The following is a 115343-nucleotide window of genomic DNA, read 5'->3' on the forward strand; positions in this document are numbered from 1 at the left end:
ATAATCGTCTAAGGAGTCATGTAAAAATTGAATACGATTATTCCGTTCTTCAGTCAGGAAAGGGAGATCGTTTTTAGTAAAATTACCCAAACTATTCACTACGGTTTCCAAGAATGGCTCAAGCTCTATTTTGATGCGTTTTGCCTCTTCCTTACGTCGTTTTAATTCCGCAATGACTTCTTCCTGTTTTTTTATGTACTTGGTGTGTTTTTTATTTTGATATTCGAGCCAAGAATCCATCGCCTTCATATCCCGTATTTCTGAAGCAATCTCTTCTTTACGCTCAGCCCATTGCTGATATTTTTTTTGAGATTCAGCTTCCACCTGTACGGCTTTAGTTGCAATTGCATGGACTTCTTTGGCAGAGGGGGTTGCGGCTACAGGAAGCGCTATCAGTAACAATATCACTACGTGAGTAGGGATTATTTTAAGCATATAAACTCCTTACAAAAAACTATAGAATCGGTGCGATAATTCTAAAACAGTTGTGAATAATAGAAGTAGTTTTGCAAGCTCGCTATCCCAGTAGGGACTATTTTTAATCGATTGTGAAATTCATTATCACATAAATTAACCTAACTGTTCAAGACTTAACAGGAACCAAAGAAACTCAACACCATTTAGCATAACTCAACTAAAACTAACGAAAAAAAAGATGGAAACACAGATAATAATTAAATAATTACATAGAATCGCTACCACCGGGAAAAATCATCACTTATCAGGACTTTAGAGACTTGCAGAAAAGTAAGCCGCAAGCTCTAGCGAAGGCTTAGGAACGCCTGGTCAAAAAGCAAGTTCTTATCCGGCAAGCTAAAGGGACTTTCTACCGCCCCAAGGAAACCATTTTTGGGGAGGTCAGCCCTTCTGATGAGGAACTGATTTCTTTCCTGACACGCAAAGGCGACAAAATCACCGGAATCCTCACCGGGCAGTCCGTATACCTCAAACTCCAGATAGCCACGCAGGTTCCTAGTACCCTGACCATTGCGAGTATCACTCCCAGAAAAAAGTAAACTGTGGGGAAACAGCAAGTCCAATTCGTGCGCAGCTATGTTTCATCGATAGAAAAAGAAGACATCCCACTGATAGAGCTTCTCGAAGCTCTAAGGTTCATAAAGAAAGCTCAGGATTGTACACCGGACGAAATTATTGCTGCTGTCGGTAAAAGGATGGAAGACCTTACAAAAGACGAATTGAAAAGACTTGTTCAGTTTGCGAAAGCATACCCGCCTATGGTGCGAACCCTTTGTGGAAGTCTTTGCGAAAACATTCCTGAAGGCTTAGCTAAACCCTTTCTCATCGAGTCATTGCGCGCGACTTTGAATCCATGTACGAAATACAAATTGCCAATATCTGAAACGATTCTGAAAAATAAAAAGGCATGGGGTATAGTATAAGTGCGCTATTAGGGCATTCTTCAACGAAGATGACAGCAGACGTATACTGCCATTCCCAGAAGAGTGAGAAGAAACGTGCAGTGAGTTTATTGCCGGAATTGTAACGTATTCTGTTTGATCGATTAGCTTTAAATTATGAAGGCCAGTCCTGTTATGGGGCTGGCCTTTTCGGAGTTGAAAAACATAAATCGTGATTACCTTCTAAATCGATTACGAAGCGCGAAGGCAAAAAGAGCGACCTGTAGAGGAATAATTAGCCGCGTAAAAACCAGAACCACCCCATTTGCCCACCCATACTGAGCATGAAACTCTATTGCAGTCGTTTTGAACAGCATTATGTTTTTAAACAACGTCATGAAAACTGTTCCAAAATTTTCTATATTTTCCCAAGTGGGTGCAGCCAAACCTTGAATAAGAAGGCTCGACTTAGAAGAGACTATCCCCACAAATCCTAAAAGGAACCAAATTCCAAGAATCAAACTAAGAAGAACTCCACCAGCCCTAAATGGTTTTTCACCAAATCCACTAATTAACCAATACCAAAATGTAGCTGATAAAACTTTACGAACTGGTCTACAAAATAAAATTTTGACAAAATGAAGCGAACGCTCTTTTATAGAACTTTTTTCATTTTCAAATAACTGCAAATGAATAGCTAATGGATCATCTGAAAATTCACTAATAAGCTTAAAAAGCTTTTCACGATAGTGCCAATCAGATAATTTCAACATATCATGTTTATCAGCAGCCATTTGCTTAAGACTCCTATATAAGTCCTCTAATGCCGTAAAGAAATGACTCGGCAAAATATCGTTATCTTGTGCAGCGCTAAATCTTTCTCTTTCTAAAGACATTCTAACAGGCCACTTACATCCTTGGAAAATAAAGAATGGAACTTCACGATCAGAAAACACAACATTATCTAACACTGCCGACCTAATATGAATTTTCCTATAGTCTGCATAGCAAGAAAAAAAATTAACATCCCCAATAAATTTGACTGATTTAAATTCAGCTAAATTTTCAAAAACACAATTAACGAAATCAGTACGTCCATGAAATTCAGCAAACTTAAAAGAAACACTGACTTCAAATTTTGCCGACATAAAATCACACTTAGTTTTAAAGATAGACCTTTTAAAAGAAACTTTTGTTTCAGAATCTTTCATAAAGTGGCTTTCTGCAAAAAGAGCTTCACTTTCAAAAATGCAACCGGTGAAATTAACATTTCCAAAATGGAACCCCTTAAATATGGCCTTTCCATGAAAATGGGATTCTTCAAATGAAAACCTTCTCTTTGCAGCGGAGGTTACTCTATTAAAACGCATTTCTTTATCTGTAAAATTAATATCTCCAGGAAAAACTATTCCCCTCATTTCCTGTGTTTCATAGCCATCCGGTTTAATCAAAGCAAAGACTCTTTGATTAAAGTCCTGATTAGAAACAAGACTCTTATCGTGTATATTTTCATATTTATATTCTTTTGGGGCATGAAATAAGCAATAACTTTTCCCTCTTTCAGGATCAGTATAAACAACTTCTTGAGGCTTACTCCACTCATATTCTTCACACTTACAACAAGGCATTAACGGCTCCTAATATTGTAGACCAGCAGGACGTTATATATTTTTTCATAACGCCGCAAGCAATCCCCCGTCAAACAATGCAAGATCCTGACTCTCAATATCAATTGACCAGAATTTCAAAATGTTATCCAATTGTTATCCACGCGGTTATCCACGCAAAAAAACCGATTAAGCTATTCGCCTAATCGGTTAATTTTATTGAAAAAAGTGGTGGAGCTGAAGAGAATTGAACTCTTGACCTCTTGAATTACATTCAATTTTTTAACACTTCATTTCACCTCACAAAACATCACATTATCCCTTTGTTTAAAAGAGACTTGACGACTTCACACTTATTTTCATATCACCATATTTCAGATCGTTTTTTACAAAAAGTGGTACCAAAGTGGTACCGCACTTCTGGAGAAACGTATGGCGAAGGATAAAAGAAAGTGGATTACTTCAGCAAAATTTTCTGGCGTGCGCTGGTACCAGCATGAAACCCGAAAACATGGGGTAAAATTTGATAAGTGCTTTGGCTTGCGCTATGCGGCGGCTGGTAGAAGATTTCAACCAACTCTTGGTTGGGCCAGTGAAGGATGGACTGAGCAAAAAGCAGCTATAGAACTTTCAAAGCTCAAGGAAGCCTACAAAACAGGCAAAGGAAACTTCTCACTTTCGGAAAAACGGAAAAAGAACCAGAAGAAATATCTGCAAGAGCAAGAAGAGATAAAAACAAAAGAAAAAGAATCTACTACCTTCTCTGATTTCTGGGAACAAAGCTACTGGCCAACGCAAAACTATAAGTCTGTCGGATCTCTCGGAGCTGAATCAGCACTTTATAGAAACTGGATATGCCCAAAGATAGGCAAAGTTCAGCTTGTAAGGCTCAAAGCTAAAGATGTTGAAAAAGTTTCATCCGCTATGTTTGCAAAAGACAGGAGTATAGCATCTGTCAATTATGCTTTAGCCGTGATCTCACAAGTCTGGAATCTTGCAAAACGCGATGGACTTGTTGCAGAAGACTCCCCCACTAAAAAAGTGAAGCTACCCAAAAAAGATAATCACCGCACCCGCTTTTTGACAAAAGATGAAGCTACCAGACTTTTCAAAGAGTTAAAAACAAGATCCCCCGAAACCCACGACATGGCTATTCTAGCTTTATACTGCGGATTACGGTTCGGAGAAATTGCCTCCCTTACATGGCAGGACATCGATTTCGAAAATGAAGATATTTACATTCGAGATCCCAAAGCAGGAATTAACCGTAAAGCTTTTTTCATTAATCAAGTACGAGAGATGCTACAGCGTAGATCCGCTGAACCCCACGCAAGTGCAGAACTCATATTTAGCACCATTGACGGAGGCAAACTTGTTCGAGTCTCGAAGACATTCGGCAGAATTGCGGCTGAAATGTTCAATGAAGAAGTGGCAGACCCCAGACAAAAGGTCTGCTTTCATAGCCTGCGTCATACTTTTGCATCATGGCATGTCCAGCGTGGAACAGATTTATACACCGTTAAGAAGCTCATGGGACATATTAGCTTTAAAATGACTCAACGTTATGCACACCTCGCCCCTGACGGACTTAGGAAGGCTGTTAAGGTTTTGGAGGATTAAGAAGCTGAATTAATGCTTGCTAGGAAAACATATCTCACACCTGTAGTGAACTAATCAATCGAACTACTTTGCAAGGCAACCCAAAAGGACTTGCTCATGTTTAACGAGCAAATTACTCAAATCATACTTATCCAAAATTGTCTGACGAGCATTTCTACGGATTTTTTTAAATGTCTCTTGCTTGTTTAAAGCCTTAATTACTGACTTAGACAGTTGTTTACTGTCCCAGAAATTCACAAGAAAACCATTTTCACCATGTGTAATAACTTCACGGACAGGTGCTGTGTCAGAGGCAACAAGCAAACATCCGCTACTCATTGCTTCAAGCATCGACCATGAAAGAACAAATGGCGCAGTTAAGTATACATGTACTGACGAGGCCCTTAATAACTTTTGATATTCATCATATGGCCTAAAACCTGACATACCATTTCTCCATACAGTTATAGGTTAATGCGCGTGCTAACGCACGACACAATGAATTATTATATATGCAGCATCACCTTTTACTGCTGGAAACATTGCTTTGGTTTATTTTGAAAAGATCACTATCTAAATTGGAACCTTGCACACCTTTATTGCTACGGTACTCGCCGTCATCAATATTGTATTCTCCGGTTTCTCTCCACTTATTGTAGTTATCCAAAATCTTGCAGAGCAGTTCATTTTTAGAATCTACCTCATCAGGTATATTATTACCGACAATTCCGTTCCATGAGCCCACTTTCTCACTGAATCCCTTTACAAGATTTATCTTTGACCCAGAGCCAACTCCACTTATAATAGAACTGGTTATCGCATAAGCATTAAGGACATCATTACCACTACCAAAATCTACAAATGAATTTGATACATAACAATTCAATGTATCATCACCATCTCCGAGACTGGCAATACTATCAGACATTATATAATCAAACGAAGCTTTATCGCTACCAGAACCAGTATCGAGAACAGAGCGATCATACTCCCGACTTTTTACAGTATCACTTCCTGCGCCAGTATAAACTTTGCTTTTATATACGCCTTCCTTTACATAAATCGAATCCGCTCCATCCCCTGTCTCGATATTACTGTCGCGGATATATGCGGCGCTGACGAAATCATTCCCGCGTCCTGTTGAAATCTTGGACTTTTGTATGTCTCGCGCCTCGATTTTAGTGCCCTTTGAAGTCTTTTTTGCAACCTTTGAATTGCCTTCTTGCTTAATGGAATCCTCAGCTTCCTTAGCATCGGTAGTTATAGTTGCCTTGCTTATAAAGGATGCCTTTATATTCAGCGAGCCGCCCGAGACATTGATTTTAGAGTCATCAATAAATTCGGCGCGAACACTTAAATCTCCATCCGCCTTTACAGTGGAAGAATAGTCTATTGCATAACCTTGTGCGACATCACTTCCTGTACCAGTTTCCAGATTGCTGGCCCGCAACGCACCAAATTCAATCTGATCATCACCTTCTCCAAGATCTACATCTGACTCATAAACTCCAGCGAGAGACTTCTTCGCATCTTCCCAATCCTTTTTATCAAGAGTTCGGTCAATCTGTACCTTATCATCACCAGACCCTGTTCTCACAGTCGATTGATATATAACTCCCGCAGTGATGGAGTCGTCTCCTGATCCGGTATCAATTGTCACATCCTTAGCCCTGTCATACTTAACAGAATCATCACCAGAGCCGGTATCGATGAAGCTGACATTCGAATACCGACCGCCATGGACAAAAACCCGGTCATTACCACTTCCACCATCAATGGAGACCCCGGCTGACAACTTGCCTTCTTCAGCCTCCTTCTGTTCTTCGGCATCTCCTTCGGTTTTGACCTTTTCTTCATTGTAGTCTCCAGACAACTCTACAATTGTGTCATTCCCGTCTCCACCGGAAAGATCCTTATTATTAAGCCCGATAATCAGGTCGTCGCCTTCGGTTTCATCTCCTTTCACGTAGTCATTGATATTGAGCTTTCCGTCTTTACCTTCATTGATAATCGTATCTTTTTTTAAGGTAAAACAACCTTCAAGCTCATCATCGGCACCAAAGATACTGGCCTGATAGCCGTAGAATGCTCCACCAACCTTGAAAGCTTCTTTATTAGGCTTCCATATCTTATCTACAACAACAGTTCGCCCTGAAGACATGGTCGTGGATGCAATGGTTAAAGTCTCGCTGCCCTCTGGTTTTTCAGGAGCAGTAGTATAAGCTCCGTCGGGCAGGTCGACAGATTTAGTATCATGACTAGCCTGCTTCGCGCCTGCCTCGGAAATACTGACAACATCGCCTGTTGACGGAAAATCGGTGTCCTTTTCATTGTTAGCGTCGAGCTCTTTATCAGTAGCTTGCACTTCCAAATTTTTCTTGATTTTTTCTTCATCAACATAAATCTGATTATCAACAGAGCCGGATTGACCTATGATAGATGAAGGCATAAGCCCCTCCCTACGGTTAACTAAAGTTATTATCAGCCTTGAAACTTAGACTGTTTAAAGTAATACCAAAAATAAATAGACAACTACTATATCGGAAATATTTGAAACATCTTTAGAATAAGTCATGTCAATAATCAACTTGTGTTCTATATTATACAGCTCAATAATGATCCTGCCACACTCTTTTGGACAGTCAGTTAAGCCACAATAATATCATCCTGACGGTTGATTTCAAATTCCGCAGGTGACAGCCATCCATTACTGGAATGGCGTCTTCTACGATTGTAGTAGGCCTCAATATGCGTCTGAATGTTCGAGATAGTTCAGATTACCGCATTTATAGCCAACATGGTATTTGGTGTAGACCCAAAATAAAATGGTGGAAAAGTGGTGGACGAAAAGCCAGAAACAAGAAAAGGCCTAGAAGGAAAACCTTCTAAGCCTTTGATATCTATGGTGGAGCTGAAGAGAATTGAACTCTTGGCCTCTTGAATGCCATTCATAGCTTTAATAAAGTTATCCTGTATTAACAAATAGTTAATATTTTTTCTTTACATCATTTATTGCTTTTTGTTGTTGGTACTATCCATTTTGTACGTAAAGGAATGACGTAAAAAAATTACTCTCACGTACGAAGAAACAAGAATAATCCCCTACTCATCATCTCTTTTTTTAAAAAAAACAGATAACTGTTTAATATTATAAATAACTTTTATTTAGACCTATTCATCAATCTTGCACAAGATTGCAAGTCCTTGCAGACTCCGCAAGCCATTAAATTCACTGTAAACCTTGTTGTTAAGCTGTTGCGGCTACATCTTGCAGTTCTCTCTTTTTTGCAAAAAATAGCTCCAAATGTCTCGAGGGTAGGTACGGGTGAGTTCGAATTTTCTGGTAACTTTATTTTTTTTAAATTTTTCTGTGAACACAAACAAAAGCCCTGCCTCATTCCTGAAGCAGGGCTTTCAGTTTTCTAATTCGTAATCGCCTCACCCAGACATAACATCCAGCTTGCCACGAATTACGTCAATATCATCCGCATGGCTCTTAACCTCTGCCGCCTGAACAATCTTTGTTGCTTCCGGATGCGTGTGATGGTCAAGAACATAAAGAGCGTCCCGCACCTCTGCCATAAAATCCAGCATCAGCGGAAAAAAGCTAATATTACCGTCCTTGGTTGTTAGTGTGAATGTTGTCCCTTTCATCCGGATATTCTCTGCCTGAATATTTTTATCTCCGGAAACATCTTCTGAGCTACGACCGCTAACCGTGCTTTGCATATCACCGCCGATTGTCTCAGTAAAATTGCCATCGGTCTTGCTGGTAAAATTCTCGGTAACATTCCTGGTAAAACTTTTCTTCACGGTCTGGGTTCTGTTTCCGTCTACCTTGGATGTATGATCCTTTTTAATTTCATCCGTGCGATTACCGCGCACCTCGGTGCTGTGATCCAGATCAGTAACGTCCGCCCGATTGCCCATAACCGTAGAACTTTCATTCTGACCAACCACTTCAGTTAAATTCAGAGTGGTGTTTTCATTTCGATTCATCAGCACATTTTCAGTCATATTCTGCTTAATTGTGTGATGATGATCCCCTCCTGTAACTCCATTCCAATCTCTGGAAACAATCCAGCTGGCATCGGCAGCAGTGACAAAATTCATGTTATCAATAGCCACCATATCAATATGCCCACCAGAACCAAGCAGCACCGCGCCCAAAGCTTCAATATGCTTTACTCCACCGATTTCCTCTGTGCTGTTTCCGGCAATCTTGCGGAAGTCACGCACCAGCTCAACCATAGAATCAATCGCGCCAACAGCCCTTTTCAAACTGCTGTCTGTAATCTGGCCAGTAGTTTTACGTGTCCAGTTTCCGTTAGGATCAACGCGCTGCAAAGTCTCATCATCCTGCTGCCAAAGCAGCTCACCAGTTGCCACTTTAGGAAGCGACAACCCCAGCGGATAGATCTGCCGTATCAGCGGATGATCCGGCCTACCGTAAGCAAACCCGACAACCACCATTACGCCAGTTTCTGGAAAACCAAAACTTCCTCGCTCCATCCCCGCACTTGATACAGGAAGCGGAACATCTTTATATATAGGATACGCTGCGTCCCGTTCACCTTCAGGTGTAAGTATTTCCAGATCCACTGCATAGCGCGGTCGGAACCGCTCACAGCTTCCACCCTGCTCCGGCTCATCACTCACGGCCAGCACTCTGGCATATCTATCTAAATGCAATCCTCCGGAGAGCTCAGGAAACAGTTTAAGCACAGCTTTGCGGATTACTTCACGCATGTAATCTCCATCTCATGGCCTTTGAGCTTTATACTCTTTACCCGCTGCCCGTTGAGTTTTGCTCCGGGTCGTAACGCCGGGATAATCGGACAGCACTTTGATCCATCAGTCAGAACCCGCTTGAACCATTTTTCAGGAACCTTTAGCGGCCTGCTTGCCCATCTGGACTCTTGCCATGATCCAACAAATATTTGGCCATCAGGTTGTGGGTTCCAGATATAATCCGGAATCTGGAACACATCGCCGATCATGGACATAGCATGAAAACCATCACCAAGAGTCTGAAAAGAAGGAACTTTTGTATCAGAATATGACTGCTCCGGAACAATAAAAATCAACCCGGTAATATCCGTGTAGTGTTCAAGTACATCATTAAGTGTGGAATGACGTAACGATACTGGCCAGTGCTTATCAAGCACGCCGGAAAGCTCACGGCAAAATATGCGCTGCTGCAGATTATCAACTTTGTGGCAGCTTTCCACATACCCTGTAAAAAATAAACGGTCTTTATCCTGGGACGAATAACCGACAACGAACTGCACCACCCCAGAAACGGCTTCAGATGCTTTTATCTGAAAAACTGCACGCCCTGATCCGCAAAGCTCAAGACGAATATCTTCATTCACAATATGATAAAGCTGCCCGCCTATTGTCAGAGTTTTACGGATATTCATGATGCAGCCTTATCAACATTGTCTATTACCTTTGTCCATGATGTTTTTGTATCCGTAACCGGCTTAACTCTTCCAGTAGCTTTTCCCGGTTCATTTTCAACTACCGCGGCTACGCCTTTCTGCCTCTGCTCCACCTTTTCCGGCACTGACAAATATTCACGAAGTTTGAAAGTAATGCTCCATGCCCGTTGGCTGTCCAGTTCATTCCAGCCCACACTTTCACAACAACTTACCTGAGTAATTCCACCGGCATTAGCTGTTGTGTTTGCAATGGTATAAACCATCATCTCGCCACTATCATTTTTGGTTTCCAGCACCCTGATTAATTCCTGAAGCTTGGCATAATCTTTAAATCTGATATTCAAAGACACATTCAAAGTCTTAGCTTTGATTCCTTTATGAGCTGTATCAGTACCGGAAGTCTCACCGGATATTTCCTCTTCATATATTTCCATTCCGCCATTAACCTTAAGGCCATAGCCAGGAACATTGTAGCTGCCCAGTCTTAAAAATGTATTCATATTCCCAGCACCTCACGAAAAACGGTCATGGCTTCAGCTTCACCAATCCAGCAACAGATTACACTCAGAATGTGCGCACCTTCCCTAATAGCTAATCGTGAAAAATCATGGCGAATCTGGCGTACGCTGCCTGATAAATATGCAGCATTTCCGGATCCTCCCGAAAAACTAGAGCATAGATTCTTCCAAACTTCATCCGCCTGCTCAGTCTGTATCCGTTTTTTATTTATCAGCTCGCTTAACAGACTTTCCGGACGGATGTTCTGAGTATCGTAACCATGGGAAACTGCCACCAGTCTGGCCATTCTTGCATCCATCATTTTGTTGGTCTGGTGCTGTCTTTCTTCCAGACTCTGGAATTTTGGAGAGATGAAGCCATTGCCGAATATATATTTTTCATTTTCATGAACAGACAGATCCGCGGCTCTGCGCTGAACAAGCTGCAGACTAGTAACCGGAAAAACATTATTAAAAACCGCTAGTTTTGCGGCCATATCAGCATGATCGTAACCGGTTATCTTTAAAAACAAAGCGCCGCACTCACTTGCAGGTAACTTCTCATAAGGATCGGCAAGTTTAGCCAGAACGGCATCACGGCAGCCACTAGGTGATAAATATGTGTAATCTCCACGCTTATCCCCTACGGGATGAACATATGGATGAACGCAAATAAATTGTGCATTAACAGCCAGCAGAGTTTTTAGCCGATTAGTCAGATCAGCTGCATTGCCGGCATTTCCCGATATAGGTGAAGGCGTGACTGGAATAAATCCGGCCACACCTGACAAACGGGACTGTGCTGCAGACATTTCACCAGACACAGCTGTCAGGACAGAATCAGAGTCCTGTTTTATACCTGCAGCCGTATCTGGAAGTGTGAAATTAACTGTCTGCCACACTATTTCCTGCCCATCAAAATTACGCGGAAAATTCCAACGATGTTTTTAAGTGCCTTTTTTCGAGTTTCAACATTTGTTGCCGCGTCGTAAGCGGCTTCCGCCGCATCCAGTTCATTACGGGTTTGAGATGAGATTTGCCCGCTATCAATGGTACGGGTCTTAACCTTAATAGATCTTTCAACTCCAGGAATAATCATTTCTGAACTTCCACGGAATTCCCCAAGGATGAAAGGCGCAAGTTCAGCAGCCAACGCCTTTTTTTCGTCAATAGTCATCTTGCTAATATTCATTGATTAAGCTCCTTGCTTCCAGGTATCGCACTGAGTTTCAGTAATGCGGGTTTCTGATCCTTCAGGTAATCCTGACACACCAATAGCCACACGTCGGAAAGGAGCTTTTGGGGTAATTTTTTCGGATTCCAGTAGCATAAAATCAGGACGATCAAGGTCGGCATCAGTGCCAAGAATAGCGTTTTCAACGTCAATTTCGGCAAAATCAGCCGGAGTGAATGCGGTTTCGGCAGGGACTGTTACTGCTGAATCCTGAATAAGCATTCGTTTAACTGAGCCAGTACCATCCTCGGTAGGATCATTACTCCTTGAGAACAGTAAGTAATCTCCACTGAAAACAACACTTGCTCCAGTTCCAACAAAGTCTGGCAACTTTGCTGATAGTGTCTTTGTAGCAATATCAATACGATAAATACCGTACGTATCAGATGAACCGCTAGCAGCAACATATACATAGTTCCCACGCACGTTAATATTTCGTATATGCTTAATTGTTTCAGCATCATTGAACCATTCAGTCCATGTAGTGCCATTATCAGATGAACGATAAATTATGTTAGAGTCACCTGCAAAATAACAAAATCCATCAGCCTCTACTAATGCATAGCCAATAATTCCAAGTTTAGGACCTTCTGTCCACGTAACTCCATTATCATCGCTGTATTTAACGTTTCCATTATATCCATTTGCAATAAAGCGACCCGAATTTAACACGAATATATGCTCAGCCCACGTTGCTACTTCTGCTTTTTCATTGAATGCCCCACCATAATTACTGACGTATATCTCGCTATTTTTGCCGCAAAGAATATGCTGACCATCAGCAGATACGGCTAACCCACGTGGATTTGCACAATCTAATACATTAAAAGTAACACCGCCATCTGTTGATTTTAAAAGATAGCCGTTTGAATTTGCAATAAATATAGCATTTTTTGAAAATGCAATATTAAAAATATTGCCGTCGATCGTATATATGTGGGTCCACGTAGCACCATAATCTACAGATTTATATAACTGTGCTGTGTCATCAACATCAAAGTAGTAAACTACACCATCGTGATACGGATCGTTAAATAACTCAGCATTATGCTGTGCGCTGGACTCATAGACAGGCCAATTATCAATCCCAACCTTCACATTTGTTGCGGCGGTAAGGGATGGTAGGATATGGGCTTTGGTAGGTGCTGAAGTAAATCCGGCGGCTGAAATGTCAGCGATGTATTTATCGCCAGCATATTGAATCCAATAAAAAGGTTTACCATTAGCAGAAATGTCGGTTTCAAAATTTGCCCCGGTCAAATACGACCCGGCATCGGCTAAATCAGTAGTGCTAGTTAAATACATCCTTCCTGATGCTTCAACTAGAACTAACCAATAATCCTCACCTACAGTCAACTCCGGTGCGCCGGAGTAGTCATATTGTGCATTGGTCTGCACTGACCCGTCTATCAACGCACCGGACCAAAGCTCTATACCGGGTCTACCGTTGTTGTCGGAGAACAATTTAGGGATTGTGCGACAATCTGATCCATAATCCAGATTCCAATCAAAACAGACTATTCCTAAACTTATATCTTCAGCAGTGAACTTAATTGCAACCTGAGTATCAATATCGTCACGATCATCGCTACTAGACAACCATGATCCGCTAATCTTGCCGGAACCATAAATACAGGAAAGGACAGCACATGCATTTGTTGTTGAATCAGTAATAAAGGTTGTTCCGACAGGAGATGACCATTCCAACGACGTAAGAGTGGCAAAATTGCCAGTGTTGTTATAATAATCATAGACCGCGCCATCGGAGAGGTAACACAAATAATAATCTCCAGTATCTGGCACAACATAATCTATAGCTGCGTAAGTAGGACTAGATGGCCCACCCTGTATAGTCATGTCCAAACTTCGCGCAACTATTTCATACTCTTGCCCTGAAATATGACGGACAACGCACATTGCAAAATTATGATTATTTCTAAGCCAAGCAGCCCCATAGCGGATTTGCTCACCATTTATTAAAGAATGATTCAGGTCTACATATGCCCCGGCAAAACTGCCAAAACTGCCAGACGCGGGACCTGTAGTAAATGCACCGGATGTACCAATTGAATCAACAGCTACATCACCAAGTGTCGCAATACCCTCACTGGTACCAACCTTCAAACCAGCAGTCAGCTGGTCCGTAGTGACAAGATGAGTAGAACTGGTTCTCTCATCCACCTTCAAACCCTGTTCACGGATTTTCAGCCTAGTCTGAAGACTAATCCAATCTCCCTCATCCGCGCCTTGATCAACGCAGTTACTACGGAGTGCAGCATCATCAGCAAGCGCGACTCCGGCAGCAGAGGCGTTGTCGTAACCATCCCACGAAGTAAAAGAAATAGCCTCATCACCTGTGATAAATGCCATAGCTGTATGAAAACTGGTAGCAGTTGACCACTCAGACCAACCGAGAGCACTCCCTTTGTGACGAACTTCCCACACATAATCACTGGAAACTTGTAACAACCCCGCAGGTAGAACATATTCTGTCACGGGGCCAAGTTCCGGTGACAAGTGTAAAGCAGTATCACCGATCCTCACACGGAACTGTGTTGATTCATGGGTATCAGTCTCATCTCCCACCACATTAAACTGGCTGGAAATAAACTTAGGACACTCCATAACACCAGTTGCACCGGAGCTGGGCGAAATATTTGATGGACGGTCCACGTAATTAAAAATATCGCGAGTTGTGAAAGTCACAGCAGTTGACCATGGTGACCACTGTCCAGTGTTCAGCCTACGCCTTACTCTAACTTTATAAATACTCGCTACTTGCAAATAATCGGCAGGCATTTCAAAAGAGGTTAATGCAACTGCACTGGGGCCTGAATCAAAAACAGGATTACTGAAATCTTTTGAAGCGTAGTCTATCTGCCACTGCGCTGCATTCTGCAATGTATTTGCAAAGATCGGTACAAACTGAGTACAGGTAAAAACAGGTGTTTCACCTATATTTTCTGCCATGTTCAGGGGATATAAGATATCCGGAACGCCTGTAGCGAGTTTGGCCAGTAGTTCGCTATGCGCATCAGGATCAGTTTCGTGACCATGGACCAAAGTTTTAAGATACTCCACTAGATCTGTTTCAATATTGTCTACAACTCGGCGGTCTACAATCTTTCCAGTAGCATCAACATCAGCAACTTTTACAAAGTAATGCTTAATTCCATCCTGGATATTATCTTCAAAGTTATCACCATAAACCGGAACTGCCTTGGCCACGACAGTTGAGCCTTGCGGTGAAAGCGATACATCCAGCCAGATTGACTTAGGCAGCCTCGCCCCTGATACAGGAAACGGATTATCCAGATCTATACGAATCCCTTCCACATAGGCTACGCCAGAGGACAAAGTATAAGATCCTTCAGTGTTAATCAGCTTAAAACCATCTTTCCAGAATCTTGCACGGCCGTAGATATCACGGTTCGTTTTCCTATCCCGCTCATCAAGGCCGGAAAGTCTGGTAGAAAAATCCAGCTGCCATGTATCAGCAGCCACGGTCATTCCGGTGCTTTCCGCAGCACCGTCAAAAGACAGCATGAAATTGCGGGTCAGGTGATTGCCCTGAATCTGACCGGCTGTCTTAAACTTGGAAATAGTCGGCAATGTTGTAATAGCCACCACAACATCTGCGGCAGAAGAATAAAGACCAATCCAGTTAAAATCATAGTCTCCATCATTGCTATCAAGCACGGCTGAATAGACAACCTGGTTAGGACTTACATAAGCCATATACTCTGCTGGAATATCATATTCCTGCATGATCTGTTCAGCAGCAGGTTTTTGACTGCTACGGTCAACAGCTACTTCAGGGTCCACATCGGGAACATTTGCAAAAATCATTTTATCAATGACCAGCAGCTGCCCTGCCCCCTGTTTTGCTGCAATTAAATTTTCACCGGCAACGGTAATCACTGAACTCATAATTTAGCCTCAATTGTCAGAGTGTCGTTATCAAAACCGCCTCCATGAACCAACATGGCCAGCGGCGGGACTTTCGCATAAATAGTTAATGTATCGTGATTAAATTCCTGAGTATTAATCTTGACACTGATAGGTGTAATGACCTGCCAATCATAACGGCGGCATGTACGCCCATAGTGTTGAATCAACGCTTCAAGAAGTTTTTGATTAATAGATAGCTGGCTGTCTGAAAGACGAATGGAAACAATGTCCCAATCCTGTCCTGGAAGACGTTCTTCAATTTCCACGTACCCAACGCCAAGCCGCTGAAAAATTCTTTTAAAACCGGCAACAGATCCTGAATCAATGGCATTGATTCGAGCAAACCTCACACGTTTACGAAACATTTCCAGCGGTTCAGAGCTAAAACGCTTGATATCTCTCTGCCACGCCAGCAGCTTTAAAAAACCTTCCGTGCAATTATCAGGATCCTGCATATTGACGGGAATCATTGCCCATTCAGTAAGCTTTTCCCACCAGCCAAAAGCGGCTTGTCTTAACTTTTCAAGCTCTCGGCCTCCAAGCCAGAATGGCAGCTCTAAAACTGGAATCATACTCCAAGCTCCACAGTCAATTCGGTCAATTGAGGCAGGTTCATTCCTGTAACAATATCCTGGCTTAAATCGAATTCAACGGACTTCAGATCCTTAAATTCTAAGTGAAGTTCCTCTTTAAGTCTGGACAAAGAAAAGCGTGAAAAAGGAAAAGTCTGTGTGGCTTCGTAGTTTGAATTTTCCCGAAAGGCACAGCGGATGAGATCCTCAATTCCCTGCTTCAGATCTATAATTTTACTTTCAGCAAGGTGAGCCACAGGATAAACCGCTACAACCATGGATACATCGCTGGTAGGCATGGGAAAACACACCATATCATCGCCATGTCCATGGTGACCGTTATCTCGAATGTATAAATTAATAGCGTCAACAAAATCCTGTGAGGGAATCCCTGAATCAATCATGATAAAGGCATTAGCGCTTCCAGGACCTCTCGGAGCTCCATGCTCAAAATAAATATAATCAGTGCGAATTCCTGCAAACAAAGCAATATCAGCCGTGTAAGCAGCGTCATGATGATACTGTCCAACAGCAGAAAATTGATTGCGACATCGCAAACGAAAAGGTTCGTCTGCTTCTTTATCTGCACCCGGTACTTCCAGCCATTCATTTTCATTTTTTACAGCTGCAATGCCAGGAATAGGGCGGGGTAAAATTGAATAATAGCCAGGTCCAAGATTATAGGCTGTTCCGGTCTGCTCTGCGACAACAGGAACAGTAAAGACCAGTTCTCCATCGACAGCAGTAACATCTTTAGAAGTAATAAGCCGGTATACATATCCTGATATAGCTGGAGTTTCTATAATCGTTCCAGACGGTATAGTCAGAGCACCTACAGAATTAGTACGAGTAAAACTAATTACACCGCGGGCTGCTAAAGCGTTTTTTCGCTCCAGATCAACTCCCCATCCAAAAATATCAAGCCATATTCCTGAAGCCGTTTTTAAAAATGTATTCGGCAGCGCAGTGTCAGCCAGCAAATCAACCAGCCATTTGCAAGGCTGAGTAACGATAGCATTCATCAGCCTCCAAAAAGGAGACCATTTAGAATCATTCTGAATAAGACTTCCCTGCTCCGTATTCAGATCTTTCCAGATCTGATCCATCTCATTCTCAGTAGTAGGGACTCCGACTTCCCTAAGCATTTCTCTATAATCTACAGCCATATTTAAACCTCAATCTGAAAGCCCAGATTCCCAAAATCATAAGCAGTTGCAGTCAAGTTGAACGTTCCTGGTTGCCCTTCCACTTCGACTATTTGGCAAGTTCCGGGCACAATACGAATATCATCTTCTACTTCGATCTTGATCTTAATCAGATTTTCAGCTGTACGCCGCTTATCCCGATTCGATACCAGATCAACAAGCAGCCCAGTTTCACGGATCATATGACAAATATCCTGAGTGATGCAGGCAAGGTCCTGTACCATTTCAGGATTGCCACCGGCATCTAACACCAAGTCATTATTTGTTATAAGCAGATCTAAAAACATCAGCACACCGCCAGCGCAAATTGCTCATTGGTATTTGAATGGGGGCCGTAGAAGTTCTGAGTTACAGGCCCACGGTTTTGAGTAGAATTAGAATTATTCTGAGTAGAAATATTGACAAAATCCTTCTTGATACCACCGCCATTTACTGCAAGCTGTTTTAAGTGCTGCAAGGACTTCACTGGTGGTGCAGTAAGGGCTACAGAATTTGCGCTGGTAGCCAATTGACTATCAGTCATAGTAGAGGAGCCATGTACAGGAACCTGTGCAGCCTTATCTATTTTTGTAGATATTGGTATTTCAGGGGAAAAGCCTAGTTTCTCCATAACCCAATTAACGACTGATCCTAACTTTTTAAGCCAGGACAAAACAGGATCAAATACGGCGATCAAAGCCTTGCCCCACCATGTATCACCAAAAGATTCTTTAAAAGAATCCCAAAGTTTGGTGATAAGTGGCATAAAAGCAATCAAAGCAGCGATGCCAAGGACAATTCCACCAACAACAACAGCAATAGGATTTGCTAAAAAAGCCGCGTTAAACATCAATTGAGCTGTACGCCATGCTTGTGTAAAAAAAGCGGCAGTCTTAGTTACTCCTGTCCACAAAGAGATAATTTTACTCCACCCCATCATTACATTTGCACACAGTCGGGTGACGATAGGTAGAGCCCCTAGAATTCCGATAAATCCTGCCACGACCACTCCAGCATAACTGATCCATTTTGCAGCAGCTGGATATGCCTCTGCCCATTCAATAATTTCTTCGATAACATTGGCGATAGAATTGAAAAGATGATCAATTGCCGGAGCCAGGAGACTTCCTAAAATAATTTGGAGAGCGTTTGCACCTTGAACCATTCGTTGAAACGGATCTACACGCTGCATAGCTGTGTTTTTAGCTTGGGCCATACCGGTTACCCCGGAAAGCTTTGTAATTGCTGCTGAAAGATTGCCTGTGTCTTTCATAAGAATCTTAATGACTTCAGCGCCATCGTCTGATCCAAATGCTTTTTTTAATACATCTGTCTCTGCAAGACTTAGTGTCTCACCGAACTTGCTCTTTAACTTGTCCATGATCTGGACCATCGGCAGCAATTTTCCTTCAGAATTTGTGAACTTAAGTCCAAGTTTTTCCTGGGCAGAACCAATTCCATCAAGGAATGCTTTATATTTTTTACCTGAATCAGTTCCCGGCAGAGTTTTCTGCAGAGTACCCAGTACAGCAAGTTGTTCTGAAACCTTTACCCCCGCGGATTGACCAGCAACTCCCACGACCGAAAAAGCCGAAGACATTTTCTTAGTGCTTGTACGGAACATATTAACAGCGGCTAAAGTCTTACCTGTAACCTGTTCAGCAAACTTGATTTTACCTATTGCTTCAGCGTCTTTCTCAAAAACACTTAACATCGTTCCCATATATGTGTTAACTGCCGTTGCATCTGTTTTGGTGGAGATACTAAGTACTTGACTGGCATTTGTAATATTAGCCAATTCACTTCCTTTAAGCCCGGAAATTGATGATTGAATCTGATAGGCTGATAAAACAAATGATTTGGCGCTTTCGCCATATTTGACGCTATTTATTAATGACTTCTTAGCAAGATTATCCATTGCAGCGTCTTGAACGTTCAGAGACTTAACATCACCCATAGCACTGTTAAACTCCATGGCAGGTTGCACTAAAGCCTTTATGCTCTGTGAAACCTTTCCATATCCAACATCGCGAAAAGCGGACTTCGCCTTAGCAGTGACAGAATCCAAAGATTTCTGAACATTCTCCAGCTTAGTGAGAGCTCTTCCCGTCAATACTTCTACAGAAAAAGTAAGCTTCTCTAATTTCGACAAATCAACCTCTGAAAGCTTTTGAAATTCCGTTACTGACTGCTACGCTCATCTTTTCCCAAAAATCCTGTTCCAACCAAAGAGCTTCAGCCATGGATTCCTCCGTAACCTCTTGCCCGGGGAACCACCGACAACAAAGAACCTGTAGCTGCATTAAGCCATTCTTTTGAATGGACTTTGCTGTCGCTTCTACTTTCCCACCGTAATTTCAAGGTCAGGTGTGTATTCCTCTACAACAGCGGCTGCAATCTGAAGAGATGCACTGGGAATTTTAAGCATTTCAGCCAATTCATCTTTATGCTCGGGGATAATACTACGCATTAGAAAATTATGTGCAGGAGTAACCTTATTATTAGGCATCATTTCATTGATGTATTGATTGTAAACAGTCAATTCTACATCAAAATCAAATTTTTTATCTTGCACTTTCACATTAATGATCATCTTTATTTTCCTTCTTTAGAATCAATTTTGGCTTCTAAACGGTCAAACCGTTTTTCCATTTGCGAAAAGTATTTATCCATCTGACTATGTGATACATAGTTTTTTGCTACATCCAACTTTACAGCTTCAACCTCTTTCCGATTAGCAACCAAAGAATTATGCAGATATTTGTTCCAAAACAGAGCGATAGCACATAAGAAACTCGCCACTCCGGGAATCGCTTTAAGGATAAGACCATCCGCCACTTATCTGGCCCCTTTTGAGCTATTACCAAAAATATTCAACAGCAGAGGTTCAAGATTTTTAATAGTGCGTTCACCAAATAGAAAACCTAACACTAATACATTGATTACAATCAAAGCTGTCTGCTGCTTTTCTGTCAGTTTCCATGCTGTAAACCATAGAAAATCCATATACAAAGTTGCAAACCCCCAAAGTGGACGCTGGCAGCCGCGCAGAAAAATAATAATCCGTCCAACAAACGGCAGTTGATTCAGATCAGCAGCAGTCCCTTCAAGAGATGCAATTCTGTCGGTCAACTCACGATCAGCCTGCATGGCCAACTGCATCATTTCTTTCTCTTTAATATGAGCCGCTTCATTGATCGCCATTGTAAACTTGGCTTTCTCAGCTTCACTCATATCAGGCGGAAAATAATCCTTAACCATATTGACAATGGTTGAACCAAGACCGCCTTCTCCAAAAATTGAACCGATTGCGTCTAAAAACATCAAGCACCCCCCAAAGCCATTGCAACCCCGCGCTGCACAGTCACAATGTCATAAGGCTGCTGACCATTTTCATGCTGAATTATCGCCAATACCAACCCCTGCAAATTACTATGAACTGAGATCCTTTCATCAGGATCCATGTCTAACACTTCTGCAACATGCACTGCATAGGCGGATGTGTTGTTTTCAACAGGTGGAGCCCATCGATTAATTATCTTGGCAACAGTATCTAGGTTGTATCTATGCTGGTAAGTCAGCAAAATCTTACCCATGGCTCTGATTCCATATTCAGGACTGACAAAAGTACAAAATGAATGATCAGGCTGTACTTCAGTGAGACCATCCCACTTTTCACCATGACGGATATTGCCTGGATTATTATTTCTAATACCTCTGGGCCTTGCCATCCCCTCTCTCCATTTGCTTCTTACAATTTATGCAGTAACTTACTCCGGGAAGGGCTGCCCTTCTTGGTTCAGGAATAGATCGTCCACAACTTTCACAATGGAGTTTGCTGAACCTGTTTTTTTTAAGTTCAGGTTCAGCAAGTGCTATTTGTCTTAAAAGTTCTTCCTGAATTTGTGCTGAATCAGCAAAATCCATTACAGCCCTTCTGTATCAGCTTCAGACAAGTAAGGAACTCCGTTAATACGCACGAAATCAGGGCTGGTAACTTCAAACTGAAGTTTGCTGATATCTTTTTCTCCACCCTTGGGATCAATATCCAGCAACGATTCAATCTTAAAATGGCACCCAAATGCTTCAACTTTTTTTTCTTCATTGCCTGTCTTAGCGAAGAAAAGCATATCGTAATCAGGCAACTCTCTATAACTTCCAGCTGCACGAGCAGCTTCAGAAATGAGCTTTAGATTGGTTGCATCAATTTCAATATCTCCAGATGCAGCAACATCACCATCAACCCAGCCATTAGGAACACCACGATCTTTAGCAGCACTGCTGTTATCCTCAATACTGAGAGAAGCCTTCTCTACATGCAGCTGGATGTCTCCCAGTGTAATATCAAAATTTTTCCCACTTAAACGCTGTGCCATTTACGCCTCCGCCTGATTGGATAGATCCAGCAAAAGATTACAAGTAATAGATTTAGGACAGTTGTATGGAGTAACAACCAAGTAGATTTCAACCTGATATTTAGTTTTCCAGTTAATTGTAATATCGGATTCTTTAGGTGGTTTCACTTCACCGGGAAACTGAATACCCATGATTTCAACAGCCCTGCTCATTTCGCGCAAAGGACGCATAAAATAGGTCTGATTTGCCGCAATACTTGCCGGAGTAGAATTGAGTTTCCGGTCTGCTATTCTGGCAACGGCCAGCACGTAAACCCTGCGCATTGCCTTCTGAACCACTCGCAGATTTTCTACACACTGATAATCACCGGCAGGGACATCAAGCATGTTGCCATCTGCCCAGTACAGACCAGGATAATCAGGATACCACTGAGGAACGGACAGTCTTGCACTTTCAAGATCCTGCAAAATGGACATATCAATTGTTCGGCCATCCTTGTCAGCTGGCTTTGCAGACCATGATCCAACCAATGCACCGGTTGCCACACGCATAGGAGAATCAGCTACAGTAACAGCTTGATTGCAGAGTCTTCCTGCAAGTGCTCCAAGGTCCATACCCCATAGAGTGGGGACAATCATAACCTGATCAGCTGCTACACCTGCAACCAGTCCTTTCAGGTGAGTTGCAAAATCAGTCCAGTTTTCTTCGGCAGTCATAGCTCTGCTGGTTCCTATAAAAAACAAAGGGCGCATATATTTGCCCATGATGGACTCAGCCTTAGCCTGATATGCTTCAACTGCGGTACTGTCCGCTACAGCATCAGTTACCACAACAGCTTCAACACTGACCAGTTCCATGCACTTATCAACTGCTTCGGACCAGCTTTCAGCATCTGCAAGCGGATAAACGCAAGCATTCCAGTTCTGCCCTGCATTTGCCTTTGCTGCTTCAATCTGAGTTCTCAAAAAACTTTCTTCGCCCAGAACTTCTCCAAGATCAGTGTCAGTGTTGACAGTAACCAACTTGCCCTCATTAGTTCCCGCGCCACGTCCGACAAAAAGGAAGTAGCGTTCTACTTCATCAAATTCGCCTTGAAATAAATTAAGATTATTAACTTGTACTTTGCCTAGCATTTAAACTCCTATGCTCGTTTGATCTGGCTGATAGTTGATGGCCAGCTCTGTTTTCATACCAACCAGCTCTGTAGCGATATCAACATCCAACTCGCTGACTGCCCATTTCCTGCCATTCCAGATAATAGGTCCACCAACATCAGGGACCACAATAAGTGGCTCTTCAAAAAATACGGAGAGTTCAACCTTCACACTATCATTTTCAAGCAAGGAGATAACAAGTTCTGGATCTGGAAGGTTCAAGTTTGACCTTTCGGTATCGTTATCGTCCAGCCATGCAATGATTTGAGATAACAATAAATTGATATCTCCCTGAAAGTTTACAACTGTGAAAACTCCTTCATATCTAAAGCGGCCTATCTCCATACAATTTCCGAGATCTTTGCCGCTGAATTCAAGCTCGCCGCTGTCAGTACAGCCTTCCAGCTGTTCAGGCTGCACACCGGAAACGTTCAGTAAAAATTCTGAAAAATTCTTAAACAGTTTCATGAATGATCCACCATCACATTAAAATCAATTTGAATGTAACCATAGACAATGTATGCATACAGATAGATTAATCAGATGTAACAATGCCATGACTAATTACTATAAAAATATGTATTAAACTTAGCCATAGAGAGGAGAATAATACTACAAAAATATTGTAACAACATTTTTCAATCCTATTTCAATATAATCGGATTGAAAAAAAATAATTAAAATATACATTACAAATTATAAAAAATTAAAAATGCAACAAACTATATATTTTGAATATAAATATTATTTACAAATTCCAAATATATTCATATAAAATATGAATTAATATTAAATAAATTGATAAAAAATAGAATTAACAAATGTATAAATTTTATTTAATAATAAAATAGAGGATTTAAAACTGTGAGTGTAAGAGTTTATTGCATAAAATGCGGATATGTTGGTAGGATTGAATCAAGTTCACAAGAAGCAGAGACAGTAAAGAGACTATACTGCTGCTGTACAAATCCAGAATGTGGGCATAGCTGGGCAATGGAACTTTCTTTTTCACATACATTAAGCCCTTCTGCTCTGGATCTACCAGAGCAACTACGCCAGAAAATTAGAAAGGCAGGTCCGGCTGAACAGATGCATTTATTTACGGAAATGGGTGAAGGCTTCGGAAAAATGTAATTTCAGTAACTGGTTATTTTAAAATATGTTAATACGCTAAAATATTTAACTAATTACGATTACAAAAAAATGTAATAAAGTGTAATGCAAAATGTAATAAACAATAATTTAAGATAGTTATATTTTTTCAAAATGTAATCAAAAAGTGTAATATAAATTACATAAAATTACATTTTTATTACAGTCTCAAAACTGCATATTAAATAGTTATTTAGGCATGTTATATATACTATTTTTTTAGATTACATTTATTACACTTTTCCGAAACCCACTGTCGAGAATAAATTTATGTTTCAAATGCACGTACGCGTATACACGTGTAAATCAATCATAACACACTATTATAAATAACTATTAGATTTAAAAATCCAGCACCTAACGGTTTTATTGCTCAGACAGCTATTAATTGCCCTGCCCTTATCTACCAATTCATGTTTTTTAGATTGAGGCAGAAGTTTTTTAAGAGACTTCATATCAGGAAGTTCCTGCCCTTTTTCCCGACACCTTTGCACAAAATGGTTCAGGTTCACTGCTATCAAACCAGGTTCAGCACTATGATTTAATGCGTATTCCGGTCCTGCTCCTGTCTCTGAGTTCAGATATCGGTATGTCTCCCAGAACTGTTCAACCAGAGGATGATCAGCTGCAAGACGATCCTCGCGCAGAACTGCACGATGTCGCAAATAGCCTTGCAGACTTTTAATTGTCTGATCTGTTATGGATGGGAATAAAACTTTCAGAGTATATCCACAGGCGGCAATCTGTGCATGATTCTTAGCTATACGCTCATTTTGCAGCACCTTGGAGAATTCCCCCTCGATGCGGTCAAAAGCTTCAAAATAGGTTGCTAAAATATTTTTCTCATTTTTAAGAGCTGCAGCAAGAAATCCGCTAACTTCTTCGGCTGTAAATCTTTCAAACTTTCTTGCAACTTCACGTGTACCTGCTCTATGGTGTGCCTTGTCAGCATGGCAATGAACTATACGCTGAAGCAGAGCCTCACTACCATCAACTTCTGCATTCTGAGAGATAATGAGCGAAGCCTGAAATAGGGATTCATCAACATCGTTATTTCTTCTGGCAACTCCAAGCGTTCCTGTTCCACGTCCATTGTAGAACGGCTTGCACTCATCAAAATTAAACTGCCGCTGCTTACCGTCATTGATTCCACTTTCACGGTCAGATTCAATAATTACAACGGGCAAATTTGATAGCTGATTAAAAGCCCTGCGCCGTCCGGCCACAGTCGCTTTCATTACATCAAACCCTTCATAACCTTCACGACCGACCAGTTTCCAAAGAAATTCAAGTACGGTAGATTTTCCTGCCCCCGGATCGCCGGTAAACTCAAAGAATGGAAAAGACTTCTGTTCCTTGCGGATCTGCTGCACGAATAGTGAGCCAAGCCAGAACGCAAGCAACGCGACTCCCTGCCAGCTGAAAGCCATTTGAAAATCATCAAACCAGAGAGAATCAAACTTACCGTCTGCAGATATTTTGATTGACTTAAGTCCCGGCCGGATAAAACTTTTACCCAGATTAAAGAACTTATCTTCATTCAGCTCAATTGCACGGCCTTTGTGAAAGGCTGCAGAAGGATAAATATAGGCCTCAACATTGCTATCATATCCGATAAAAGGAATGGAGCGCACAACAGGAAGCTGATTACGTAGCCACCGCCCTGTGAGGATCCGCATATCAGCAGGTGAACCATTAAAAATTCCGCCACCAGTTCTATTTAACAATGCCTTGTGAAAAGCATCTGCTGAAGCAATGTTAGTTCCCTCAAAACGTACAACCTCAGATTCGCCTTTAGGTGAATTAATTTTAAAAACATACCACTGTTCATCAAGTATATCATCGACCTCACGATACAGGCATTGAGGATCTCGATTACATATTTCTATGACATCACAATGAGATAAAAAGCACTTAAAACCATCATCACTATCAATGACAGCATCCACTTTTTGCAGATCTTCCGTTAGAGCTCCAATATCAATTTTAACGCTGAAAAGACGGTTCCGAAAGTTTATTACGAATTTTCTGGAAGTGAATCTTCCGTATTTTATATAAGCACATTCCTCCACAGTTTCAGCCATCATCAGCTTGCCGCGATATAGGCAACCAGACATGAACTTTTTATCTATTTTTCCGGCTCGGTGAAGGTCGTCCCAGTCCTGATTTTCCGGAAGTAGGTAGACTTCGTATTTTTCTCCCATAATACGCAACTTTCTGGCATGTTTATGCACAGCTTCAGTTCCTGCTTTATCACTGTCCAACGCAAGGATCCACTTTACCCCCCTACCCTTGTGCTTTTCAATGAAATTTACGGGAAAATGACTGCAGCTAAAAGCAGCAAAAGATCTATAATTATGATGATGCAACGCGATAGAGTGAAAAATGCCTTCCACCCAAAAGCATTTATCACCTTCTTTCAGCTCCTGACCGGGGGGAGTCCAAGCGTCTCCCCGGTATATAGATTCATCTTTTTTTCGGCGACCTCCAAAGTGAGCCTTACGGCCATCCTTTTTGGTTTTGTCAATAAGCCGCTCCCAGTAACGGGTACGCTCCGCATCAATATAAAATCGTATCGTACTGCAAAACTCGTTCGTTCCAGGCAATTGCAAAGACTGCTGCTCATACCAACCACGAATCCTGGAAAGATCAAAGCCTCGGTCCAACCCCAGAAAAGCATCAGCTGTTCTATTCGGCTCTGCTTCAGTTGCCGGAAATTTCTTTGAAAAATTGGTGAATATTTCTGGATACCTGTTTCTGGTGGCTTCTTCATAGCCGCATTTATTAAGCCTGTTACATTTGAGCTGCCACGGCTTTTCTTTAGATATGAATAACTCTTTTTTACCACAATCCGGGCATTTCCCCTTAATGAAGGCATTACCTGTTTCCGTAAACTCCAGACTTGAATCGCTGCGCAACGCCTGAACAATTTCATCAATATCTACTGCTGAACCTCTATTATTCATAGTCATTAATCATTTCCTCTTCTTTAACATCAATTGTATCATCCAGAGCCACCACGCCCAATTAGAGCGCCCGGATCTGCCACGGATTAAGACGTATTACTCTATCTCTTTTAATTATTTTCAGTTATTTAGGCGGATATCATATGGTTACAGGAATGATTCGTAAACAATGTATATTTATACAGACTCCACTTATTGCGATAGGGTTGCATAAAAAAGAGTAGGGCTACCTAAAAATATTTTGATATATTTCTTTCAGGTGCTAAAATATCACTTCTCTATGCAGTTTTGATCAGTACAATTTTTTGAATTGACGACGGCAGCTCGCTATGCTTTCTGGTCAACAGGAAAAACTCATGTTGACTTTATTTTTACCTTACGACACGCAGCCCTGATGTCAGAAAGAGGAACACCATATTCATCTCTCAATACGCAGATAGTCCTGCGTAGCTGCAGATATTTAGCTGAAAGAACAATGGAGCGTCTTGCACGATTAGACTTAACTAGATCCTTTCTCTGCTTGCGATATGATCTGGGATCAACGCTAAGAAATTTTGCAGATTGTGAATAAGACCCAAACTCTTTACGTAGATATTCAATGTATTTTGTTATTGTATTTGTCATACCTTCTAATAGGAGATAATATCCTATGAGGTCAAGGATATTATCTCCTTTTTACCTAGGAGATTTTACCTTATAAGGTACTACCCTTAAATTAGTTACAATTTAATATGGCCAGCAGGAGCAGTTAAATGGATGTAATATTCGAAGAATACTTCATAAAATTTGTCACAAAGAAGGCAAAAGAAATGAAACTTACGCATTCTGACTTCGCCAGAAAGGTTTTCCCTGGCCAATCCACAGGAACAGCAGAAAGAGTCTGGCGCCAACTAAGAAGCCCCGCCCCGGGAAAACCGCCAAGACGGCTCAGTCTATCTGAAGCATACAGAATGAGTTCTGCCCTTAGCTCTGAATTCCCAGCTTTGATCTGGCAGGTTGACCAGTACATGAAGCAAAAACAGGCCGGATAACCGACCTGCGTATTTACTCTTGATTTTCAAGCTGCACTACTGCAGCATAGAGTCTATCTTTAAGTAATTTAAGAATAAATGATAAGCCTACAGGCGCTGTCCGACAACACAGATCTAAAGCCTCAACCAACTGGTATAATTCTCCCACAGGGTCCTCCATTCTCCACCTCCTTTCTATTAACTGAGTACTTTTATATAATACGCGCTTGATAATTAGGAGAATATCTCCTAATAAGCATTCGCAAATAGGATATAATCTCCTAAAGGAGAATATACTACCAAGGTTCATAATCAGACGGGATGCACATTCAAAGCCATAATCAAGGTGGGGCAAATGGATATTACAGGACCATTTTACAATCAGAAGGAAGCCGCAAAATACTGCGGATATTCTCCATCCACATTTTGCAAAAAAATCAAAGGATATGTGCTGCCATTAGTTGGGCCAGACCATAACCGTTATGCCAAATCAATTTTAGATCTGTGGATGATGGAACCAAGCCAGTTCAAGGATCAGCCTATCAAGCGCAACCGCAAACCCCATATGGTGCAAGTATAATGAGTGTCAGGCAAAGAAAAGATGGGTACTGGCTTGTTGACTTCCGAGATGAACTCGGAAAAATGCGCTGTAGGTCTTTCGGAAAAGGATCAAAAGGAAGAAAATTAGCCACAGAGTTTGACCTTGAAATTAAATTTAAAAAATCCAAGGGAGAACAACTACCAATCCACCGAACTGGCGGAATATACTTAGATGAACTCTGCCAGATCTGGATCAACGAAAAAAAAGTACAGGGCAGAAAAACAGGCTGGCTTAAAGACTGGGCCAGTGTTTTTAACAAAACATTCGCACCAGAACTGACCAACGTCCCCTGTAATATGCTGACACAAGCCGATATCATGAAAGTTCTGGCCAAGCATTATGTCGATTCTGCCCAATCCACACGCAATAGATACATAGGCTACTTACGAGCAATCCTCCAATACGGCCAAGATCATGAACACATAAAGAAAAATCCCCTTGCTCTATGGCAAAAAGGAAAAGAGCAAAGCCGGCAATCAATGCTAACTCTAAAAGACCTTCGCAAGATTCAAAAATATGCGCCGGATCATTTAGCCTGGGCAATTGATGCAGCATGGAACATTCCAGTCAGGCCGGGGAAAATGGATTTCTTCTCACTGCGCTATGATACAAATGTAGATTTTAGCAAAGGAACCATAAAAGTTTACCATACCAAAGTTAACAAATGGGCAACAGTCCATTGTTCAAAAGATTTTTTAAGGAAGCTCTACATAGCAAGGCTTACAAATATAAGCGGGCATATTGTTGAATACAAAGGAAAGCCTGTCACCCACATGAAAAGTTCTCTAGAAAATGCCTCCGGCCCCAAAGGGGCAAATCTGCCTTACCCAGTATGTCTATATGATATCCGCCACCTCTGGATTACAACTATGATTAACCATGGAGTTGAATTCTCAACGATAGCCTACTTAGCCGGAACCAGCGTGAGAATGATTCATCAAAACTATTACGAACCGCACTCAGCGGATAGAATGAACGCAGCTGAAAAGCTTCCACAGTTATAAAAATAAAGAGCTATTTCTTTTTACCATTATCTCGTTTTTCAATGCCTTCAAGCTTAGAGGCTGGGAGGCCATTGTACAAATCTTCAATTTCTTTAGGACGTGAGATCATTTCTTCAGCAATTATATTAACAAAATCAAAAAGTTTATAGGCTATCGCCTTATTGTCATTAAGATTTAACTCACCAGGATGAACTGCATCATTCCCTACAACTCGGACAAGATCCAGCGCTTGCTGGATCTTAGGGGACAATCCATCATTTACAAGACTAGCAATATCATCATTAATTTTTTTACCGGGTTTTCCAAGATGCTTACACAGCTTTTGAATTGCAAGACGCAGTAAAGCTGCTGCACCTCTGGGAGAATCATCAACAATAGCTCTGGCTTCCTCGAAATCGACTAGAATATCATCAGGAAGATCTGAGTTTGCTTCAACTTGATATTTTTGAGCAGGATATACAAGTTTGTCATGCGCCCATATCGCAATCTTCTTACAGGCAAAACATTTACTAATATATAAATTTTCTATTGTTGTTACACAGAATTCAGATTTACTTGTTTTTTGGTAAAAGACTAAACCAGAATTCGTTTTTTTAATAAATTCATGTAAAGGATCTACAGCATGATTCATTTCTGAGTTCGATTTAGGAAATATTTTAATCAAATCACTATGAGGCAAAAAAGATTCTTCATCAAATTTAGAAAATATATTTACCTCATTATTTTTTTTTATAAAAACTCTTTCCCAATGTTGAATCGAAAATACTTCGCAATGAGGACAATTGAAAGAATTCTCAGTAATAGCTGCAACTTTATTTTTTAGATTCATCTTAAGCTCCATTCTAGTAATTAACGATATCCTTCAACAGTCATTAAAACCTTTCTCACAGTGCCGCAACTCTTACGTAAAAGTTTGCAATGACAAAACGCATAAAACCCCACTTCAAATGAGGCGGGGTTTTATGCGTTTTTACACCACTTGTACGTAAAGCCTGTACGTAAAACAAGAAAAGGCTTAGAAGGAAAACCTTCTAAGCCTTTGATATCTATGGTGGAGCTGAAGAGAATTGAACTCTTGGCCTCTTGAATGCCATTCAAGCGCTCTCCCAACTGAGCTACAGCCCCACTCGTTGGGTGAAATGATGTCTACAAATTTAACGAAGATCTGTCAACACCATATTTTAATTATTTTAATTTTATTTACATGAGTAGTTCCGCACTCCTAGACTTCAGTTTCTTCAACTGTATGTTCCCCTTCTGTACAGTTGCCTAGAAAGACAACTTGGACTATCTTTAGCAAATTATCATCGGAATCTAACCTGCGAATATTTACGAGGAACCATGCTGGAAATTGCCTTAAAAATTGCATCTAAAATTGCATGGGTTTTTGTTGTTTTCATCGGCATCACAGTCATAAGCTTCTGGGTCATACATCTGGCTCCCGGCTCGCCAACCGACATGGAAACTACCCTGAATCCGACAGCAACAATCGAAACTCACCAAAGACTTGAAAAGTTATACGGTCTGGATAAACCTATTCATATTCAATATATAAACTGGGTTACACGCATGGCTAAATTCGACTTTGGCCTATCCATGTCCGGTGATCGCCGTCCTGTATGGGACCGCATTAAAGAAAGGCTGCCGCTTACTTTCGGTATGAACATCGCTTCTTTGTTTTTGACTTTGCTCATCTCAGTACCTATCGGCATGTACTCGGCATGGAAACAAGACGGCTGGTTTGACCGAAGCATGACTGTTCTGGTGTTTATCGGCTTTGCTGTCCCGGGATTCTGGCTTGCTCTGCTACTGATGCTCTGGTTTGGTATATACTATCCGATTTTCCCAATTTCAGGGCTGACTTCACTTGATTACGCACTGCTCTCCCCTATGGGCAAGATACTTGATCTGGCTCACCATCTGGCTTTACCTATCTTTATCTACACCTTCGGCAGCCTGGCAGGTATGTCCAGATTCATGCGTTCGTCCATGCTTGAAGTGCTCCGGCAGGACTATATAACTACGGCTAAAGCCAAAGGCCTGCCTATGCGAACTGTTCTTTTCAAACATGCCTTTCGTAATGGTCTGCTCCCTGTAATAACGATTCTGGGACTCTCCATACCGGGTTTAATCGGTGGCAGTGTTATCATTGAATCAATCTTCGCCTTGCCCGGTCTGGGACAACTTTTTTACGGCGCAGTTATGGCCCGCGACTATTCACTTATTATGGGCAGTCTGGTCCTTGGAGCAATGCTTACTCTGGCAGGCAACCTGCTGGCGGATTTCGCATACGGCCTTGCCGATCCCCGAATAAGGGCAGGAGGACAAGATTAATGACAAATAAAAAAAATCTTGCCCCCCCGTCAAAATTCCAAAGATACGGGCTTCTATATATTGGCCTTTTTCTTGTAGGAACAGTTTCATTGGCAGCAATTTGTGCTCCGCTGCTGAGCAGTTATGACCCGTTTGCACTTAATGTCAATCAGTTATTACAACCGCCAAGTTCTACGCACCTTTTCGGAACAGATGCTCTGGGACGAGATTTGTTCACACGCATGCTTTATGGAGGCCGGGTATCACTTTGGGTTGGATTTGTAGCTGTCGGTATTTCTACTGCAATAGGTCTTGTGCTCGGTCTTGCAGCAGGTTATTTCGGGGGCCTTGTTGATGAAATAATTATGCGTGGAGTAGATGTAATGCTCTGCTTTCCGTCTTTCTTTCTTATTCTGGCAGTTATTGCATTTCTTGAACCGGGTCTTACTAACATAATGATCGTAATAGGATTTACTTCATGGATGGGCGTAGCAAGACTGGTAAGAGCCGAAACTCTATCTCTGCGTAAACGAGACTTTGTACAGGCATCAAAACTGGCAGGAGCGGGTCCTGTTCGAATAATGGCAACTCATATTCTACCCAACGCCATAACTCCGGTGCTTGTATCAGCAACTCTTGGAGTAGCAGGAGCAATTCTAGTAGAATCATCGCTCAGTTTTCTGGGGCTTGGCGTGCAACCGCCTGATCCTTCGTGGGGTAACCTTCTTATGGATGGTAAAGAAGTGCTGGAAATTGCTCCGTGGCTTTCAGTGTTTCCCGGTATGGCAATTTTACTTACCGTGCTTGGCTACAACCTGCTTGGTGAAGCCTTACGCGACATTCTTGATCCTAGACTGAAACAGTAAACAGGAAAATAAATGCTGGAACTGCTTAGAATACGTGACCTTGCTCTCATTGAAGATGCTGAAATTGAATTTTCAGCAGGAATGAACGTGCTGACCGGTGAAACCGGAGCAGGTAAATCATTCATTCTGCGGGCTATCGATTTCCTGACCGGACAAAAAATGCGGCCTGACATGGTCCGTCCCGGCAAGAAGCAGGCTCTTGTGGAAGCCCTCTTCATCAATCCCGAAGGAGATGAATTCATTGTTCGGCGAGTACTCTCAGCCGAGACTGGTCGCAGTCGAGTTTATGTAAACGACAAGCTCAGCTCACAGGGAACTATAAAAGACATGGGCGCATCCATGATCCTGCATACCAGTCAGCACGCTCAGCAGAAGCTTTTGCAACCGGCCTACCAGTGCACAATCCTTGATACTTTTTTGGACGATATTTCACTGCCAGAAAAAAAAGATGCAGTCCTCAATGAGCTGAGGGGACTGCTTGCCAAAAAAAATGAAATTAAAAGCCGCTCCGCATCATTGCTCGAAAAGAAAGATTTTCTTGAATTTCAACGAACTGAAATAGAAAAAGTATCTCCATACCCAGGCGAAGAAGATGAGCTCCTGAAAAAGAAAAACACTTTGCGCCAGCAGGAGGATGCCGGAAAATGTATCCAGAATGCAATGGATATAATGCGCGGAGCACCAGATCTTACAGGATGCCTGTCTGCCCTTTCTGCAGAAATGGAACGGGTATGTGATCTTTTTCCTGACTATGAAAAAGATCGCGAAAACGTAATAGAATTCAAACATTTTCTTGATGAATTAGCAGGCAAACTACGAGCTCAGCCTCTTGATTTTGACTCTGATGAATCCATTGATGACATAGAGGAGCGCCTTTACGATCTTTCCAAACTTAAACGTAAACTGGGCCGCAACCTTGATCAGATTGTAGACCTGCAAAAAGAGATTCAGGAAAATCTTGATTTTCTGGATTCATGCTCCCTTGAACTTGCTCAAATTGAAAAAAAAGAAAAAGAACTTGTAAACCAGCTTACTGAGATACTCGAAACCCTAACCTCAGCTCGTGAAGTTGCTGCTAAACGACTTACCGATAGTGTAGTGAAGGAACTTAAAGGGCTGGGGTTTTCAGAACACGTTCAAGTTAAATTCGATTTTCAGCCCCATGAGCTTTACCCGGGGCTTAATGAAATGCGCGGAAGACTGATGTGGATTCCAAACCCGGGGCAATCAGCTCAGCCACTTGATAAAATAGCATCCGGCGGTGAACTTTCCCGTTTTCTGCTGGCAATTACCGGACTTCAAGGTGAATCAGAAAAACCTACTCTTATTTTTGATGAAGTAGATTCCGGCATAGGTGGTCATACCTTGAACCGTGTAGGTGAAAAGATGCAGGAACTGGCGGACCGCCAGCAACTGATTGTCATCACCCACTGGCCGCAGCTTGCTAAGCTGGCTAAACGCCACTTCTTAATTCATAAGGGAGTGGTTAACAAAGAAACATTTACAACCTGCCGCCAATTGAATAACGCGGAAGTTGAAACTGAATTATCAAGAATGGCCGGAGTGGAATAGAAAGCTTTCCATTTTCATATGCTGAATTAGATATGTAACAACTTATTTACACATCCATCAAAAAATATATTGACGAACAACTGTCATAGGAATAAATAAAAATAGTTCTTTGATTCAAAAAGAAGAGACTCATGTCGAGGATGCGAGGGAACTGGCCTGAAGACCATCCGGCAACCTGCCGTTATTAATGGCAAGGTGCCAACGCCTCCCCACTTAAGGGGCCCATGAGAAGGTTTTGAATATAATTTCAAAAAAGGCATTTCCAGTTATGGAAATGCCTTTTTAGTTTATGAGGGATCGGCGCATTTGCCGAAAACTCTGGTGGGATGATTTATGGATACTTGCGATCCCACCTAAAAAACAGATGCCGCTAAAATGCCCGGATAAGGAAAATTTTGCTTTGCACAACTCTTGCAAAACAAAATATCAGGGCGAACTGCTTCAGGGCATTCCTTAGGGAAGCAATTCGCAAATATGGAGAACAAACAAATGACAGACATCGTAAAAAAAGCCTCTGGTAACTACCACTCAGGAACAATATGTTTCTTCTGCAAAGATAGCGAAAGCGAACCTTTTCCAGCAAACTACACAGATCCGCTGGATCTACTCGGCGATATCAGCGAACTTCATCTTGGTACTATCCAGAAAGAAGAACTTCGCGGAATTCTGGCTAAGGAAATTGCTGATGAAGGAGCTAAGGCTGTCTGGGAAAACCGTACTTTCCGCAAGAACATCATTCTTTCTTTTGGTAAACTGGTTTAATCTATATAAGAACAACCACTCACTGAAGCTTTCACCCAAAGGCCCTTCTATTTAAATATGGAAGGGCTTTTGTTATACATCTGCTTCTTGCATTTAAGCCCGTCTATGCTTAAAAACAGGACAACATAATAACTCTGGGGGAAAATATGGTCCTGAAAAGACTAGTTAGAATTGCATTTATATTGTCGGCCTTACTACTGCTTACTGTTTCTTATTCTTTAGCATCAGAAAAAATGTTTACTGTAATCAACCATACTGACGGTGTTATCCGGGTGTGGGGAAAATCAAATGATTACAAGTTCGGACGTATAAAACCTAAAACTATCGCCGACTGCACTTGCAACGCACTTTATAATAAGGATTGCTTTGACAAGAAAGACGACAAAGCAAAGATAAAACTGGCCCTTGAAGACAAAAAAGGTCTCAATCTTTGGTCGGGAGATACGTGCACAAAACTGTACATCGAACCTGGAGCCTATATTGATGTCAATATGGATATAGATGGACGCCACATAACGTGTGCTATCATTGAGAATTACGAAATCAGACAACCGATACCTTCCTTTGATAAAGCTGACATAAACAAAGATGGTAAAATTGATGAAAAAGAAGCGGAAGCAATTCAGTTAAAAACAAACTTCAATGAATTTGATAATGACCTGAATAAAGAACTTAATCCTCAAGAATTTGATAAGGCTGTGAATAAAATAAACATTTTCCGAGGCGTGCCTTTTTAACCAGATAGGACATTTATAATGAATACCTCTAATCCTGTTATTGAAGCGTTAGTTCAAAGACGCTCAATCAGAAAATTCACAGATGAGCCTGTCTCACGTGAAGATCTGACTTCTATTTTAGAAGCCGGACGCTGGGCCCCCAGTGGACTTAATAATCAGCCATGGCGCTTTCTTATCATCCATAAAGATGATCCCCGTGCCACACTGCTTTCTGAATGCACAAAATACGGTCATATCATTAAGTCAGCAAAAATACTGATCTGTGTCTTCCTTGACAAGGATAGTACTTACAATGAAGTTAAAGACCATCAGGGGGTTGGCTGCTGTATCCAAAATATGATGCTGGCTGCACACTCTCTTAAAATTGGTACGGTCTGGCTTGGGGAAATACTTAATCAGGAACAAAAGGTTCTGGATATACTGAACCTTCCCCATGAAAAATATGAACTGCAAGTTGTTATTGCTGCCGGACATCCTGATCAGAAAGGCAGCTCCGAACGTAAAGAACTTTCTGAATTAATACTGGAGGATTATTAATGGAAATCAGGGTATTCCCGCTTGGTCCACTTGAGACCAACTGTTATGTAGTGGTTAACGACAAAAAAGCATTAGTAATTGATCCGGGGGGTGACCCTGCTCAGGTTATTCAATATCTGAAGCACAGTGGTGTTGAACTCGATCGCATTCTTAACACTCACCTGCATTTTGACCATATCTATGGAAACCAGCCTCTTGCTGAGGCAACAGGAAAAACTATTTATGCCTCTCCTGACGATCTTATCTTGATGGATACCGAAGTTGGGCGGGGTGGAATGATGGGCTTACCAACTGTCACGCCATTTGAAAATGAGGACATAACTGAAGGTGACACAGAATTTATTGGTCTGGAATGTAAAATATTTGCCACCCCGGGACATACACCAGGCAGTCTGACTTTTTATTTTCCAGAGCTCAAAACAGCATTTGTTGGAGACCTCATTTTCCGCCGTTCAATAGGAAGAACAGACTTCCCATACGGCAACACAGAACAACTTATGCAATCAGTAAAACAGAAGATCTTCTCCCTGCCTGAAGAAACAGAACTGCTTTCAGGGCACGGTCCGGTTACATCTGTAAATGAAGAAAAAAATCATAATCCGTTCTTCAGCGGTATGCAGATTTAATTCAGAACGAAATTTAAATATTTAAGGTCCTCAACTGTCTTTCAGTTGAAGACCTTTTTTTATTTATTCAGCGAGTACATGCAGCTTTCACTTTCTTATAAATTATATTACACATAAACATCTTATATAATTCTACTCTCATAAAAAAGAAACTACACTTCGTCGCCATTAGATAAAAGGAGTTCTATAATGAGTGAACATAAAGTTGTTGATGTTCGAAATAAATGCTGAGGAGTGGGACTGGAGGTAGGTTGGTACCTCCGTTTTGCCAGAACAGATGAAGTAACCGCTCTTGTCGATAAAGAGACGGTTGAACAGCTGTATCACCAACTGGAAATATTGCCTGAATGGAATATTGTAACTGAGACTGAAGATAATCATGTTCGAGCAAGATTTTACAGAGTCAAACCTGTCTACAATAAAAATAAATAAGAATATGAATCAACTCCCCGTAATTTTTGCATGCAGCCACCACAGAAAAGGAAACAGTGACTATGCTGCCACCCTTTTCTTGGAAGGGATACGAAGTGCGGGGGGGAATGGTGAAATAATCTACCTCGGCGATATGGATTTTAATCACTGCACAGGATGCTTAAAATGCAGGACAGCCGAAGATCATCGGTGCATTTTTGCAGATAAAGATAATGCACAAAAATTATATAATAAAATAATACATGCTCCGTTTACTTTTTTTGCATCCCCAATTTATTTCTATCACCTTCCATCAAGGTTCAAAACTTTCATTGATCGAGGGCAATGGGCTTTTGAAGCTATGGTAAATTCTTCCCCCATCATAGAGTCTCTTCATGTTAGGCCGGCATATGCATGTTTCATTGCGGGTAGGCCAAAAGGTGAAAAACTATTTGAAGGAGCGGAACTTTCTCTTAAGTTCTTTATGAAATTTTTCAAAGCTGAGCTCAACCAGACAATAACTCTTAAAGGATTGGATACCCCGCAAGACCTGAAAAATAATCCTGAAAAATGCACTGAATTAATTGCAGCGGGAAAACAGGCCTGGATCAGGAATATAAGCGATGATTAATAGTGACTTCTCCAAAATAAAACTTCTAATAGCCGAAGACTCCCGCCCTGTAAGACTGGTACTTAAAACCTATATCAGCAAGCTAGGTATTGAAACGGAATATGTTACAACCGGAACTGAGGCTTTGCAAAAACTGCAAACAGGTAGGTTTAATCTCGCATTTATGGATGTGCACATGCCGGAGATGGATGGTCGTGATGTCGTACGTAAAACAAGAAAAAACGGAATAGCTATTCCTATCATAGCTATGACTACAGGAGATAACCCGGACCTATTGATAAGCTGTCTTGACGCAGGATATAACTCATTCTTACTAAAGCCTATCAAGAAAGATGAACTGCTTCAGATTATTAATAAATTTAACAGAAGATTGAGTTAATGATCCGAGGACTTCTGTCTCACTTTTCTCCGGTTTACGCTCTAAAGACAATATCTGAAAACTTTAAAGTCAAACGATGTCCTGTCTGCCGAAAAATCCATTGTAGTCATTTTTTTTTATGTTCTGAATGCAAGTCTAAAATTATACCGAAACCGAAAAATATCTGTCAGAACTGTGGCATTAAACTCTGCCCAACTGATGATCTGACACACAAATGTATATCATGTCATAATAAACCTTATCATTTCAGTTGTATATATTTTTACGGAGTCTATGAAGGATTACTTCGTGATATGATCCTGAGTTGGAAGTTTTACGATAATTTTGGTTACAATTCTGTCTTCAAAAGCTTCATCACCGAACTATGCTCTACAATCTCTGAAAAAAATCACCCGGACTTAATTATTCCAACTCCTCTGCACATTTCCCGCCTGCGCATGCGCGGCTTTAACCAGAGCAGAATACTTGGACTAGGTGCTGCAGCAGCAACCGGAGCAACTCTCTCAGACAAGGCTCTGATACGAATCAGAAAGACTATTCCCCAGTCCAGACTTTCCGGTAAAAAACGTAGAGAAAATTTACTGGATGCTTTTATCGCTGACCAGAATCTGGTTAGAGAAAAAAAAATATTATTAATAGATGATGTGTTCACAACAGGATCTACTGCCAATGAATGTGCCCGCACACTCCGCGATGCCGGAGCAAAAGATGTTCATGTTATGACTCTGGCAAGGGCCTTGATATGAGTACTAGATATAGGCTATCTTTATTCTTTACACACAATTTTCATAATATATGATTTATCACTCCAAGGAGATCAGGATTTGCAATTCAATATTGCCGAGTGGACGAAAGTCACACACAACAATTATTCAGTATATTTAAGACCTGAATCTCCAGACTGGTTTATTCCCACACCGGCAGGAGATTCCTTACTAAAAAAGCTGCAATTAAATCCAGACAGCCAGCTTAATATTGAAGAGCGCCGCTTTCTTATGCGCTTACCTGACGCAGCCACGCATAAATACCCGGGACGTTCAGAACTGCTAAAAACAGACACTCTGCGTGAACTCTGGTTTCATCTGACAGATAACTGCAATATGACCTGCAAGCACTGTTTGTTTTCCTCTTCTCCCGAAGAAAAACAGGAACTTTCCACTGATCAGGTCTTAAATCTGACAGAACAAGCGGAAAAACTAGGCTGTAAAATGTTCGCGTTGACTGGTGGCGAACCTCTGATTCATAAAGGCGCCCATGAAATCATCAACCGCATGCTTAAAATTGACGGCAGTCACGTAGCCATCCTGAGCAACGGCCTTGCCGTTAAAAAATTCTTCTCACAAAATAGATATGATTTTAACCGATGCCATCTGCAAATAAGCGTAGACGGGATAGGTAAAACTCATGATAAAATCAGGGGCAAAGGAATGTTTTCCGCCCTTGAAAATTCACTGGGCTGGCTTGCTGGTGAAAAAATTCCTTTCACCATATCCATGTGTGTAAACAAAACAAACGTGACTGAAATGAAACGTGTTGTAGAGTTTGCTGCAGAAAAGGGTGCATCAAACGTCCATTTTATGTGGTATTTTGTACGTGGAAGAGGTGAATCAGAACAATTCGCAGAGATCAGTACAATATACGAAAATCTGCTTGAAGCAAAAGAAGCCGGCAATCGCACAGGTGTTGCCATCGATAATATCGAAGCAGTTAAAAACATGATATTCGCGCCATGCGGAACTATACATGACGGATCAACGGCTGGATGGGAATCTCTGGCAATCGGACCTGATAACAGGATCTACCCCTCAGCTGCGACTGTGGGCATTGATGATCTTGCAACACCTATTTCAAAAAGTCTTGAGTTGTCATGGAAAGGAAGTAAAGTTTTATCAGAGCTGCGGGCGACAAGCTGCAAGGACATTGAAACCCCTTTCAAATTTCTTCTCGGTGGCGGTGACACTGATCACAGCTACATGAGCAGCAATAAATTTACAGGGAACGACCCTTACGCCCCTCTGTATGAAAAGCTTGCTCTGGAGCTTGTCACTGAAAAGGCTGCCGAATCTACGCATCATGATACAGCAAAGTTATTACTCAAAATGGGTGATAAACTTGATAAATGCTCAGGACACGGCCCGGTGGCACTGACACACACTAATTGCCTGCTTGCTGTTGCCGGAAAAGACAGCCTTGCAGTGGTCAAAGATTTTTATACAGAGGCAGCAGATTCTGCCAAAGAAGATATCTTAAACCCAGCCTGTTATGATCCAGAACTTATGTCTCATATCCCTGAAAAATTCAGATTCAGAGGCTACGGCTGTGGTTCTCCAGTCATGGATGCTGCAATCAAAGTAAGTGAACATGTTGTGGACCTTGGAAGCGGTCGCGGCATAGAATGTTTTATTGCCGCAAAAATAACCGGCCCCGGAGGAAGAGTAACAGGTGTAGACATGCTTGATCCCATGTTGGCACATGCCAGGGAAGGCCAGACTTTCGTTGCCCGTAAACTGGGATACGATAACATGAAATTTTGCAAAGGCTACCTTGAAGCTTTGCCAATAAATGACAATGATGCCGATTTACTTCTTTCTAACTGTGTACTCAATCTTTCTGCCGACAAACGCAAAACATTTGCCGAAATGTTTCGTATACTTAAACCAGGAGGAAGGTTAACCATTTCAGATGTTGTCTGTGAAACTGAGCCCGGACCTGAAATCCGGAACGATGACACCCTGCACGGAGAATGCATTGCAGGAGCGCAGACTCAGAAGAATCTTATAGGGCTTCTTGAAGAATCCGGATTTGAATCCGTAACGATGCTTAAACGGTTTCCATATAGAACAGTTGGGGGACACCAATTTTATTCCCTGACTTTTTCTGCCTATAAACCAGCAATAACAGACAAAATTAAAACCATATATAGAGGACCAGCAGCCACAGCAATAACATCTGAAGGTGAATTGCTCATCCCTGGTTCTGTAGTGCATTTGCAGGAACATGAAGCTCAACTGCTAGGTGATCAACTCTTCATTATTAATAAAGAAGGGGCTGTTGACAATATTTCAATAGGCTCATCCTGTTGCTGCCCCACTCCGGACTCTTTTGACAGGCCAGAAAAGGAACAATTAACAAAGCTGGCAACACCATCTCCTGAAAATAAGCATCAACATGCTTCGATCAAAAACTCAACTGGATGTATGGTTTGTGGAAATGACCTGAAATATTTTACTGAATATAAACAGATGGAATGTGTTTTCTGCGGAGAACAATGCGAAGCAAACGCCCACTGCACCAGCGGTCATTTTGTATGCGATAAATGTCACAGTGAAGATGGAATGGAAGTTCTCCCCCATCTACTGAAAAGCAGTACAGAAACTGATATGATAGAACTGCTGAAAAAAATTCGGAGACATCCGGCAATCCCGATGCACGGTCCAGAGCACCATGCGCTTGTTCCGGGTATAATTACTACATCCTACCGTAACAGTGGAGGCAAAATTGATAACAAAGTTATTGAAACTGCCATTTCACGCGGAGCAAAAGTAGCTGGTGGATTCTGCGGGTTTATGGGCGTATGCGGTGCTGCCATAGGAGTTGGTGCTGCGATGAGCGCCATACTTGAAGCCACCCCGCTGACACCGCAACGCAGGTCGACAATTCAAAAAGGAACTCTAACGGCGTTAAAATATATTGCCGAGATAGAAGCAGCTCGCTGCTGCCAGCGTGATTCATGGCTCGCCCTGAAAGCGGCATCGCAAGTTTCAAAAGAAGTTCTGGGCTTGCGTCTTACGGCAGAAACGCATATAGTGTGCGACCAAATGCGTTCCAACAAGGAATGCATGGGACGTAACTGTCCGGTAATCCAAAATAATAAGGGAAGCGCGCCTCCTGTAATCACGCTAGCGGGCACACTTTCAAATTCTGCAAAAAAAGTTTAATTACAGCTTGACTTTTATAGCAGTATACGAATATCTTCCCCTCTCTTACGTGACGGAGGTAAGTTAAAATGTATGCAATAATTGAGACTGGCGGCAAGCAGTTCCGCGTTGAAGAAGGTCTGGAACTCAATGTCCAGAAAATGGACGCTGAAGCAGGCACAAAAGTCGATCTGGATAAAATTCTTCTCATCGGTCAGGGCGAAGACGTCAAAATCGGCGCTCCTTATGTAGAAGGTGCGAAAGTATCCTGCACAATCGTAGAACACGGTCGTGATAAAAAGATCATCGTCTTCAAAAAAAGACGCAGGAAAGACTCTCAGACCAAACAGGGTCATCGTCAGGACTTTACAAGAATCAAAGTTGAAGCCATTCAGGCTTAAGCTTGACGACATTTCCTACTAAGGAGGCTAATCATGGCTCATAAGAAAGCGGGCGGTAGCTCGAAAAACGGTCGCGATAGTAACGCCCAAAGACGTGGCGTTAAACGTTTTGGCGGTCAGGAAGTTCTGGCTGGCAACATTTTAGTTCGCCAGGTTGGAACCAAAATCCACCCCGGTAAAAACGTTGGTACCGGAAAAGACTGGACCTTGTTTGCACTGGTTGACGGTGTTGTAAAATACGAAAAGTATGTACGCAACAACCGCACTAAAACCAGAGTACACATCGTTCCTGCAGAAGCCTAAACTTTAGGCGAACGCTTTTCTTCGGGCAGGGGTCGCATTATATATGCGTCCCCTGCCTTTTCTTGTCTGGTCCAAAGTAAAATTTTCCACTAGAATAAGGTGATATAATTCATATCCTTTGTAAGGTTGTGAACACTCTATAAACCTATACCATGTCTCATTCAGAAATGTTCATTGGAACTTTTTTGAAGACAAAATTAGCTGTCTAAAACGCACAGTACATCCTTCTTAAAAGGTATTTGTTATGAAATTTATTGATGAAGCAACGATTACTGTACGCTCTGGTAAGGGCGGTAACGGATGTGTGGCATTCCGCAGGGAAAGATATATCCCTAAAGGAGGCCCCAGCGGAGGTGATGGCGGTAAAGGCGGAGACCTGATTCTGCGAGGAAGTTCCCAACTCCTGACTCTCTATGACTTCAGACTCAAAAGAGTTTATGAAGCAAGAGGAGGAATGCAGGGACAGGGCCGTGACAAATATGGGAAAGCTGCGGATGATCTTATCATAGATCTCCCGCTTGGAACTCTTGTTTACGAAGTGGACAGAGAAGACGGCACTGAAAAACTTATTGCCGATTTAACCAAAGAAGGCCGCCAGGTTGTCGTCTGCAAAGGCGGTGATGGTGGACGTGGTAACATCCATTTCAAATCTTCGACCAACCAGGCCCCGCGTCAGGCAGAAGATGGATTTCCCGGCGAAGAAAAACGTATCCGCCTACAGCTTAAAATCATAGCTGATGTAGGTTTACTCGGTTTGCCTAACGCAGGTAAATCAACTTTTATTTCAAAAATTTCAGCTGCTAAACCTAAAATTGCAGCCTACCCTTTCACCACTCTTGTACCAAATCTCGGCGTTGTGGATGACAACTTTGGTCATAAGCTGGTCATTGCTGACATTCCAGGGCTTATTGAAGGAGCCAGTGAGGGTATGGGGCTGGGTCATAGATTCCTCAAGCACGTAGAACGTACCAGATTTCTAGTTCATATATTAAGTGCAGAAGACCTCAGCATTGAAGAACCTCTTGAAGGCTTCAAAATGCTCGATGAAGAATTGCGCATATTCGATGATGAAATGGCAGAAAAAACCCAGCTTCGAGTTATTAATAAAATTGACCTGCTTTCTGAAGAAGACCTTGCAACTATAAAGGCTAAGGCAGAAGAAGCAGGGCAGAAAATTTATTTTATATCCGCCCTCCACAGCGACGGAGTAGACGAACTCCTAAGTGATATGTGGAACAGATTCAACGAAATGAATCAAGAGGAAGCAGATGAGCAAGACGAACAACAGGATTCAGACGCTTAAGGATGCAAAACGCATTGTCGTAAAAATAGGCAGTGCAGTTCTTACCACATCAGAAGGTATCAACCTCGGGCTGATATGTAGACTGGCTGATCAACTGGCGACTCTGCATGAGCGCGGTGTTGATATTGTACTTGTCTCATCCGGTGCAGTTGCTGCAGGACGAAACTCCATACCTTCCGCGGTTAAACTGGATGATCTACCTGCACGTCAGGCTGCTTCAGCTATCGGACAGTCAAGACTCATGCACGAGTACGATGAGACTTTTCGCCGTTTCGGCCTGGTGACTTCACAGGTACTGCTTACTCGTGATGACCTTAAATCACGTAAACGTTTTCTCAATGCCCGCAACACGCTATCAAGACTTCTGGACTGGCGTGTCATTCCTATTATCAATGAAAATGATACAATTGCAGTTCAAGAGCTTGAGTTTGGTGACAATGACACCCTTGCAAGTCTGATCCTGAACGTTGTAGAAGCTGACCTTTTTATCAATCTGACTTCTGCAAATGGTGTTTTTGATAAAAATCCTGATAAAAATCCTGATGCAAAAGCGATTACCTGCATTGAAAACATTCATGACCTTGATCTTGATGCTATGTGTGATGGTAAGACAGCTGTCGGTTCAGGTGGAATGTTTTCCAAAATGAGAGCTGCAAATAGAGCTGCACAACTTGGTGTACCTACTCTGATTCTGGCAGGTAAAGAACGGATGATCATTGAACGAGTGTTTAATGGTGAAGAGTGCGGTACATGGATTGTTCCTGATGATAAATCAGTTTCACGCCGCAAGTACTGGCTTGCCTACCATTGTGACCCCGCAGGTGACCTCATAATTGACAGTGGTGCTAAAACAGCATTATCAGCCGGGGGAAAAAGTCTGCTACCAGCCGGTATTACTGATGTTAACGGAAATTTTAAGGCTGGCGAACTGGTAAGAGTTGTTAGCCGTGACGGGGAATCACTGGCAGTAGGGCTTACATGCTACAGCTCTGATGATATGCGTAAGATAATGGGTGTTAAATCCTCTGAAATCAAATCAATTCTAGGTAAATGCTCATACCCGGAAGCTATTCACAGAAACAATCTTCTGCTGGATGCAGCGCTTTAAAGCTTTTTTCAAAAATTTAAGCAACAATAATGTACTGCTGATCGGACTAAAAATATCCAGCACATAATACATGAAATTTTAAAAATTTATAAAGCTCAAAAAGCGGATAGACTTCCATAGTCTATCCGCTTTTTATTTTATCGTCTTGACGTATTGTATAAAAGCTATTCAAGTAATCCATACATTATAGATAGATACAATATCATATAAAGAAGGTTAAAACTTTAAACGACAATACAGCTCAAATATAATCTCGTTAAAAACAAATTAATCCTTCCAATCTTTGGGAGGTAACTCTTCTCCATTGCGCTGTGATAAAAACATACCGATAGTTCCAGCTATAAAAACAGCAAGATACATTTGACCAAATAATCCTTCGAGTATTGTAAGAGACCTTGCCATAAGAGATACAGGAATAATATCACCATATCCAACGGTCAACATGGTCATATAGCTGAAATAGGTAAGGCTACTGCGAATGACAAAAATACTTTTATTCAGATCTATGCCTGAAAAAGAACCATGTTTAAATATCTCACATAAACTATAAGCATCTCCCCATGCCAATCCTGCCAGCATATAAATACAGATTGCTCCGGATATTAAATCTCTGGTTACCCGTAGTTGCCTGGACATAAATTTCTGTATCCCTAAAATTGCAATAAACAGCATACACATATCCGATGCTTCACTTGTCGCCAGCCAGAATAGAGAACCAGTCCTGAAAAACATTATAGAGCCAAGTAGCGACGCACCATATAAAGCTAAATATGTATATAATTTAAAGCGATTAGATATAATGGCCGCTACAGCAGAAAGCAGCACCAGATAAGTGTAAAAATACATTATCTGCTGCCAGAATAATGAAGAACCAGCAATAGGGCTTATAAAAATCTGCACGATTAAAAAGCCCAGCAGCACGGTAAATTTGGACGAGCTTGTTTTAAAAAGTCTGTATAATCTAAACATATGCCCTATTATTACCCGACAAGGATTTGAAATTCCATATTTTTTTTCATCAAGTTTGAATTTGAGCATCTCCTGCGGTTGCGTAGCGCTTAATTTGGGGGTAGCTTTCGCTTCTCACAAATAGATCTGTAAAGGAATCAACTGCCCATGAAAGCTCTCTATAAAGATAAAAACCTTCAAATTGTCTTTCTTGTAACACTTATAGCCATAATGGGGGTTTCAAGTATTATCCCCGCCCTTCCGTTAATAATAAATAAATTCGGACTTCACCCCTCATCTGTAGGAATGATTTTCACTCTCTTTACTTTGCCGGGAATCTTTTTTGCCCCCCTAGCCGGTATTTTTGCAGACCGGTTGGGACGGAAAAAAATTCTTATACCGTCACTGCTGTTATTCGGAACAGCTGGGACAGCATGTTTCTTTGCCAGCAGTTATAGTTCACTTCTATGGCTGCGCCTGATTCAAGGAGTCGGAGCTTCAGCCATTGGAGTTATCAACCTGACCATTATAGGTGATCTGTTTTCCGGAAAAGATCGTATTAAAGCAATGGGCTTAAATGCCGGAGTACTTAGCATGGGGACTGCTATTTTCCCGGCAATAGGTGGCATACTTGCTCAGCTGGGATGGCAGGCACCATTTCTACTTTCGCTTTTAGCCCTGCCTTTGGCATGGATAGTGGCCTTCAAACTGGACAATCCAGAACCTAAATCTGACGGCAATTTCCAAAAATATTTGAGCGCAGCTATTTCCAGTATGAAAAATAAAGAGGTACTCAGCCTTTTTGCTATTTCCCTGCTTACTTTCATTATTCTATACGGACCAATCATAACCTACCTGCCGGTACTTATGAATTCACACTTTGCAGCATCCCCGCTAATCATCGGGTTTGTTATCTCAAGTGCATCTTTTATCACCGCCATTGCAGCTTCACAGCTTGGGAGACTGGCTCATTTTATATCCCAGCCGACTATGATTGCAATTTCGGCGTTTGCGTACGCAGCTTCCATGATCGCAATGCCTTCTGCCGGTTCAGCACTGTGGTGTATTATTCCAGTCTGTTTATTCGGTCTGGGTCAAGGATTAAACATGCCGAATTCAATGTCCATGCTAACCGCAATTGCCCCCATGGAGCAACGGGCTATTTTTATGTCTATAAATGGAATGCTGCTACGTTTAGGGCAGACACTTGCCCCGCTGTTAATGGGATTGGTTTATGCTGGATTTAAATTAGATGCAGTATTTTACGCAGGTGCAGTCATCGCATTAGCAATGTTCTTAATAACAATAAAATATCTGAAAGGATTTGAAGCTGAGCCACTGCAGTAGTTGTATTATATCGGCAACAGTTGACTAAATAAAAATTTAGGTACAATTTTCAATCGTTTTAAATGAGTAGAATTATTTTTTAACAAAAAAACATAAATTAAAAAAATGAAAGCTGGCATTAAAAGATTTTTAGAACATATTTTCAACCCACTCCATATTTATTGCAGACTTATGGATTGTGGAATTTCGGCACCGCGGGCAAAGAAATTTGCCCGGGTCTACGAGATATGTATATTTAAACCTGCAACATTATGTATACCAGTGATTAAAATTAAACATCAAAAGCGGGTGAAGTAAGCTCCTTGTCTATTGAATCTGCATCATCTGAATTAAATTGAACAAGCCTTCTTAAATGAGTAAAACTCATGTCGTCCATAGAATGAAAATCAACAGCCAATCCTGAAGAATCTGACCGGACAACAATTGCCTCAATTCTAATCACAGCTTCTTCAGAAAGCAGAATAGAGACTTCACAGTCATCTCCTACTTTGAATTGCTCGACAGGATCACACAAAAGTCCTTTTAAACTTAGATTGTGACTTTCAGCATCAGTGTCAATTCCATCCTTATGTAACATTACTGTGAAACCGGCTTCTACGCGGGTTCTTCGTCTTTTATTCTGGTCCATCAACAATCTCCATTGCTAATCAGATGATAAAATTTATTTCTGCTAATTTCTTTGTAATCAAATTCATGTACTCCTGCAATATACGGAATTACTCAGTCATACCACAGCCAAAGCTATATGAACATTCAAGAAAATAAATTATCTCAGTCATATTTTACAACATAAAAGACATAACAAACTATATTACATACATAAGACAACTTTAGACTTGATTTAATTTACATCATACCATAATTGAATGAGTATTCACTATCAATTTAAAAAACACCTTCCCCGTTCATGAAGTCTTTTTTTGACTATTCGCTGCCATTTTGACAAACAGTATGGTAATTATGGTGTAGCGCGTTTTTTAATGAATCATTTTAAGGAGAAACAAAATGGAATCAAAACTCGCAAATCCCGCACCTCTAGGGCTTATGGGCTTTGGAATGACGACTATTTTACTCAATATTCACAATGCCGGTTTTTTCCCCATCAGTTCCATGATTCTTGCCATGGGAATTTTCTACGGCGGGATTGCCCAGATCATTGCAGGAGTGATGGAATTTAAAAAAGGCAATACTTTCGGTACAACAGCATTTACATCATACGGACTATTCTGGATGACACTCGTTGCCCTTATAGTCATGCCTAAACTTGGCTGGACTGAAGCAACTCCTCATGCTTTTATGGCCTGGTATCTGGTGATGTGGGGAACATTTACCCTGTTCATGTTCGTTGGAACTCTTAAAAGCAATAAAGTTCTTCAGTTCATTTTCTTTTCACTTACTATACTCTTCTACCTGCTTGCTATCCGTGACTTCACACACAATGCCCTTATAGGTACAATTGCAGGCTATGAAGGCATCGTCTGCGGTGCATCTGCTTTCTACCTTGCTATGGCTGAAGTTATAAATGAAGTACATGGACGTACTATTCTGCCTATCGGTGAATAATTCACTAATAGCCTAAAAAAGTTATGCAACAACAAGAATTTAAAATATAAGTCGGCGTAACTAAGTCTTACGATTGTCATTTAAGGCGATAAATTTTGATATTGATTCAAAATTTATCGCCTTTTTTATTGCAAATATGACATAATTAAAAAGGATTACAGTTCTACCATCTATCATGTTAAATAGTGTCATTGCCCTAGATTGATCATGGGGATTACATTGTATTTAGACATATTTCCATGTTTGGGAAGAAAATCTTCTAGAGGAAACCATCACTCTCTTTCTGAAAAGGTGCAAAGCCGCAGGGTTTCCCTTGGAGTCAATTTAAATTATAGCTGTCAGGGCATAAAGAGACAGAACTTAAATGATTCACAAATAAATTTCAGGAGTACATCATACAATGAATATGGACAGAGATATTATAAAAGCCAAACTTCTTATTGAATCACTGCCTTACATAAAAGAATTCTACGGAGAAACAATTGTTATAAAGTATGGCGGGAATGCCATGATCGATGAGGCTCTTAAGCGCGCTTTTGCTCTTAATATAATCCTGCTCAAATACATCGGAATCAATCCGGTTGTAATACATGGCGGCGGCCCTCAAATTCAAAAAATGCTCAGCGCATTAAGTATCGACAGTCAATTTAAGAGCGGATACCGGGTTACAGATGAAGCAACTATGGATGTAGTTGAAATGGTTCTTGTCGGACAGGTTAACAAGCAGATTGTCAACCTCATCAACCTTAACGGTGGTAAAGCTGTAGGACTGTCCGGCAAAGACGGTATGCTGCTTAAAGCGGAAAAAAAAGAACTGGTAGTTGAATCAGAGGCAAAAGCTCCGGAAATTATAGATCTGGGAAAAGTCGGTGAAGTCACCGAAGTAAATACAACTTTGATTAAAACATTACAAAAAGACGGCTTTATCCCCGTAATTGCTCCTGTCGGAGTAGATGAAGAAGGATCAACCTACAACATTAATGCTGACTCGGTTGCCGGAGCTGTTGCGGCAGCGATGGGAGCAAAACGCCTGCACTTGCTGACTGATGTCGTAGGACTGCTTGATGCTGACAAAAATCTTATTTCTTCTATGAGCTGCCGTGAAGCGGCTGAAGCAATTGATTCCGGTGTTGCAACAGGTGGAATGATCCCAAAACTGAGCTGTTGCCTTGAAGCTGTTCACTCCGGTGTTGAAAAAGCACACATTATCGATGGACGGGTTGAAAACTGCGTACTGCTTGAACTCTTCACCAAAAACGGGATCGGAACTGAAGTTGTCGGTTAAACAGGAGCTTATAATCTTATGAAAGCTATTGCCATTGTAGGAAAGAAGAAAACAGGAAAAACCACTTTAGGGCTGGCCCTAGTAAAAAATCTTACAGCAAAAGGACTTAAAGTCGGAGTGGTGAAACATTCCCACCATGGCTTTGATGGTGCAGAAGGAGCTGATACCGAAGAATATAAAAGAATTGCAGCTTCTGTAGCGGCATATTCCCCTTCACAGTCATTTGTCTCATGGAATGCTGAGAGGACAGTGCAGGACCTTATTCCTCTCATGGGCGTTGATGTAATAATTATGGAAGGTGGTAATAAAGTAGGTTGGCTGCCACGAATAATCATGGTCAGAGAGGATGCCGATGATAAAGATTTTTATCCAGAACTGGCTCTTGAACAGGTTCCAGCCTGCACTCGCGAAAATCCTCCATCAGCCGAAGAAATCGAAAAACTGGCTGACATGGTTATGGACAAAGGTTTTATACTTCCGGGCCTCAACTGCGGCGAATGCGGCCGCGAATTCTGCATGAATTTCGTAGCAGATATCCTCACCGGCAAGGCCAGAATTTCCGGTTGCAAGGCAATGTCCGGAGAAATGAGCGTGACCTGTAATGGGGCAGAACTAGGATTTAACCCCTTTGTTTCTGATATTCTTTCTGCTGGAATCACAGCCATGTTGAAGCAGCTTAAAGGTTATGTGCCGGGAGAAATTGAAATTAAAATAAAAAACGGCAGTTAAAACAATGAATCACGACTTTTTTAATATCATCAGCAGAAAAGAATTTGAGTTATTACTTCGAACTTTTCAGGCAACAGAACTGACACAAATTCCTATTGCAGATGCGTTCGGACTGGTGCTGGGTAATGATATTGTTTCCCCGGAAGACCTGCCACCTGTAAATCGTTCCTGTATGGACGGATACGCCGTCAATGCAAGTGATGCTTTCGGAGCGTCAGAGACAAATCCGGCTTACCTTGAATGCTGCGCTAAACTCAGCGTAGATGAAGCTCCCAGCTTTACTCTGAAATCAGGTGAATGTGCCTCCATTCCCACTGGAGGAACTCTGCCCGATGGATCTGATGCAGTTGTCATGGTAGAGCATACTCAGGAACTTGGATCAGGGACTATAGAGATACGCAAATCTTCTGTTCCCGGCGAGCACACCATGCTTAAGGGAGAAGATGCAGCCAAAGGAAGCGTTATTTTTAAAGCCGGACATAGAATCCGTTTTCAAGATGTAGGACTGCTTGCTGCACTGGGTATTAAAGAAGTTACAATCCGCAAGAAGCCAAGAGTAGGCATAATCTCCACAGGAGATGAACTTGTCGAAATAGATTTCCCCCAAAAGGCCGGAACTATCAGAGATGTTAATTCTCACACTCTGCGCTGCCTTGTTTCCTCAGCCGGAGCCGAGGCAGTAAATTATGGAATTGTACATGATGAGCTGCCAAAGTTGGAATTGACACTTACAAAAGCCATATCTGAAAATGATCTGGTACTACTTTCCGGAGGGAGCTCAGTTGGAATGCGTGACCTTACAGTTCAGGCAATCGAATCAATGCCTGAATCGGAAATACTTGCCCACGGGGTAGCTATAAGCCCCGGTAAACCTACAATTTTAGGCAAAGCAGGTAATAAGCCTGTTCTTGGTCTTCCAGGTCAGGTAACTTCAGTACAAGTGGTTATGCTATCTTTAGTCATGCCATTTATCCGCCATCTCATGGGACAGAAGAATGCTTTTTCCACCTCTGACCGGCCAGTTATACAGGCAGAACTAGAACAAAACACAGTCTCAAAGCCTGGCCGTGAAGATTACGTACGCATGAAATTAACTTCCCGCGAAGAAGGTATTCCACTTGCCAGTCCTGTCTATGGTAAATCAGGACTGCTCAAGACAATGATTCAGGCTGACGGCTTAATGATTATCCCTGCTGATACGGAAGGCTTTTACGCCGGAAACATAGTTAATGTCTGGTTAATATAAAAAGGAATCATATCATGAGTGACCGCAATATTTATCTAAAAACAATACCTGTTCCAGAAGCTGTTGCTACGGCTATCAACTCTCTTGATAGGGAGAAACTGATAAAGACAGAAATCATTCCCGTACATGAGGCTCTTGGAAGAGTTACGGCAAAAGCTGTAACAGCCCGCTGTTCTTCCCCGACATATCATTCTGCGGCAATGGATGGATATGCGGTTAAAAGTAATACAACTTTCACAGCCCGTGAAGGACAGCCGGTAAGCCTTATTAAAAATGATAAATGCATTCCGATAAACACGGGAAATCCCCTTCCTGATGGTATGGATGCTGTCATCATGATAGAACATATCGTAGATAACGGTGATTCAATAATCATCGAAACACCTGCTTTCCCATGGCAGCATGTTCGCAGGATAGGAGAAGATATTGTTGCCACGGAAATGCTTCTGCCGCGCAACCACACAATTTCATCTTTTGACATCGGAGCTCTGCTCTCTGCCGGAATATTTGACTTAAACGTATATGAAAAAGTACGAATGACCTTCATTCCTACCGGAGATGAGATCCTTCCATTTGCGGATCGCCCCACCCCTAGACCTGGACAGGTCATTGAATCCAACTCGCAGGTATATAAATCATTAGCGGCTGGAATTGATATTGAATTCAAAGCAACCGCACCAGTTAACGACAAAGAAGATCTTCTTCTGGAAGCTGTAAGCAAAGCTCTGGAAGAATCACATATAGTTGTTGTGGGAGCTGGATCATCTGCTGGAAGTAAAGACTTTACCAGCAGGGTTTTTGAAAAAGTAGGCACATTACTTGTGCACGGCATAGCAGTCATGCCCGGAAAGCCTACAGTACTCGGAACGGCAGGAGGAAAACTTCTAGTCGGTGCTCCGGGCTATCCGGTCAGTGCTGTCGTATGTTTTGAAGACGTATTGACACCGATAATTTCATGGCTCTCAAGTAAAAATGCCCCGGAGCGCACTAAAGTACAGGTTAGACTTGCCCGTCGAACTCCATCTAAACCAGGACTGGAAGAAATTGTCAGACTTGCTGTAGGTAAAGTAGGTGAAGAACATATTGGCGTTCCACTCTCAAGAGGAGCGGGAATGATTACAACTCTGACTAAGGCGCAAGGGTTTACCCGTATTGCAGCAGACAGCGAAGGAGTTGAATTAAACGACACCATAGAAGTAGAGCTTTTCTCCAAACGGGCTGCTCTGGACAAGATTATCATGCACGTCGGAAGCCATGACAATACGATAGACCTGCTCGGTGACTTGCTTATGGGTGCAAAGACTCCACTACGCCTTGTTTCAACTCACGCCGGTTCCATGGGCGGACTTACAGCTCTAAAAAACAATATGGCTCTTTTTGCAGGTGCTCATCTGTTCGATCCTGAATCTAAGGATTTCAACTTCCCATTCTTGCACAAATACCTGCCTGACCTTGAAGTAAACGTCATAAACCTTGCTATCCGCCATCAGGGATTCATCGTTCCTAAAGGTAATCCACAAAAAATTACAGGGATAGAATCCTTAGGTAATGGTGACATAAATTTTATTAACCGTCAGCGAGGAGCCGGGACACGAATTCTCTTTGACTACCACATGAATAAGGCAGGGCTTAACCCAGATACAATCATGGGGTATAGTCGCGAAGAGTACACCCATATGGCTGTAGCCGCCAATATACTTACAGGTGCGGCTGATTGCGGTCTGGGAATATTTGCTGCTGCCAAAGCTCTTGATCTAGACTTTATTCCACTGGCCCATGAAAGATATGATCTTGTAATACCATGTAAATATTTAAATGATCCACGTATGACAGCACTTATCAACCTGATTAAATCAGATGAGGTAAAAAATGCTATCAACAAGCTTGGCGGATACGAAACAACACTCACGGGCCAAGAAATGAAACCGGGAATGGGGCTGGGATAGATTAATAAACTTTAAAATTTCAATTTCAAAACAAAACTATAATAAATAACAAATGGGTAGACACTGATAAGTTATCAGTATCTACCCATTCTTTATAAAAACATCAGGTTACAATTTAAGGATCAAGATTCTCGCCTCTCACCAGGAGGTTTGCTCATTTGATAATGAACCTTTCATTCCTGAAAACCTACAACCTACTTCTTGTGAACTTCCCAATCTTCCGCCTTGTAATCTTCAGGAACTTCTTCCCATCCACTGAACATAGCGGCAATGTGTGCGGTTATGTTATGCCCTGTGGTGGTCATGTAGATGTGCACTATCAAGAAGGCAAGCAATGCAAAAGCACACCCCATATGAATACTTGCTACGACCTCAAGACTTAAAAAATCAAGCCCGTAGGACGGCCAGTCATTATATGTCCAGTACAACAGCCCGGTAACCATCTGCAAAGGAAGAAGGATTGCAGAAAGTCCCAGATAGACTAACCGTTGCAAAGGATTATGTTTAGCATCCTCGCTCTTCTGGACAGGGTGTGCTTCTCCCTTGAAAATACCTGAGGCATAATACATGGCTACAGCGAACAGCTTCTTTGAGGTAGGAATATACTGCTTCCATTCTCCGGTTGTAAGTAACCAGAAGATAATGAACACGAATAGAATCAGCCAACTGATACCAAGTGTATTATGCAGATCAACGGCCTTTTCAAACCCCATAAAGGTTATCACGCCATGCACTTCCATACCGGTGAGCATAAGCAGACAAATGAGAATGGCCTGTGTCCAATGCCAGAAACGCTCGAAACGGGAATATAGATATATTTTCTTCATATTCTGTGCGGTCATGACTAGTCCTCCTTGCGTCCCTTGATGAATAACCGTCCAAGAGCATGCAGGATAACACCTACAGCAGAAGCAATTACCACAAACCAACCACCGGCATCCACTATACTGGAGGCATCACGTCCGGGCATATAAAAACAAGTCAACTTTTCCAGACGTCCCTGTTTACTATGACACTCTTCGCAGGCAAGAGCATTATTCTTAGGTGCCACCATATGAGTAGTCGGGTAAACATATTCAGTCTCAACAAATCCAACCTCTCCGCTGAAAGGAAGTCCTGCGTACTCCATCCCAGCAGTTACGGCCTTTGTCCAATCATACCCCTTCCAGTAAGCGGCACTATCCTTACCGAAGAGATGCGGGATAACCATATTTTTATTTACTTTGTCATAAGGAGTCATGCCCCGGTGAACTTTAAAAGGCATAATACGTGAATGTTTATCGACTATACTTCCCACTGGCATGGATACACGCACAGGCTTGGTAGGATCAATTGTTGTTTTGGCTGTGATGGTATCAATTGTTCCGTTAAACCAATAATACTCAGGAACAACATTCTTTTCCCAACGCATATCACCCTTCTTGGTCATATAAACAGGTTTGCCCCATTCACCTTTGACCTCATAAGGCTTACCATCCTTCTTTTGTCCGGCTTTAGACCAGTCCCACCACATCTTTGTGGGCAATTCTCTAGCAAAAGTTGGAATATGACAGCTCTGACAGGCAACCTTATCAGTGTGATCGTTAAGTTTCATGCCCAGCTCGCTCTTGTGCGGCTTTGCACTGTGACATGATTCACACATTATCTTTGCACCTAGATCATCTTCAAGAAGAGATTTACGACTAGTGGCTGCTGGAGTTGAATAGATACGTCCGGCAATTTCGTGTCTTACAGTTGTATGGCATCTGGTACAATCAAAGTTCTGACCATCCATTCCCATATGCACGTCTAATGTCTTACCCGGCTTAAGCAGAGAAGAATCAAGATCACCGTGCTTTACGCCGTCACCGCCGCCACCGAAAAAGTGGCATGTTCCACAGTTTCTGCGCGTTGGACGACCGACCGACTGAGCAACAAAATTCCAGTCTGGAGATTTGACAAACTTATTACCGAACTTTTTACCCGGAGGCGGAGGAGGATTTCCTGCACCGCTAGGAAACTTCTTATAAGTTCCAGTCTGTTCATGGCAGACAAGGCAGTCAATCTTTTCCTGAGATTTGAAATCAAAGTCCTTATTCTTCCAGCCATAACCTGCGTGACAAGAGGTACACCTTGGTTCGTTGGACTGAATATTAATACAAAAATTGTTTACAACCAGACCACCTTTACCGACCTTAAGCTCTTTCTCTGCTCTAGGGTCAAGCCATGTCCAATGTATGGTCTTATGAAACTGATGCCCGGCTTCAGTATGACAGGTCAGGCAGGCCTTGGTTACTTCCGGTCCACTCTTAAACGGCTGCTTTAATGCATCGAATTTAGAATGATCAGCGGTAATCCACAACTCCTTCCCCTTGGTGGCCTGACGGGCCATTTCCCTACCCGGAGCCGTCTCCACAGAAGCAAATGCACTTGTGCATAGAAAGGATACTGTAATCAGCACCTGCACTGATTTCCATATGAATCTCATCTCCACCCTCCATAGTTATATATGACCAAAGCAGCTGACAAACCACTTCGGAAACTTTGCTCTCAGGATATCTACACACGGGTATCACTCCGTTTTAATTCCGGTAAACTAAAGATGTATGGCCTACGGCCTTTAAAGAAAGCATAAATAGCTGCAATACCCAGAAGAATGGCAAAACCAAGATGGGTCCAATCGATAAGCATTACGGTGAAAGGATCAAAAGTCACAGCAGATAAATTCTTAACCACCCGCAAAACTCCGCTGATCATAACTGCCCCATATAAAGAGACTCTCAACAGTCCTGATCCAGTGAGCTTAAAAGACTGCTTTCTGGCAAGAATAAAATCTGTGACAAGATACATAGCCATAAAAAGCAGGACAGCTCCGAATAGATAATGAATTTTATTGGTAAGATAAAAATCAGCCAGCCAGCCTAAACCGGGGATATCCGCAATATAATACCGTTTAAAAATAGGCATCTGGCCTGCACCGGTAAGAGCCATTATAAAAATAATGATCTTAAAAAAACGGGCAAAGAGGCGACTATTCATTGTCCTTCCTCCCTGCTGAAGATGAAAGATAATTTCCAGCCTTAATAATTCCAGCCACAACTCCGGCAAAAGGAGCTATACCGACTGCGTAAGCCAGCTTTTCCTCATCTGCCATCGAATCAGCCACAGGAGCCAGTCCAGGTTTGCCGGGCCCCTTTTCAATTGCTGCATTTAAAAGATCAAAAGGAACAGGAGAAACATATATGGTATTGGTTCCTCCGTTCTCATCCTCTCCATATATAAACCAGTTATTCTTTTCAGCCAGTTCATGTGCCTTGGCAATAATTTCACTGCGTGGACCGATGCTCTGAACATTTTCAGGGCACACGTCTATGCAGGCTGGCTGCTTTCCATCATTAATTTTATCGTAGCAGCGATCACACTTATACATGGCTCCATTACCAGCAAATTTAGGCAACAACCGTAGGTACAGCCCAACTCCGCTTTGCCGCTGAGGAATATGCCACGGACAAACAGAACGACATTTTGCACCGCCTAAACAAACATCATCATTAATGCGGACGATACCATTCTTCTGTCTGCCAGCTGCGCCCCACGGGCAAAGATTAGCACAGGGGGCATTACGACAATGCAGACAACGGCGGGGAATATTAACTTCATAAATTTCACCGTTGTATTCAACCTCCGCACTCTGTATAAAAAGCCAGTTATATGGGGTCAGGCGGTCATCAACATCACGCTTTTCTGACCAGTCCTCAACCTTCACACGCGAGGTTGGATACATTTTCGGATAATTTTTTTCAGGCTGAGGATACTTAGCTGCATTTGACTCACTGCAGGCAGAAACGCACTCACCACACCCGACGCAACGCGATAGATCAAGTAAAGTGCATAATTCCTCGCTGCCGTCAGAGCTCTTTGCACCTGCAACAGAGGGTAGGAGCATAGCCGCACTTCCTGCGCCCAGCCCTTTCAAAAAATTCCTTCTAGACAATCCATTTTTTTTAGCTGTCATATAATCTTCCTGAATTCTGTACTCGTTATTACTTCTACATCATTATGATTCTTTCCGTTTTCACGAGACACAAAGCAGAATTCATGCCTGAATATTCCATTCTTTTAATAACTAACATAGATCTACACTTTATAGCTACCTTTTCATCATTATTTAAAACCAATCAGCCTGAAACGGAGCACTTGATTGGACACATGTTTAAACATATGTTCAAATGTGTTAATAAAATCTAATTACCAACACTTTTAAAATATTAAATACCACCATGACCGAACAGGATATCAATTTATATTTAAGGGAAGTTATAGATACCATGAATGACGGGCTAATCATAATCCGCCCAGATGGGACTATAATGCTTGTAAATGATGCATTGCTGCGCATGACTGGATTTAGCAAAGGAGAAGTACTCAACAAGCCTTGCTCAGTTCTGGGATGTGATGCCTGCCAGAGATCACGGGCAGAAGGAAAACAACACTGGTGTAGATTGTTTAATAAACGAAAAGAAAGCCGTAAAAACTGCCACATACGTGGTAAAAACGGTAATTATCTACATGTACTTAAAAATGCATCTCTACTTCAGGATGAAGATGGCAATATTCTTGGAGCTGTGGAAACCTTAACCGATATAACTGAGATTGATCGCAAGGAACTTATCATCCGTGAACTTTCGCAGAAGCTGCACCGCGATGAAATCGGGTTCTGTGGTTTCATAGGTAATTCCCCTGCAATGCAGAAAGTATATACACTAATAAAAAAAGCAGCCCGCTCTGATGCTCCAGTAATCATCTTCGGTGAATCAGGATCTGGAAAGGAACTGGCTGCGCAAGCCATTCACGAACTAAGTCCCCGCAGCGGCAAACCATTCGTTCAACTCAACTGTGCAGCATTAAACGATGCCCTGCTTGAGAGCGAACTGTTCGGACATGTGAAGGGAGCCTTTACCGGAGCTTATCGCCATAGGCAGGGCCGTTTTGAAGAAGCGGCAGGCGGGGATATTTTTCTGGATGAAATCGGTGATGTCCCTCTATCTATACAGGTAAAATTACTCCGGGTGCTTGAAACCCGCACTTTTGAAAGGGTTGGCGAAAGTATGCCATTGTCAATGGATGCCCGTCTTATAACCGCCACCAATCAAAATCTGCTGCACCTGGTGCAGCAGAAGAAATTCCGTGAAGACTTTTTTTTCCGCATCAATGTGATTCCTATACATCTACCACCGCTGCGCGAACGAAAAGAAGATATCCCCTTACTGATTGAGCATTTCATTCAAAACAAGGTACACCTTGAAAAGGGAGAAGGCCCTGCCCCTGCAACAATGAAATGTCTTATGCAGTATAATTGGCCCGGTAATGTCAGAGAACTTAAAAGTGCCCTTGAATATGCATGGGTAGTCAAGGACGATGGCCCGATTCTACCTTCCCATCTTCCGCCGCATATTGAAAACCCTGTAGAGAATAAATGTACATGGCCACCGGAAATAGGCAAAATAAATGTCCCTCACGAAAAACAGGAACTGCTGTCTGCACTGAAACAGGCAGGAGGAAATAAGACAAAAGCTGCTGAGATTCTTGGTGTCAGCAGAGGCACAATTCATAATCGTATGCGAAAATATTCCATAGAGTATTTCATACTTGATTCATAAGACTAGCACGTCTCTTTATTATATTTTTTATAATAAAGAACATTGGAAGTGATTATTCATATGGTCGGACTGGACTTTTTTGAAGATTTTGCATAAGAGTATTTACAACATCGGGAGGTTGTATCCTGCAACTTACCCAGCATTCAGCCAGATAACTTTTACACTGGAAACACTCGTCAGACACTGAGAGAATAAATCCAGTCAATATTAGCCACATTTTTGCCCGCTTACATATCCGGACCATATCAAGGCAACAGAACCTTGAAACCGGACCGCAAGAACCGGCATAATGCGAGTCTGCGTAATACTAATACGCAAGAACCGTTTTTTGTTGCGTAATTTTGCATAAAAACAGGACACACTAACAAGCGCGCCGACCTACTAACCGGAGGAGATTCATTATGAATGATCAAGAAAAAGCCACACTTAAATACGATGGTAAAGAGTATGAACTGCCAGTGATCAAAGGTTCAGAAGGCGAAATAGGCATTGATATAAGAAATCTTCGAGCGCAAAGCGGACTCATAACTTTCGATCCCGGATATGGTAATACAGGCTCCTGCACCAGCAATATCACTTTTGTTGACGGTGAAAATGGAATCCTCCGTTATCGCGGCTACCCTATTGAAGATCTTGCTGAACATGGTAAGTTCATTGAAACAGCATGGCTGCTCATTTTTGGAGAACTGCCACTCAAAGAAGACCTCGCTAGATTCAGTGCCCTGCTCACAGCAGAAGAACTGATTCACGAAGACCTGCATCATCACTTTGAAGGCTTTCCGTCTCACAAGAATCAGCCTATGGCTATTTTGTCTGCTGTTATTAATGCACTTGGAAGCTATCACCCTGATCTTTATGACATAAACAACAAGTCCGAATTCTTTCTTGCTGTGGGGAAAATTATCTCTAAAGTAAGAACTATTTCAGCATTTTCGTACCGCAAATCCATAGGTAGACCTTTTGTCTACCCCGACCCGGATCTAAGTTACTGCCACAATTTCCTACACATGATGTTTTCCATTCCATACAAGCAGTACGATCCACCGGAGGAAGCAGTAAAAGCTCTTTCGCTTATTTTCCAGCTCCACGCAGACCATGAACAGAACTGTTCAACTTCTACTGTAAGAATGGTTGGCTCCACACAGGCAAATATTTTTGCATCTGTATCATCTGGAATATGCGCCCTCTGGGGAAGACTCCACGGCGGAGCTAACGCAGCAGTTATCGATATGCTGGAGAATATCAAAGATGGCAATTACACAATTGAAGAGTATATCGAAAAAGTTAAAAACAAAGAATGCCGCCTCATGGGCTTTGGGCATCGCATATATAAAAGCTTTGACCCGCGTGCCCGCATCCTTAAAAAAGCAACTCACGATTTACTTGAACAGGGTTTTAATGATGAATTACTCGATATTGCTATGAAACTCGAAGAAAGGGCTCTTTCCGACGATTACTTTACTGAAAGAAAACTTTATCCCAACGTTGATTTTTACTCCGGAATAATTCTACGGGCTCTGGGAATTCCGGTTGCAATGTTCCCGGTAATGTTCGCTATCGGCCGGATGCCCGGCTGGATCGCACATTGGTATGAAGATTTCTGTAACCCCACAACCAGAATCAATCGTCCCAGACAGATCTACACAGGAGAAACTCCTAGAAACTATGTGCCGATAGATTTTAGAAAATAAACACTGATAAAAGCCATTATACCTACCTAGAACCGCCCGCAATTCAAGCCACCACAGGGACAGAATTGCGGGCGGTAAATTTTTGAGAGCTATACATTTTATTAAGAAAATGAGTTTTTTTATTAAAAACAGCTTGCAATTTCCTGACTATCTTTATAGATACATTCTCGCAGTGCCGAAGTGGTGGAATTGGTAGACACGCTAGGTTCAGGGTCTAGTGGGGGTTCCCCCGTGGAAGTTCGAGTCTTCTCTTCGGCACCATTTTTCAAATAAAAAAGCCGCAACAATAGTTGCGGCTTTTTTATTTTTAACATTCAGCCATTTCCTTCCAGCTGTTCAAAGTTTTGCCCAGCTGTAACGACAAAATTTTAAGCCATACTCCTTCAAATTCGAAAACATTGAAAAAGTAAATTGTCATAAATCATATGAAATATTTCTCCAGTTAGCATAGGATAGCAGACACTATGTTTTCTAATAGCTAAAAAGAAAACTTTTCCGTATAGTTTAATACTAACTAAAAAAAATGGAGCATTCAAAAATGAGTTACTCAAAATTATCACATTCCCTGACAATATGTTTGCTGGCCCTATCCTGCATACTTATCCAACTGACTCCCGCACAAGCATTCAGCTTCAATGACCTCACCTCCTCTGCAGAGACAGCTAAAAGTGCAGCAGAAGGAACAACTTTGCTGACCCGTGCAAAAAATGTCTATACAGGCTTTTCTGATTCCACAGAAAACCTTGTTGATGCACAAACGGCCACCATGAGCCTCATAAGCCCAGGTGAAAGCTCCAGCGTTGCTGGAAAACTTGACTCTATCAACTCAGAATCAGGTTTCAGCAAACTTTTCAAAATGGTTGCTTTTTCTGAAAGTATGGACTCTGCAACAACAGACTCTACACTGACTTCAAAACTGACCAAAATTATTACTGACCCGAACAGCATTGATAAAGCTAAAAAAGTATATAACCACGCCTCAACTGCATACACATCCGGTAACAACTCCGTCTCGGAAGCTAAAACATTGTATACTGAAATTAAAGATTTTATAGCCTCTCCCTCCTCCAAAGGAATAAGTGAGACCCTTTTGTCAGGTCTTGGTAACTATTCAGACAAAATTCTTCCTTTCATCATTGAACATGGCCCCGAGCGGGTAAAGAGCGCAGCGCAAATTGCTGAAACGTTCAAAGGTTTCCTTTAAGATTATTCCTCCAAATATAAAAATCCCCCGCCAAACTTTAAATTGGTGGGGGATTTTTGCATTAACAATACAGTCAGATAAAAAACTTAGTTAAAATATCCATCCGCTTTTAAAGTCGCAATCAGTTTTTCACACATTGCTGCCCGGTTAAGCGTATAAATATGCACTCCCGGAGCTCCTCCATCAAGCAGGCCAGCTATTTGCTTGCGAGCGAATTCAAACCCAAAATCCATAACAGCCGCATCACCACCATCTTTAAAAGCCTTTTCAACTCCGCAATAAAGATCTCCGGGTATAGCTGCTCCGCACAATGACATAATTCTGCGCAATGAAGCCAGCGATTGTATTGGTAAAACCCCCGGAATCACAGGACGTTCTACACCAAGAGCTGCTACGCGCTGTGTATAATCAAAGAACTGTCTATTATCAAAAAAAAGTTGAGTTATTGTAAAGTCGGCACCGCCAGCAAGCTTGTCATTATGAAATTTTATATCCCTGACTATAGACGGACAATCAGGATGCCCGCCGGGATATCCGGCAACACCGATTCCAACTTCAGAAAATTTTTCATCTACATATTCTACAAGGTCAACGGCATGAAAAAAACGGCTCTTAACATTAGATTCAGCCAGGCCGTCTCCACCGAGAGCTAAAATGTCAGTAACTCCAATCTGACTGAGCTGACCTACAAAATCATCAATCGAATTCTCACTTGCTCCAGCGCAGGTTAGATGGGCAAGAATATTAACTCCCATGTCTTTTTTAATAGCGGAACAGACCTCTAAAGAATTTTCATGACTTGTTCCCCCAGCACCGTAAGTTACTGAAGCAAAAAGAGGATTCAAGTCAGTCAATCTTTGCGCTTTTTCCATAAAAACTGGCCAAGTTGCTTTATCTTTTGGTGGAAAGAATTCAAATGAAAAAAACTGACCTGACTCACTAATACTTTTTGCAACTTGCATTTTTCTTCTCCATTATTTTAAAGTTTTTTTCGGGACACAAACATGTGCCCCGAAAAAAACTTTTATTTTAATTAATTCAATCTTTTGCGAACGTTAATTGCTGCCTGAACCATATTTTTTAGTGCAGGCTCCACTTCGTCCCACTTACGCGTTTTCAATCCGCAATCAGGATTTACCCAGAGACGCTCAGCAGGAATTACTTTCAAAGCCTTTTCAAGGAGTAATTCCATGTCAGCTTGCGCAGGTATTGAAGGGCTATGGATATCATAAACTCCCGGTCCTATTTCATTTGGATAACTGAACTGCTCAAAACTGCCGAGGAGTTCCATACGGCTACGGCTGGCTTCGATACTGATAACATCAGCATCGAGTGCCGCTATTGAATCGATGATCTCATCAAACTCGCAGTAGCACATGTGGGTATGTATCTGAGTCTCATCTTTAACGCAGGACGATGAAAGGCGAAAAGCCTCTTCTGCCCATCTCAAATATTCTTTCTGCTCGGATTTCCTCAGTGGAAGTCCTTCGCGCAAAGCAGGTTCATCAATCTGAATAACTTTAACCCCGCTTTTTTCGAGGTCAGCCACTTCATCACGTACAGCAAGAGCAATCTGACGGCATGTTTCACTGCGAGGCTGATCATCACGCACAAAACTCCAACAAAGTATTGTTACAGGTCCGGTAAGCATCCCTTTAACTTCTTTATCTGAAAGAGACTGAGCATAGTTAATCCAATCTAAAGTAATAGGGACAGGTCGTGAAATGTCTCCAAATATAATTGGAGGCTTTACGCATCTAGATCCGTAGCTCTGTACCCATCCATTAGAAGTGAAACAATATCCTTCAAAATTTTCTCCAAAATATTCTACCATGTCATTACGCTCAGGTTCACCATGAACCAGAACATCTAAGCCCATATCTTCCTGACGACGAATGCAGTCTTCAATATATTTGTACATGGCGGCTTTATATTCTGGCTGATCAATTCGATTATTCCTATAAGCACTTCGTTTTGCACGAACTTCAGAAGTCTGTGGAAAAGAACCTATTGTGGTTGTTGGGAGTAATGGAAATCCCAGTGAGGTATGCTGAATTTCTGCACGGACAGGGTAAGAAGATTTTCTATGAAAATCTTCAGGTTTAAGACCTGCAAGTTGTTGCGACACTTTTAAATTGTGGACCCTGCTGCTATTCTTACGAGATTCAAAAGCAGCCCTATTTTCCGCAAGTTCTGTGCTAACATCAAGCCCACTAACAGCATCTGCAATAATTCTTACTTCTGAACACTTCTGCTTTGCAAAGGCCATCCACGACTTAATCTCATCATCAAGTTTTGTTTCAAGATCCAGATCAAAAGGCACATGAAGGAGTGAGCACGAAGGAGCAACAAAAACCCTGTCACTGCCAAGTACACTGCAAGCAGATTTCACAGTGGAAATTGCCTTCTCAAGATCAGCCCGCCAGATATTTCTGCCATCCACGACTCCAAGTGAAAGACTTAAATCGGAGTTGATCGTTTTAAGCAAAAGCCCAAGATCCTGATACCCTCTAACTAAATCGACATGCAATCCATCAACAGGTAAATGAGCAGCAACATCAAGATTATTGCCAAGTCCACCAAAATACGTGGCAACCAAAATCCTCAGATTTGATGACGCTTCCTTAAAAGTCCTGTAAACAGGCCCAAAAAGTCTCTTAACTTCTTCATCAAGATCAAGAGCAAGAACAGGTTCATCGAATTGAATCCAGCTACATTTACCAGACAGCTTTTCGATAAGCTCAACGTAAGCCGGAATTAAATTTTGAAGCAGGTTCAACTTGTCAAACTGCTCGTCGGCGCACTTTCCTAGCATTAAAAAAGTCAAAGGCCCGGGAAGCACGGCCTTAACTTTATGTCCCGCAAAAGCAGCTTCTTCGACCTGCCTGATAAGTGAGTCATCAGCCAACCTGAAACTTTGATCCTTTTTAAATTCGGGAACTATGTAGTGGTAATTTGTATCAAACCACTTAGTCATTTCCATTGCAGGAATTCCGTTTTCCCCAGCTTCACCTCTGGCCATTCTGAAATAGTCATCAAGGGAGGCCTGACCGTTTTCAACATTATACCTTTCTGGAATAGCGCCGAATCTTACAGCATTATCGAGCATATGATCATAATATGAAAAATCTCCGACAGGTAGCAGGTCGACTCCAGCTCCAGCCTGAATATTCCAATGATTGAGTCTGATTTTTTGAGCAGTTATCGCGAGATCATCTGCTGAGACATCACCTCGCCAGTATGCTTCCAGTTTTTGTTTTAATTCACGATTACTACCTATTCTTGGGTAACCAAGTGTGTGCGTCTGCATAGTGTTCTCCATTTTAAAGTGTACCTTGCGGCGCGAATAATTTTATTCGCTTCTGACCTTGTTTGCGAAGTTCAGCACCATTTCCACAGGACGTCTTCTGGCTTCCGGATACATTTGACGCATGGTATAAATTCTTCCCGTTTGACCAGTGAATTTTTACCATTTTTAAATTCATAACTCCGGTTACAGCAGCGCACCTGCAACGGATTCACACCGTTTTCCGTTTCCTGAGGAATTTACAACTACTTACGTATATAAAAATATTGTTATATAGTTATTAAAAACTGCCAATAAATTTTATGGATGTCAAGCAGGTATGTAATTTTATATTAATCCCCAAAAAAAAAGCCTCCGGAATTACTTCCGAAGGCTTTACGTCAACTTAATAAGAAAATATTATTTGCAATCTCTCACATTCATCTTTTCATGAAAAGTTCCTTCTGCTGCAGGGAACTTTAGAAGAGCTCCTTTAACAAGACACTTTCCAACAATGCCCACTCCTTCAAAATCGACACTGGAAGCTTTTCCACGCCAGAGAAAAGTCTTTTCACCTTCATTTTCAGGGGTCATTAAATAAATACGAACAGTATTATCCTGACGATTTACATCTGAATCCTTTACAGCTCCTACGTTTGTATTGGTCTTGCTGATAAAATTATATTCAAATGCATCTCTTTTATAGGTTACTCCGCGCTCAATAAACGACTTTGAACCGAAATTAACCAGCACCAGAAAATCAGGGGAATTGGGATCATACCTGAATCCTTTAGCTTCCAGCTCTGCTTTTGCTGTACCGAGAAGGCCAGATTCGAGTTCTTTGCGTGACTCACTTTTCTTTTTAAAAGCAAAAGTCTTGAACTTGCTGAAGTCGAGCCCAGGTGCCGGGGAATTTTCTACATCCATATCAACATAGACACAGCCGGAGAGCATCATCCCTGCCAAAATAAAAATTACCAATAACTTCCTCACCACAATCCCCCAAATTTATTTTACACAACACCTTAAATATAGATATGCATCAAATATTATATCACTATTACCTAGATTCTAATAACTTAACCCGTTTAACGTCTTTAGCCAAGAGTTAAAAGAGGCCTGATCAAGCAAAATAAAAATAATTCACTTGATCTATTTTCGCAATTACTGTTTGCTCCCGATGGAGAAATTCATGAATACACTATTTGATAGAAGAAAAACAAACAGAATAAAACTTTCAAAAATTGAAAATTTTTTCCGACAGTGTGACATTTATGTATCATCTGAAAAAGGCGATATAGACATAACAATACTTGATATTTCACCTGTAGGTATGCGCATAAGTATCAACGGGTCGGAAGACCAAAGCAAAATCAGCCCGCAAGACAAACTCTTTATACGTGGCTGCATTTTTAATGATAACATAGGTTTTCTCAGCAGCCAGAACGTGGTCGCAGTATGGAAAGAAAACAACATTTGCGGTTTTAAGTTTACTCCTCCACTTGATCTTGATGAACTGACAATCCGCTCCATGATCAAACATAACCAACTGCAATAACTTACCCAGGTACAACCCAAACGTCCTGCTTTAAATTTATTTAATTAATTGTTATCTTCATACAAGAGATGAACAAAGCAGCAAAAACAATCGCGTGGATAGGTAACACTTTCTTCCGTACCGGCATGGACGAACTTGGCTATAAAACCATTCACATTCCCATCTGCGGACAACAGGTATTTACTTGGCAGGACATTCTCGAAAAGACAGGGGATGAACCCTTTGCCGTGGTTTACGCAGATCGATCCATTGCCCCTCCTCTGGCAGGAGTAGAATCATATCCATGTCTGACTATTTTCCACTGCATCGATACCCATATTCATAGTTGGTATCCACTCTACGCCCAGGGATTCGATATCTGCCTTGTCAGTCTCAAAGATCACCTTGAACGTTTCAAGCCCAGACTTAAAGAATCAAGACTGGTCTGGTTTCCACCAATAGTCATGGATGCAGATGTTCCGCTTGAAATGGAAAAAGAGTGGGACTTACTATTTGTAGGTAAGGTGGACCCAGTGCTTACTCCTGCACGCATGAAATTTCTTGATAAAGTTGCTATGCGAGTGCCCGGATTACATGTAACACAGGGAGAATATCGTAAACTTTTTCCAAGAGCACGGGTTGTCCTCAATATAGCTGAACGCGGCGACCTTAATTTCAGAGTCTTTGAAGCCTTGGCCTGCGGAGCATGCTTACTGACTCCTAAAATCGAGCAAGGCCTTTTCGATATTTTTGAAGACGGCAGACATCTTGTCTCGTATGAAGCTGACAATGCCGATGACTTAGTAGAAAAATTGAACGTTCTTCTGAAAAAAGATTCATTAAGGAAGCAAATTGCCAAGACTGGAAACGAGCTGATCGAAAGCTCACATAGAATAATTCATCGCGCCGAAACACTACACAATATTATATGTGAAATGAACGTAGAAAAAGCAATCCAGAACCGTCTCAACGCGGCCCCCATGCTACGCAAAAATTTTCTTAAATCCATATATCTGCACTGGGCTGAGGAAATAGGAATACCTGAATTTCAACAAATATATTTGCAGGCAGCCAAGGCCCAGCAGATATTTTTATCTGAGTATGACTAACAATGGCGCAAGTCACGAAGGCCCCTTTTTAAAAGAGACCCCGTGACACTCACACAACATTTTAAAAAGTTATGTGAAATCTGCATATTTTCAATAATACTATTACTTTTTTAATTTCTGAAGAGACTTACTCAAATCCTGTTTCAAATCATCAACGTCTTCCATTCCTATATTCAATCTGAATATGGTCTTACCTTCGTATCCGAAATGATTAGTCCTCATGAATTTTCCACCTGTGATCAGACTTTTGTAGCCACCCCAGCTATAACCTAACCCGAACAGCCCAAGATTATCCACAAAGAGCGAATGATCCATATCTTCAAATTCCTCTTTAAGAGTAAATCCAAATAAACCGCTGGAGCCCTTGAAATCTCTTTTCCAAAGCTCATGCTGTGGATGGTTTGCAAGAGCAGGATGTATAACAGCATCAACCATATCATGTTCAGAAAGCCACGTTGCCACATCAAGAGCAGCAAGTTCATGATGCTTTAACCGCACTGCAAGTGTACGCAATCCCCGCAACGCCTGATAACAATCTTCCTGCGGCGCAAATGCCTCGAACAGACCGCAACATTTTTTAAAGGTTTCCCAATACCTTTCATTTGTAGATACAGTTCCCAGCAAGATATCTGAGTGACCTGTAATATACTTTGTTGCAGACTGAATCGAAATATCTACGCCAAGCTCAAAAGGATTCATATAGAGTGGAGTTGCCCATGTGTTATCAATTACAGAAACAACGCCTTTTTCCCTGCAGATAGAAGTTATAGCCGGAACATCTTGGATTTCAAAAGTATTTGAACCAGGAGATTCCATAAAAATAAGTTTAGTTTCATCTCTGATGAAATCAATAACATCAGCTCCGGCGCTGGAAGGCAGATAGTCAGTCTTCACGCCATATTTGGATAAAAAACCATCACAAAAATGGCGGGTAGGGCCATAAACATTATCACAAATAAGAATATGATCGCCCTGACGAGTAAAAGCCATCAATACCATGGCAATAGCACTGATGCCTGACTGAAATGCTTTGCAGCCGTATGAACCGTCAAGCTCCACCATAGCAGACTCAAAAGCCTTTTGTGCAGCCAGACCGGATGTCCCGTACTCTATCCCTTCGAACTGTCCGCAATTAGCTTTAAGCATATCCGAATAAGAATCGAACAATACAGTAGAAGCCCGATGCAAAGGAGGGTTGATAGTATTGATCTGCTGCATTGCCGCATCATTACCGCCATTAACTAATTTTGTAGATATCTTATGCATTTTCACTCCGTGTTATTAATGCTCAATAGAAATTCAAAAAAAGCGACAGGTCAAACGGAATCCGTTTAACCTGTCACCTTTAAAGTCAGTAGAACGATAGCAGAAATATATCGTTACACGATATCAATATTGCCATTATTCAAAATCAAGCAATTCCGCCTCAATAAACTCAAGAGGAAAATCTTCGTTAACAACAGCATTACCAAGCTTGTCCAGAGCAACAATAACGACTGCGCCCTGCTTAACCTTCTTGTCTCTTTTCATGAGTTCCATGATCTGAGACGTCTCAATGTCAAGACAGCCTGTGGCAAGATTAAGTTTATCCATTACGGATTCATGCAGCTTAAGCTCTTCATCTGAAAGCATTCCGGCTTTATTACAAGCCCGAGCCACAATTCTCATACCATAAGCGACACATTCCCCATGGGAAATTTTGTATCCGGCAAATGTTTCAATAGCATGTCCTACAGTATGTCCGTAATTAAGAATCCGGCGTACTCCACCTTCCTTCTCATCGCGGGACACAACATCAGCCTTGATTTCACAACATCTAGCTACAACTTTAGGCATGACGGTCTTATCAAGACTGAGAATCTTTTCAGCATTATCATGCAGGAATTCGACAAATTCTCTATCATATATAAAGCCATGTTTAACCACTTCGCCAAGTCCACTGAGAATTTCACGCTCAGGAAGAGTATCAAGAGCGGAGATATCTGAATAGACACGTTTGGGCTGATAAAACATGCCACAATAGTTTTTGCCACCACTGATATTAACAGCAACCTTACCACCGACAGACGAATCAACCTGAGACAGCAATGTTGTCGGAACCTGCACAAAATTAATACCACGCATGTAGCTTCCTGCAACATAGCCGGACAAATCTCCGACAACTCCACCGCCGAGAGCTACGACCACGTCCTGACGGGTGATTCCAGCCTCAAGCATAGCTTCAAGCAGAGAACCGAATACATCAATAGACTTGCTGTGCTCGCCGGCAGGAACAGTAAGCAACAGCGGGTCAATATCTTTAAGTGCGAGCTTATCGGCCAGGTTAAGGCCGAAAAGCTCACGAGTATTTTCATCACATATTACAACAGGAGTATGGCCGAATTTACGCGCACAAAGATCACTGACAACTTCATTCATAATGTCGTAGTTAACTGTGATCTCGTAAGAGTTATCAAACTCGCCCCGTAATTCTACGTCAACACTTGGCATTTAGTCTTCTCCGGCCAACACATTTTCCTGCTGACGCAGAGATTCTTCATGAATATACTGAAAAATACGCAGCATAAAATGTTCATCCATACCACGCGCAACACCTTCACGAGTACGTTTTTCAACAGTTTTTTTCCACTGAGCAGGCTGAAGAAGAGCAATACCACGAATCTTTTTAAGTTCCCCTATTTTACGTCCCAATGCCATACGTTCAGCAAGAAGCTCAACAATGGTATCATCAATTTCTTCAAGGCGCTGACGCTTATTCTCGACTCTGTGTACAAAGTCCTGATCTTCCGCAGCAGGATGGCGCGCTTCAAGTCCATCAAGAACTTTCCCTAAATCTTCAGGTGTAAACTGCTGTTTGCTGTCACTTAGGGCTACGTCAGGATTAATATGAGATTCAATCATAAGACCATCAAACAGTAGATCTAAAGCTTTCTGCGCTACTGCTGGAATGAGTTCACGCTTACCGCAAAGATGACTGGGATCACAGATAATAGGCATACCTTCACAACGACGGCGCAGTTCAATGAAAATTCTCCAGTTTGGAGCATTACGATATTCAGTTGGTCGCGCAGAAGAAAAACCTCTATGGATAGCGCCGAGTTTTTTAACTCCGGCTTTATTAAGCCGCTCTAAAGCTCCTATCCAAAGTTCAACATCAGGATTAATGGGATTTTTAACCAGCACCGGAATATCAGTCCCTTTTAGTGCATCAGCGAGAGCCTGCACAGCAAAAGGATTGACTGTTGTTCTTGCACCAACCCAGATAAGATCCACTCCGTATTTTAGACAAAGCTCAACATGTTCAGGATTGGCCGTTTCACAAGAAATGGGCAGTCCAGTAGCTTCTTTGGCTTCTACCAACCACTTCAGACCTTCTTCCCCCATACCTTCAAAACAGTTAGGGCGTGTGCGTGGTTTCCAGATACCGGCGCGCAAAAGATGTACCCCTTTATCGGCAATACCTTTGGCTGTATCCATAAGCTGCTCACGGGACTCAGCGCTACAAGGTCCTGCAATAATTAACGGTCCGTCATTTTTGAAACCCCATGAATCTATTCCGGTAACATCAAGTTGAACGTCCATAAATCTGGCCTCCATAATATGTTTAGGTTGTCTTAGAGTCCCGGCCGGAAATTTGATAGATACGGAATAGCTGCAATAAAATTTCTGAATTAATCAGAATATGCAGACAGTAGCAGAAAAAATCAGCCGGAAGAATAAAGAATTGCACTAAATACGAAAGACTCTATCATCTCACGTAATCAATCTTAATTGTAAATGAATTTAAGACCTTTACCTAACCCGGGGAGGGCAAGTACTCATATATTTCTTTGCAAATCTTTAAAAAAACGAGCAAAAAAGAGATATAAGATCAGTCTCAGACAAATGCATAACACCACTTAAGTATGCAGTAAATACTCAGCCACCTATTTAAAAATATTTTAATTAAATCTTAATGAATCTTCTAACATCTTCCTATTGACTTTGACTTTCATTTTCAATATTGCGTCTGTTAAGCGAACAAACTAATCATTTTTTAAGGAGAAACTTATGTCAAAGTCATTAATCGTCTATGGTTCAACCACTGGAAATACGGAAACAGCTGCAGAATATATTGCTGAAGAGATGGCCTCGAAAGACATGGATGTTGAACTTAAGAACGTAACCGAAATTAAAATTAATGATCTGGAACAAAGCTATGACATTATACTTTTCGGTTGCTCTACATGGGGTGATGAAGAGATTGAACTGCAAGATGATTTCATTCCGCTTTATGATTCTCTGGAAGATGCCGGCTTGAAGGATAAAAAAGTCGGAGTATTCGGATGCGGAGATTCAGATTACACTTATTTTTGCGGAGCTGTAGACGCTATTGAAGAAAAGCTAGAAAAGATGGGTGCTGTAATTATTGGGAACTCCCTGAAAATTGACGGGGACCCAGAAAGGCCGGCTATAACTGAGTGGGCGAAAGAGATAGTTGAAAAAATTTAAGCTGACAAAAAAACGGCTGCACTTACAAAGCGCAGCCGTTTTCAATTCTTATAAGACTTCCTCAAGCTTGAGCGGCAAGGGCTCTTTGCACTGAAACTTCAAGCATTGTTTTCTGCAACCGAATACTCTTTGAATCACTATTAAGCAAATCCTCAGACAAAATACGAAGTTTATCAACGGACTCAAGAGAAGCAGTTATAATAAGTTCTGTAGGAATCAATCCTTCAGAACGGATCATCTCTAAAACATTTTCCAATTTATGAGATAGTTCTTCAATCTTACCGAGCTTAAGTAAATTGGATCCGGCTTTAATGGAATGAGCATCTCTGAAAATTGAATTAATCAATTCCGGAGTACAATCAGAGGCACAATTCTCAAGCTTGAGCAGGCCGTCTTCAATATTATCGAGCCGCTCTAATGTTTCATCCTGAAAAATGTCCAATAACCTGTCACCAGTTTTCATTTACTTTCAGCCTTCAAATTTTATATATACTTAGTCTGTAATTACTTATATCAAACGTATAAACCTTTATAGGGCTTATCTGCACTACCTTGCAAGTTTCGTCAACAGCTTGTATGGCACTGCAAATTGCCTTTTTAACCATGATTAATAGACTTTCTTTTTTTACAACAAAATTCTACACTGCCGCCCTCACTACGAAATACTATTAGATAAGATAACACCTGTCTTCATTTATATAATAAAGTTTATTCAAATATAGAACGGAGTTAACCGTATGGCTTTGATGAGCATAAATAACGTTTCCATGTCTTTCGGCGGCCCTTTGCTGCTTGATGAAATATCCTTTCAGGTGGAAGAAGGACAACGCATATGTATTGTTGGACGTAACGGGGAAGGCAAATCCACCCTGCTGCGCCTCATGAGCGGCGACCTTGTCCCCGATAGCGGCAACATTGCAAACCAGAAGGGAGTGACTGTCGCAAGACTGTCCCAGAAAGTCCCAGAAGTTCTTGAAGGGTCCATCTTCGAGATTGTTGCAGGCGGGCTTGGTAAACTTGGCGACGCATTAAACAGATATCACGCTGTCAGCCTTGAAGTTGCTTCAGGAGGTGATGTTGCCAGGCTTTCAGAGATAGAAGAAATCATGGAAAGTCATGGAGGATGGGAAGCTCTTACCACTATTGAAATGGTAATATCACGTCTGTCCCTGACTCCTGATATGCGTTTTGAAAACCTTTCCGGAGGACTCAAAAGACGTGCCCTGCTTGCCCGTGCGCTTGCAAGTAAACCGGACGTATTGCTTCTGGACGAACCGACCAACCATCTTGATATAGACTCCATTGCATGGCTTGAAGAATTCATTCTTAAAAACATTAAAACACTTATTTTCATCACTCATGACCGCATGTTCCTAAGACGTATAGCGACACGTATAATTGAACTGGATCGCGGCAATGTTGCGGATTGGGCCTGCGATTACGATACATTTCTAAAGCGCAAAGAAGAACTGCTCGATGCTGAAGAAAAAAACTGGTCTGAATTTGATAAAAAACTGGCCAGAGAGGAAGTCTGGATCAGACAGGGTATCAAAGCCCGCCGTACAAGAAATGAAGGAAGGGTTCGTGCTCTGAAAAAACTACGCGAAGAACGTAAATCCAGACGGGAACGTACAGGTCGAGCCACCATCGAAATTCAGGAAGCAGCCCGTTCAGGAAAAGTTGTTGCCGAAACGGTCAACGCATCATTTTCATGGGACGATAAACCAGTTTTTAAAAACCTGAATACATCCATCATGCGCGGAGACCGCATTGGTATCATAGGCCCGAATGGTGCAGGTAAAACAACACTAATTCAAGTTTTACTAGGCAAATTAAAAGCCCATTCAGGAAGCGTAAAACTTGGAACAAAGCTTGAAATTTCATATTTCGACCAGCACCGTGAACAGCTTGATCCTAATAAATCTGTCCGGGACAGTGTTGCTGACGGTAATGACACTGTGACCATCAACGGGCGTGCAAAACACATCATGGGTTATCTGAAAGATTTTCTATTCGCACCTGACAGGGCAAATTCTCCGGTCAGTGTTCTTTCCGGCGGTGAGCGCAACCGTCTTTTACTGGCGCGCCTTTTCACCAGGCCTTCCAATCTGCTGATAATGGATGAACCGACCAACGATCTAGATGCTGAAACTCTTGAGCTACTGGAAGACAAGATTATGGATTACCCCGGAACAGTAATTATTGTCAGTCATGATCGTGTCTTCCTGAATAATGTCGTGACAGGAACAATAGCCTTCGAAGGTGATGCAACTGTAAGGGAGTATGTGGGTGGTTACGACGACTGGCTAAGACAACGTCCACAACTGGAAACCGAAGCCAAGACAAAAGAGTCAAAAGTAAAATCGCAGAAAGAAATCGCTGAAAAACGCCCTGAAAAACTAAGCTACAAAGAACAGCGTGACTTTGAGTCTTGTGAAGTAGAAATCCTCGAATTACCTGTAAAGATTGAAAGACTTGAGACTGAAATAGAAGAAATTCAGACACTTATGTCCGACCCTGAATTTTACAAAAAATCAGCGGAAGAAATGTCCAAAACTCAAAACAAACTCGAAGCATTAGAAGCAGAACATGAAACAACTTTCGAACGCTGGGAAGAAGTTGAATCCAAGCTTGAAAAATATCGAGAACGCACTAAAAAGTAACCGTCTTGCCATCTGCGCGACTCAAGCGTAAATTATGCCAATGAAAGCTAAAGCATCTTCACCTTTCTGGGTTCCTATATATGCATTTTTTGCCACAATATTAGTTGGCGGATTACTGCTGAAACTGGACATCTGTCATCCGGGAAAAGAACTGTCTTTACTGGATGCCGTATTCACCGCGACCTCAGCTGTATGCGTAACAGGACTTGCTGTAGTAGACACAGGGTCATTTTTCAGCAGGACCGGACAATCTGTTATTCTAGCCCTTATCCAATTGGGAGGGCTTGGGATCATGACTTATGCGAGCCTTGTAATTTATCTGATGGGTAAAAAAGTCAGTGCCGCAGACCGTATTGCGGTAAGCCAGACTCTTATCCATAACCCTTCATTTAATATGGGCAAATTTATTGTTGGAGTTGTAACAGCCGTCTTGTCTATAGAAGCAATCGGAGCATTTCTGCTCTACTTCATGGACCCGAAAGGGTTCTATCCATTCTCTGCTGTCTTCCATTCTATCTCAGCTTTTTGTAATGCAGGTTTCTCCCTGTACTCTGACAGTCTGACTTCATGGAGCGAGCATTTAGGCATCAACTGCGTCTTCATGGCCCTCATCTTCATGGGAGGACTTGGTTTCTATGTTATGACAGAAATATGGCAGATATTTTGTGATCTTATATGCAAACGTAATAAGAAAGTAAAAGCACATGCCATGACATGGCATACCCGCACAGTCCTTGAAACGTCTATTTTTCTAGTCATTGCAGGAGCTGTAGCTCTGTTTCTGTTCGAAAATATGAAAGCCCATCCTGATGCACCATACGGAATCAGCAAAATAGGAGCTCTGTTTCAGTCAGTAACATGCCGAACAGCAGGATTTAATTCAGTAGAAATATCGAATATGACAAATATTGGTCTTATCGTAATGATCTTCCTTATGCTGATCGGTGGATCACCTGGATCTTGTGCGGGAGGATTGAAAACTACAACTTTCCGTGCCTGGCTTGCATTTATCATTGCCAAAATCAAAGGAAGATCGCAGGTAGTGGTCAGCTGGTATGCACTGAGCGAGGAAAACGTTAACCGCATGCTGACTTTATTGGCACTTGCAAGTGTTATTCTCTGTTCAGCCATAATCCTTTTAAGCATAACTGAAGGAAGCTATCTTCCGCACTCGCAGGCCAGAGGACACTTTATTGAAATCACTTTCGAAGCGATATCAGCATTTGCCACAGTAGGACTTTCAACCGGCGTAACTCCGGAACTCAGCAACTCAGGCAAAACAATAATTATCACCCTCATGTTCGTAGGAAGACTCGGCCCGGTATGGCTTTTAACAGCCATTAACAGTTGGCAAAGCGAACCACGCTATCGCCTTCCTGAAGACGATTTGCCTTTAGGATAAGGTTGATATACGGACTTCTGAAATTAAATCGGCTTTGCCTTGAATAGGTACTACCGAAACTTTTCATCCATTTTAAGCAAAGAAGTTGTAATACTGTGACTATCCCGCAAGATAGCGGAGAATCGCCGGTAGGTATGGAGATTACATATGTCTGAAAAAATAGAAGTAGGTGTTATCGGCCTTGGTAAGTTTGGTCTCGAGCTAGCTATTAATCTACGCAAGCTAGGCCATAATGCGACTGGAGTTGATACCAGTGAAGAGCGGGTTAAAGCTGCTAAACCATATCTTTCCCACGTTTTTCAGGCTGACGGTACTGACCGCCAGACATTGGAACAGTTGAGCTTTCAAGATTTTAATTATGTAGTGGTTTCCACCGGTGATTCCATGGAAGCAAGCATACTTGTTGTTCTTAATCTGCAGGAGATGGGTGTAAATAAAATATGGGTTAAAGCCATCAGCGAAGCCCATAAAAAGGTGCTCAGTAAAATAGGCGTGGATTTTGTTGTCTTCCCAGAACACTTCGCGGCCAAACAACTTGCGCACAAACTGTCCACCCCGGGAATGATAGAATACCTTTCCATGGGTCATGATATATTGATCAAAGAAAGAACTGTAACTGAATGGGCAGGACAAACACTTATTGATTTAAACTTGACCAATAATTATCAGGTGCAGGTTATTGCAATTAGAAAAAATGGCTCAGAAGAATTAAATTTTGTTCCCAAAGCGAATGAAACTTTAGAGCATGATGATGTGCTTATTCTGATCGGTACCAGAGAGAATTTATTAGCATTACCCTAGCCGTTTTTTAGACATCACCGAGATCATAGATGTCTTTTTCAATTTCCTTCATGTGGATATCCTCCTCTTCAAGGGCAATCATTCGATCTCTGATTTCATGTGTTTTCTCGATGGCATCATCAAGATCAACACCAGCGGCTATCTGCATCTGACGCAGCAGGTTAAGAATATCACTACGCAATCGACTTCCTGCACCGGATGCTCCCATTTCGCGAAGCATGGAATCATCTGAAGTCGTTTTGTTTACCAGATAATTGCAAAACTTACGTGCCTCTTCAACACCTCTGTTCTTTTCAAGGCACATAGTAAGATACCGAACACACTTTTCCCAATTTCCTGCTTCAAAATGTGTTCTCGCAATATTGAAGAACAGATTTTCATCATCATTATCCAGTTCTATACCTCGATTATAGTACAATAAAGCTTCATTATACATTCCATTCTTACGCATGGATATGCCGAAATCATTAAACATATGTTTATGCTTAGGCTCAAAAGCTGATTTCAACTCCTGCACCTTGGTAAAGACCTCCTTTGCCATCTCCACATCACCTTTTTCAAGGTAGGTCAATCCCAGTCCAAATGTTGCCCGAACATTTTCTTCATCGACTGCAAGTGCGTCAACGTAATCCATTTCTGCACTATATAGTTCACCACGCTCACGATGGGTTTCCCCTCTTTCAAGCACATGATCTAAATCTTCCATTGATGGCCGCACAACCTGTTGAAAATAGTTCAGTTCAAGTATGTACTTTGAGCCGAAATCAGCAGCAGTGATTTTATTTACAGGACCGGACGGAACATTCTTTTCATTTAGCTCCTGCAATGCAAAAAAATTATCATCCATCTTTGTGGCCAGCCAATAGTTCTTGCCCTGTTTCTTCTCAGCTTCAGAACGTAGAGAAACAACTGTTATAAGCTTTGGTTCATCTTTTTTCTTATCGCCAGAAACCGGCTGGTAATGAAAAAATGTTGATTCTGCACTCACTTAGCGATACCTCTTCACCCTTATTTAACTTCAAAAACAGGCAAAATTTAAAGAGCCATTTTAAATATTAAAATTTACGATATATACTTTTAGAACCCACATACCCTCTTAATCGGCTATTTTTCCTAAACATATAGATTTTTATATTTCGCACTTTTGCACTTTTCAATTCTGGAACTTCGTAACAAAATCCGCTAGGGTCCGATCCGATGTCAAAACAATATTCAATATTTTTTTTAATAGCGATTACACTTATATTGCATCTTTTTATAGCAAAAAGCTATGCTGGAGATTCGCACATAGCTCCTATTGTTAAATGTAAAATATTGAACCACTTTCCGCATGACAGTAAAGCCTTCACTCAAGGGCTACTCTTCTTTAATGGTATGTTATATGAAGGAACGGGGAAACGTGGTCATTCAGCTGTTCGTAAAGTAGATCCAGATTCAGGACAAGTCAGAACTGAAGTAAAAATAAGCAACAAGCTTTTCGGTGAAGGACTTTGTTTGTGGCAGAATAAAATTTACCAGCTCACATGGCAATCAGGTAAATGTTATGTCTACGATTCTAAGTCGCTTGCCCTCAAAGGTGTCTTTAAATACAAAGGACAGGGCTGGGGACTAACCACAGACGGCCAGTTTTTATACCAAAGCAACGGTTCATCACATATAACCCTACGTGATCCATACGACTTTGCCAGAATAAGCAGAATTCAGGTCATGGACGGCTTGAATAAAATCCATAGACTCAATGAACTGGAATACATTGATGGTCTGCTATACTGCAATATTTGGAGGGAGGACCGTATTGCAGCAGTAGATGTCTTAACCGGAAAGGTTCAATTCTGGATTGATATTTCAAATCTGCGACCTCTGGCCGGGCCTGAAGCTGAAGCGGCGAATGGTATAGCCTTTGATCCTAAAAACAAACGCATACTGGTTACCGGAAAATTCTGGAATAAAGTTTTTGAAATCAAATTCCCTGCAGTCGAACATAAAAATTTCACCAATCAGTCATATGAATAAATCACTGGGTATCTGTGCCGGAGCATCAACAGTCAGTCTGGTTCTAATTTCCAGAACAGACAGCAAGTTAGAAATACTGAAGGCCATCTCTTTAAGCCATGAAGGTAAGCCGGCAAAAACAATTTTAACTGGCCTGAAAAAAATAGGCTCTCTTGATAAAGTAAGGGTTGCCGTTACCGGACGCAAATTCCGCCATCTTCTTGATATTCCGTCCATATCCGAACCACAGGCACTTGAAGAAGCCTTTAATTTTAGTGGTATTGCAAAACTTGGCTACCGCACAGTATTAAGCGCCGGAGGTGAAACTTTCATGGCCTACCTGCTTAATACCGAAGGAAAAGTTGAAACCGTACATACCGGAAACAAATGTGCCTCGGGTACTGGTGAATTTTTAGTCCAGCAATTAGGACGCATGGGTCTTAACCTCGAAAGTATGGGCAATATGAATGAAAAGGTCGATGCCCACAAAGTTTCGGGACGCTGTTCTGTATTTTGTAAAAGCGATTGTACTCACGCCCTGAACAAAGGTGTTGAAAAAGAATCCGTAGTTGCAGGTCTAGCCAGTATGATGGCAGGCAAATGTGTGGAGCTACTTCGCAAACTACCTTCAGAAAAGGTTGCACTTATCGGCAATTGTTCACGTAATAAATTTATGGTCAGCGAGTTACGTAAAGAAATTCCTGATCTACTTATTCCAGAATACGGTCATTGCCTTGAAGCTCTTGGAGCTGCGATATGGGCAGCCGACAACGGCCAGATCCCCGAACAAGAATTTTCAACCCTTATCCTCAAGGGAACTACTGGATTTACTTTTCTGCCTCCGCTCAAAGACTTTGCTGATTCAGTTCAATTTCATGAGAGTACCCAAGCCGAATTTATTGCCGGTAATAAGCTTGCCCTAGGTCTTGATGTCGGTTCGACTACTACCAAGGGAGTTCTTGTCGATCTTAAATCTATGCAAATCGTGGCATCCAGCTATCTACGCACAGATGGAGATCCGGTTGGGGCTTCACGCAGAGTTTATGCAGACCTTGCAGGACAGATTCCTCAGGGAACCATTGCATCTGTAATGGGCGTTACCGGATCGGGCCGCAACATTGCAGGACTTCATGCAGGAACTGACGGGATCATAAATGAGATTACCGCCCATGCTGCTGCAGCGGTCCACTATGATCCGCTGGTTGATACAATTTTTGAAATAGGTGGTCAGGATGCCAAATATACCTGGCTGAAAAATTCTGTTCCCTGCGACTATGCCATGAATGAAGCATGTAGTGCTGGAACAGGATCATTCCTTGAAGAAAGTGCCAAAGAGACCTTAGGTATAGATGTAGAGAAGATTGCAGATGTAGCATTCAAAGGCCAAAATCCTCCTAATTTTAATGACCAATGCGCCGCCTTTATCGGCTCTGACCTTAAGCTGGCCTCGCAAGACGGTGTTCCACTTGAAGACATGATTGCAGGGTTGGTATATTCCATCTGCATCAACTACTCCAATCGAGTAAAAGGTAATCGTACTATAGGCAGCAAAATATTCATGCAGGGAGGAGTCTGTTATAACAAGGCCGTGCCAGTAGCGATGGCAGCTCTTACAGGGACCCAAATTATTGTCCCGCCACATCCGGGGCTTACCGGGGCCTTCGGAGTTGCCCTTGAAGCTGCTAAACGGACGGATCAAGGAATTCTCCATGAAGGCGTTTTCGCCCCTGAAAAGCTGGCTTTACGGGAAGTATCCTACAAAACGCCTTTTACATGTAACGGAAGTGGCAGAGATTGTGACCTGCGCTGCTCGATTACACGTATAGAAGTACAGGGAAAAACCTTTCCATTCGGTGGCATATGCAACCGTTTTGATAACTCAAAAATTTCAAAAAAAATTACTCCCGGTACAGACCTGGTGCTTTGGAGAGAGAAACGTGTTTACCGTGACTTAAGCATTCCTGAGGATGGACAGCCCATTATTGGTATGAATCGTTCCCTGCTTATGAATACATGGTTTCCACTTTTTAATTCATTTTTCAAAGCACTTGGCTTCGGAGTAAGAATCCCTGAGACTGTGGATACAAACTCCATTGAGCAGAAAGGAGCCCCTTTCTGCCATCCAGTTGAACTGGCCCATGGCAGCATGGGTGAACTGTTAAAGCTTGAAACCGATCATATTTTTCTACCACACCTGCGATCCATGCCGCTTAAAAGCGGCGACAGATCATGTACCTGCGTTCTGGTACAGGGAGAACCCTACTATCTACGCTCTGCTTTCCCGGAACTTAAAACCAGATCGATTTTAACTCCGGTTATCCATATGCAGGAAGGCATTTCACAAATTCGCAAAGCACTTTTAGAAACAGCTGCAAAACTTAAAATTGATCTGGACAGAGCTGTTAATGCTTTCGAAGAAGCTGCAGCGGCGCAGCAACTATTCTTTGCAGATATTAAGCGCGAAGGAGAAAATTTTATAACTGATCTTGGTAAAAATCCTGAAAAAGAAGCAATTGCGCTGTTCGGCAGGCCGTATAATGCATTCAACTCATGGGCCAATAAATCCATTCCTGCAAAATTTTCCACTCGTGGAGTAGACATCATTCCCTGTGACATGCTCCCGCGTAGCGAAGGCTGCGGCGAAATTCTCAATATGTACTGGGCAACAGGTGAACAGATTATGGACTCAGCAGCCTATGTAACCGACCATCCCCAGCTTTACGGAACTTTCATTACTAATTTTTCTTGTGGACCGGATTCCTTTCTGCTCAACCATTTCAGAAAAGTTATGGGTAAAAAGCCATCACTCACACTCGAACTGGACAGCCACACCGCTGATGCTGGAATTGAAACACGCATAGAAGCATTCCTTGATATTGTTAACGGATTCAAACAGTTTAATGCTGCAAGCCCATCCATAGAAAAAACATTTTCACCGGCACGTTGCGAAATGCATGATGGAGCTACCGGAATCAGAGATTCGAAAGGCAAATGGAGACAGGTAAACGATCCGGAGGTAACCTTGCTGATTCCCAGTCTTGGCGAGATCAGCACAGATTTTTTAGCCGCTTCCATGAGCAGAGATAACATCAGGTACAAAGTATTGCCACACGCCAGCGAGGCTGCCCTGAAACTTGGACGCAACAATTCTTCATGCAAGGAATGTCTGCCTTTACAGCTGACAGCAGGAGCTCTTCTCGAGTACCTTGAAAAACGTGATAAATCTAAAATTGCCCTGTTCCTGATGCCGAAAGCAAAAGGCCCGTGTCGTTTCGGACAGTATTCAGTATTTATGAATGATCTCATTGAACGTCTCGAAATACCTGACATTGCGATCTTTGCGCCAAGTTCCACAAATGGCTATGGCGGGCTTTCAACGAAAGTAACTCTAGGTATGTGGCAGGGAATCGTGACGGGATCGATTCTGGAAGATATTTACGCGACAATTAACACCGCTGCAAAAGACAAAGAAAAGTCGCTGAAACTTTTCTGGAAAGTAAGACAGGAACTGCTTGAATCCATGATCAGCTGGAAAGTTTTTTCTAAAGCACTTCGCAAAGCCGCCAAGGATCTTTCAGTCATTGAACTCAAAAAGAAAGTGGAAGAATATCCGGTAATATCACTACTGGGTGAAATATATGTGCGCCATGACCCGCTTGCCCGCAGATCACTGCCTGAGCGTTTATCTGAGCAAGGATTCATCGTGCGTGTTGCCCCTGTTCTTGAATGGATGAAGTATACGGACTGGTTAAACCGCAATAATATAGAAGGTAAGGCAGGACTGGGAACAATAATTACGCAAGGAGTTAAATCTTATTTTGAAAAACGCATCAGATCCATTCTTTCATCCAGCGGTCTACTTCACTTCCACGGCCCTGATATAAACAAGATTGTTCATACAGCTAAACCGTACCTTTCCGAACAACTGACAGGAGAAGCGATCCTTACTGTAGGATCATCTTTACACGAAATAATGTCACCATCATGCGGTGTAATATCAATCGGGCCATTCGGTTGCATGCCATCTAGAGTCGCTGAATCAATTTTGAGTGAACAATTCAGAGCTTCATCTGCAGGGAATAAGGCTTCATCTATTTTGGAGAATGATACACGACTTCCTTTTCTGGCAATTGAAACTGACGGCAACCCATTCCCACAGCTTATTGAAGCCAGACTGGAAGCATTCTGCCTGCAGGTAAAACGTCTGCACGCGCACATATTGAACTCACATTAAGAATATTTCATGGCTTCTAATTTTATGCAATTTTACTCTTAACATCACCTAATATCTTATAAAATCCTCTTGATATTATCTTGATATAGTACATTCTAATATGATAATCCCTCTCATGGAGAATGCGGAGATTTCCGCACTTTTATGGGGAGGAATTTTGAAACGAAGATATATATGGATCGTATTGATAATTCTGATCTTTGGACTCAGCGGTTGCAAAACCATGAGAGCAATGAAACAGAGTATTAAAGAATATGCAACATCCTCTACTCCTGAGGAACAGTTTGAAGATGCTATTGAAAACAATCAGCTACGCAAAGCTGAAAAAATATGGCTGAACAATCAGCAACACTTCATTGAAGATCCTAAGACTCTTGCTAAACTGGAAAAAATCACTTCATCCATTAAAAAAACATTCAAACCACGCATTGAAGCTGCAACAACCAATGTTACAGCTGTAAAATGGCCTTCCAGATCCCGTAAATGGACTCTCATCCGTTTAAAGCTGCAAAATGCACAAGATATAATTGATGAGGTGGAGTCCAACCAACTCTTGACGACTCTTGATCAGATTCCTGACGGACTGGAAGAGTTAAAAGAAAAACTGAAATCAAAACAGAAAATAATCAAAGATGATGCTTCAACTCAATTTAAAGCATACCCGGTACTGACAGCTCCAAACTTCTTTTCCTTATACCCGGTTAAACTTGACGAATATAAATTTCTCATATCACAAGCCGCTTTTCTAGAAACAACCATAGCCAAGTCAACAGGAACGGGAATCCCTCATCTGGCAAAAACATATGGACACATATTACCCCCCGGGACTCTGAAGAATCTGGAGGGGCATTTCTTCCGCAACTTACTTCGCCGCACTGCAGGAAATAAAAAACCTTCTCTACGTACAATAATTAAAGCTATGCAAAAAGCTAAAGATATGGGCTTCCCAATCACTGAAGTACCCGGCTGCAAGATTGCTTTTGTACGTGTAACCAGCAAAAGTTTTCTTAAGGATAAAGGCATAGAATTTGGCCTGGGATTTGATATTGACCTGCCCGTCAAGGTTGAACAAATTGAAGCCAAAAGTATGTTTAACTCAAAAACGGCTAAAGATGCCGACGTTGTCATTCTTATCAATGAAACAATGTCCAAACTGGACAGAAGAACAACTTCAAACGAAATTTATAAAAGCAAATATATTTCCGGATACAAAGAAGCATATAACAATAAATTTGATACTGCCATGATGCAGCTTGAGCAGCATCGGTTAAAACGTGGAGAACTTAATGACCGTGCACAGATGGGGATGATGTTCGGTCTGATAGGCACAGCTCTTAGTATTCCTGTAGCACGTGAAGCTGACAGAGAAGAAAAGCGCTATGATGAAGCCTTGGCCAATGCCACAAAAATACCGCGCATGATTGAAAAACCCATCTATGACAACTACCAGTATCGCATTGTAGGAGTTCAGGACACAAAGATGTCCACGGTGCAATACTTCATTATTGACCGCAGAGCTAAAACATTTCTTGAAGATGTTTTTGATATTGTACAGCAGCAAAATTTCAAAGTTGCATACGGCGTACATAATGACGACCCTAAACGTATGCAGATACTGACCAGCTTCAAAACAGACCGCGATCTCAGAATGTGGGAGAAACAGCCTGCCGAGCTTAAACTTTCAGAGCTTTTAGGACACTACTTAAAACAGGAAGGTAAGGACAAAAAATACCGCAATGTTACTCAGATTCAGAAACGAATCATGAATGACCGCAACAAAGCTCTCAAGGAATTCTATGCTCAAAAATATGGTTCAGATACAGGAAATGATCCTCGTTTTGATTCAGTTGTAGAAATACTTAATTACAGCACAGGAAGCGGCAGCGGCTTTTATGTCAGCGACGATATTGTTGTCACTAACAGCCATGTGGTGGAAGGCAGTGACTACGCAGAAGTCCGGCTTCACAATAACCTTGAGACATACGGAAAAGTCATTGCACTTGATTTATACAGAGACCTCGCACTGATAAAGGTCGGCGTACGTGGTAAACCGGTTCGCATATATAGCAAAAATACAATTCCAAGCGGAGTAACTCTTGAAGTTATCGGTCACCCTCATGGCTACAGATATACTATCACAAGAGGAATTTTCAGTGCATACCGTAGACTTCCAAGTCAGCATCTTGCTTCCAAGGGCCAGAAAATCCGCTATATTCAGACTGATGCAGCAGTAAATCCAGGTAACTCAGGTGGACCACTTTTTTATAAAAATCGACTTGTTGGGATTAACACATGGGGAAGAGTAGATGAGGGAACATCGAATCTGAACTTTGCTGTGCACTATTCTGAGCTAATAGAATTTCTTAATCAATACGGCATTAAATATCGCAGGTAGGAGCAAAAAAAATGTACTATAAAAAAATTATTCAAATCATTGTTTTTTCAATCCTGCTTTCAGCTATGCTGCTTGCCGGGTGCAGATCCACCCAGCGGATGGGAATGGTTCGCGATCAGAAAACAGGACTGCTTTACGGCTCTATGATGAATGGCAATATTTTCATGGATCCGTCACAATTTGATAATCCTGTAATCAAACTGACTATCCGCAATACTTCAGGTGATCCAGCCATAAATTTAAAAGCTATGCGATCATATCTTGAAAATGCATACCGTGAAAAGGGTTATGAAATAACACGTAAAAATAAATTCAGTATTCATTTGGATGTGAACTTACGCTATTCAGGTCAGATTACGCAGGATACTGTAAACGAAGTCGGTTTTATAGGAGGTGTCGGTGGAGCCTATGCAGGTGCAAGAGTAGGAAAATCAGCTGATGCCACTGTAATCGGTGCAGCATCCGGAGCATCAATTGGAGCCATTGCCGGGCAGTACGCAACACAAGATACGTATATTATGATTGCTGAAGTTGGGCTTGGGCTTGTAGATAAGACCGCTAAAAGAAAAAAATACGTTATCAACTTTGGTGATACCCAGATAAAAAGGCATGATGAAGAGACTGGGTTTACAGCCTACCGAGCAAGAGAAGCTGTTCAAATAGCCGTATATGCGGGAGGTGACTCTACTCAACAGAGTAAAATAGTTAAAGGTGTAAGCCAAAGATTTAAGAGAATTCTGGAAGACGTAATTTAAAAAAAATTTTATTCATCAGAAAAGCCTCGATGAAAAACATCAAGGCTTTTCTGATTGATTAACGTTGTACAAACACATACTTGGTCAGGCATATGTAAGCATTGTAAACAGTTATCAACAACTAACGAATGAAAGCTTAAACATCATTAAAATCCTTTCGGACCTGCCCAAGTCCCTTGCGATAACCTTCTGCATCACCATATGAAAAAAAATGGCGATAACGACTGTGTACGGACTTAACAGGACGGGCATGACGTATAGGACACCAATATTGCTCTGTACGGGCTGCTACCTCACGCACGAATCCGATTAAACCATTAAAATAACCGCAGTAATAGCAGTTCATTTTTTCTATAAAATTTAAATAAGTAAGAGACTGTCGATCAATTACGATATAATCACGCCGCTTAACTCTAGGAATTCCGTATACCGGAAAGCACATCAACTGATATAGCCAGACAGTCACATCAAGCATCAAGGCCGGAACGATAGGCATCCAGATAAACGGCATAGTCAAGATTACCCATACACCGGAATCATAAACATAATCACTCCATTTCGCAGCGAACTCACGGTTAGCAGCACGCACTTCCTCGCTGAACCTGATCTTCTTTTCCTGTACGGTATAAAGAAATTCATTTGTTACATCACGCAGTTCATGGCGAAGCTCTCCTTCAAGCACATTAATCTTACCCAGAATTTCATCAATTCTATCCACTTGGTACACATCCTTCGAGCTACGGGTTCAAATTTTAGTCACGGACCGCAAAAAGAGTCCCTCCTCATACGAGCATTAATTATAGTTAGATAAGAAAATATAGATGCTGGCAATAAAAAGAAGCATAAGACGTAAAAAATAACATCTTAAATAAGATGGGCTAAAATCCACAATGTAGCAAACTGCGAACTATGTAAAATCTAAATCAGCCTCACTAACCGGACCGCCATTAGTAGTAGCAATCAACTCTGCAGCATCTCCGCCGGATCCGTCATGATCATAATATAACTCGTTGGTCTCGCCATCATAAATATATACAGGACCACTGTGATTGGAATCTTCCGCCATGGCAAATGATTCAAAAGTAGCTGTACCGCCATCTCTGGATAAGGCTTCAAAATTGTCAGAGTTAAACAAAAACTTATCCCCGGCTTCATTTATGAAGTCGGTTATCGTATCCCCACCAGCACCCCGCTCATGATAATAAAAAATATCTGCACCATTTCCACCTGTCAGAGTATCTGCTCCGCCGCCGCCCTGCAAAGTATCATTACCATTCTGACCACTCAGAGTATCTGCACCATCATTCCCAAAAAGATAATTACCAGAACTGTTACCAATAATCGTATCTCCAGCCTCAGAGCCAATTACATTCATAATATTTACTAATGTGTCATTGCCAGACTCAGAACTGGTAGCTGTACCGCCTCCACTGGTAAGAGTGACTGATACGGCTGCAGTATCATGCTCATATGAGACAGTATCATTCCCGCCGCCACCAATCAAAGTATCATCTCCGCCCCGACCGTATAAGGTATTATTTCCACTATCTCCCTCTAAAGTATCATCGTAAGAGGAGCCTTCAAGATTCTCAAAATTTCGATATGTATCAATATATGTTACGGAATCAAGTCCTTCAGTTACAGCAACTGTAGAGGCAAGACTTACTGTCACACCTGAATGAACTCCCATAAATGAAATCCAGTCAGTACCTTCACCGCCATCCATGAAATCACTGCCACAGTCACCGTTAATTATATCATTCCCGGCATCGCCTAAAATATAATCTTCTCCCATTCCGCCAGAAATTGTATCATCTCCATCGCCACCTTTAAGTGAATCATTCCCATCAACACCGGAAATAAGATCATTGCCTCCCTGACCGTTATAAAAATCGGCATCAGGTGTTCCTTCCCAACTCTCACCAGCACTACCGCCAAGAATGAAGCTGACCCCTTCATCATTGGTAAAGGTCACATTTTCCAGTCCTTCCGGCACAGATTCTGTCCCAGCAGCGATACCTTCAATAAGTTCTAAAATTTCATCACTGGTCGGGATTTCATCGAACTTATCAAGCAGAGCCTGAGCCGACTCGATATCTCCTTCGCCCAAAGCTTCGAACACCTGTTCAGCAACGCCCTTAACTATATCATTTATTGCACCCTGAATTCCATCTTCACCAACAATATTTCCTTGAATAAATGCAGCAACTCCTGGTTCAAGTACTCCTTCACCAGCTATCTGCTGAGATCCTGTTTCACCACCATCAGCTTGCTGCTCATCTCCGTCGGCATTTTCGTCATTAGGCTGTTCTTCATTTGGATCATCACCGGTTGATTGCTCATCCTCCTCTTCTTCCCTGTTCTGTTCCTGTATATCCTGTTCCTGCTGAATGGCTGACGGCGCAATATCTCTAAAAGATTCAAATTCCTGAACAGTCATAGGCCGGACAGTACTAATCTGACCAGACGATGCTATATCAACAAGAGCTTGCGGAGAGTCTATCAAACGGACTTCACCATCGATGGACTGGACAAGCAAAGCTTTCCCGCTATGTATTTCTTCAACACCATGCTTTTCCTGACCATCAGGGGAAATTTCATGAACTGTAGTTGTTCCCCTGATACCAATTGTGGCAAGTGGAGAGCCTATCTGAAAACGATCCGGGTTCTGTTCTGCAATCTTGCCTGTAACCAAACGAAAAGTCCCCTGACTCATTTTGAACAGAAGCTCAGAATTTGATTCACCAACAGTATCAAACACGTAATCATCAAGAGATATGCTTGAATCTGCTCCCTGTGAGAGTAAAGTGTCATCTACAAATCTGACCTCGGCATTGCTTGCAGGGCCAGTAACGAGTTCTTCTCCTTTAAACACAAGTGTCCCTGAATCGGCCTGCCGCACCCCTGAATCAGACTGAAGAAATACTTCACCATTGCTGGCAAGCACGACACCTATAGAATTCAAATTACTCGCAACAGGAGACATTTCACCACCTCACAGCTAACGTTTACCCTCATATATTAATGTAATAACGGTACACAATATTGCAATTGATTTTATTTTATAAAGTTAGAATACTATAGAATGTCTTAATGAAGAATAAAATTATACAACTTGAGCAATCAATCAATACATAGAGATTTAAGATAACTACACTACAAAAAAAATGCCCCACATTCTTCAAAAGAACATGAGGCAAAGGACTTAGTATAAAGAGAATTACTTATAACTACTAATCTGCAGAAGCTGGAGGAATAGGTCCTTTCTTAAGGCCCCATAAAAAAAGAGCCAAACCGGCTAGAATCATAGGCAAACACAGTAACTGCCCCATAGTAAGCCAACCGAAGGCAATAAATCCAAGCTGGGGATCAGGTTGTCTGAAAAATTCAACAAAAGCTCTGAAAAAGCCATAACCTATCAAAAACAGCCCTGTTGTTGTACCACGCTGACGAGGCTTAGATGACCAGAACCACAGGATTAAAAATAGCATCAGTCCTTCAAGTAAACCCTCATACAATTGTGAGGGGTGACGTGGAAGATTTCCTGCTCTCTGGCTGGGAAAAACCATACCCCATGGCATATCGGTAACCCGGCCCCATAATTCTCCATTAATGAAATTCCCCATACGTCCGCATAAAAGCCCCAACGGAGCCAGTGGGACAAGAAAATCACCAACATCTAAAACAGTTCGACCTGTCGATTTTGCAAAGCGCCATGCCACGATGGCAACACCTATCGCACCACCATGAAATGACATGCCTCCTTTCCATATTGCGACAATATCAGAAGGATGAGCTAGGAAATATCCTGGTTCATAAATGAGGCAGTACCCAATCCGAGCACCTAAAACCAGACCGACAACAAGCCATGTAATTAGGTCATCCACCTGCTGAGCAGTCCATGTATTTGTTTTCTTTGAAGCACGATACCGACCTAAAAACCATGCAATAGCAAATCCTATCATATACATGATGCCATACCAATTGGCTTTAAGGGGACCTACGCGGAAAGCAACCGTATCAAATTCAGGAAGTACAATCATATTTTATCACCTGTTTATCAATTTTTTAAATAAAAAACCGTCACGGGCGGTCTATGTTTCCAAGACAAATTCAGTTACAATCAGAACATAGGAAATACAAGGAAATCCCATGGAAGAACAAAAAGATTTTGATATTCTGGAAATGCCTGCCGAAGGACTGGCCGCCTACTGGCTTTCTATCAAGAAACTCATTGATGTAAAGCGCAATAAGCAGGTTCTTGAGGAAGAAATTCGCTATACTCGTGAACCGTTCATCAAATTCATGCTTGAAACAGCATTTTCAGAAATGGATAGTGACACTATCCGCCGCTTAGCTGAATCGAAAACACACACCATAATTAACGAATATTCACGCAAACTTAATTCCATGCAAATTTCTCTTTTAGCCATGTCTTCGCAGGAAAACCCCAGAATAAGTTTCGTCCGCATGGCTTCACAGTATCCAACCTCTGTTATTTCTGAAAAAAAAGCTTTTACCCTGGCTCACGGACTTGTAGACGGCCTGTTAAGCAAAGAGTCTGATCACCAAATACTACTTGAATTCGACCACAAACTTCAGCCGGACCGTCTGCTGGTAAAAATGCTTTTCCATATCATATTGAGCCGTAAAAAAGGTAAGCAGAAGTTGGAAAAGCTAGTACCATATATTAAAACCCCATTCTATTCCAATGGGATAACACAGGTAATTGATGGATTTGATCATAGAATACTTAAATCAAATCTGGCAGTACAAGCAGAGCAAATCCTGAAATATTCAAACAGCAAGATGGAAATGGCCACTGAAATGTGCATGGGAATCAGAAATAAATATAACTATGATGATATCTTTCACATCGCCAGAGCCTACATGCCATAATTCGTTATTTCTGCATAATGGCTAGCAGGTTTACTTTGTATTTTTAAATTCTGCTGCTGCTTTTACAAAATTACCAGCCCAGCACGGCACACCCAGAGCATGAATATGATTATACCCAGCGTAAACATTATTCATGAGTAATCCATCATGTCCTTCAGCCATTCCCTTGCCTCGGTCCATGTCCAGTGCATATTTAGGGTCAAGCTGTTCGTTGTCTGCGCAGAGAGAATAGTGAAACTCATGCCCTATCACAGTTGAACCTATAGGAAAAAAAGGATTTTCATGGATAATTTTACCAGAAGTATACCCAAGACCTTGTGGTCTGGCACAGAGTTTTGTGGAAAGAGACAATACAGCGGACATAGGATATTTCTGGCCTTCATATTCAACATCTCGACCAAGATACATAAAGCCGCCGCATTCTGCAAAAATAGGTAATCCGGACTTCGCTAATTCATAAACATGCTTGCGAATAGATTCATTTTCAGAAATTTCTTTTGCCAGAGTCTCGGGAAAACCTCCTCCAAGATAAAGACCGTCAATTGCTGGCCATGGTTCATTTGCAAAAAGCGATACTTCTTTAATTTCCGCTCCGGCTCTGGTCAGGGCTTCAAGATTCTCTTCGTAATAAAACCATAGAGCCTTATCACGAACAACACCGATTACAGGTTTATCTTCGCTGACAAGTTCAATTCCTTCCCATGCCGATTTTTCAGCTACCAGATTACTCACGTTACCGGCAATTTTTGAAACAGCATCTAGATCTATACAATCCAGTGCCATCTGCCCCAAGGTATCAAGGGCTTTGTCTACTGCATCATATTCAGTATTAGAAACGAGTCCCATATGCCGTTCAGGAATAGGATTTTCTTTAAGTTTAGGCAACATACCAAGCACAGGTATATCTGTATAAGCCTCGATTGAGCTTTTCAAAATATTACGGTGCCTCTCTCCGGCTGTCCGGTTGAGAATAACACCGGCAAGCTCAAACCCTTCTTCAAAAGCTTTGCAGCCGGCAACGATAGCTGCAACTGTACGGGTCATTTTTGTGCAATCGATGGTAAGTATAACCGGGGCCTTGATAATACGGGCCAGTTCAGCTGTTGAGCATGATCCGTCAACGTCCTTACCATCGTAAAGGCCTCTATTGCCTTCTACTATTGAAATATCTGCTCCCAGCCCTTTTTCCAGAAAAAGAGCTTTGAGCCTGTCGTTACTCATCAGAAACGGGTCCAGATTGGTAGCATATGTCCCTGAAGCCAAGCCCAGCCATCTGGCATCGATGTAATCAGGTCCCTTCTTGAACGGCTTAACAACCTGCGCCATATTCTTGAAAGCGCGGCATAACCCAAGAGTAACTATGGTCTTTCCTGACCCGCCGCTGAGTCCTGCAAGTACAACACGAGGAAAATTCATCTCAATACACGCCCCATAAAAATTATAACTTAATGCACCATATGCTCAAAAAAAATCACTAGTGTTTAGCAAAAAAAAATTCAAGCTAAACATCACGGGTAAACCTTAAACTTACTGCATATAATTACGCTCGGAATATACCACTGAAGACAGTCGTTGTTACGTTCATGGGAACGCATTTACTCTCAATTTAAACTTGGTAGGATCTCAAAAAAAATGCCTTGTCCATTTGGACAAGGCATTAAAGAGCCGATTTTGCAAAAGCTTATTCGCCTTCTGCTCCACCCTGTTTACCAGCACCTGCCATGCCGTACATAGTAGTACTTCCGGAGGACCAGTATTCAACTTTCTCTTCTTTAACAAGAGCAGTCAACACTTTCTTGACTTCACGAGCTTTAGCATCAGGAAAAAGCTTAGTAAAATCATTAAAGTAAAATTTACTTTTCGCACCTGTTTTTGCTGTGAGATAATCCATTATTACTACTTTCGCAGATTCTAATTCAATTGGCATATTAAGCCCCTTTTTTTTAAAAAGGGGCGGCAAAATACCGCCCCCTTATATTCTCAATTCTAATTAGAACTTGAACTGAGTGGACTGACGCCAAGTGTAATAAGCAGGATCACGGAAATCATCGATAAGATGGGGAGTGAATTCAATCCCGGTCTTTTCAAAGAAACGTTCCCAGCCAATACGCTCTGCCCAGTCACCCAGACGCTCGTACTTGTTAGCATCTTCTTTGTAGACATCCACGATTGTACGGATAGTCTTGGTAAGTGTAGGCCAACGTGGAGGTTCGTTAGGAATAAACGCAACAACAACCTTAGAGAACTTAGGCATGCTGATACGGTTAGACACTTTACCACCAACCATGAGTGCAATACCGTCACCTTCTTTATCAGAAAGAGGCAGAGAAGGACACATGGTGTAGCAGTTACCACAGTACATGCAACGTTCTTCTTTAATAGCAACAGTCTTGAACTGTTTACCGTCAATTTCGACCTTGGAAGGACGAACTGCGCCGGTAGGACAAGCTGATACTGCAAGAGGAATTTCGCAAAGGTTGTCAAGGTACTCGTGGTCAATGATAGGAGGCTTGCGGTGGATACCGACAACAGCGATATCGGAGCAGTGACAAGCACCACACATGTTCAGACAACAAGCAACAGCGATACGAACAGGAGCTGGCATGTTATGACCGGTGAACTCTTCGAAGAGGTCATCCATGATAACTTTAACAGTACCGGAAGCATCAGTTGCAGGAGTATGACAGTGAACCCAACCCTGAGTGTGAACGATGTTGGAAACACCAGCACCGGTACCACCTACGGGGAACTTGTAAGAACCGCCGTTAAACTTACGGGACATCAAGTCTTCTTTCAACGCAACCATTTTGTCTTTTGAGTCAGTCATGAACTCGACATTGTTACGTGTAGTGAAGCGCAGGTAGCCTTCGCAATGTTTGTCAGCGATGTCGCACATTTCACGAATCAGACTGATACTCATGAGGCGAGCGGTACCACAGCGAACTGTGTATACTTCGTCTCCGGATTCTGCAACGTGAACCAGTACGCCAGGTTCAAGGATTTCGTGGTAAAGCCACTTGCCGTAGTTATTTTTAATAACCGGAGGAAGGAACTCATTGTAGTCACGAGGTCCAATGTCCGAAATCCGGTTTTCCATCGGTTTGTCTGGATTATAGCCAGAAGAAACGAACGCCATGTCTGTCCTCCCGTTTTATCTCTGGTGTCTTTTTCTGTATTCGTTAATATCACGTTCCCAAGGACCATCAACCTCATCTGCTTTCCAGAAGATGTATGGGTTGTGTCTAGGTTCCTGGACGTGTCTTGCATCAGCCTTGATGTTGGTAACTTCGAGAAGTTTCTGGAAGCCCATGCGACGCATGGTTTCACCCAGACGTTCACGGTTTTTACCTTCTTCCATCCACCAGTCCCAAATGTTTTCAACAACTTCTTTCACTTCGTCAAAAGGTTCTTCAACCTTGATGAAAGGAACGAGGAGGGAGCTGAGCTGAGGACCGTCAAGAATCGGAGCTTTCGCACCACAGAGGATGGAAGCACCACGATCATTACCGATCATCAGTGCACGAGGCATTGTGTTGATACAATGCATGCAGTGCATACATTCTTTGTCGTTGATTTCGAGTTTGCCGTCAGCGTACTTGATGCACTTGCCTGGGCAGAGTTCAACAACTTCTTTCTGGATATCAAACTTACCCCAGTCGCGACCGGAGTGAGCACCAGCGTTAGGAGCGAATTCACCGCCGACGTAAGCTGCAACAGCTTCCTGGTCAATGCGGATTTCATCACGCCAGATACCTACAACTGAAAAGTCAGAACGAGCGAGAGCACAAACACAGCTGTTTGGACAAGCGTCGAATTTAAACTTAAATTTGTAGGGGAAAGCAGGACGGTGAAGTTCGTCCTGAAATTCCATGGTCATGTCGTAACAGAGAGCCTGTGCATCGTAACAAGCATACTCACAACGAGACATACCAAGACATGCTGCAGGAGTACGCAGGTTGGAGCCGGAGCCACCAAGGTCAACGTCTGCATCATGAGTCAGTTCATAGAAAATTTCTTCCAGCTGAGGAGTGGTTGTTCCAAGGAAGACGATGTCACCGGTAGAACCGTGCATGTTTGTAAGTCCGGAACCACGCATATCCCAAATGTCAGTGATCTGACGAAGGAAATCGGTGGTGTAGTACTTAGCAGTAGGCTGAGCAACACGAACAGTGTGAAAGTGTGCTACGCCGGGGAACATTTCGGGCTGGTCGCAGTAACGACCGATAACGCCGCCGCCGTAACCGAAAACACCAACGATACCGCCGTGCTTCCAGTGAGTTTCACCATCGTTGTAAGACAGCTCGAGAACACCGAGAAGGTCTTCGCAGACTTCAACGGGAATCTGATAATTCACGTCCTTCTCGTTTTTAGCTCTAGATTCGGCTTCTTGTTTAACGTCGGACACGAAGCTAGGCCATTGCCCGCTTTCAAGTTCGTCCAACAAGGGAGTTTTGTGTTTCGCCATTCCCTTAAACCTCCATAAAGTTTAATAGATATACCTACCAATACAAATTAGACAGTCGGTATAGAATCGCATTAGCGACCTAGCCCGATTGCTTTCCTCTCTTAGTCGAGACCCCCAATCTAATCGATGAAGGGGAGGGCAAGATACCCTTAAGTGAAAAAAAATACAACCTATGATGTGAGATAAAGAACTTCGCTATGAATTGTCAACCGGTGATTCGAATTATCACCGCAAAAAACTCAGGACTTGCCAAGCAAGCCGGATTCAGCGTATTTACTCTTTCCTGACATAGGTGCGTCAGTAGCAGATATTTACTACAAAAATTTTTAATAACCAGCAACATAAACTTGAAAAAGTAATCGCCGCAATATGAAAGAATGTAAACAATGTGGAATTTGCTGCCGTAAAGGCGGCCCCGCCCTGCATACAGAGGACCTCCCGCTCATCATAGATGATAAAGCAATTGATCTCACAGACATCGTGACCCTCAGAAAGGGAGAACTGGCTTTTGACCAGCCAGAGTCAACGGTTGTGCCTCTTGCTGAAGAAATTTTAAAAATTAAGGGAGCAGGCGGCGAATGGACCTGTAAGTTCCTGGCTCTATCCAGCAATGTCTGCCGCATATACAAGAGCCGACCTTTAGAGTGTCAGCTCCTTTTTTGTGAAGACCCTGATCCTTTACTCAAGATTTACGACAAAGGCAGATTAACCAGAAGAAATATTTTGCCAGAAGGCCATCCTGTTCTCGAGATCATAGATGAACATGACAAAAAATGTTTTCCTTCTAAAATGGCTCAGTTGGCATCGGATATTCTTGCAGACTGGAATGACAGTGAAAATCTAAAATCAGATCTGCGTGAAATGTTGATTTACGACAAATCCATCCGTGAACTTGTTACTGAAAAATCAGGACTTCCAGCAGAATCCATGGATTTCTTCTTTGGGCGACCAATGCATAGAGTTCTTGCTGGTTACGGAATTTCTGCCACTCCTAATGGAAAATCATTTTCACTACGTAAATCTTAAGGGAGATATATAAAAATGAAAGATGAACGCGGACTTTACTATTTTCCATCACTTCAGACCCGTGAAACCCGTATGTATGTGCGCGAAAATCAAGGGTCAATTGAATTCAGACTCTGGTCCAATGAAAACCCGGTTATATGGGATAAGCACGAATGGCTGCCTTACGATGTTATTCTTGAAGCCGCAGAAGAGTACAAACAAAGAGGCTCTGATCGCAATCCTATGGCCCTTTACGATCTAAATGTTGCCAAACAACTTCTTAAAGAAGATAAAATTACTCACTAAATCATTTTTTTATATTAACGAAAAACCCCAGTTTACATAAATTGGGGTTTTTCGTCTTTTATTCCGTTTTAATTTTAATCCCCTCTTTTCGAAGCAAAGCAGCAAAAAGCCCATCACCATCAATAAGTTTACGGCTGAACGTTCCATCATAAATTTTACCGATTCCGCATGAAGGAGAACGTGCTTTTAGTATTGCCTTTTCAGCCCCAGCAAGTTTCGCTAACTTAAGAGCCTCTTCTGCCCCCCGTAGGAATGATTCGCTGAAATCTACCCCGTTTTCCGTCATAACCCTGTTTTCTACAATTTCACAGGGAGGACGCGGTGTCGAAAGCCCGCCCAATTGTTCAGGACAAACGGGGATAGCCCTACCCTGCCTGACAAGCTCCTTTACATTTTCATCAGCATTATCCTTACCGTCGTAACGGCAGCAAAGACCTGCGAGACAGGCGCTTACAATATACATATATCCTCCTCAGCATGAATATTCATTGTTCCACTATTAGCTATATGGTAATGTCCTTTTCCATAAACACATTCCCAGGTCAAGGAGGTCTTATGACCGCAATTACAACTTCTGTTTTCGAGCTTTTCAAAATCGGTCCCGGTCCTTCAAGTTCTCACACTATAGGTCCTATGAAAGCCGGATACAATTTTTATAACTCTGTTCAAGAACTTTCACTTGCTTCAACTCCTGATTCTATTGAAATACGCTTATACGGAAGTTTAAGTGCAACAGGTCAAGGTCATGGAACTGACCGTGCCGTGGTAGCAGGTCTCTTGGGCTATACCCCTGAAACTGTTGACTGCTCTTTTCTGAACAGTCTGGCTGACAAATCTGAACATTTATTTAAACTGGGAAAGATTTCTCTTCCTCTGAGCGTTCAAGATGTTATTTTCGCAGAAGTTGAAAACGATTTTCCATACAGCAACACACTGCTCATTCAACTTAAAAATGGTGGTAATGTCCTTTTCGAGCAGGAATACTATTCCATTGGTGGCGGATTTATCAAATGGAAAGGACAACTTCCAGAAATCCCCCGTGTACCAGCCTATGCATACTCTAATATGGAAGAGCTTAAAGAAATCCTTTCACAAAAGGAAATTCGACTGCACCAGTTAATACTTGAGAACGAAATGACTATTACAGAGTCATCTGTAGCCGAAATAAATATCAAACTAGATGCTATTATTGATTCAATGAAAAAAGCTGTGAAAAATGGTCTTGCAGCTGAAGGAGTACTTCCCGGCCCAATTGGCCTGCACCGTAAAGCGAAAGCCCTGTACGAGAACCAGAAAAGCGCAAATGCTGCAGACAATTTTCTGGTTAAACTTAATGCATACGGTTTTGCAGCATCTGAAGAAAATGCTGCCGGACATATTGTCGTAACTGCACCAACTTCAGGGTCAGCAGGAGTTATTCCTGCAGTGATATATGCTCTTGAAGAGGATCTTGGAATTGATCGTGAAATGATTCGTCAAGCCATGCTTGCATCCGCAGCAATAGGATTTATATGCAAGCATAACGCCAGCATAGCCGGAGCCGAAGTAGGCTGTCAGGGTGAAATAGGAGTTGCGTCATCTATGGCTGCAGCGCTTATCACCTACGCTAACGGATTCAGATTCTGGCGCACTGAAAATGCTGCTGAGTCAGCTCTGGAGCATCATTTAGGAATCACATGTGATCCTGTTGGCGGTTACGTACAAATCCCCTGTATTGAGCGCAATGCCATGGGGGCAGTACGCGCCTACAATTCTTACTTGATTGCTTCAGTTGAAAACCGGAAATTCCATAAAGTAACTCTTGATGAAGCGGTTACAGCCATGGCCCAGACGGGTAAGGATATGAGCTCAAAGTATAAAGAAACCTCCCTTGGAGGGCTCGCCGTATCAGTGCCGAACTGCTGATAGCTATATATTAAGATTCTTTCTACAAGTTTCCAATACTCTTCATACATAACAAACCGGGTAGATGCATATAAAGATACGCATCTACCCGGTATTTTAATTTTATCTAAGACTTAACTTACATAGCCTTAAAGAGTTCGGAAAAAACTCTTTTAAAATAAGCACTACTACAGAATGGAACCAGACCTAAGACTTAACATGCAAAGAATTGACAAGTTTTGCAAGAAGGTCAGGTTTGCAATTGAGATCTTCAATGCGCTCAAGGAACTGCCTACGCTGTTCAAAACGATCCTTTAAAGTCTGAATATACTGAGCCTGATTTTTAATATTCTTCGGATTATAGGTCTCATAGAATCCGGGCAAAATATTTTCTATACTTGCACGGGTAGGCAGTTGCGCACCAGGCAGCAAGTCCCAGTCCTCCCATTCAAGTTTATCGGTAACAATCATGGTTTGCAGAGTCAGGGATGTTTGCAGCGGAATTGCATTAAGATCAGTATCAGATGATTTCCAAAAACCTATTGAGTTGAAGCTGTACCCATAAGCACCGCTATTGAAGACACCGGCAAAAGCCTCAACATCTTTCCACAGTTCGTATACGCGAAAGGGATTGGCATAGGGAATAAAAACAAGCTTTTTAAGTTCTTCTTCTGATACATTCTCGGCCAGATTACGTTTGGTCATAAGAGCCGCACCCATAGCTACTGCCAGATATGTATCCGAAAATCTCATAACTGGAGGCAGACAGGTGTCTTTCATCAGCCAGCATAAAGAGTCCGGGAATGTGCAGCGGTTTACATAATCTCCAAGAACATCACGATCAATAAGTGCGCGCCCATTAGGATTACGTATATCCTGCCCTAAGGGCATAACTTTTCCGTCAATTTCAAGCATGGCATGGTTCATTACAGAAACCATGTATTTCCAATCTGGATTACCTAGAGGACGTGAATCTGTTTTATCAAAAAGAGTAGGCTCCCATGCACGGCAGACACGATTCTCTGTATCAATCTGGAACGCATCATCATGAAGAACTCTTTTGGAAAATCCTTCTGGTAAGGTTCCTCCATTGTCATGGGAATTAGTATGCGAAGATTTACCTGTTCCAGACAGTCCGAAAAATGCAATAGATTTCTTACCAATCTTTTTAATTTCTTCATCCGGGCAATTGGTAAAATCAATTTCTTTAATCCCACCATGACAAGCTGCCATGCCGACACGAATACCTGAAGTCCACGCAAGAGTTAGAGTACCCTTCTTACGTTCACCAAAATACCGCATTCCGAAATTGTAAATTACATTGCACTCCTCATCGACAAGAGCAAGCTGAGGAAAACCCTGATTGTGATAATACGGATCTTCATTACGCCAGAGGTTATCACCTATTATAATGATATCTTGTATCGGTAACTTGGCACTCTCAGCATATTCCTGTGCAAGCTCATCAAAAGGGGTAAAATTCACAAGCCAATTAAAAATATTGGCTGCATCATCTTCAGCGCCAAGAATAGTTGCTTTGATCATAAGATCTTTATCAAGACCAACTACAGCTTCAGCTTTAATGAGTGAACGTTCCTGCAAATCGGAGATAGCTTCCCTCAAATCTCCTGTAACCTTACGCTGCTCTGTGTCACTTAACCGATTATAAAATCTACGGGCAAGTGCCGTACGACCGACAATCTTACCATGGCAATGATTAAGTAGTTTAGCACCTTCCGGAAGTCCTAAACGCTTTGCAGCTTCCGGATAAATGGGATGATCTGTTTCCATAACATCCCACTGTTTTGTTGCAAGATCATAAGCTTCTGCAGCGGTAATCTTTCTTACACGCTTATCTGCAAGAAGAGTTTCTGCAATAGCTCTTAATGGTGGTATTTTTGATAGATCACTTTTGTAAAACTCATAAGTTGACTGACTGGCCACTTTTTTATTCCTCCAAAGAAAATAGAAGTCGTACGGCTCCGTAAAGCCGCTCCTGACCGACTTGTTTATAACCCCTTCATACAAACTATAACTATCAAGTATCCATGCAGAACTATATATGATAATTTCCTGTTTATCATATATATTAAATAGATATAAATATTCTGGGGTCTTTAATACCATTTGCAATAAAATGCCACTGCTCTTTTCTCTTCTTAGAATAATCAGAGAAATCCTGAAAAGCAGTTCCCTGTAGGCAATACAAATGTTTCCCACAATTCATACAATAAAACCGGTACTCATGTAAGAGCTTTCATAAAGAAAAAAGGCGCACTCTCAATTTTGAGAGTGCGCCTTTATTTGATCAATACTGACCTGTATTTTTTTGCTTGGTCGCCTTCATAGCTTTTTGTGCAAGCGCAAGAGTGCGTTTACGTTTTGTAAGCATCTTTCGGGCAGCAAGCAAAATCATAGCATACGTCCTACAATCCGCCGAGAACAGACCAGAGAACACCTGCAGCAACTGCTGAGCCAAGCACACCGGCCACATTAGGAGCCATCGCATGCATAAGCAGGAAGTTGTGAGGATCTTCATTTCTGGCTACAGTCTGAGCTACACGGGCAGAGTCAGGAACAGCGGATACTCCGGCTGCTCCAATAAGTGGATTAATCTTGTTTTTAAGAAAAAGATTCATAAACTTAGCAAATGCAACTCCACTGGCTGTAGCAACACAGAAAGAAGCAGCACCAAGCCCGAAGATGAGCAGACTGTCAGGTGTCAGAAAAGTCTGAGCCTGAGTTGATGCACCAACTGAGAACCCCAGAAGGATCGTCACTGAATCAATAAGCGCAGTACGTGCTGTCTCAGCAAGACGTTCGGTCACGCCAGACTCTTTTAGTAAATTACCGAAGAAGAGCATACCGACCAAGGCAATAGACCCCGGGGCGATAAGCGCAGTTATAAGAAAAGCGCCAATAGGAAAAAGAATCTTCTCACGAGTGGTAACCTCTCTAGGTGCACTCATACGGATCAGACGCTCTTCCTTAGATGTCATAAGTTTCATGATCGGTGGCTGAATAACCGGAACCAATGCCATATACGAATAAGCTGCAATAGCAATAGCTCCAAGAAGATGCGGTGCCAACTTGGAAGAAAGGAAGATCGCAGTAGGACCATCCGCCCCGCCAATAATACCGATCGCCCCGGCTTCAGCAGGAGTAAATCCCATATACATGGCACCGATAAGTGTCACAAAGATACCCATCTGCGCCGCTGCGCCAAGTAAAATCAGTTTAGGGTTGGAGAGCATGCACGAAAAATCGGTCATTGCTCCGATTCCAAGAAAAATCAGCGGAGGGAAGACCCCTTTACTGACCCCGAAGTAGATATAATATAGCACACTGCCCGGATCATAAACACTGAGTGGCATTCCGGCGATAGACGGAATGTTACCTACGATGGCCCCAAACCCGATAGGCAGGAGCAGTAGAGGCTCATAGTCTTTGATGATAGCAAGGGCAATAAAGACAATACCGATGACAATCATAGCAAAGTTGCCATAGGTCATCATTGAAAAGCCCGTTGTGCTTAAGAAGTTGTGTAGTATATGCATAACGTACGTCTAGCCCTTGTTTTTATGCAGATATGCAACCGCTGCTGCGACTATCTCAGCTTCAGCATGTCCGGCTGAAGGCGCCGGTACCGAAGCATTAGCCACGGGTCCAGTATGATGGCCCGCAGGGGGGATAATCTTATTAAAGAAAGCAGCCAATGCTGGAAGCAAAGCAATATAAACACTCACCAGCAGCAGAGCAACGAAAACGATACTCATGCCTGTGATAGAAAGTGCCACGCCGTCGCCGGCGACAACACTATCCCAGCTGAACAACACTTGTTGCATTGGAATCTCCTATTGCGGTTAAGTGTTGAACTTAGACGGTCATCTGAGCCAAAGGCTGTCCCTGCTTAACCTGATCGCCCGCAGTTACGGAGAAAGAGGTTACAGTTCCAGCTTTTTGTGCTTTGACTTCCATTTCCATTTTCATGGCTTCCATTATCACAAGTGTCTGGCCTTCCTGCACAGCAGTTCCAGGTTCGACACACAGTCTGATAATCAAACCGGGCATTGGAGCAGCAATAGGCTCCGTTACGCCAGCAGGAGCTGCAGTCCCATCAGTTGCGGAAACAGCATCCCCGACACCTATATTGTAGGTTTTGCCATTAATAGTTGCTGTACCACCGTCAACATTAACTGTGTATGACATACCGCCAACAGTTACATTAACAGGGCCGGAACCTGTACCGCCACCGACTGTTGCGCCAAGTTTCTTAAGCTGCTCAGCTTCGACATCTTTTTTGTAGCGTATACCTACGCGGGCATTACCCTTAAGGTAGCTGACCCCTTTATCTTTACATGTAGCAATAATGAATATATTTTCGTCAGTAAGCTCAAAACCTTCTTCTTCACAGATTTTGCGTGCAGGAGCGAGTCCTTTAGTAGAATCTGCATCATTGATTTCAAGCGGAGTTTTTTTGGTAGGCTCGAGCCCCATCTGCTCTGAAGCAAGTTTAACAATTTCTGCATCAGGCTCGACCGGAGTCTTTCCAAAATAACCAAGAACCATTTTACCGTAACCATCAGCAAATTTTTTCCAGGGACCAAACATAACGTTGTTGAATGCCTGCTGGAAATAAAACTGAGAAACCGGAGTCACAGAAGTACCGAATCCACCCTTGCGAACAACTTCACTCATTGCCCGGATAATTTCAGGGTAACGATCCATCAGGCCGTTATCTCTGAGCATCTGAGTATTTGCAGTGAGAGCACCTCCGGGCATAGGACTGAACGGGATCATTGGATCAACCTGTGTTGCTTCAGGCGGCAGAAAATAATCCTTCATACAGTCACGGAAAACATCTTCAGCGGTAATAATCTTATCAATATCAACATCGATAGTGTAATCTGTTCCGCGCAGAATATGCCACATGGTCACTATATCTGTCTGGCATGTTCCGCCTGAGGCAGGGGCCATGGACAGATCTATTGCATCAGCACCGGCTTCGATTGCAGACATATAGCAGAGTCCGCCGATACCGGCTGTTTCGTGAGTGTGAAAATGAAGCATTACATCTTCGGGAAGCATTTTACGGGCCGCTTTGATCGTTTCATAGACCTTGGACGGAGTAGACGTTCCTGAAGCATCTTTAAAGCATACGGAATCGAAAGGAATATCTGCATCAAGAATTTGACGCAAAGTCTTTTCGTAGAAAGCAGCATCATGTGCCCCGGAGCAACCTGGAGGCAGTTCCATCATGGAAACGACCACCTGATGCTTGAGTCCTGCATTAGCAATGCACTGGCCGCTGTAGATCAGGTTGTTGACATCATTAAGAGCGTCAAAATTTCGAATTGTGGTGATGCCGTGTCTGGAAAACAGATCAGCATGTGCCTTGATGACGTCACTTGACTGTGATTCGAGACCGACAACATTAACACCACGTGCGAGTGTCTGTAGATCGGCATCAGGACCTGCGGTCTCTCTGAACCTGTCCATCATTTCAAAGGCGTCTTCGTTGGAATAAAAATAGAGGGCCTGGAACCGTGCGCCTCCGCCAGCTTCAAACCAATTAATCCCTGCTTCTCTAGATGCTTCTACAGCGGGCAGAAAATCATCGGTTTTAACTCTGGCCCCGTAAACGGACTGAAATCCGTCACGAAAGGCAGTACACATGAACCTAATCTTCTTCTTGGCCACTTCCCCTCCCTATGGTTTGAGAATGAAAAGTATCTCCGCAAACCGAACGGCTTGCAGTAAAACATTCTTGTTAAACCCAAATTTTAAAAGGAAACCAGTAAGTTACGAGAACAAATTCGTCTAGCCAGGTATAAAATGCGGCAATGTGACGAGCTGAAAGTGAACCTTTAGTAACACATTCTTCTGACAATTTCAGCAAAAAAGAGTGGCTAAAAAAAAATTTAATGGTTATCCTAAAAAATTGTGTATTTTTGAGACTAAACGCCATTAACAATTTCCAGAACAGAATAAAGTAAACATACATAAATGTCTGTTTTATAGACAGTTTTTCTTTAAATATATAGCTTATACCGAAAGACCGCCTACCTATATAACAATTTCTCACTTTTAAAAACAAGCTACGACACTTGCTAAAAAGTTCACAAATGAACGCTTAATTGAGCGAAAAAGAACAATTTTGAAGTTTACAAAACTATTCGATTAACATTTTTGTGTTTAAGGCCCCACTTTGTCACTTTTTAATCAAAAGAGCTGAAAACTCGTAGTTATTTGAAAATCAAATAAATTTAACCAATTACTATAAAAGAAGACTCTTATGAATATATTACTCGCTGTTAGCACTCTGTATAAAATAGTCATTAAAATGCGGACAGGCACGAACTATTGTTTTTTAGACATTATTGCGAAGATACCAATAAGCACACCCTCAATAAAAAAACCGCCCTTTTCAAGGCGGCTCAAATATCCATAAAAATTTAATACCTTATACTTTCAACAATAAAAACGGTATACCTACTTATTTTTTCTAAACAGATTACTACTTTTGTTCATTACCACAGTTACAGTCACCAGCTGAATTGCAGTCTTTATCCTTATCTTTTGAAATAGGACATTCACAACCGCAACTGCAAGACGATCCTGATTTACCAAACCAATTCCACCCAAGATATACGACTGCCACACCTAACAATATATATACAAATATGTTCTGCATAACTCATCTCCAATGACGTTAATATCAGTATTATACTTTATAATTAACATTCATATCAATGAAGTCAATCACTGTGAAAATCAACTGAGTAGCTTATGGCTCTGAAAAGCAAAAAATCCTTTAGCCTTAATTGGGCTAAAGGATTTTCAGGATATAAATATTTATCTAAGCCAGAAAACTATGCAGCACACTGACAATTTTATTCACTGGTCCGGGGAATCTTTCAATCAAATTTTGACCAGCTATATATGCAGCTACTATAAACGCTGCAAACCCACCGTAAACGACGACATCAAACATGACAGGAATAGCCTTTTCTAAAAATTTCTTTTTATGCATATTTTTCCTCCTGCGTCTAATTTAGCAACTTGCGGGCCAGCTTCGAAAGATTCTGTATTAATAAGTCCTGACAGAGATAATTAGGCATAAATATTCCAGATGTGTCAGTTTTCAGTCACATTGGTGGAGCAATCCACTTCACAGATATGGATCGCATCAAAAAGCCTTGACATGGCAAAGTGTGTGCCATACTTTTCCAAAAAGTATGCAGAGACAAGGACCTGATTTAATTTTATAGTTCTTAACTGTCCTGCTTTTTTTAGAAAGGTTTGCTAACAAATAAGGATTTGCAATATGCATATATCTGAAGGCGTCTTATCTATTCCGGTACTCGCAAGCGGCGCAGTAATAGCAGCAACAGGGACCATAATCGGACTCAAAAAGCTTGATTCTGAGAAACTTGTATCGGTGGCATTACTCTCCTCAGTCTTTTTTATTGCCTCCTTGATCCATATTCCAATAGGACCATCCAGCGCTCACCTGATCCTAAGCGGCCTAATGGGAATAATGCTCGGTTGGGCTGCTTTCCCGGCAATTATGGTTGGACTACTTTTACAAGCTGTTCTTTTTCAATTTGGTGGTCTGACTGTCATCGGTGTAAATACCACTACCATGGCACTTCCAGCCGTGACATGTTTTTATCTGTTCAGACCTCTACTTAAGAAAAAAGGTTTAAGCATGAGTATAGGAGCTTTTCTATGCGGTGCAGTCTCCATTGCTCTTTCATCGATACTCACAGCACTAGCACTATCCTTCACCGACGAAAGTTTTATCGGCGCAGCACAACTCCTTATCTATAGCCACATCCCAATTATGATTATTGAAGGATTTATCTGTGCATCAGCATACAGCTTCCTGCAAAAAGTTAAGCCGGAAATGTTTTTAAGAACTCAAGAAACATAAGCCATATTATTTTAGATTACGCCCAACATGAACTTAGCTTATCTTGAACTTAAATAGTGTGCCCATATTTACCCTGCCATAATGAAAACGGCTTATGAGAATTTCTCATAAGCCGCTTTCTACTGTATGTTTTTGATACTTATAAGACACTGACTAGTCGAGAATATAATCAAGAGCCAAATCCACATGAACTTTAACTGTGTCAATAAGCGGTACTGAAACATCTTCAGGGCGCACCAAAAGCCCAATTTCTGTACAACCCAGTACAATTGCTTCAGCTCCTTGTGTGCACAGTTCATTAATGACCTTCACATAACCATTTCTGGTTTGATCCATAATCTTACCGCAACACAACTCATCAAAAATTGATCTATGCACAAACTGCCTATCTTCACGCTGAGGAGTAATGACTTTCAGACCAAACTTATCGTTAAGCGGCTTTGATAAAAAATCCTGTTCCATAGTAAAAGCAGTCCCTAACAGCCCTAATTGCGTAGCTTCTGCACTCTTTGCTCCAACAGCAATTGCGTCTGCCATATGCAGCAACGGTATATCAATTGCTGCTTGAACAACTTCCGCGGCTTTATGCATAGTATTAGTAGCAATGATCAAAGCATCTGCACCGGCAGCTTCTGTTCTTCGGGCTGCTGATATCAAATCAGCACATATTGCATTCCAATCATTATTCTTCATATTTTCTGCAAAGCCCGCAAAATCGACACTGTTGATGACCATTTTACATGAATGAAGTCCACCAAGCCGTGCTCGCACGCCTTCATTAATAAATTTGTAATACGAAACCGTAGACTCCCAGCTCATTCCCCCAAGAATTCCTAAAGTCTTCATAAAAACTCCTTTAACTTTTTTATGGAAGAAGTTCATCACATCTAACTGAACTAAAATAGATACAAGACGGGCAAATTTAAAAGATACAGAATAATCACACTTGTTATTTTTATAAAAATTCAAATCATGAAATCAATCCATATGAAGTCCCCAGCCCCCTAATCATCTTATTAAACTAAGCTCTAAATCATACTTGGAGAGAATGTTTTTTAACTTAACATTTTTAGAAACCTCGCCTTAAACCCAACCATTCAATTTAAATTAAATAATTATTACAATTAATTAGTTAATAGAAAATAAGACTTTCAAATCTAACTATAAAAAACATAACCATCAAAATCATACAATATTTTAGTCCTAATTTTTCCCGGACACCCCTTGACGTAACCTCGATTAATAACATACCTAACTGGCAGGTATAAAAACCTATCAACAAAGGAGGTATTAATACCTCCTCAACTGATGGGGAATGAGACGCACCGGTTCGTGTTTACCGTTATTTCTTGAAAGCAGTTTTCCGTGGAGGAAGTAATTGTTGGAAGTAACGAAAATTGCATTGAACGGAGCAACAAAGTCCTTAAGCATAAGCTTACGGTCAATTGCATTGAGAGGGGATCGATATCATGGCAAACGGAAAAAAATTATTGCGATTGTCCGGTATCCTGATCGTCCTAGCAGGGGTGCTTGGCTTCCATATGGAAGCATTAAGCATGGTCGGAACCCCGCAGGGTGAAGGTAATAAGCGTCCTGATCTTATCATGATCGACACTATTGCCGCACAGGAAAAACTGGAACTGCCTGCGGTTGTGTTTCTCCACGATACACACACAAAGGCTATGACAGAGCAGGGAAAAGACTGTACTGCCTGTCACCAAAAAGACAATGGGGCCATTTCATACAAGTTTAAAAGACTTGAAAATGGCAGCCCTGAGCATCTCAAACAAATTTACCACAACGGTTGTATCAGCTGTCACACTGAAGATGCAAAGGCTGGCAGGAAAACAGGACCTCAAGTAGGTGAATGCCGCAGCTGTCACGTTGCTGACCCAGAACTTGCCGCTGACAGAACTCCAGCTGGAATGGACAATGTACTCCACTTCCGTCACTGGGATTCCAAGCTCATCGCCAAGGACGCAGGTCAGAACACCAACTGTGGTACCTGTCACCATCAGTATAACAAGTTTGATAAAAAACTTGAGTACGTAAAAGGACAGGAAGAAAATTGCAGTTCATGTCACACAGCAAAACCTGAGGGTGATGTTAAACTGACTACTTCTGAAGCCTATCACGGTCAGTGTGTATCCTGTCACCTTGAAATGAAAGCTGTCAAAGCCGAAAAAACAGGCCCAGTAAAATGTGCAGGCTGCCATGGAAAGATTAAGGCTGCTGACATTAAAGAAGACAACGCTGCGACCCTGAAAAAGCTGGGCGGAGAACTGCCCCGCCTCCCCAGAAATCAGCCTGATGCTGTTCTGCTCACCGCTCCGGTGGATGAGAATACAAGTGTAAAAGGCACAATGGCCTCTGTAGCTTTCAACCACAAAGCCCACGAAAACTTTACTGATTCATGCAGCTCCTGCCACCACAAAACCATGAATAAAGCATGCTCCTCATGTCACACCGTTCGTGGTTCTAAAGAAGGTGGTTTTGTTACTCTTGATCAGGCTATGCACAAAGCTGACAGCAACAGGTCCTGTGTAGGATGTCACGCTGTAAAACAGAAAGATCCCAGCTGTGCAGGATGTCACGAACTGATGCCTAAAAACGTAATCAAGTCTAAGGAAACCTGTGCGGCCTGTCATAACGGTCCGGCTTCAAATTCCAGCGCCCCCGTCAAGATGGAAGCCTCCGCCAAGGCTGAAATCGCTAAATCGCTGATCATGAAGCGCCCCACATCTCCTGTCCTGATTGCAGAAAAGGATATCCCTGAGTTCGTAACCATCAACGTCATTGAGAACGAATACAAAGCCAGCAAAATGCCTCATCGCAAAATCATCATGAGTATGATGGACAAGATTAAAGGTAACAAGTTGGCCGACACATTCCACAGCACACCTCTAACTGTGTGCGGAAGCTGCCACCACAACAGCCCTGCAAGCAAGACTCCTCCGAGTTGTGCAAGCTGTCATGGCGGTACCTTTAAAACTCAGGACGGACGTCCGGCCCTCAAGGGTGCTTATCACGGTCAGTGCATGACCTGTCATGACGCTATGAACCTTGAAAAGCCTGCTTCAACTGACTGCACCGCATGTCACGCGAAGAAATAAAAACGGATAGCCTGAAGGAGAACAAATAAATGCTACGCAGAACATTCCTCGGAGTGCTGGGCGCAACCTGTGTGGGAGCAGCTCTCCCCACAGGAGCTAAAGCCGGAGGCAAGGAGTTCAAAGGTTATCCCGGAAGTAAGGGTGTACTTTTTGACGCTACCCGCTGCATCGGCTGCCGCAAATGTGAAGCGGCATGTAACAAGGTCAATAATCTTCCCGAACCTGAGAAGAAATTTGATGACCTGTCCGTGCTAGACACAAAACGCAGAACTGATGCCAAAACGTTCACTGTTGTTAACAAATACAATGGACCTGAAAATCCTGTATTTCGTAAATCTCAGTGTAACCACTGTCTTGAGCCGGCATGTGCATCAGCATGCTTTGTAAAGGCATTCAAAAAACTGCCCAACGGTGCTGTTGTTTATGATGAGTCGGTTTGTGTAGGCTGCCGTTATTGTATGGTAGCCTGTCCTTTTGAAATTCCTACCTACGAATATGATGAACCCCTCACTCCCAGAGTAATGAAGTGCACTATGTGTGCTCCCAGACTGGCTGAAGGCAAACTGCCCGGCTGTGTTGAAGGTTGCCCAAAAGAAGCACTGGTATTCGGAGAAAGGGACGAACTTATTAAAATAGCCCGTCAACGCATCAGACGTAATCCAGACCGTTATATTGACCATCTTTACGGTGAAAACGAAATGGGTGGAACCAGCTGGATGTACCTTTCCGGTGTGCCTTTCAATGAAATAGGCATGCGCGAGGACCTCGGCACCAAATCAGCACCAGAATTGACTGCAGGCGCACTGGCAGCCGTTCCTATGGTTGCTGGTCTCTGGCCTGTCCTTCTCGGCGGAATTTACGCTGTGACCCAGCGTAACAGCAAGGTAGCTGATGAAGAACGTAAAGAAGCAGTGGACAACGCAATTGCAAGAGCAAGCGCGGAAGCTGAAAAGACTCTCTCCGAAGCTCTTAAAAAGGCAGATGTTGCCAATAAGCGCCAGATCGAAGTTGAGGTCAAGAAAGCTGTAGAAGAAGCCCTTGCTCCTAAAGAAGAGCAGGAAGAAAACAGCGAGAAGGAGGAATCCTAATGTCCACCCCGGCGAATAACGGTCCTAAATCGGCCTTTAGCACCTTCAATCTGGTAGCAGGTGCGATCATCATTGTTGGTCTGATCATTACCGTGATCAGGTTCACGCAAGGTATCGGCTCTGTAACCAATCTTGATAACAACAACCCATGGGGCATCTGGATCGGATTTGACCTGCTCTGCGGTGTTGCTCTCGCAGCCGGTGGATATACAACTTCCGCAGCCTGCTATATCTTCGGACTCAAGCGTTTTCACTCCGCTGTACGTCCGGCAATCCTGACAGCATTCCTCGGCTACGCCTTGGTTGTTTTTGCATTGCAATACGACCTTGGACGGCCATGGAGACTGCCATACCCTATATTCTACCAGCAGGGCACTACGTCCCTTCTTTTTGAAGTGGGTCTGTGCGTTATGCTGTACCTGACAGTACTCTTTATTGAGTTCACACCGGCCATGTTTGAATGGCTTGGATGGAAGAAGGTCAGAAAAGTAGTCGTAAAACTGACTCTTGCTCTGACTATCTTTGGTGTTGTCCTGTCTACTCTGCACCAGTCTTCTCTCGGAGCACTGTACACAATTGCACCGTCTAAACTTCATCCCCTGTGGTACTCACCATATATGCCGCTTTACTTTTTTGTTTCAAGTATTGCTGCTGGTATGTCCATGGTCATCTTCGAAGGAACTCTCTCTCATAAAAAGATGCATCATATGATGGATGAAGAATACCTCAAACATCACGATGGAGTTGTCCTCGGATTCGGTAAAGCCACATCTCTGGTTCTCTTTGGATACTTCTTCATTAAGATGATTGGTCTGGCATACGACAACAACTGGCATTACCTCACATCAGGTTACGGACTTCTGTATATGACTGAGATGCTCGGTTTTGTTGCACTGCCATGCTTTCTCTATGCTGTCGGTGTACGCGACAAGAACCTTGGTCTGATCAAGAAGGCTGCTATCATTACTGTGCTCGGCATTGTCTTCAACAGATTCAATGTTTCCCTTATTGCGTTCAACTACCACCTGCCCTCTTCCGAGCGCTATTTTCCCAGCATGATGGAGATAGGTATATCCGTATTCGTGGTCACTATCGGAGTTGTAGTTTTCCGTTTCATTACCACCCGGATGCCCATTTTCTTTGAGCACCCTGATTACAAAAGCGACCACTAAGCCGCTTAAGGAGAAATCAAATGGAAGCGCATAACTTACAAGAATATTACACCTTCACTAAAGGTATAGTATATTTGTTCATGGGCGGAGCACTGGTTGGCGTCACATTGTTCTGGCAGTTCCTCATGGGTGGAAAGGCTAAACGGGACGAAAACAAAAAGACGTACGGCAACCACCACTAGCCGGAACTCGAGGAGAAACTATAATGTACGAACTTCTGACAGGTCCTTTGCTTTGGCTGGTTTTCGCAATCAGCTTCGGCGGCTTGCTGGTTAGAGTAGTGCTCTACTTTAAGGGCCTCAGCCAGCAGCTTGACCGCGTTGCATACCGCCCCCATCTGTCCTACGGACTGAAAGGTGCATTTAATTCAATTATCAGCTGGCTTAATCCTGTTGGCGCACGCGCCTGGAGGATTCGCCCCGGCTTTACTCTTATATTCTTTGCATTCCACATAGGACTGCTTTTAACCCCGATACTCCTTACAGCACATAACGTAATGCTGCAGGAAAATCTGGGATTCAGCCTGCCACAACTTCCTGCATGTATCGCTGACATTCTTTCATGGACTGTCATTGTTGCCGGACTATTTATGGTCCTGCGCCGTATTGCATTTCCGGAAGTCAGAATCCTTACCACAGCATATGACTATCTGCTGCTGGTGATCACTGTAGCACCATTTGTTACCGGGCTTATTGCTCGATATCAGGGTGGAGACTATCAGTTCTGGTTGTTGGCCCATATCATCACTGGCGAAATCTGGCTCTTGTGCCTGCCTTTCACCAAGCTCAGCCACTGTGTATTGTTTTTCTGTTCCCGTGCTCAGCTCGGAATGGATTACGGTATTAAACGTGGCGGCATGAAAGGCTCCACCTTCTCCTGGTAGCAGGAACAGATTAATCAGCCACATAGAGGAGAAGCAAAATGCCTCAAGGTAAGCTTTGTAATAGACAGCCAATCAAGACTGACGAGCAGCTTAAACTGACTCTCGCAGATAAGAGCGGCATACAATATTATGCTGAAATGGAAGAACTGGATGTAGATACAGATCTACTTTGGTCAACTATCCAGAAGACAATGAAATCCAGAACAAAAACCTGGCTGGAAATTTGCGCACACTGCGGAATGTGTGCGGAAAGCTGTTTTCTATATCAGGTAAATGACAGGATTCCTGAACAGGTTCCATCATATAAAATCCAGTCAACACTGGGTCATATCGTTAAGAAAAAAGGCAAGGTGAGCAACGAATTCATGCGTCATTGCATGGAAGTTGCGTGGTCACAATGCACCTGTTGCAACCGTTGTGGCATGTACTGCCCCCACGGTATCGACATGGGCGTAATGTTCTCTTATCTGCGTGGTCTTCTTTACTCTCAGGGATTTGTACCATGGGAACTCAAAATCGGCTCCGGTATGCACCGCGTATACCGTGCTCAGATGGACGTCACCACTGAAGACTGGGTTGAAACATGTGAGTGGATGGCTGAAGAGACCGAAGAAGAATGGCCGGGGCTTACTATTCCGGTGGACAAGCAAGACGCAGACATCATGTACACCTGCAACGCACGTGAGCCGAAACATTACCCGGAAGACCTTGCTGAAGCTGCAATTCTTTTCCACGTAGCCGGAGTGAACTGGACTGTTCCATCTGAAGGATGGG

The 115343-nt window shown here is 42.2% G+C and carries 108 protein-coding genes, 2 tRNA genes and 2 riboswitches (2 of these 112 running past the window's edge); of the genes, 53 read left to right on the top strand and 57 right to left on the bottom strand.

Annotated elements, in window-relative coordinates; genetic code table 11:
- Positions 1 to 435, bottom strand: the 5' portion of a protein-coding gene (locus H589_RS0106015; RefSeq protein WP_027721193.1) for a DUF3450 domain-containing protein. Its footprint begins 321 nt before the window's first position; only the first 435 of its 756 coding nucleotides appear in the window; it begins with the start codon at positions 433 to 435; its stop codon lies off the left edge, out of view.
- 347 nt (positions 436 to 782) lie between these two features.
- Between H589_RS0106015 and H589_RS21220 the strand changes: the two genes are divergently transcribed.
- Positions 783 to 1016 carry a DUF6088 family protein gene (locus H589_RS21220; RefSeq protein ID WP_220096094.1) on the top strand — a complete coding sequence of 78 codons (234 nt, stop codon included), beginning with the start codon at positions 783 to 785 and terminating at the stop codon, positions 1014 to 1016.
- Between the two features lie 3 nt (positions 1017 to 1019).
- Positions 1020 to 1400, top strand: a complete 381-nt coding sequence (locus H589_RS0106025; protein ID WP_156891662.1) for a hypothetical protein — start codon at positions 1020 to 1022, stop codon at positions 1398 to 1400.
- Positions 1401 to 1594: 194 nt separating this feature from the next.
- Here H589_RS0106025 and H589_RS0106030 read toward each other — a convergent pair whose 3' ends face one another.
- Positions 1595 to 2986 carry a pentapeptide repeat-containing protein gene (locus tag H589_RS0106030; RefSeq protein ID WP_027721196.1) on the bottom strand — a complete coding sequence of 464 codons (1392 nt, stop codon included), beginning with the start codon at positions 2984 to 2986 and terminating at the stop codon, positions 1595 to 1597.
- A 411-nt stretch (positions 2987 to 3397) separates the two neighbouring features.
- Here H589_RS0106030 and H589_RS19275 point away from each other — a divergent pair, with 411 nt between their 5' ends.
- Positions 3398 to 4585, top strand: coding sequence for a tyrosine-type recombinase/integrase (locus H589_RS19275; RefSeq protein ID WP_084146889.1), 1188 nt, complete (start codon positions 3398 to 3400; stop codon positions 4583 to 4585).
- A 63-nt stretch (positions 4586 to 4648) separates the two neighbouring features.
- Here H589_RS19275 and H589_RS19280 read toward each other — a convergent pair whose 3' ends face one another.
- From H589_RS19280 to H589_RS0106150, 21 genes are all read right to left on the bottom strand, one after another.
- Positions 4649 to 5011: a glycosyltransferase gene (locus tag H589_RS19280; protein ID WP_051249653.1), complete on the bottom strand. Its 363-nt coding sequence runs from the start codon at positions 5009 to 5011 to the stop codon at positions 4649 to 4651.
- 73 nt (positions 5012 to 5084) lie between these two features.
- Positions 5085 to 7013, bottom strand: a complete 1929-nt coding sequence (locus H589_RS0106050; RefSeq protein ID WP_027721197.1) for a calcium-binding protein — start codon at positions 7011 to 7013, stop codon at positions 5085 to 5087.
- Between the two features lie 989 nt (positions 7014 to 8002).
- The gene (locus tag H589_RS0106060; RefSeq protein ID WP_027721199.1) at positions 8003 to 9313 is read right to left on the bottom strand and encodes a bacteriophage T4 gp5 trimerisation domain-containing protein; all 1311 of its coding nucleotides are present in this window, start codon (positions 9311 to 9313) and stop codon (positions 8003 to 8005) included.
- The gene (locus tag H589_RS0106065; protein WP_027721200.1) at positions 9301 to 9987 is read right to left on the bottom strand and encodes a hypothetical protein; all 687 of its coding nucleotides are present in this window, start codon (positions 9985 to 9987) and stop codon (positions 9301 to 9303) included. Before H589_RS0106065 ends, H589_RS0106060 begins: the two co-directional genes overlap by 13 nt.
- Positions 9984 to 10508: a baseplate complex protein gene (locus H589_RS19285; protein WP_051249654.1), complete on the bottom strand. Its 525-nt coding sequence runs from the start codon at positions 10506 to 10508 to the stop codon at positions 9984 to 9986. The genes H589_RS0106065 and H589_RS19285 overlap by 4 nt, the downstream gene beginning before the upstream one ends.
- Positions 10505 to 11407 (bottom strand): hypothetical protein, encoded by a 903-nt coding sequence (locus H589_RS0106075; protein WP_027721201.1) that lies wholly within the window; start codon positions 11405 to 11407, stop codon positions 10505 to 10507. The genes H589_RS19285 and H589_RS0106075 overlap by 4 nt, the downstream gene beginning before the upstream one ends.
- On the bottom strand, positions 11407 to 11697 hold the full coding sequence (locus H589_RS0106080; protein WP_027721202.1) for a hypothetical protein: 291 nt from the start codon (positions 11695 to 11697) through the stop codon (positions 11407 to 11409). The genes H589_RS0106075 and H589_RS0106080 overlap by 1 nt, the downstream gene beginning before the upstream one ends.
- 3 nt (positions 11698 to 11700) lie before the next feature.
- Positions 11701 to 15669 (bottom strand): phage tail-collar fiber domain-containing protein, encoded by a 3969-nt coding sequence (locus H589_RS20335; RefSeq protein ID WP_051249655.1) that lies wholly within the window; start codon positions 15667 to 15669, stop codon positions 11701 to 11703.
- The gene (locus tag H589_RS0106090) at positions 15666 to 16262 is read right to left on the bottom strand and encodes a phage tail protein (protein WP_027721203.1); all 597 of its coding nucleotides are present in this window, start codon (positions 16260 to 16262) and stop codon (positions 15666 to 15668) included. Before H589_RS0106090 ends, H589_RS20335 begins: the two co-directional genes overlap by 4 nt.
- Positions 16259 to 17428 carry a baseplate J/gp47 family protein gene (locus H589_RS0106095; RefSeq protein WP_027721204.1) on the bottom strand — a complete coding sequence of 390 codons (1170 nt, stop codon included), beginning with the start codon at positions 17426 to 17428 and terminating at the stop codon, positions 16259 to 16261. The genes H589_RS0106090 and H589_RS0106095 overlap by 4 nt, the downstream gene beginning before the upstream one ends.
- Before the next feature lie 2 nt (positions 17429 to 17430).
- Positions 17431 to 17754, bottom strand: coding sequence for a DUF2590 family protein (locus H589_RS0106100; protein ID WP_035075173.1), 324 nt, complete (start codon positions 17752 to 17754; stop codon positions 17431 to 17433).
- Positions 17754 to 19598, bottom strand: coding sequence for a phage tail tape measure protein (locus tag H589_RS0106105; protein WP_027721206.1), 1845 nt, complete (start codon positions 19596 to 19598; stop codon positions 17754 to 17756). The genes H589_RS0106100 and H589_RS0106105 overlap by 1 nt, the downstream gene beginning before the upstream one ends.
- A gap of 1 nt (position 19599) precedes the next feature.
- Positions 19600 to 19749 carry a DUF6890 family protein gene (locus H589_RS21225; protein WP_035075176.1) on the bottom strand — a complete coding sequence of 50 codons (150 nt, stop codon included), beginning with the start codon at positions 19747 to 19749 and terminating at the stop codon, positions 19600 to 19602.
- Between the two features lie 35 nt (positions 19750 to 19784).
- Complete coding sequence (locus H589_RS0106115) at positions 19785 to 20039, bottom strand: putative phage tail assembly chaperone (RefSeq protein ID WP_035075179.1); 255 nt, start codon at positions 20037 to 20039, stop codon at positions 19785 to 19787.
- A 2-nt stretch (positions 20040 to 20041) separates the two neighbouring features.
- Positions 20042 to 20284: a hypothetical protein gene (locus H589_RS19300; RefSeq protein WP_035075182.1), complete on the bottom strand. Its 243-nt coding sequence runs from the start codon at positions 20282 to 20284 to the stop codon at positions 20042 to 20044.
- A complete protein-coding gene (locus H589_RS0106125; RefSeq protein WP_035075185.1) occupies positions 20285 to 20770 on the bottom strand; it encodes a hypothetical protein in 486 nt (161 codons plus the stop codon).
- Complete coding sequence (locus tag H589_RS0106130) at positions 20770 to 21177, bottom strand: hypothetical protein (protein ID WP_027721209.1); 408 nt, start codon at positions 21175 to 21177, stop codon at positions 20770 to 20772. Before H589_RS0106130 ends, H589_RS0106125 begins: the two co-directional genes overlap by 1 nt.
- Positions 21155 to 21373 (bottom strand): TraR/DksA C4-type zinc finger protein, encoded by a 219-nt coding sequence (locus tag H589_RS0106135; RefSeq protein ID WP_027721210.1) that lies wholly within the window; start codon positions 21371 to 21373, stop codon positions 21155 to 21157. Before H589_RS0106135 ends, H589_RS0106130 begins: the two co-directional genes overlap by 23 nt.
- Entirely contained in the window at positions 21373 to 21822 is a 450-nt protein-coding gene (locus tag H589_RS0106140; RefSeq protein ID WP_027721211.1) for a phage protein, read from the bottom strand. The genes H589_RS0106135 and H589_RS0106140 overlap by 1 nt, the downstream gene beginning before the upstream one ends.
- Positions 21823 to 22935, bottom strand: coding sequence for a DUF2586 domain-containing protein (locus H589_RS0106145; RefSeq protein ID WP_027721212.1), 1113 nt, complete (start codon positions 22933 to 22935; stop codon positions 21823 to 21825).
- Complete coding sequence (locus H589_RS0106150; protein WP_027721213.1) at positions 22936 to 23424, bottom strand: phage tail protein; 489 nt, start codon at positions 23422 to 23424, stop codon at positions 22936 to 22938. It abuts the gene before it with no gap.
- A 396-nt stretch (positions 23425 to 23820) separates the two neighbouring features.
- Here H589_RS0106150 and H589_RS0106155 point away from each other — a divergent pair, with 396 nt between their 5' ends.
- Positions 23821 to 24090 (top strand): ogr/Delta-like zinc finger family protein, encoded by a 270-nt coding sequence (locus tag H589_RS0106155; RefSeq protein ID WP_027721214.1) that lies wholly within the window; start codon positions 23821 to 23823, stop codon positions 24088 to 24090.
- Positions 24091 to 24431: 341 nt separating this feature from the next.
- Here the strand turns inward: H589_RS0106155 and H589_RS0106160 are convergent, their stop codons facing one another.
- Together H589_RS0106160 and H589_RS0106165 are read right to left on the bottom strand one after the other, a co-directional pair.
- Positions 24432 to 27080 (bottom strand): toprim domain-containing protein, encoded by a 2649-nt coding sequence (locus H589_RS0106160; protein ID WP_051249656.1) that lies wholly within the window; start codon positions 27078 to 27080, stop codon positions 24432 to 24434.
- A 348-nt stretch (positions 27081 to 27428) separates the two neighbouring features.
- Entirely contained in the window at positions 27429 to 27698 is a 270-nt protein-coding gene (locus H589_RS0106165) for a hypothetical protein (RefSeq protein ID WP_027721216.1), read from the bottom strand.
- A 128-nt stretch (positions 27699 to 27826) separates the two neighbouring features.
- Between H589_RS0106165 and H589_RS0106170 the strand changes: the two genes are divergently transcribed.
- Positions 27827 to 28105 (top strand): hypothetical protein, encoded by a 279-nt coding sequence (locus H589_RS0106170; RefSeq protein WP_027721217.1) that lies wholly within the window; start codon positions 27827 to 27829, stop codon positions 28103 to 28105.
- 13 nt (positions 28106 to 28118) lie between these two features.
- On the opposite strand, the gene H589_RS20760 is transcribed toward H589_RS0106170, so the two are convergent.
- Positions 28119 to 28265 carry a hypothetical protein gene (locus H589_RS20760; RefSeq protein ID WP_156891664.1) on the bottom strand — a complete coding sequence of 49 codons (147 nt, stop codon included), beginning with the start codon at positions 28263 to 28265 and terminating at the stop codon, positions 28119 to 28121.
- 174 nt (positions 28266 to 28439) lie between these two features.
- Here H589_RS20760 and H589_RS0106180 point away from each other — a divergent pair, with 174 nt between their 5' ends.
- Together H589_RS0106180 and H589_RS0106185 are read left to right on the top strand one after the other, a co-directional pair.
- Positions 28440 to 28664 carry a hypothetical protein gene (locus H589_RS0106180; RefSeq protein ID WP_051249657.1) on the top strand — a complete coding sequence of 75 codons (225 nt, stop codon included), beginning with the start codon at positions 28440 to 28442 and terminating at the stop codon, positions 28662 to 28664.
- The gene (locus tag H589_RS0106185) at positions 28664 to 29689 is read left to right on the top strand and encodes a tyrosine-type recombinase/integrase (protein WP_027721219.1); all 1026 of its coding nucleotides are present in this window, start codon (positions 28664 to 28666) and stop codon (positions 29687 to 29689) included. The genes H589_RS0106180 and H589_RS0106185 overlap by 1 nt, the downstream gene beginning before the upstream one ends.
- A gap of 10 nt (positions 29690 to 29699) precedes the next feature.
- Here H589_RS0106185 and H589_RS20340 read toward each other — a convergent pair whose 3' ends face one another.
- Both H589_RS20340 and H589_RS0106195 read right to left on the bottom strand, forming a co-directional pair.
- Positions 29700 to 30518: a DUF4145 domain-containing protein gene (locus H589_RS20340; RefSeq protein ID WP_035075190.1), complete on the bottom strand. Its 819-nt coding sequence runs from the start codon at positions 30516 to 30518 to the stop codon at positions 29700 to 29702.
- 220 nt (positions 30519 to 30738) lie between these two features.
- A tRNA-Ala gene (locus tag H589_RS0106195) sits at positions 30739 to 30814 on the bottom strand.
- A gap of 216 nt (positions 30815 to 31030) precedes the next feature.
- On the opposite strand from H589_RS0106195, the gene H589_RS0106200 reads away from it, so the two are divergent.
- The 15 genes from H589_RS0106200 (at position 31031) to proB (ending at position 45555) form a co-directional block, all read left to right on the top strand.
- Positions 31031 to 32023: an ABC transporter permease gene (locus H589_RS0106200; protein WP_027721220.1), complete on the top strand. Its 993-nt coding sequence runs from the start codon at positions 31031 to 31033 to the stop codon at positions 32021 to 32023.
- Positions 32023 to 32868, top strand: a complete 846-nt coding sequence (locus tag H589_RS0106205) for an ABC transporter permease (RefSeq protein WP_027721221.1) — start codon at positions 32023 to 32025, stop codon at positions 32866 to 32868. The genes H589_RS0106200 and H589_RS0106205 overlap by 1 nt, the downstream gene beginning before the upstream one ends.
- 12 nt (positions 32869 to 32880) lie before the next feature.
- Positions 32881 to 34440, top strand: coding sequence for a DNA repair protein RecN (locus H589_RS0106210; protein ID WP_027721222.1), 1560 nt, complete (start codon positions 32881 to 32883; stop codon positions 34438 to 34440).
- A 126-nt stretch (positions 34441 to 34566) separates the two neighbouring features.
- A riboswitch (SAM riboswitch) is annotated at positions 34567 to 34671 on the top strand.
- Positions 34672 to 34929: 258 nt separating this feature from the next.
- Positions 34930 to 35202, top strand: a complete 273-nt coding sequence (locus tag H589_RS0106220; RefSeq protein WP_027721223.1) for a hypothetical protein — start codon at positions 34930 to 34932, stop codon at positions 35200 to 35202.
- Positions 35203 to 35348: 146 nt separating this feature from the next.
- Positions 35349 to 35939, top strand: coding sequence for a hypothetical protein (locus H589_RS0106225; RefSeq protein WP_027721224.1), 591 nt, complete (start codon positions 35349 to 35351; stop codon positions 35937 to 35939).
- Between the two features lie 18 nt (positions 35940 to 35957).
- Positions 35958 to 36476, top strand: coding sequence for a nitroreductase family protein (locus H589_RS0106230; protein ID WP_027721225.1), 519 nt, complete (start codon positions 35958 to 35960; stop codon positions 36474 to 36476).
- On the top strand, positions 36476 to 37102 hold the full coding sequence (locus tag H589_RS0106235; protein ID WP_027721226.1) for an MBL fold metallo-hydrolase: 627 nt from the start codon (positions 36476 to 36478) through the stop codon (positions 37100 to 37102). The genes H589_RS0106230 and H589_RS0106235 overlap by 1 nt, the downstream gene beginning before the upstream one ends.
- Positions 37103 to 37481: 379 nt before the next feature.
- Positions 37482 to 38144: a flavodoxin family protein gene (locus H589_RS0106245; RefSeq protein WP_245577049.1), complete on the top strand. Its 663-nt coding sequence runs from the start codon at positions 37482 to 37484 to the stop codon at positions 38142 to 38144.
- Positions 38137 to 38523, top strand: coding sequence for a response regulator (locus tag H589_RS0106250; protein WP_027721229.1), 387 nt, complete (start codon positions 38137 to 38139; stop codon positions 38521 to 38523). Before H589_RS0106245 ends, H589_RS0106250 begins: the two co-directional genes overlap by 8 nt.
- 293 nt (positions 38524 to 38816) lie before the next feature.
- Positions 38817 to 39269, top strand: a complete 453-nt coding sequence (locus H589_RS21055; protein ID WP_245577050.1) for a ComF family protein — start codon at positions 38817 to 38819, stop codon at positions 39267 to 39269.
- 78 nt (positions 39270 to 39347) lie between these two features.
- A complete protein-coding gene (locus H589_RS0106260) occupies positions 39348 to 42461 on the top strand; it encodes a DUF5714 domain-containing protein (protein ID WP_027721231.1) in 3114 nt (1037 codons plus the stop codon).
- Between the two features lie 68 nt (positions 42462 to 42529).
- Positions 42530 to 42841, top strand: a complete 312-nt coding sequence (rplU, locus tag H589_RS0106265; RefSeq protein WP_027721232.1) for a 50S ribosomal protein L21 — start codon at positions 42530 to 42532, stop codon at positions 42839 to 42841.
- 33 nt (positions 42842 to 42874) lie between these two features.
- A complete protein-coding gene (rpmA, locus tag H589_RS0106270) occupies positions 42875 to 43144 on the top strand; it encodes a 50S ribosomal protein L27 (RefSeq protein WP_027721233.1) in 270 nt (89 codons plus the stop codon).
- A gap of 244 nt (positions 43145 to 43388) precedes the next feature.
- Positions 43389 to 44447, top strand: a complete 1059-nt coding sequence (obgE, locus tag H589_RS0106275) for a GTPase ObgE (protein WP_027721234.1) — start codon at positions 43389 to 43391, stop codon at positions 44445 to 44447.
- On the top strand, positions 44413 to 45555 hold the full coding sequence (gene proB / locus H589_RS0106280; RefSeq protein WP_027721235.1) for a glutamate 5-kinase: 1143 nt from the start codon (positions 44413 to 44415) through the stop codon (positions 45553 to 45555). Before obgE ends, proB begins: the two co-directional genes overlap by 35 nt.
- A 267-nt stretch (positions 45556 to 45822) precedes the next feature.
- Here the strand turns inward: proB and H589_RS0106285 are convergent, their stop codons facing one another.
- Complete coding sequence (locus tag H589_RS0106285) at positions 45823 to 46593, bottom strand: potassium channel family protein (protein WP_245577051.1); 771 nt, start codon at positions 46591 to 46593, stop codon at positions 45823 to 45825.
- A gap of 78 nt (positions 46594 to 46671) precedes the next feature.
- On the opposite strand from H589_RS0106285, the gene H589_RS0106290 reads away from it, so the two are divergent.
- The gene (locus H589_RS0106290) at positions 46672 to 47850 is read left to right on the top strand and encodes an MFS transporter (RefSeq protein ID WP_035075196.1); all 1179 of its coding nucleotides are present in this window, start codon (positions 46672 to 46674) and stop codon (positions 47848 to 47850) included.
- A 271-nt stretch (positions 47851 to 48121) separates the two neighbouring features.
- Here the strand turns inward: H589_RS0106290 and H589_RS0106295 are convergent, their stop codons facing one another.
- Complete coding sequence (locus H589_RS0106295) at positions 48122 to 48478, bottom strand: PilZ domain-containing protein (protein ID WP_027721238.1); 357 nt, start codon at positions 48476 to 48478, stop codon at positions 48122 to 48124.
- A gap of 377 nt (positions 48479 to 48855) precedes the next feature.
- Here H589_RS0106295 and satP point away from each other — a divergent pair, with 377 nt between their 5' ends.
- The 5 genes from satP (at position 48856) to H589_RS0106330 (ending at position 54619) form a co-directional block, all read left to right on the top strand.
- Complete coding sequence (gene satP / locus H589_RS0106300) at positions 48856 to 49413, top strand: acetate uptake transporter (protein WP_027721239.1); 558 nt, start codon at positions 48856 to 48858, stop codon at positions 49411 to 49413.
- A 406-nt stretch (positions 49414 to 49819) separates the two neighbouring features.
- A complete protein-coding gene (gene argB / locus H589_RS0106305; RefSeq protein ID WP_027721240.1) occupies positions 49820 to 50698 on the top strand; it encodes an acetylglutamate kinase in 879 nt (292 codons plus the stop codon).
- Positions 50699 to 50716: 18 nt separating this feature from the next.
- Positions 50717 to 51427, top strand: a complete 711-nt coding sequence (locus H589_RS19310; protein WP_035075199.1) for a molybdopterin-guanine dinucleotide biosynthesis protein MobB — start codon at positions 50717 to 50719, stop codon at positions 51425 to 51427.
- A gap of 4 nt (positions 51428 to 51431) precedes the next feature.
- Entirely contained in the window at positions 51432 to 52673 is a 1242-nt protein-coding gene (locus H589_RS0106325; protein WP_027721242.1) for a molybdopterin molybdotransferase MoeA, read from the top strand.
- 14 nt (positions 52674 to 52687) lie between these two features.
- Positions 52688 to 54619, top strand: a complete 1932-nt coding sequence (locus tag H589_RS0106330; protein ID WP_027721243.1) for a molybdopterin biosynthesis protein — start codon at positions 52688 to 52690, stop codon at positions 54617 to 54619.
- Between the two features lie 194 nt (positions 54620 to 54813).
- On the opposite strand, the gene H589_RS0106335 is transcribed toward H589_RS0106330, so the two are convergent.
- The 4 genes from H589_RS0106335 to H589_RS0106350 form a co-directional block, all read right to left on the bottom strand.
- Complete coding sequence (locus H589_RS0106335) at positions 54814 to 55461, bottom strand: cytochrome b/b6 domain-containing protein (protein ID WP_027721244.1); 648 nt, start codon at positions 55459 to 55461, stop codon at positions 54814 to 54816.
- 2 nt (positions 55462 to 55463) lie between these two features.
- On the bottom strand, positions 55464 to 57086 hold the full coding sequence (locus tag H589_RS0106340) for a tetrathionate reductase family octaheme c-type cytochrome (RefSeq protein WP_027721245.1): 1623 nt from the start codon (positions 57084 to 57086) through the stop codon (positions 55464 to 55466).
- Positions 57087 to 57157: 71 nt separating this feature from the next.
- Complete coding sequence (locus tag H589_RS19315; protein ID WP_051249658.1) at positions 57158 to 57637, bottom strand: hypothetical protein; 480 nt, start codon at positions 57635 to 57637, stop codon at positions 57158 to 57160.
- A complete protein-coding gene (locus H589_RS0106350) occupies positions 57630 to 58613 on the bottom strand; it encodes a 4Fe-4S dicluster domain-containing protein (RefSeq protein ID WP_035075203.1) in 984 nt (327 codons plus the stop codon). Before H589_RS0106350 ends, H589_RS19315 begins: the two co-directional genes overlap by 8 nt.
- A gap of 265 nt (positions 58614 to 58878) precedes the next feature.
- Between H589_RS0106350 and H589_RS0106355 the strand changes: the two genes are divergently transcribed.
- The 4 genes from H589_RS0106355 to H589_RS0106375 all read left to right on the top strand — a co-directional run bounded on the left by H589_RS0106355 (position 58879) and on the right by H589_RS0106375 (position 63153).
- The gene (locus H589_RS0106355) at positions 58879 to 60258 is read left to right on the top strand and encodes a sigma-54 interaction domain-containing protein (protein ID WP_027721247.1); all 1380 of its coding nucleotides are present in this window, start codon (positions 58879 to 58881) and stop codon (positions 60256 to 60258) included.
- Positions 60259 to 60659: 401 nt separating this feature from the next.
- A complete protein-coding gene (locus H589_RS0106360; RefSeq protein WP_027721248.1) occupies positions 60660 to 61949 on the top strand; it encodes a citrate synthase in 1290 nt (429 codons plus the stop codon).
- A gap of 174 nt (positions 61950 to 62123) precedes the next feature.
- A tRNA-Leu gene (locus H589_RS0106365) sits at positions 62124 to 62210 on the top strand.
- A 277-nt stretch (positions 62211 to 62487) separates the two neighbouring features.
- Positions 62488 to 63153, top strand: coding sequence for a hypothetical protein (locus H589_RS0106375; RefSeq protein ID WP_027721249.1), 666 nt, complete (start codon positions 62488 to 62490; stop codon positions 63151 to 63153).
- An 86-nt stretch (positions 63154 to 63239) separates the two neighbouring features.
- Here the strand turns inward: H589_RS0106375 and H589_RS0106380 are convergent, their stop codons facing one another.
- The 3 genes from H589_RS0106380 to H589_RS0106395 all read right to left on the bottom strand — a co-directional run bounded on the left by H589_RS0106380 (position 63240) and on the right by H589_RS0106395 (position 67432).
- Complete coding sequence (locus H589_RS0106380) at positions 63240 to 64115, bottom strand: methylenetetrahydrofolate reductase (protein ID WP_027721250.1); 876 nt, start codon at positions 64113 to 64115, stop codon at positions 63240 to 63242.
- A gap of 71 nt (positions 64116 to 64186) precedes the next feature.
- Positions 64187 to 66463, bottom strand: coding sequence for a 5-methyltetrahydropteroyltriglutamate--homocysteine S-methyltransferase (gene metE / locus H589_RS0106385; RefSeq protein WP_027721251.1), 2277 nt, complete (start codon positions 66461 to 66463; stop codon positions 64187 to 64189).
- Positions 66464 to 66533: 70 nt separating this feature from the next.
- Positions 66534 to 66729, bottom strand: a riboswitch (cobalamin riboswitch).
- A gap of 130 nt (positions 66730 to 66859) precedes the next feature.
- On the bottom strand, positions 66860 to 67432 hold the full coding sequence (locus H589_RS0106395) for a DUF4136 domain-containing protein (protein ID WP_027721252.1): 573 nt from the start codon (positions 67430 to 67432) through the stop codon (positions 66860 to 66862).
- A 199-nt stretch (positions 67433 to 67631) separates the two neighbouring features.
- Between H589_RS0106395 and H589_RS0106400 the strand changes: the two genes are divergently transcribed.
- Positions 67632 to 67997 (top strand): pilus assembly protein PilZ, encoded by a 366-nt coding sequence (locus H589_RS0106400; RefSeq protein ID WP_027721253.1) that lies wholly within the window; start codon positions 67632 to 67634, stop codon positions 67995 to 67997.
- Positions 67998 to 68065: 68 nt separating this feature from the next.
- Positions 68066 to 69085 carry a glycosyltransferase family protein gene (locus H589_RS0106405; protein WP_035075208.1) on the top strand — a complete coding sequence of 340 codons (1020 nt, stop codon included), beginning with the start codon at positions 68066 to 68068 and terminating at the stop codon, positions 69083 to 69085.
- Between the two features lie 102 nt (positions 69086 to 69187).
- Here the strand turns inward: H589_RS0106405 and metC are convergent, their stop codons facing one another.
- From metC to H589_RS0106420, 3 genes are all read right to left on the bottom strand, one after another.
- Complete coding sequence (gene metC / locus H589_RS0106410; RefSeq protein ID WP_027721255.1) at positions 69188 to 70351, bottom strand: cystathionine beta-lyase; 1164 nt, start codon at positions 70349 to 70351, stop codon at positions 69188 to 69190.
- 135 nt (positions 70352 to 70486) lie between these two features.
- Positions 70487 to 71575 carry a 3-dehydroquinate synthase gene (gene aroB, locus H589_RS0106415; protein ID WP_027721256.1) on the bottom strand — a complete coding sequence of 363 codons (1089 nt, stop codon included), beginning with the start codon at positions 71573 to 71575 and terminating at the stop codon, positions 70487 to 70489.
- Positions 71576 to 72667 carry a bifunctional 3-deoxy-7-phosphoheptulonate synthase/chorismate mutase type II gene (locus tag H589_RS0106420; protein WP_027721257.1) on the bottom strand — a complete coding sequence of 364 codons (1092 nt, stop codon included), beginning with the start codon at positions 72665 to 72667 and terminating at the stop codon, positions 71576 to 71578.
- Positions 72668 to 73135: 468 nt separating this feature from the next.
- On the opposite strand from H589_RS0106420, the gene H589_RS0106425 reads away from it, so the two are divergent.
- Positions 73136 to 73576 carry a flavodoxin gene (locus tag H589_RS0106425; protein WP_027721258.1) on the top strand — a complete coding sequence of 147 codons (441 nt, stop codon included), beginning with the start codon at positions 73136 to 73138 and terminating at the stop codon, positions 73574 to 73576.
- Positions 73577 to 73637: 61 nt separating this feature from the next.
- Here H589_RS0106425 and H589_RS0106430 read toward each other — a convergent pair whose 3' ends face one another.
- Positions 73638 to 74039 carry an Hpt domain-containing protein gene (locus H589_RS0106430; RefSeq protein WP_027721259.1) on the bottom strand — a complete coding sequence of 134 codons (402 nt, stop codon included), beginning with the start codon at positions 74037 to 74039 and terminating at the stop codon, positions 73638 to 73640.
- A 274-nt stretch (positions 74040 to 74313) separates the two neighbouring features.
- On the opposite strand from H589_RS0106430, the gene H589_RS0106435 reads away from it, so the two are divergent.
- From H589_RS0106435 to H589_RS0106445, 3 genes are all read left to right on the top strand, one after another.
- The gene (locus H589_RS0106435) at positions 74314 to 76239 is read left to right on the top strand and encodes an ATP-binding cassette domain-containing protein (RefSeq protein WP_027721260.1); all 1926 of its coding nucleotides are present in this window, start codon (positions 74314 to 74316) and stop codon (positions 76237 to 76239) included.
- A 40-nt stretch (positions 76240 to 76279) separates the two neighbouring features.
- Positions 76280 to 77641: a TrkH family potassium uptake protein gene (locus H589_RS0106440; protein ID WP_027721261.1), complete on the top strand. Its 1362-nt coding sequence runs from the start codon at positions 76280 to 76282 to the stop codon at positions 77639 to 77641.
- Positions 77642 to 77788: 147 nt separating this feature from the next.
- Positions 77789 to 78442, top strand: coding sequence for a potassium channel family protein (locus H589_RS0106445; protein ID WP_027721262.1), 654 nt, complete (start codon positions 77789 to 77791; stop codon positions 78440 to 78442).
- Between the two features lie 7 nt (positions 78443 to 78449).
- Here the strand turns inward: H589_RS0106445 and H589_RS0106450 are convergent, their stop codons facing one another.
- Positions 78450 to 79430, bottom strand: coding sequence for a tetratricopeptide repeat protein (locus H589_RS0106450; RefSeq protein ID WP_027721263.1), 981 nt, complete (start codon positions 79428 to 79430; stop codon positions 78450 to 78452).
- A gap of 209 nt (positions 79431 to 79639) precedes the next feature.
- On the opposite strand from H589_RS0106450, the gene H589_RS0106455 reads away from it, so the two are divergent.
- From H589_RS0106455 to traT, 4 genes are all read left to right on the top strand, one after another.
- Positions 79640 to 80455 carry a glutaminyl-peptide cyclotransferase gene (locus H589_RS0106455; protein ID WP_027721264.1) on the top strand — a complete coding sequence of 272 codons (816 nt, stop codon included), beginning with the start codon at positions 79640 to 79642 and terminating at the stop codon, positions 80453 to 80455.
- Entirely contained in the window at positions 80448 to 84668 is a 4221-nt protein-coding gene (locus tag H589_RS0106460) for an acyl-CoA dehydratase activase (RefSeq protein ID WP_035075215.1), read from the top strand. Before H589_RS0106455 ends, H589_RS0106460 begins: the two co-directional genes overlap by 8 nt.
- 157 nt (positions 84669 to 84825) lie before the next feature.
- A complete protein-coding gene (locus H589_RS0106465) occupies positions 84826 to 87063 on the top strand; it encodes a trypsin-like peptidase domain-containing protein (protein WP_027721266.1) in 2238 nt (745 codons plus the stop codon).
- An 11-nt stretch (positions 87064 to 87074) separates the two neighbouring features.
- The gene (traT, locus tag H589_RS0106470; protein WP_027721267.1) at positions 87075 to 87818 is read left to right on the top strand and encodes a complement resistance protein TraT; all 744 of its coding nucleotides are present in this window, start codon (positions 87075 to 87077) and stop codon (positions 87816 to 87818) included.
- A gap of 136 nt (positions 87819 to 87954) precedes the next feature.
- On the opposite strand, the gene H589_RS0106475 is transcribed toward traT, so the two are convergent.
- The 3 genes from H589_RS0106475 to lgt form a co-directional block, all read right to left on the bottom strand.
- Positions 87955 to 88536, bottom strand: a complete 582-nt coding sequence (locus H589_RS0106475; RefSeq protein ID WP_027721268.1) for a hypothetical protein — start codon at positions 88534 to 88536, stop codon at positions 87955 to 87957.
- 189 nt (positions 88537 to 88725) lie between these two features.
- A complete protein-coding gene (locus tag H589_RS19320; RefSeq protein ID WP_035075218.1) occupies positions 88726 to 90804 on the bottom strand; it encodes a FecR domain-containing protein in 2079 nt (692 codons plus the stop codon).
- A 247-nt stretch (positions 90805 to 91051) separates the two neighbouring features.
- Positions 91052 to 91861, bottom strand: a complete 810-nt coding sequence (gene lgt / locus H589_RS0106485) for a prolipoprotein diacylglyceryl transferase (RefSeq protein ID WP_027721269.1) — start codon at positions 91859 to 91861, stop codon at positions 91052 to 91054.
- A 109-nt stretch (positions 91862 to 91970) separates the two neighbouring features.
- On the opposite strand from lgt, the gene H589_RS0106490 reads away from it, so the two are divergent.
- Positions 91971 to 92717: a MotA/TolQ/ExbB proton channel family protein gene (locus H589_RS0106490; RefSeq protein WP_027721270.1), complete on the top strand. Its 747-nt coding sequence runs from the start codon at positions 91971 to 91973 to the stop codon at positions 92715 to 92717.
- 30 nt (positions 92718 to 92747) lie between these two features.
- Here the strand turns inward: H589_RS0106490 and H589_RS0106495 are convergent, their stop codons facing one another.
- The 4 genes from H589_RS0106495 to dsrA form a co-directional block, all read right to left on the bottom strand.
- Positions 92748 to 94133, bottom strand: coding sequence for a cobyrinic acid a,c-diamide synthase CobB (locus H589_RS0106495; protein ID WP_027721271.1), 1386 nt, complete (start codon positions 94131 to 94133; stop codon positions 92748 to 92750).
- A gap of 265 nt (positions 94134 to 94398) precedes the next feature.
- Positions 94399 to 94644 (bottom strand): dissimilatory sulfite reductase D family protein, encoded by a 246-nt coding sequence (locus H589_RS21060; RefSeq protein ID WP_027721272.1) that lies wholly within the window; start codon positions 94642 to 94644, stop codon positions 94399 to 94401.
- A 63-nt stretch (positions 94645 to 94707) separates the two neighbouring features.
- The gene (gene dsrB, locus H589_RS0106505; protein WP_027721273.1) at positions 94708 to 95853 is read right to left on the bottom strand and encodes a dissimilatory-type sulfite reductase subunit beta; all 1146 of its coding nucleotides are present in this window, start codon (positions 95851 to 95853) and stop codon (positions 94708 to 94710) included.
- 15 nt (positions 95854 to 95868) lie between these two features.
- Entirely contained in the window at positions 95869 to 97182 is a 1314-nt protein-coding gene (dsrA, locus tag H589_RS0106510) for a dissimilatory-type sulfite reductase subunit alpha (RefSeq protein ID WP_027721274.1), read from the bottom strand.
- A gap of 369 nt (positions 97183 to 97551) precedes the next feature.
- Between dsrA and H589_RS19325 the strand changes: the two genes are divergently transcribed.
- Together H589_RS19325 and H589_RS0106520 are read left to right on the top strand one after the other, a co-directional pair.
- Positions 97552 to 98208, top strand: a complete 657-nt coding sequence (locus H589_RS19325) for a YkgJ family cysteine cluster protein (RefSeq protein WP_035075223.1) — start codon at positions 97552 to 97554, stop codon at positions 98206 to 98208.
- 15 nt (positions 98209 to 98223) lie between these two features.
- Entirely contained in the window at positions 98224 to 98493 is a 270-nt protein-coding gene (locus H589_RS0106520; RefSeq protein WP_027721275.1) for a hypothetical protein, read from the top strand.
- A gap of 58 nt (positions 98494 to 98551) precedes the next feature.
- Here H589_RS0106520 and H589_RS0106525 read toward each other — a convergent pair whose 3' ends face one another.
- The gene (locus H589_RS0106525; protein WP_027721276.1) at positions 98552 to 98956 is read right to left on the bottom strand and encodes a 2-thiouracil desulfurase family protein; all 405 of its coding nucleotides are present in this window, start codon (positions 98954 to 98956) and stop codon (positions 98552 to 98554) included.
- 92 nt (positions 98957 to 99048) lie between these two features.
- On the opposite strand from H589_RS0106525, the gene H589_RS0106530 reads away from it, so the two are divergent.
- On the top strand, positions 99049 to 100398 hold the full coding sequence (locus H589_RS0106530; protein ID WP_027721277.1) for an L-serine ammonia-lyase: 1350 nt from the start codon (positions 99049 to 99051) through the stop codon (positions 100396 to 100398).
- Between the two features lie 186 nt (positions 100399 to 100584).
- Here the strand turns inward: H589_RS0106530 and H589_RS0106535 are convergent, their stop codons facing one another.
- The 6 genes from H589_RS0106535 to H589_RS20900 form a co-directional block, all read right to left on the bottom strand.
- Complete coding sequence (locus H589_RS0106535; protein ID WP_027721278.1) at positions 100585 to 102321, bottom strand: phosphoenolpyruvate carboxykinase (ATP); 1737 nt, start codon at positions 102319 to 102321, stop codon at positions 100585 to 100587.
- Positions 102322 to 102803: 482 nt separating this feature from the next.
- On the bottom strand, positions 102804 to 103892 hold the full coding sequence (locus H589_RS0106545) for a sodium ion-translocating decarboxylase subunit beta (protein WP_245577053.1): 1089 nt from the start codon (positions 103890 to 103892) through the stop codon (positions 102804 to 102806).
- 51 nt (positions 103893 to 103943) lie between these two features.
- On the bottom strand, positions 103944 to 104222 hold the full coding sequence (locus tag H589_RS0106550; RefSeq protein WP_027721280.1) for an OadG family protein: 279 nt from the start codon (positions 104220 to 104222) through the stop codon (positions 103944 to 103946).
- 31 nt (positions 104223 to 104253) lie between these two features.
- Entirely contained in the window at positions 104254 to 106077 is a 1824-nt protein-coding gene (locus tag H589_RS0106555) for a biotin/lipoyl-containing protein (RefSeq protein ID WP_027721281.1), read from the bottom strand.
- A gap of 817 nt (positions 106078 to 106894) precedes the next feature.
- On the bottom strand, positions 106895 to 107071 hold the full coding sequence (locus H589_RS20770) for a FeoB-associated Cys-rich membrane protein (protein WP_156891667.1): 177 nt from the start codon (positions 107069 to 107071) through the stop codon (positions 106895 to 106897).
- Between the two features lie 165 nt (positions 107072 to 107236).
- On the bottom strand, positions 107237 to 107410 hold the full coding sequence (locus tag H589_RS20900) for a hypothetical protein (protein WP_169433109.1): 174 nt from the start codon (positions 107408 to 107410) through the stop codon (positions 107237 to 107239).
- A 294-nt stretch (positions 107411 to 107704) separates the two neighbouring features.
- Between H589_RS20900 and cbiM the strand changes: the two genes are divergently transcribed.
- Positions 107705 to 108313, top strand: a complete 609-nt coding sequence (gene cbiM, locus H589_RS0106575; RefSeq protein ID WP_027721283.1) for a cobalt transporter CbiM — start codon at positions 107705 to 107707, stop codon at positions 108311 to 108313.
- A 153-nt stretch (positions 108314 to 108466) separates the two neighbouring features.
- Here cbiM and H589_RS0106580 read toward each other — a convergent pair whose 3' ends face one another.
- A complete protein-coding gene (locus H589_RS0106580) occupies positions 108467 to 109159 on the bottom strand; it encodes an aspartate/glutamate racemase family protein (RefSeq protein WP_027721284.1) in 693 nt (230 codons plus the stop codon).
- A 623-nt stretch (positions 109160 to 109782) separates the two neighbouring features.
- Here H589_RS0106580 and hmcA point away from each other — a divergent pair.
- The 6 genes in view from hmcA to hmcF are tightly spaced (at most 38 nt apart) and all read left to right on the top strand, a layout consistent with a single transcriptional unit that may run on beyond the window.
- Complete coding sequence (gene hmcA, locus H589_RS0106585; RefSeq protein ID WP_027721285.1) at positions 109783 to 111426, top strand: sulfate respiration complex hexadecaheme cytochrome HmcA; 1644 nt, start codon at positions 109783 to 109785, stop codon at positions 111424 to 111426.
- A 29-nt stretch (positions 111427 to 111455) separates the two neighbouring features.
- Positions 111456 to 112514 (top strand): sulfate respiration complex iron-sulfur protein HmcB, encoded by a 1059-nt coding sequence (gene hmcB, locus H589_RS0106590; RefSeq protein ID WP_027721286.1) that lies wholly within the window; start codon positions 111456 to 111458, stop codon positions 112512 to 112514.
- Positions 112514 to 113686 (top strand): sulfate respiration complex protein HmcC, encoded by a 1173-nt coding sequence (gene hmcC, locus H589_RS0106595; protein ID WP_027721287.1) that lies wholly within the window; start codon positions 112514 to 112516, stop codon positions 113684 to 113686. Before hmcB ends, hmcC begins: the two co-directional genes overlap by 1 nt.
- A 20-nt stretch (positions 113687 to 113706) precedes the next feature.
- Positions 113707 to 113868 (top strand): sulfate respiration complex protein HmcD, encoded by a 162-nt coding sequence (hmcD, locus tag H589_RS0106600; protein ID WP_027721288.1) that lies wholly within the window; start codon positions 113707 to 113709, stop codon positions 113866 to 113868.
- 23 nt (positions 113869 to 113891) lie between these two features.
- The gene (hmcE, locus tag H589_RS0106605; protein WP_027721289.1) at positions 113892 to 114569 is read left to right on the top strand and encodes a sulfate respiration complex protein HmcE; all 678 of its coding nucleotides are present in this window, start codon (positions 113892 to 113894) and stop codon (positions 114567 to 114569) included.
- 38 nt (positions 114570 to 114607) lie between these two features.
- Positions 114608 to 115343, top strand: the 5' portion of a protein-coding gene (gene hmcF, locus H589_RS0106610) for a sulfate respiration complex iron-sulfur protein HmcF (protein ID WP_027721290.1). It continues 653 nt past the right edge of the window; 736 of the gene's 1389 nt are visible here — the first part of the coding sequence; its start codon is at positions 114608 to 114610; its stop codon lies off the right edge, out of view.

The sequence above is a fragment of the Maridesulfovibrio zosterae DSM 11974 genome, assembly GCF_000425265.1.
Taxonomy (GTDB): domain Bacteria; phylum Desulfobacterota; class Desulfovibrionia; order Desulfovibrionales; family Desulfovibrionaceae; genus Maridesulfovibrio; species Maridesulfovibrio zosterae.

Coding starts and splice junctions, on each gene's coding strand:
- H589_RS0106140 (WP_027721211.1), bottom strand. CDS start 21,822: ATGGCACAGCGTTTAAGTGGGAAAAATTTTGATATTACACTGGGAGAC.
- lgt (WP_027721269.1), bottom strand. CDS start 91,861: ATGATTGTACTTCCTGAATTTGATACGGTTGCTTTCCGCGTAGGTCCC.
- rplU (WP_027721232.1), top strand. CDS start 42,530: ATGTATGCAATAATTGAGACTGGCGGCAAGCAGTTCCGCGTTGAAGAA.
- H589_RS20340 (WP_035075190.1), bottom strand. CDS start 30,518: ATGAATCTAAAAAATAAAGTTGCAGCTATTACTGAGAATTCTTTCAAT.
- H589_RS21225 (WP_035075176.1), bottom strand. CDS start 19,749: ATGCAGCTACAGGTTCTTTGTTGTCGGTGGTTCCCCGGGCAAGAGGTT.
- H589_RS0106160 (WP_051249656.1), bottom strand. CDS start 27,080: ATGACTATGAATAATAGAGGTTCAGCAGTAGATATTGATGAAATTGTT.
- H589_RS21060 (WP_027721272.1), bottom strand. CDS start 94,644: ATGCCAATTGAATTAGAATCTGCGAAAGTAGTAATAATGGATTATCTC.
- H589_RS0106250 (WP_027721229.1), top strand. CDS start 38,137: ATGATTAATAGTGACTTCTCCAAAATAAAACTTCTAATAGCCGAAGAC.
- H589_RS0106490 (WP_027721270.1), top strand. CDS start 91,971: ATGGAAGAACAAAAAGATTTTGATATTCTGGAAATGCCTGCCGAAGGA.
- H589_RS0106235 (WP_027721226.1), top strand. CDS start 36,476: ATGGAAATCAGGGTATTCCCGCTTGGTCCACTTGAGACCAACTGTTAT.
- H589_RS0106455 (WP_027721264.1), top strand. CDS start 79,640: ATGTCAAAACAATATTCAATATTTTTTTTAATAGCGATTACACTTATA.
- H589_RS0106180 (WP_051249657.1), top strand. CDS start 28,440: ATGGATATTACAGGACCATTTTACAATCAGAAGGAAGCCGCAAAATAC.
- H589_RS19320 (WP_035075218.1), bottom strand. CDS start 90,804: ATGTCTCCTGTTGCGAGTAATTTGAATTCTATAGGTGTCGTGCTTGCC.
- H589_RS0106130 (WP_027721209.1), bottom strand. CDS start 21,177: ATGGCAAGGCCCAGAGGTATTAGAAATAATAATCCAGGCAATATCCGT.
- H589_RS0106580 (WP_027721284.1), bottom strand. CDS start 109,159: ATGAAGACTTTAGGAATTCTTGGGGGAATGAGCTGGGAGTCTACGGTT.
- H589_RS0106405 (WP_035075208.1), top strand. CDS start 68,066: ATGAACAAAGCAGCAAAAACAATCGCGTGGATAGGTAACACTTTCTTC.
- H589_RS0106230 (WP_027721225.1), top strand. CDS start 35,958: ATGAATACCTCTAATCCTGTTATTGAAGCGTTAGTTCAAAGACGCTCA.
- H589_RS0106150 (WP_027721213.1), bottom strand. CDS start 23,424: ATGAAACTGTTTAAGAATTTTTCAGAATTTTTACTGAACGTTTCCGGT.
- H589_RS0106495 (WP_027721271.1), bottom strand. CDS start 94,133: ATGAATTTTCCTCGTGTTGTACTTGCAGGACTCAGCGGCGGGTCAGGA.
- H589_RS0106090 (WP_027721203.1), bottom strand. CDS start 16,262: ATGATTCCAGTTTTAGAGCTGCCATTCTGGCTTGGAGGCCGAGAGCTT.
- dsrB (WP_027721273.1), bottom strand. CDS start 95,853: ATGGCGTTCGTTTCTTCTGGCTATAATCCAGACAAACCGATGGAAAAC.
- H589_RS0106360 (WP_027721248.1), top strand. CDS start 60,660: ATGAATGATCAAGAAAAAGCCACACTTAAATACGATGGTAAAGAGTAT.
- H589_RS0106205 (WP_027721221.1), top strand. CDS start 32,023: ATGACAAATAAAAAAAATCTTGCCCCCCCGTCAAAATTCCAAAGATAC.
- metE (WP_027721251.1), bottom strand. CDS start 66,463: ATGCAGACGCACACACTTGGTTACCCAAGAATAGGTAGTAATCGTGAA.
- H589_RS0106100 (WP_035075173.1), bottom strand. CDS start 17,754: ATGTTTTTAGATCTGCTTATAACAAATAATGACTTGGTGTTAGATGCC.
- H589_RS0106095 (WP_027721204.1), bottom strand. CDS start 17,428: ATGGCTGTAGATTATAGAGAAATGCTTAGGGAAGTCGGAGTCCCTACT.
- H589_RS0106135 (WP_027721210.1), bottom strand. CDS start 21,373: ATGGATTTTGCTGATTCAGCACAAATTCAGGAAGAACTTTTAAGACAA.
- hmcB (WP_027721286.1), top strand. CDS start 111,456: ATGCTACGCAGAACATTCCTCGGAGTGCTGGGCGCAACCTGTGTGGGA.
- H589_RS0106430 (WP_027721259.1), bottom strand. CDS start 74,039: ATGAAAACTGGTGACAGGTTATTGGACATTTTTCAGGATGAAACATTA.
- H589_RS0106400 (WP_027721253.1), top strand. CDS start 67,632: ATGAATACACTATTTGATAGAAGAAAAACAAACAGAATAAAACTTTCA.
- satP (WP_027721239.1), top strand. CDS start 48,856: ATGGAATCAAAACTCGCAAATCCCGCACCTCTAGGGCTTATGGGCTTT.
- H589_RS0106030 (WP_027721196.1), bottom strand. CDS start 2,986: ATGCCTTGTTGTAAGTGTGAAGAATATGAGTGGAGTAAGCCTCAAGAA.
- H589_RS0106380 (WP_027721250.1), bottom strand. CDS start 64,115: ATGCAAGTTGCAAAAAGTATTAGTGAGTCAGGTCAGTTTTTTTCATTT.
- obgE (WP_027721234.1), top strand. CDS start 43,389: ATGAAATTTATTGATGAAGCAACGATTACTGTACGCTCTGGTAAGGGC.
- H589_RS19325 (WP_035075223.1), top strand. CDS start 97,552: ATGAAAGAATGTAAACAATGTGGAATTTGCTGCCGTAAAGGCGGCCCC.
- H589_RS0106335 (WP_027721244.1), bottom strand. CDS start 55,461: ATGACCGCACAGAATATGAAGAAAATATATCTATATTCCCGTTTCGAG.
- H589_RS0106550 (WP_027721280.1), bottom strand. CDS start 104,222: ATGCAACAAGTGTTGTTCAGCTGGGATAGTGTTGTCGCCGGCGACGGC.
- H589_RS0106530 (WP_027721277.1), top strand. CDS start 99,049: ATGACCGCAATTACAACTTCTGTTTTCGAGCTTTTCAAAATCGGTCCC.
- H589_RS0106115 (WP_035075179.1), bottom strand. CDS start 20,039: ATGATCATTAATGTGAAAGTGCAAGATAAAAAATTTGATTTTGATGTA.
- H589_RS0106440 (WP_027721261.1), top strand. CDS start 76,280: ATGAAAGCTAAAGCATCTTCACCTTTCTGGGTTCCTATATATGCATTT.
- H589_RS20760 (WP_156891664.1), bottom strand. CDS start 28,265: ATGGAGGACCCTGTGGGAGAATTATACCAGTTGGTTGAGGCTTTAGAT.
- H589_RS19310 (WP_035075199.1), top strand. CDS start 50,717: ATGAAAGCTATTGCCATTGTAGGAAAGAAGAAAACAGGAAAAACCACT.
- H589_RS0106210 (WP_027721222.1), top strand. CDS start 32,881: ATGCTGGAACTGCTTAGAATACGTGACCTTGCTCTCATTGAAGATGCT.
- hmcE (WP_027721289.1), top strand. CDS start 113,892: ATGTACGAACTTCTGACAGGTCCTTTGCTTTGGCTGGTTTTCGCAATC.
- dsrA (WP_027721274.1), bottom strand. CDS start 97,182: ATGGCGAAACACAAAACTCCCTTGTTGGACGAACTTGAAAGCGGGCAA.
- H589_RS0106520 (WP_027721275.1), top strand. CDS start 98,224: ATGAAAGATGAACGCGGACTTTACTATTTTCCATCACTTCAGACCCGT.
- H589_RS19315 (WP_051249658.1), bottom strand. CDS start 57,637: ATGAATAGTCGCCTCTTTGCCCGTTTTTTTAAGATCATTATTTTTATA.
- hmcD (WP_027721288.1), top strand. CDS start 113,707: ATGGAAGCGCATAACTTACAAGAATATTACACCTTCACTAAAGGTATA.
- H589_RS20770 (WP_156891667.1), bottom strand. CDS start 107,071: ATGCAGAACATATTTGTATATATATTGTTAGGTGTGGCAGTCGTATAT.
- traT (WP_027721267.1), top strand. CDS start 87,075: ATGTACTATAAAAAAATTATTCAAATCATTGTTTTTTCAATCCTGCTT.
- H589_RS0106330 (WP_027721243.1), top strand. CDS start 52,688: ATGAGTGACCGCAATATTTATCTAAAAACAATACCTGTTCCAGAAGCT.
- argB (WP_027721240.1), top strand. CDS start 49,820: ATGGACAGAGATATTATAAAAGCCAAACTTCTTATTGAATCACTGCCT.
- H589_RS0106145 (WP_027721212.1), bottom strand. CDS start 22,935: ATGCTAGGCAAAGTACAAGTTAATAATCTTAATTTATTTCAAGGCGAA.
- H589_RS0106460 (WP_035075215.1), top strand. CDS start 80,448: ATGAATAAATCACTGGGTATCTGTGCCGGAGCATCAACAGTCAGTCTG.
- H589_RS20900 (WP_169433109.1), bottom strand. CDS start 107,410: ATGCATAAAAAGAAATTTTTAGAAAAGGCTATTCCTGTCATGTTTGAT.
- H589_RS0106185 (WP_027721219.1), top strand. CDS start 28,664: ATGAGTGTCAGGCAAAGAAAAGATGGGTACTGGCTTGTTGACTTCCGA.
- H589_RS0106325 (WP_027721242.1), top strand. CDS start 51,432: ATGAATCACGACTTTTTTAATATCATCAGCAGAAAAGAATTTGAGTTA.
- hmcA (WP_027721285.1), top strand. CDS start 109,783: ATGGCAAACGGAAAAAAATTATTGCGATTGTCCGGTATCCTGATCGTC.
- H589_RS0106340 (WP_027721245.1), bottom strand. CDS start 57,086: ATGAGATTCATATGGAAATCAGTGCAGGTGCTGATTACAGTATCCTTT.
- H589_RS0106420 (WP_027721257.1), bottom strand. CDS start 72,667: ATGGACGTTCAACTTGATGTTACCGGAATAGATTCATGGGGTTTCAAA.
- H589_RS0106050 (WP_027721197.1), bottom strand. CDS start 7,013: ATGCCTTCATCTATCATAGGTCAATCCGGCTCTGTTGATAATCAGATT.
- H589_RS19275 (WP_084146889.1), top strand. CDS start 3,398: ATGGCGAAGGATAAAAGAAAGTGGATTACTTCAGCAAAATTTTCTGGC.
- H589_RS0106445 (WP_027721262.1), top strand. CDS start 77,789: ATGTCTGAAAAAATAGAAGTAGGTGTTATCGGCCTTGGTAAGTTTGGT.
- H589_RS0106165 (WP_027721216.1), bottom strand. CDS start 27,698: ATGACAAATACAATAACAAAATACATTGAATATCTACGTAAAGAGTTT.
- H589_RS0106220 (WP_027721223.1), top strand. CDS start 34,930: ATGACAGACATCGTAAAAAAAGCCTCTGGTAACTACCACTCAGGAACA.
- H589_RS0106425 (WP_027721258.1), top strand. CDS start 73,136: ATGTCAAAGTCATTAATCGTCTATGGTTCAACCACTGGAAATACGGAA.
- hmcC (WP_027721287.1), top strand. CDS start 112,514: ATGTCCACCCCGGCGAATAACGGTCCTAAATCGGCCTTTAGCACCTTC.
- H589_RS0106200 (WP_027721220.1), top strand. CDS start 31,031: ATGCTGGAAATTGCCTTAAAAATTGCATCTAAAATTGCATGGGTTTTT.
- aroB (WP_027721256.1), bottom strand. CDS start 71,575: ATGCCAAGTGTTGACGTAGAATTACGGGGCGAGTTTGATAACTCTTAC.
- H589_RS0106065 (WP_027721200.1), bottom strand. CDS start 9,987: ATGAATATCCGTAAAACTCTGACAATAGGCGGGCAGCTTTATCATATT.
- H589_RS21055 (WP_245577050.1), top strand. CDS start 38,817: ATGATCCTGAGTTGGAAGTTTTACGATAATTTTGGTTACAATTCTGTC.
- H589_RS20335 (WP_051249655.1), bottom strand. CDS start 15,669: ATGAGTTCAGTGATTACCGTTGCCGGTGAAAATTTAATTGCAGCAAAA.
- H589_RS19280 (WP_051249653.1), bottom strand. CDS start 5,011: ATGTCAGGTTTTAGGCCATATGATGAATATCAAAAGTTATTAAGGGCC.
- H589_RS0106225 (WP_027721224.1), top strand. CDS start 35,349: ATGGTCCTGAAAAGACTAGTTAGAATTGCATTTATATTGTCGGCCTTA.
- H589_RS0106285 (WP_245577051.1), bottom strand. CDS start 46,593: ATGCTCAAATTCAAACTTGATGAAAAAAAATATGGAATTTCAAATCCT.
- H589_RS0106375 (WP_027721249.1), top strand. CDS start 62,488: ATGAGTTACTCAAAATTATCACATTCCCTGACAATATGTTTGCTGGCC.
- H589_RS0106245 (WP_245577049.1), top strand. CDS start 37,482: ATGTTCGAGCAAGATTTTACAGAGTCAAACCTGTCTACAATAAAAATA.
- H589_RS0106170 (WP_027721217.1), top strand. CDS start 27,827: ATGGATGTAATATTCGAAGAATACTTCATAAAATTTGTCACAAAGAAG.
- cbiM (WP_027721283.1), top strand. CDS start 107,705: ATGCATATATCTGAAGGCGTCTTATCTATTCCGGTACTCGCAAGCGGC.
- H589_RS0106060 (WP_027721199.1), bottom strand. CDS start 9,313: ATGCGTGAAGTAATCCGCAAAGCTGTGCTTAAACTGTTTCCTGAGCTC.
- H589_RS0106545 (WP_245577053.1), bottom strand. CDS start 103,892: ATGATGACCTATGGCAACTTTGCTATGATTGTCATCGGTATTGTCTTT.
- H589_RS19285 (WP_051249654.1), bottom strand. CDS start 10,508: ATGAATACATTTTTAAGACTGGGCAGCTACAATGTTCCTGGCTATGGC.
- H589_RS0106350 (WP_035075203.1), bottom strand. CDS start 58,613: ATGACAGCTAAAAAAAATGGATTGTCTAGAAGGAATTTTTTGAAAGGG.
- H589_RS0106355 (WP_027721247.1), top strand. CDS start 58,879: ATGACCGAACAGGATATCAATTTATATTTAAGGGAAGTTATAGATACC.
- H589_RS0106125 (WP_035075185.1), bottom strand. CDS start 20,770: ATGTTTTTAGACGCAATCGGTTCAATTTTTGGAGAAGGCGGTCTTGGT.
- H589_RS0106435 (WP_027721260.1), top strand. CDS start 74,314: ATGGCTTTGATGAGCATAAATAACGTTTCCATGTCTTTCGGCGGCCCT.
- H589_RS0106080 (WP_027721202.1), bottom strand. CDS start 11,697: ATGAATATTAGCAAGATGACTATTGACGAAAAAAAGGCGTTGGCTGCT.
- H589_RS0106290 (WP_035075196.1), top strand. CDS start 46,672: ATGAAAGCTCTCTATAAAGATAAAAACCTTCAAATTGTCTTTCTTGTA.
- H589_RS0106295 (WP_027721238.1), bottom strand. CDS start 48,478: ATGGACCAGAATAAAAGACGAAGAACCCGCGTAGAAGCCGGTTTCACA.
- H589_RS0106525 (WP_027721276.1), bottom strand. CDS start 98,956: ATGTATATTGTAAGCGCCTGTCTCGCAGGTCTTTGCTGCCGTTACGAC.
- metC (WP_027721255.1), bottom strand. CDS start 70,351: ATGCATAAGATATCTACAAAATTAGTTAATGGCGGTAATGATGCGGCA.
- proB (WP_027721235.1), top strand. CDS start 44,413: ATGAGCAAGACGAACAACAGGATTCAGACGCTTAAGGATGCAAAACGC.
- rpmA (WP_027721233.1), top strand. CDS start 42,875: ATGGCTCATAAGAAAGCGGGCGGTAGCTCGAAAAACGGTCGCGATAGT.